This window comes from Microbulbifer maximicatervae (SeqCode) (genome assembly GCF_052468295.1).
Genome location: NZ_CP174340.1, coordinates 1,324,677 through 1,440,019, shown reverse-complemented (window position 1 = coordinate 1,440,019; position 115,343 = coordinate 1,324,677). Strand labels below are relative to the sequence as shown.

91 protein-coding genes and 4 pseudogenes (2 of these 95 cut by a window edge) are annotated in these 115,343 nt (G+C 45.7%); 38 read left to right on the top strand and 57 right to left on the bottom strand.

From position 1 onward, the window contains the following. The 3 genes from ACJJIQ_RS06660 to ACJJIQ_RS06650 all read right to left on the bottom strand — a co-directional run. A protein-coding gene (locus tag ACJJIQ_RS06660) for an RHS repeat-associated core domain-containing protein (RefSeq protein ID WP_445364088.1) crosses the window boundary here: on the bottom strand, window positions 1-2,764 show its 5' end (the start). 5,666 nt of this gene lie to the left of the window's left edge; the window shows 2,764 of its 8,430 coding nt (coding positions 1-2,764); it begins with the start codon at window positions 2,762-2,764; its stop codon lies off the left edge, out of view. Next, a complete protein-coding gene (locus ACJJIQ_RS06655; protein ID WP_445364087.1) occupies window positions 2,697-4,550 on the bottom strand; it encodes an Ig-like domain-containing protein in 1,854 nt (617 codons plus the stop codon). Before ACJJIQ_RS06655 ends, ACJJIQ_RS06660 begins: the two co-directional genes overlap by 68 nt. Window positions 4,551-4,969: 419 nt before the next feature. Beyond that, on the bottom strand, window positions 4,970-5,920 hold the full coding sequence (locus tag ACJJIQ_RS06650) for an IS5 family transposase (protein ID WP_445362188.1): 951 nt from the start codon (window positions 5,918-5,920) through the stop codon (window positions 4,970-4,972). A gap of 1,347 nt (window positions 5,921-7,267) precedes the next feature. On the opposite strand from ACJJIQ_RS06650, the gene ACJJIQ_RS06645 reads away from it, so the two are divergent. Then, complete coding sequence (locus tag ACJJIQ_RS06645; protein ID WP_445354035.1) at window positions 7,268-8,068, top strand: IclR family transcriptional regulator; 801 nt, start codon at window positions 7,268-7,270, stop codon at window positions 8,066-8,068. Between the two features lie 35 nt (window positions 8,069-8,103). Here ACJJIQ_RS06645 and ACJJIQ_RS06640 read toward each other — a convergent pair whose 3' ends face one another. The 3 genes from ACJJIQ_RS06640 to ACJJIQ_RS06630 all read right to left on the bottom strand — a co-directional run bounded on the left by ACJJIQ_RS06640 (window position 8,104) and on the right by ACJJIQ_RS06630 (window position 11,953). Next, the gene (locus tag ACJJIQ_RS06640; protein ID WP_444913233.1) at window positions 8,104-9,534 is read right to left on the bottom strand and encodes a coniferyl aldehyde dehydrogenase; all 1,431 of its coding nucleotides are present in this window, start codon (window positions 9,532-9,534) and stop codon (window positions 8,104-8,106) included. A gap of 64 nt (window positions 9,535-9,598) precedes the next feature. After that, complete coding sequence (locus ACJJIQ_RS06635) at window positions 9,599-10,726, bottom strand: acyl-CoA dehydrogenase family protein (RefSeq protein ID WP_445364086.1); 1,128 nt, start codon at window positions 10,724-10,726, stop codon at window positions 9,599-9,601. A gap of 27 nt (window positions 10,727-10,753) precedes the next feature. Further along, window positions 10,754-11,953, bottom strand: coding sequence for an acyl-CoA dehydrogenase family protein (locus tag ACJJIQ_RS06630; protein WP_445364085.1), 1,200 nt, complete (start codon window positions 11,951-11,953; stop codon window positions 10,754-10,756). 468 nt (window positions 11,954-12,421) lie between these two features. Between ACJJIQ_RS06630 and ACJJIQ_RS06625 the strand changes: the two genes are divergently transcribed. The 8 genes from ACJJIQ_RS06625 to ACJJIQ_RS06590 all read left to right on the top strand — a co-directional run bounded on the left by ACJJIQ_RS06625 (window position 12,422) and on the right by ACJJIQ_RS06590 (window position 25,057). Continuing rightward, window positions 12,422-14,299 (top strand): acyl-CoA synthetase, encoded by a 1,878-nt coding sequence (locus tag ACJJIQ_RS06625; protein WP_445364084.1) that lies wholly within the window; start codon window positions 12,422-12,424, stop codon window positions 14,297-14,299. 55 nt (window positions 14,300-14,354) lie between these two features. Continuing rightward, window positions 14,355-15,557 carry a 3-oxoadipyl-CoA thiolase gene (locus ACJJIQ_RS06620; protein ID WP_445364083.1) on the top strand — a complete coding sequence of 401 codons (1,203 nt, stop codon included), beginning with the start codon at window positions 14,355-14,357 and terminating at the stop codon, window positions 15,555-15,557. Between the two features lie 62 nt (window positions 15,558-15,619). Continuing rightward, complete coding sequence (locus ACJJIQ_RS06615) at window positions 15,620-17,722, top strand: 3-hydroxyacyl-CoA dehydrogenase NAD-binding domain-containing protein (RefSeq protein WP_445361692.1); 2,103 nt, start codon at window positions 15,620-15,622, stop codon at window positions 17,720-17,722. Between the two features lie 82 nt (window positions 17,723-17,804). Then, the gene (locus tag ACJJIQ_RS06610; RefSeq protein ID WP_445361691.1) at window positions 17,805-18,734 is read left to right on the top strand and encodes a DMT family transporter; all 930 of its coding nucleotides are present in this window, start codon (window positions 17,805-17,807) and stop codon (window positions 18,732-18,734) included. 24 nt (window positions 18,735-18,758) lie between these two features. Next, complete coding sequence (locus ACJJIQ_RS06605; RefSeq protein ID WP_445364082.1) at window positions 18,759-19,208, top strand: PaaI family thioesterase; 450 nt, start codon at window positions 18,759-18,761, stop codon at window positions 19,206-19,208. Window positions 19,209-20,422: 1,214 nt separating this feature from the next. After that, entirely contained in the window at window positions 20,423-21,364 is a 942-nt protein-coding gene (locus tag ACJJIQ_RS06600; RefSeq protein ID WP_445362153.1) for an IS1595 family transposase, read from the top strand. A 479-nt stretch (window positions 21,365-21,843) separates the two neighbouring features. Further along, the gene (locus tag ACJJIQ_RS06595; RefSeq protein WP_445364081.1) at window positions 21,844-23,739 is read left to right on the top strand and encodes an acyltransferase family protein; all 1,896 of its coding nucleotides are present in this window, start codon (window positions 21,844-21,846) and stop codon (window positions 23,737-23,739) included. A 1,156-nt stretch (window positions 23,740-24,895) separates the two neighbouring features. Beyond that, complete coding sequence (locus ACJJIQ_RS06590) at window positions 24,896-25,057, top strand: hypothetical protein (protein WP_445354025.1); 162 nt, start codon at window positions 24,896-24,898, stop codon at window positions 25,055-25,057. Between the two features lie 408 nt (window positions 25,058-25,465). On the opposite strand, the gene ACJJIQ_RS06585 is transcribed toward ACJJIQ_RS06590, so the two are convergent. Continuing rightward, window positions 25,466-25,936: a hypothetical protein gene (locus ACJJIQ_RS06585; RefSeq protein WP_445364080.1), complete on the bottom strand. Its 471-nt coding sequence runs from the start codon at window positions 25,934-25,936 to the stop codon at window positions 25,466-25,468. 388 nt (window positions 25,937-26,324) lie between these two features. Further along, window positions 26,325-27,350, bottom strand: coding sequence for an IS630 family transposase (locus ACJJIQ_RS06580; protein WP_445362554.1), 1,026 nt, complete (start codon window positions 27,348-27,350; stop codon window positions 26,325-26,327). Window positions 27,351-27,626: 276 nt separating this feature from the next. Here ACJJIQ_RS06580 and ACJJIQ_RS06575 point away from each other — a divergent pair, with 276 nt between their 5' ends. Then, window positions 27,627-28,430 carry a hypothetical protein gene (locus tag ACJJIQ_RS06575; RefSeq protein WP_445364079.1) on the top strand — a complete coding sequence of 268 codons (804 nt, stop codon included), beginning with the start codon at window positions 27,627-27,629 and terminating at the stop codon, window positions 28,428-28,430. A 23-nt stretch (window positions 28,431-28,453) separates the two neighbouring features. Continuing rightward, a complete protein-coding gene (locus tag ACJJIQ_RS06570; RefSeq protein ID WP_444912877.1) occupies window positions 28,454-29,350 on the top strand; it encodes a fatty acid desaturase family protein in 897 nt (298 codons plus the stop codon). A 196-nt stretch (window positions 29,351-29,546) separates the two neighbouring features. Here ACJJIQ_RS06570 and ACJJIQ_RS06565 read toward each other — a convergent pair whose 3' ends face one another. Beyond that, window positions 29,547-30,263 (bottom strand): aspartate/glutamate racemase family protein, encoded by a 717-nt coding sequence (locus ACJJIQ_RS06565; RefSeq protein WP_444933005.1) that lies wholly within the window; start codon window positions 30,261-30,263, stop codon window positions 29,547-29,549. Window positions 30,264-31,067: 804 nt separating this feature from the next. Between ACJJIQ_RS06565 and ACJJIQ_RS06560 the strand changes: the two genes are divergently transcribed. Both ACJJIQ_RS06560 and ACJJIQ_RS06555 read left to right on the top strand, forming a co-directional pair. Next, a complete protein-coding gene (locus ACJJIQ_RS06560) occupies window positions 31,068-31,637 on the top strand; it encodes a nitrogen fixation protein NifB (RefSeq protein WP_444897541.1) in 570 nt (189 codons plus the stop codon). Continuing rightward, window positions 31,598-31,891: a hypothetical protein gene (locus ACJJIQ_RS06555; protein ID WP_444897542.1), complete on the top strand. Its 294-nt coding sequence runs from the start codon at window positions 31,598-31,600 to the stop codon at window positions 31,889-31,891. The genes ACJJIQ_RS06560 and ACJJIQ_RS06555 overlap by 40 nt, the downstream gene beginning before the upstream one ends. A gap of 434 nt (window positions 31,892-32,325) precedes the next feature. On the opposite strand, the gene ACJJIQ_RS06550 is transcribed toward ACJJIQ_RS06555, so the two are convergent. After that, the gene (locus tag ACJJIQ_RS06550; protein ID WP_444897543.1) at window positions 32,326-33,627 is read right to left on the bottom strand and encodes an MFS transporter; all 1,302 of its coding nucleotides are present in this window, start codon (window positions 33,625-33,627) and stop codon (window positions 32,326-32,328) included. A 774-nt stretch (window positions 33,628-34,401) separates the two neighbouring features. Then, window positions 34,402-37,974 (bottom strand): sialate O-acetylesterase, encoded by a 3,573-nt coding sequence (locus ACJJIQ_RS06545; RefSeq protein ID WP_445364078.1) that lies wholly within the window; start codon window positions 37,972-37,974, stop codon window positions 34,402-34,404. A 1,636-nt stretch (window positions 37,975-39,610) separates the two neighbouring features. On the opposite strand from ACJJIQ_RS06545, the gene ACJJIQ_RS06540 reads away from it, so the two are divergent. The 3 genes from ACJJIQ_RS06540 to ACJJIQ_RS06530 all read left to right on the top strand — a co-directional run bounded on the left by ACJJIQ_RS06540 (window position 39,611) and on the right by ACJJIQ_RS06530 (window position 42,147). After that, entirely contained in the window at window positions 39,611-40,684 is a 1,074-nt protein-coding gene (locus tag ACJJIQ_RS06540; protein ID WP_445358206.1) for a 3-deoxy-7-phosphoheptulonate synthase, read from the top strand. 248 nt (window positions 40,685-40,932) lie between these two features. After that, window positions 40,933-41,388 (top strand): hypothetical protein, encoded by a 456-nt coding sequence (locus tag ACJJIQ_RS06535; protein ID WP_444957471.1) that lies wholly within the window; start codon window positions 40,933-40,935, stop codon window positions 41,386-41,388. 150 nt (window positions 41,389-41,538) lie between these two features. Next, entirely contained in the window at window positions 41,539-42,147 is a 609-nt protein-coding gene (locus ACJJIQ_RS06530) for an OsmC-related (seleno)protein (RefSeq protein ID WP_445364077.1), read from the top strand. 54 nt (window positions 42,148-42,201) lie between these two features. Here ACJJIQ_RS06530 and ACJJIQ_RS06525 read toward each other — a convergent pair whose 3' ends face one another. Then, window positions 42,202-42,510 (bottom strand): potassium channel family protein, encoded by a 309-nt coding sequence (locus ACJJIQ_RS06525; RefSeq protein WP_445364076.1) that lies wholly within the window; start codon window positions 42,508-42,510, stop codon window positions 42,202-42,204. 382 nt (window positions 42,511-42,892) lie between these two features. Then, the gene (locus ACJJIQ_RS06520) at window positions 42,893-43,813 is read right to left on the bottom strand and encodes a LysR family transcriptional regulator (protein WP_445364075.1); all 921 of its coding nucleotides are present in this window, start codon (window positions 43,811-43,813) and stop codon (window positions 42,893-42,895) included. A gap of 139 nt (window positions 43,814-43,952) precedes the next feature. On the opposite strand from ACJJIQ_RS06520, the gene ACJJIQ_RS06515 reads away from it, so the two are divergent. Then, complete coding sequence (locus ACJJIQ_RS06515; RefSeq protein ID WP_445364074.1) at window positions 43,953-44,717, top strand: SDR family NAD(P)-dependent oxidoreductase; 765 nt, start codon at window positions 43,953-43,955, stop codon at window positions 44,715-44,717. A gap of 111 nt (window positions 44,718-44,828) precedes the next feature. Here ACJJIQ_RS06515 and ACJJIQ_RS06510 read toward each other — a convergent pair whose 3' ends face one another. The 5 genes and pseudogenes from ACJJIQ_RS06510 to ACJJIQ_RS06490 all read right to left on the bottom strand — a co-directional run bounded on the left by ACJJIQ_RS06510 (window position 44,829) and on the right by ACJJIQ_RS06490 (window position 48,992). Continuing rightward, complete coding sequence (locus tag ACJJIQ_RS06510; protein WP_445364073.1) at window positions 44,829-45,185, bottom strand: 5-carboxymethyl-2-hydroxymuconate Delta-isomerase; 357 nt, start codon at window positions 45,183-45,185, stop codon at window positions 44,829-44,831. A gap of 58 nt (window positions 45,186-45,243) precedes the next feature. After that, window positions 45,244-45,399: pseudogene (locus ACJJIQ_RS06505) on the bottom strand (IS30 family transposase); the annotation flags it as partial. Window positions 45,400-45,866: 467 nt separating this feature from the next. Continuing rightward, a complete protein-coding gene (locus ACJJIQ_RS06500; protein ID WP_445364072.1) occupies window positions 45,867-47,522 on the bottom strand; it encodes a histidine kinase in 1,656 nt (551 codons plus the stop codon). A gap of 213 nt (window positions 47,523-47,735) precedes the next feature. After that, a pseudogene (locus ACJJIQ_RS06495) lies at window positions 47,736-47,891 on the bottom strand (IS30 family transposase); the annotation flags it as partial. Between the two features lie 159 nt (window positions 47,892-48,050). Then, window positions 48,051-48,992 (bottom strand): peptidyl-alpha-hydroxyglycine alpha-amidating lyase family protein, encoded by a 942-nt coding sequence (locus ACJJIQ_RS06490; protein ID WP_445364071.1) that lies wholly within the window; start codon window positions 48,990-48,992, stop codon window positions 48,051-48,053. Between the two features lie 117 nt (window positions 48,993-49,109). Here ACJJIQ_RS06490 and ACJJIQ_RS06485 point away from each other — a divergent pair, with 117 nt between their 5' ends. Beyond that, on the top strand, window positions 49,110-50,006 hold the full coding sequence (locus ACJJIQ_RS06485) for a LysR family transcriptional regulator (RefSeq protein ID WP_445364070.1): 897 nt from the start codon (window positions 49,110-49,112) through the stop codon (window positions 50,004-50,006). Window positions 50,007-50,034: 28 nt separating this feature from the next. Here the strand turns inward: ACJJIQ_RS06485 and ACJJIQ_RS06480 are convergent, their stop codons facing one another. From ACJJIQ_RS06480 to ACJJIQ_RS06470, 3 genes are all read right to left on the bottom strand, one after another. Next, window positions 50,035-50,481: a GNAT family N-acetyltransferase gene (locus tag ACJJIQ_RS06480; RefSeq protein WP_444897554.1), complete on the bottom strand. Its 447-nt coding sequence runs from the start codon at window positions 50,479-50,481 to the stop codon at window positions 50,035-50,037. A gap of 304 nt (window positions 50,482-50,785) precedes the next feature. Next, window positions 50,786-53,911, bottom strand: coding sequence for an efflux RND transporter permease subunit (locus ACJJIQ_RS06475; RefSeq protein ID WP_445364069.1), 3,126 nt, complete (start codon window positions 53,909-53,911; stop codon window positions 50,786-50,788). After that, complete coding sequence (locus ACJJIQ_RS06470; protein WP_445364068.1) at window positions 53,908-55,275, bottom strand: efflux RND transporter periplasmic adaptor subunit; 1,368 nt, start codon at window positions 55,273-55,275, stop codon at window positions 53,908-53,910. Before ACJJIQ_RS06470 ends, ACJJIQ_RS06475 begins: the two co-directional genes overlap by 4 nt. A 273-nt stretch (window positions 55,276-55,548) precedes the next feature. Between ACJJIQ_RS06470 and ACJJIQ_RS06465 the strand changes: the two genes are divergently transcribed. Both ACJJIQ_RS06465 and pcp read left to right on the top strand, forming a co-directional pair. Beyond that, complete coding sequence (locus ACJJIQ_RS06465) at window positions 55,549-55,968, top strand: ester cyclase (protein WP_445364067.1); 420 nt, start codon at window positions 55,549-55,551, stop codon at window positions 55,966-55,968. 95 nt (window positions 55,969-56,063) lie between these two features. Then, window positions 56,064-56,732, top strand: a complete 669-nt coding sequence (gene pcp, locus ACJJIQ_RS06460) for a pyroglutamyl-peptidase I (RefSeq protein ID WP_444913559.1) — start codon at window positions 56,064-56,066, stop codon at window positions 56,730-56,732. Window positions 56,733-56,905: 173 nt separating this feature from the next. Here the strand turns inward: pcp and ACJJIQ_RS06455 are convergent, their stop codons facing one another. The 4 genes from ACJJIQ_RS06455 to ACJJIQ_RS06440 all read right to left on the bottom strand — a co-directional run bounded on the left by ACJJIQ_RS06455 (window position 56,906) and on the right by ACJJIQ_RS06440 (window position 59,511). Continuing rightward, window positions 56,906-57,652 carry a putative adhesin gene (locus ACJJIQ_RS06455; RefSeq protein WP_444905511.1) on the bottom strand — a complete coding sequence of 249 codons (747 nt, stop codon included), beginning with the start codon at window positions 57,650-57,652 and terminating at the stop codon, window positions 56,906-56,908. A gap of 174 nt (window positions 57,653-57,826) precedes the next feature. Further along, window positions 57,827-58,264 (bottom strand): cupin domain-containing protein, encoded by a 438-nt coding sequence (locus tag ACJJIQ_RS06450; protein ID WP_413665521.1) that lies wholly within the window; start codon window positions 58,262-58,264, stop codon window positions 57,827-57,829. A gap of 95 nt (window positions 58,265-58,359) precedes the next feature. Next, on the bottom strand, window positions 58,360-58,866 hold the full coding sequence (locus tag ACJJIQ_RS06445; protein WP_445364066.1) for a DoxX family protein: 507 nt from the start codon (window positions 58,864-58,866) through the stop codon (window positions 58,360-58,362). A 315-nt stretch (window positions 58,867-59,181) separates the two neighbouring features. Next, a complete protein-coding gene (locus ACJJIQ_RS06440; protein WP_413665519.1) occupies window positions 59,182-59,511 on the bottom strand; it encodes a DMT family transporter in 330 nt (109 codons plus the stop codon). 1,009 nt (window positions 59,512-60,520) lie between these two features. Here ACJJIQ_RS06440 and ACJJIQ_RS06435 point away from each other — a divergent pair. From ACJJIQ_RS06435 to ACJJIQ_RS06415, 5 genes are read left to right on the top strand one after another with little or no spacing between them, the layout of a single operon-like run. Beyond that, window positions 60,521-60,889, top strand: a complete 369-nt coding sequence (locus ACJJIQ_RS06435) for a hypothetical protein (RefSeq protein ID WP_445364065.1) — start codon at window positions 60,521-60,523, stop codon at window positions 60,887-60,889. Window positions 60,890-60,899: 10 nt separating this feature from the next. Then, window positions 60,900-61,499 (top strand): IS630 family transposase, encoded by a 600-nt coding sequence (locus ACJJIQ_RS06430; RefSeq protein WP_445364064.1) that lies wholly within the window; start codon window positions 60,900-60,902, stop codon window positions 61,497-61,499. After that, entirely contained in the window at window positions 61,457-62,398 is a 942-nt protein-coding gene (locus tag ACJJIQ_RS06425) for an IS1595 family transposase (RefSeq protein ID WP_445362153.1), read from the top strand. Before ACJJIQ_RS06430 ends, ACJJIQ_RS06425 begins: the two co-directional genes overlap by 43 nt. Beyond that, entirely contained in the window at window positions 62,399-62,965 is a 567-nt protein-coding gene (locus tag ACJJIQ_RS06420) for an IS630 family transposase (RefSeq protein ID WP_445364063.1), read from the top strand. It abuts the gene before it with no gap. Beyond that, window positions 62,923-63,756, top strand: coding sequence for a KamA family radical SAM protein (locus ACJJIQ_RS06415; RefSeq protein WP_445364797.1), 834 nt, complete (start codon window positions 62,923-62,925; stop codon window positions 63,754-63,756). The genes ACJJIQ_RS06420 and ACJJIQ_RS06415 overlap by 43 nt, the downstream gene beginning before the upstream one ends. Before the next feature lie 152 nt (window positions 63,757-63,908). On the opposite strand, the gene ACJJIQ_RS06410 is transcribed toward ACJJIQ_RS06415, so the two are convergent. Both ACJJIQ_RS06410 and ACJJIQ_RS06405 read right to left on the bottom strand, forming a co-directional pair. After that, window positions 63,909-64,859: a D-alanine--D-alanine ligase family protein gene (locus tag ACJJIQ_RS06410; RefSeq protein WP_445364062.1), complete on the bottom strand. Its 951-nt coding sequence runs from the start codon at window positions 64,857-64,859 to the stop codon at window positions 63,909-63,911. A 200-nt stretch (window positions 64,860-65,059) separates the two neighbouring features. Then, window positions 65,060-65,524: a cupin domain-containing protein gene (locus tag ACJJIQ_RS06405; protein ID WP_444897561.1), complete on the bottom strand. Its 465-nt coding sequence runs from the start codon at window positions 65,522-65,524 to the stop codon at window positions 65,060-65,062. Between the two features lie 125 nt (window positions 65,525-65,649). Here ACJJIQ_RS06405 and hrpB point away from each other — a divergent pair, with 125 nt between their 5' ends. Continuing rightward, complete coding sequence (gene hrpB / locus ACJJIQ_RS06400) at window positions 65,650-68,214, top strand: ATP-dependent helicase HrpB (RefSeq protein WP_445364061.1); 2,565 nt, start codon at window positions 65,650-65,652, stop codon at window positions 68,212-68,214. Between the two features lie 201 nt (window positions 68,215-68,415). Further along, window positions 68,416-69,411 carry an endo alpha-1,4 polygalactosaminidase gene (locus ACJJIQ_RS06395; protein WP_445364060.1) on the top strand — a complete coding sequence of 332 codons (996 nt, stop codon included), beginning with the start codon at window positions 68,416-68,418 and terminating at the stop codon, window positions 69,409-69,411. A gap of 33 nt (window positions 69,412-69,444) precedes the next feature. Here ACJJIQ_RS06395 and ACJJIQ_RS06390 read toward each other — a convergent pair whose 3' ends face one another. The 8 genes from ACJJIQ_RS06390 to ACJJIQ_RS06355 all read right to left on the bottom strand — a co-directional run bounded on the left by ACJJIQ_RS06390 (window position 69,445) and on the right by ACJJIQ_RS06355 (window position 76,440). Beyond that, window positions 69,445-69,879: a nuclear transport factor 2 family protein gene (locus ACJJIQ_RS06390; protein ID WP_413665513.1), complete on the bottom strand. Its 435-nt coding sequence runs from the start codon at window positions 69,877-69,879 to the stop codon at window positions 69,445-69,447. Further along, the gene (locus ACJJIQ_RS06385) at window positions 69,863-70,738 is read right to left on the bottom strand and encodes a patatin-like phospholipase family protein (protein ID WP_445364059.1); all 876 of its coding nucleotides are present in this window, start codon (window positions 70,736-70,738) and stop codon (window positions 69,863-69,865) included. Before ACJJIQ_RS06385 ends, ACJJIQ_RS06390 begins: the two co-directional genes overlap by 17 nt. A 239-nt stretch (window positions 70,739-70,977) precedes the next feature. Next, window positions 70,978-71,847 (bottom strand): patatin-like phospholipase family protein, encoded by an 870-nt coding sequence (locus tag ACJJIQ_RS06380; protein ID WP_444941966.1) that lies wholly within the window; start codon window positions 71,845-71,847, stop codon window positions 70,978-70,980. Between the two features lie 310 nt (window positions 71,848-72,157). Next, a complete protein-coding gene (locus ACJJIQ_RS06375) occupies window positions 72,158-73,030 on the bottom strand; it encodes a patatin-like phospholipase family protein (RefSeq protein ID WP_445364058.1) in 873 nt (290 codons plus the stop codon). Window positions 73,031-73,286: 256 nt separating this feature from the next. Continuing rightward, the gene (nfuA, locus tag ACJJIQ_RS06370) at window positions 73,287-73,877 is read right to left on the bottom strand and encodes a Fe-S biogenesis protein NfuA (protein ID WP_282933143.1); all 591 of its coding nucleotides are present in this window, start codon (window positions 73,875-73,877) and stop codon (window positions 73,287-73,289) included. Between the two features lie 108 nt (window positions 73,878-73,985). After that, entirely contained in the window at window positions 73,986-74,666 is a 681-nt protein-coding gene (locus tag ACJJIQ_RS06365; protein ID WP_445364057.1) for a type 1 glutamine amidotransferase domain-containing protein, read from the bottom strand. Between the two features lie 33 nt (window positions 74,667-74,699). Next, the gene (curA, locus tag ACJJIQ_RS06360) at window positions 74,700-75,731 is read right to left on the bottom strand and encodes an NADPH-dependent curcumin/dihydrocurcumin reductase (RefSeq protein WP_445364056.1); all 1,032 of its coding nucleotides are present in this window, start codon (window positions 75,729-75,731) and stop codon (window positions 74,700-74,702) included. Window positions 75,732-75,849: 118 nt separating this feature from the next. After that, complete coding sequence (locus tag ACJJIQ_RS06355; RefSeq protein ID WP_445364055.1) at window positions 75,850-76,440, bottom strand: TetR/AcrR family transcriptional regulator; 591 nt, start codon at window positions 76,438-76,440, stop codon at window positions 75,850-75,852. A 220-nt stretch (window positions 76,441-76,660) separates the two neighbouring features. On the opposite strand from ACJJIQ_RS06355, the gene metH reads away from it, so the two are divergent. Next, complete coding sequence (gene metH / locus ACJJIQ_RS06350; RefSeq protein WP_445364054.1) at window positions 76,661-80,356, top strand: methionine synthase; 3,696 nt, start codon at window positions 76,661-76,663, stop codon at window positions 80,354-80,356. A 4-nt stretch (window positions 80,357-80,360) separates the two neighbouring features. Beyond that, window positions 80,361-80,579 (top strand): DUF2970 domain-containing protein, encoded by a 219-nt coding sequence (locus ACJJIQ_RS06345; RefSeq protein ID WP_413665506.1) that lies wholly within the window; start codon window positions 80,361-80,363, stop codon window positions 80,577-80,579. A 351-nt stretch (window positions 80,580-80,930) separates the two neighbouring features. Here the strand turns inward: ACJJIQ_RS06345 and ACJJIQ_RS06340 are convergent, their stop codons facing one another. Beyond that, the gene (locus ACJJIQ_RS06340; RefSeq protein ID WP_444912854.1) at window positions 80,931-81,743 is read right to left on the bottom strand and encodes a carbon-nitrogen hydrolase family protein; all 813 of its coding nucleotides are present in this window, start codon (window positions 81,741-81,743) and stop codon (window positions 80,931-80,933) included. A 430-nt stretch (window positions 81,744-82,173) separates the two neighbouring features. Between ACJJIQ_RS06340 and ACJJIQ_RS06335 the strand changes: the two genes are divergently transcribed. Both ACJJIQ_RS06335 and ACJJIQ_RS06330 read left to right on the top strand, forming a co-directional pair. Beyond that, window positions 82,174-83,835 (top strand): nitrite/sulfite reductase, encoded by a 1,662-nt coding sequence (locus ACJJIQ_RS06335; RefSeq protein ID WP_445364053.1) that lies wholly within the window; start codon window positions 82,174-82,176, stop codon window positions 83,833-83,835. Further along, window positions 83,819-84,367 (top strand): DUF934 domain-containing protein, encoded by a 549-nt coding sequence (locus ACJJIQ_RS06330; RefSeq protein ID WP_444897573.1) that lies wholly within the window; start codon window positions 83,819-83,821, stop codon window positions 84,365-84,367. The genes ACJJIQ_RS06335 and ACJJIQ_RS06330 overlap by 17 nt, the downstream gene beginning before the upstream one ends. 49 nt (window positions 84,368-84,416) lie before the next feature. On the opposite strand, the gene ACJJIQ_RS06325 is transcribed toward ACJJIQ_RS06330, so the two are convergent. Continuing rightward, the gene (locus ACJJIQ_RS06325; protein WP_444905528.1) at window positions 84,417-85,019 is read right to left on the bottom strand and encodes a TetR/AcrR family transcriptional regulator; all 603 of its coding nucleotides are present in this window, start codon (window positions 85,017-85,019) and stop codon (window positions 84,417-84,419) included. Between the two features lie 108 nt (window positions 85,020-85,127). Here ACJJIQ_RS06325 and ACJJIQ_RS06320 point away from each other — a divergent pair, with 108 nt between their 5' ends. Beyond that, a complete protein-coding gene (locus ACJJIQ_RS06320; protein WP_444897575.1) occupies window positions 85,128-85,862 on the top strand; it encodes an SDR family oxidoreductase in 735 nt (244 codons plus the stop codon). 54 nt (window positions 85,863-85,916) lie between these two features. On the opposite strand, the gene ACJJIQ_RS06315 is transcribed toward ACJJIQ_RS06320, so the two are convergent. Continuing rightward, entirely contained in the window at window positions 85,917-86,210 is a 294-nt protein-coding gene (locus ACJJIQ_RS06315; protein WP_444905529.1) for a YciI family protein, read from the bottom strand. Between the two features lie 381 nt (window positions 86,211-86,591). After that, on the bottom strand, window positions 86,592-86,897 hold the full coding sequence (locus ACJJIQ_RS06310; RefSeq protein WP_445364052.1) for a YciI family protein: 306 nt from the start codon (window positions 86,895-86,897) through the stop codon (window positions 86,592-86,594). Between the two features lie 81 nt (window positions 86,898-86,978). Between ACJJIQ_RS06310 and ACJJIQ_RS06305 the strand changes: the two genes are divergently transcribed. Further along, a complete protein-coding gene (locus ACJJIQ_RS06305; protein WP_445364051.1) occupies window positions 86,979-87,308 on the top strand; it encodes a winged helix-turn-helix transcriptional regulator in 330 nt (109 codons plus the stop codon). A gap of 413 nt (window positions 87,309-87,721) precedes the next feature. Here the strand turns inward: ACJJIQ_RS06305 and ACJJIQ_RS06300 are convergent, their stop codons facing one another. Continuing rightward, a complete protein-coding gene (locus ACJJIQ_RS06300; RefSeq protein WP_444912850.1) occupies window positions 87,722-88,132 on the bottom strand; it encodes a GFA family protein in 411 nt (136 codons plus the stop codon). A 110-nt stretch (window positions 88,133-88,242) separates the two neighbouring features. Here ACJJIQ_RS06300 and ACJJIQ_RS06295 point away from each other — a divergent pair, with 110 nt between their 5' ends. After that, window positions 88,243-88,602, top strand: a complete 360-nt coding sequence (locus ACJJIQ_RS06295; RefSeq protein WP_444913539.1) for a winged helix-turn-helix transcriptional regulator — start codon at window positions 88,243-88,245, stop codon at window positions 88,600-88,602. Window positions 88,603-88,896: 294 nt separating this feature from the next. On the opposite strand, the gene ACJJIQ_RS06290 is transcribed toward ACJJIQ_RS06295, so the two are convergent. The 4 genes from ACJJIQ_RS06290 to ACJJIQ_RS06275 all read right to left on the bottom strand — a co-directional run bounded on the left by ACJJIQ_RS06290 (window position 88,897) and on the right by ACJJIQ_RS06275 (window position 94,264). Beyond that, on the bottom strand, window positions 88,897-89,640 hold the full coding sequence (locus tag ACJJIQ_RS06290; RefSeq protein WP_445364050.1) for a sporulation protein: 744 nt from the start codon (window positions 89,638-89,640) through the stop codon (window positions 88,897-88,899). A 2,110-nt stretch (window positions 89,641-91,750) separates the two neighbouring features. Next, window positions 91,751-92,539, bottom strand: coding sequence for an Imm49 family immunity protein (locus tag ACJJIQ_RS06285; protein ID WP_445364049.1), 789 nt, complete (start codon window positions 92,537-92,539; stop codon window positions 91,751-91,753). A 1-nt stretch (window position 92,540) separates the two neighbouring features. Then, on the bottom strand, window positions 92,541-92,948 hold the full coding sequence (locus ACJJIQ_RS06280; RefSeq protein ID WP_445364048.1) for a hypothetical protein: 408 nt from the start codon (window positions 92,946-92,948) through the stop codon (window positions 92,541-92,543). A 365-nt stretch (window positions 92,949-93,313) separates the two neighbouring features. Continuing rightward, window positions 93,314-94,264, bottom strand: a complete 951-nt coding sequence (locus tag ACJJIQ_RS06275; protein WP_445364047.1) for an IS5 family transposase — start codon at window positions 94,262-94,264, stop codon at window positions 93,314-93,316. Window positions 94,265-94,829: 565 nt separating this feature from the next. Here ACJJIQ_RS06275 and ACJJIQ_RS06270 point away from each other — a divergent pair. Then, the gene (locus ACJJIQ_RS06270) at window positions 94,830-95,843 is read left to right on the top strand and encodes an ELM1/GtrOC1 family putative glycosyltransferase (RefSeq protein ID WP_445364046.1); all 1,014 of its coding nucleotides are present in this window, start codon (window positions 94,830-94,832) and stop codon (window positions 95,841-95,843) included. A 111-nt stretch (window positions 95,844-95,954) separates the two neighbouring features. Here the strand turns inward: ACJJIQ_RS06270 and ACJJIQ_RS06265 are convergent, their stop codons facing one another. Both ACJJIQ_RS06265 and ACJJIQ_RS06260 read right to left on the bottom strand, forming a co-directional pair. Continuing rightward, window positions 95,955-96,533 (bottom strand): hypothetical protein, encoded by a 579-nt coding sequence (locus ACJJIQ_RS06265; RefSeq protein WP_445364796.1) that lies wholly within the window; start codon window positions 96,531-96,533, stop codon window positions 95,955-95,957. Between the two features lie 222 nt (window positions 96,534-96,755). Beyond that, window positions 96,756-97,789, bottom strand: a pseudogene (locus ACJJIQ_RS06260) (aconitase family protein); the annotation flags it as partial. Window positions 97,790-97,932: 143 nt separating this feature from the next. Between ACJJIQ_RS06260 and ACJJIQ_RS06255 the strand changes: the two are divergent. The 3 genes from ACJJIQ_RS06255 to ACJJIQ_RS06245 all read left to right on the top strand — a co-directional run bounded on the left by ACJJIQ_RS06255 (window position 97,933) and on the right by ACJJIQ_RS06245 (window position 100,939). Further along, the gene (locus ACJJIQ_RS06255; RefSeq protein ID WP_445364045.1) at window positions 97,933-98,103 is read left to right on the top strand and encodes a hypothetical protein; all 171 of its coding nucleotides are present in this window, start codon (window positions 97,933-97,935) and stop codon (window positions 98,101-98,103) included. 451 nt (window positions 98,104-98,554) lie between these two features. Continuing rightward, window positions 98,555-99,241, top strand: coding sequence for an alpha/beta fold hydrolase (locus ACJJIQ_RS06250; protein WP_445364044.1), 687 nt, complete (start codon window positions 98,555-98,557; stop codon window positions 99,239-99,241). Between the two features lie 129 nt (window positions 99,242-99,370). Beyond that, window positions 99,371-100,939 (top strand): multicopper oxidase family protein, encoded by a 1,569-nt coding sequence (locus tag ACJJIQ_RS06245; protein WP_445364043.1) that lies wholly within the window; start codon window positions 99,371-99,373, stop codon window positions 100,937-100,939. Between the two features lie 53 nt (window positions 100,940-100,992). Here ACJJIQ_RS06245 and gad read toward each other — a convergent pair whose 3' ends face one another. The 11 genes and pseudogenes from gad to ACJJIQ_RS06190 all read right to left on the bottom strand — a co-directional run. Then, the gene (gene gad / locus ACJJIQ_RS06240) at window positions 100,993-102,366 is read right to left on the bottom strand and encodes a glutamate decarboxylase (protein ID WP_445364042.1); all 1,374 of its coding nucleotides are present in this window, start codon (window positions 102,364-102,366) and stop codon (window positions 100,993-100,995) included. 14 nt (window positions 102,367-102,380) lie between these two features. Then, window positions 102,381-103,901, bottom strand: coding sequence for an amino acid permease (locus tag ACJJIQ_RS06235; protein ID WP_445364041.1), 1,521 nt, complete (start codon window positions 103,899-103,901; stop codon window positions 102,381-102,383). 220 nt (window positions 103,902-104,121) lie between these two features. Next, window positions 104,122-104,925 (bottom strand): class I SAM-dependent methyltransferase, encoded by an 804-nt coding sequence (locus ACJJIQ_RS06230; protein WP_444905541.1) that lies wholly within the window; start codon window positions 104,923-104,925, stop codon window positions 104,122-104,124. Window positions 104,926-104,961: 36 nt separating this feature from the next. Further along, window positions 104,962-105,330, bottom strand: a complete 369-nt coding sequence (locus ACJJIQ_RS06225; protein ID WP_413665487.1) for a SpoIIAA family protein — start codon at window positions 105,328-105,330, stop codon at window positions 104,962-104,964. 81 nt (window positions 105,331-105,411) lie between these two features. Next, window positions 105,412-105,978, bottom strand: a complete 567-nt coding sequence (locus ACJJIQ_RS06220; protein ID WP_444912840.1) for a hypothetical protein — start codon at window positions 105,976-105,978, stop codon at window positions 105,412-105,414. A 309-nt stretch (window positions 105,979-106,287) separates the two neighbouring features. Further along, window positions 106,288-106,680 carry a netrin-like domain-containing protein gene (locus ACJJIQ_RS06215; protein WP_445364040.1) on the bottom strand — a complete coding sequence of 131 codons (393 nt, stop codon included), beginning with the start codon at window positions 106,678-106,680 and terminating at the stop codon, window positions 106,288-106,290. A gap of 271 nt (window positions 106,681-106,951) precedes the next feature. Next, entirely contained in the window at window positions 106,952-108,037 is a 1,086-nt protein-coding gene (locus ACJJIQ_RS06210; RefSeq protein WP_445364039.1) for a PQQ-dependent sugar dehydrogenase, read from the bottom strand. Between the two features lie 150 nt (window positions 108,038-108,187). Further along, entirely contained in the window at window positions 108,188-109,201 is a 1,014-nt protein-coding gene (locus tag ACJJIQ_RS06205; protein ID WP_445364795.1) for a GlxA family transcriptional regulator, read from the bottom strand. Window positions 109,202-110,517: 1,316 nt separating this feature from the next. Continuing rightward, entirely contained in the window at window positions 110,518-112,386 is a 1,869-nt protein-coding gene (locus tag ACJJIQ_RS06200) for a hypothetical protein (protein ID WP_445364038.1), read from the bottom strand. A gap of 930 nt (window positions 112,387-113,316) precedes the next feature. After that, window positions 113,317-113,715: pseudogene (tnpA, locus tag ACJJIQ_RS06195) on the bottom strand (IS200/IS605 family transposase). A 203-nt stretch (window positions 113,716-113,918) separates the two neighbouring features. Beyond that, window positions 113,919-115,343, bottom strand: partial view of a hypothetical protein gene (locus ACJJIQ_RS06190; RefSeq protein ID WP_445364037.1) — the 3' end only. 20,784 nt of this gene lie beyond the right edge of the window; the window shows 1,425 of its 22,209 coding nt (coding positions 20,785-22,209); its start codon lies beyond the right edge, outside the window; its stop codon occupies window positions 113,919-113,921.

Here is a 115,343-nt window from a genome sequence, read left to right as displayed (position 1 = left end):
ATTTAAAATACTGATCGTGAATTCTTCCATCATCATCCCAGTCTGGCTCCTGCCAAATTATATCCATATTCCCATCACCGTTTATATCGGATGGGCGAGGTGATAGTGCCGTACGATCTCGTTGGCTACTTAGTGTGATTGCTCTTGAGTAATCTGGGTCAAAGTCCCTATTTAATAGGTGCCAATCAAAAACAGTATCCGGCAGGCAAAACCCACTCGAACACTTCCTAATTCGTTCCACTCTACTTAAATAATCATGTCCTGTATCTAAATAGTCTAATTCATAACTAAATAAAGATTCCCCATTAGATCCCAATATACTAATTTCAGTTAAACGTTTTTCACTAGAAAAGTATGCTCCAGCGTAATACCCATTAACCACATCCATTCTATCTTCATATTCAAATGCTACTCGTGCTTCAGGCAACCCTCCTCCTGCAAAAGCATACTGTATTTCACGAATACGATGGCCTTTATCTGTAGCATATATGTAATCAATCCCATTCCCAGCGCTATCCTCAAAACGACTCACCATCCAACTCAACGTTCCAAGTCCACTATATTCTTGATGAGATTTATTTCCATGCCCATAATATCTTATAGACCCATCTTTACCCTCAACAGTGAAGTAAAGAGGGCTTCCAGTAATACCCCCATGGGCCGTTATCAATACATAGGTATCAATCTCAGTTCTATATTGGGATTTAGGCTCTCCATAAGCATGATCTGAAACAAGTATTAATCTTGCTCCATCTAAACAAAATCGATCATCTTGTCCCCAGGATATCCCACTATTTTTCTGATCTTGAGACAATGTTTGTCGGCAACGAGTAATTGATGACAGGCCATCAATATTCCAGCCTTGTCCTACTAAACCGTTGCCTCGTTGGCTGGAATAAGAGAGTGCCAATTCAGGGGTCACACCGGCTGTTCCAACGGGAAGCTCTATGGGGATAGAGTAAGTAGATGCGCCAGTCTCACTGACTTTAAAATCGCCAGCAAGAAAGCCTATTGATTGTGAGTCTCTCAACTCGACAGTACTGATTGCGGGAGCCTCAGCAGGCAACGGTGGCTCATCAGGAATACCATTGTAACAACCGGCTGCGCAGGGGCTTAGGTTTCGGTCAAACGCGTCACCAATTGTTACGAAATCTCCATCTGGATCATCACTAGGATCATATTCCGTGGTGCCAAGGAAAAGGATTTCCCACCAATCCGGTAATCCATCGCCATCACAATCCCGTGTATACTCATCTCCATCATCACATTCAGTTACTGCCCAGCTATAGTCTTGATCATATAAATAATCAAAGCTCAGCCCCAAAAATTGGCTGGTTTGGGCGGTATATTCCGTTGACTGAGTAAATAAAGTCGCTACCTGTCCCCTTGAGTACCCACTTGCTAACATATCAAGGAGCATTTGTTGACTGTAAGAGATCCCCCCCCACAAGAAGTTCGGTTGAGATTGACCGGGAAATATCCGTTCATATAACGATTCTAAGAAACGTTCATTGCTTTGCGTTTGAGGGAAATTACTCTTACCAGTATTGGAATTAAGAAACGCTTCCGCGATATCAACTTTGCTGACAGATTTACCTACTAGCTGATAAGTCCAAAAAGTTAATACCTTCTTGTCTAACGGCAAAGGGGGTTGTAACAGCCCACGATACAATCTAGCAACAGCCAGGAATTCTGCTTTCTTTGAAAAGTCTGGATACCAATCTCCGATTTCCTCCCATAGCAAGCTATCATCAACACTTTCCCAAATAATTTTTCCCGTACCTGAGTTATTACGCGGAAGCGCATAGATCTGACTGTCATCAACTGTAGTAAAATATATCAAATCTCCACCCGCGAGAACGGGGGTTTCAGCAATTCCTGAACCTGCTGGATAGGTCCATTTAATCGAGCCATTCGGGGCATTAACTGCGTATAGAAATCCATCCATTGACCCAAAGTACAGATTTCTTTCTTCATCAATTACTACTGATGAAATGACTTCACCTCCAGTACCTAATCTCCATTTCTGATTAGCATCAGGAGTTATCGCGTATAAGCTATGATCAAGCGATCCGACGTAAATAGTTCCATCAATACCATCAACCCGTGGTGTTGCCTTAATAATTCCACCGGTCTCAAATGGCCATGCGGGCAGAACACTGCCGTCTATCGAACTTAAGGCAAATAGATTATTTTCCGCACCAACATAAAGGGTTCCATCTTTCCCAAGTGCTGGGGCTGATTGTGTTTCCCCAATGATTTCCGTGGCTCTATTCCCATAGATAGTGATACCGGCACGGCTACTGTTTGGATTTACTATTGACGCCCTCACACCCAATTCAAAAAGAGCTTTGTAAATGTCACTGTTTGGAGATAGTTCCACTTTAACTCTAGAAGAAGAAATACTGTCGAAATCAGAGAAAGATAACGTCTGCTCAATACTTGGATTATGGATACCAGAAAGCACAAGCGATGCTTCAGGGTCAATCCCTAGTCCTAAGATTTCTATACAAGAATCATCACAAGAGAGGGCAGCTCCAGTCAACCTTGGGGACAACACGGTCAAAGAAACTATCTGACTGGAATCACTACATCCAACCGCATTACATGCTTTTACTCTGTAGCTATATACACCCGGCTGTTTATCTATCACCGTATAATTATTATTTATGCTGTTATTACTCACTGTTACCCAGTCAGTTGGATCTTCTGGACCTCCATTTTTTTTCCTGAAGCAGATAATACTTTGGCTGTATATCGTCACCACTAGAATCCCATACATTCCAACTTAACTCGTAATTGCCTGTAAAAACTTGCGCTCCTTTGTAAGGAGTAGCAATTAATCCAGCAGGTGAGCGCGGCTCTTCTTTAACAACAGATACACTAATTTCAGGACTTGCTTGGTCACTGCAATCCGCTCTATTACATGCAAAAACCCGAAACCTATAATCACCGGTAGCCATGTTTGAAAAATAATGTCCGGGGAGTTTATTGTTAGAAAGGGAGACTTCTTGAAAATCGCTATCAATACCTTGCTGTAATTGTTGTAAACGAAAGTACTCTGCACCTTCCGGCAGATTCCACTCTAGTTCAAAGTTTCCTGTAGTATTATCTGGAATAGGCGCAACTTCTTCGTCAACTGTTAACATTGAAGGAGCTTGCGGAGGGGTTAAAGCTAGGATCGTTAATGGGCTTCCGTTCGATTTCGCGCTTAAGCCCTCATTATCAGTCACTCTTACTTGCAACTGAAAATTTCCAGAGTAGTCAGGCGTCCAACCCACCAACTCATAAGGAGCTGTTTTATCTAACCCTAAAATAGCATCATCGAGCAAGAACTCCACTGAATCTACTGTTCCATCATCATCTAGAGCATGTGCAATTAAGGTCACATTATCAAACTGTACGATGGTTGAAGGAGGAGAATCTAACCAAGCTGATGGGGCTGTATTATCTAAAACTGCTACAGATATTTTGGATGTAGTTTTTTTTGCTCCTAAACTATCTTCCGCTTCCGCCCAAAGTTTTACCGAATTACTTTTAGGGCTTGAATTCCAGTTTACCCTAAAGCAATCAGAACACTTATTATTATCTTTGGTAGCTTTACCCACCAAATATTCCCCAGAGCCACTCCCATTATCCCTATAAAAATTTACTTCTTTAATTCCATTATAATCAGAAGCTTGTGCATAAAGGGTAGGCAGCTGGTCTGGTCGATGGGTTTCACCGTGTGGAGAATCTAATAGAGAAATAGTAGGATTTTCATTTGTACGAACCTTGACGAAAACCTCACTACTCCAGCTATCGGCACATTCTATTTCATTGCAAGCTTTTAGCTTATAATAATAAGTCTTCCCTTTAGCTCTGGCCGTATTCGTTGTATATGAAAGTGCAGTCGGCGTATCAAGAGCTACAGAGTTGTAAGCTCCAGAACTACCAACTTTTTCCTCTAAAATATATTTACTTACATCTCCAGAAGGCTTACTCCATCCTAACGTATATATTCCACTGGCTGCTTCTTTTTCGGTTGGAACATCAGATATTACTGCTTTCGCTGGCTTAACCAGAGTATTAACTGTAATTGACACTGTTTGACGCCAGCCACCACATCCCCCATAGGAATTGCACCCAGTTATAATTTCCAACTTATATTGGTAGCTGCCATTGCCCCTCGTTAGAGATTTATTAAAAAACTCAAGAGAACCTATCCGGCCCACATTGGAATTACATTCATTGCTAGATATCAAATTCCAGGAAACACCCTGATTCAGACTTTCATAAAAAAAGCAATTCCCTGGACCGAGTGGTGGTGGCATTGGCATGCCTATACCTACCCATCCAACATCACTATTTGACGTTCCCTTGACCGTAAAATTCCCACTAGTGCTTATACCTGAGGGAGAAACAGACAAGTTGACCTTATCTCCCCAGTCGTACCAATTCATTCCGCTAGGGTCCCACGCATAGCTATAACGGGAAGACCCAATAAAAAACAGCAAAAATAAACATAGAAAAAAATGTAAATAACCTTTAGCTAAAACGGAATGCTTCATTCTTATTTTCTCAGCTCAACCAAATAGTTTTTCGCACACAGAAATAGAGCAACCTAAAATACACCCGCCCAACAAATAAACAGCCAAATTTATTTAAGTAAAAATCATCCAGCCTCACGATAAAACCCCAACCACGAGACAAGAACTTAACACCATAAAGCACTAACCTTATCGATCACAAGAGCACCTATCAAAAAACAGAGCCATAACCTATTTACAAACGCAGAACCAACAAAACCTAACACAGCAAAATATATATTTACAATTAAGGCCCCTCTGATCAACGAAGCATTTTTCTAGAATTAAGCTGAACTGCTTGAAAAATTCACTTTATTACGCTCAAGCGCGTAATTTTCGCGTAATAGCCCGCTAATTTTTCATCTGAAACCCTAAATAGGCGGGTTTCAGGCGAACCACCCCTAGGTGGCCAAATATTTTCTCCCTATTAGTAAGTTGGTAAAGCCTGCTAGCAAGCACAGCCGCTCAGTATTTTTTAACAGTCCCCGATAGCGGACCTTGTCATAACCAAATACCCGTTTAATGTAGCGAAAGGGGTGCTCAACCTTCGCTCTTATCTGCGCCTTGATCTTTTCCGCCTTACGGAGTGCATCACGCCCAGGAAGAGTTTTCAGCTTGCTCGGCTTCATTGCTATGTACCAATCCACCTCCCGCTCCTTCAACTCTTCTCGCTTCTCCGCACCAATGTACCCAGAGTCACCCCAGACTCTTCCTTCCTCCCCATGGAGGACTCGCTCTGTGGCTGTGACATCATGCGAATTCGCTGCTGTTGTATCTACGCTATGTATTACTCCGAGCACATCATCAACCCCGATATGCATCTTCATTCCAAAGTGCCACTGATTGCCTTTCTTTGTTTGATGCATTTCTGGATCACGTTCTTTCTTTTTATTCTTAGTTGAAGTTGGCGCAGAGATAATAGTGGCATCTACAATCGTGCCTTCACGCAGTACCATGCCATTCTCAGCAAGATGCTTGTTGATTTCATCAAAAAGCGCTGCACCAATCTGATTGAGCTCCAATAAGTGGCGAAAGTTAAGAATCGTTGTTTCATCGGGAATTGGGCCGCTCAAAGTCAATCCAGCAAAACTACGCATGGATTCAATTTCATACAGTGCATCCTCCATAGCGGGATCACTGAGATTATAAAATAGCTGCATGCAATGAATACGGAGCATGACACTTAATGGATATGGCTGTCGGCCACGTTTGCCTTGTGGATAGCAAGGAGTGATCTGAGCCTCTAGTCGCTGCCATGGGATGAGGGCTTCCATTTGAGAAAGAAACTTCTCTCGGCGAGTTATACGGCGCTTTAGCTTATATTCTGCTTCGGCAAAGGTGACTTGGTGCATAATCTATCGTAGTCTTGACGGATAACTGAATACTACCAAACTGGCTCGGAATTATTCAGAGGTTCCTTAATTTTCTACAGCCTTAAAAACATATACGGCACGACCGTCCAAACCATCAATTTTTAAAGACCAAAAATACCAGCCAATCAATTAATTTTTGTATAACAATCAAAGATATAACCTAAACAGCATAAACATACACCACCAAAGGTGGTAGAACATTTACAAGCCAAATCAAATAAAACACCCCTAAATTTTTATTAAAAATCAGCGGCCGTCTATGCAGCTAATATATAGCATGTAGACGCCAACAAACACGATTGAAACTGACCTACCTGACTCACCTGACCTGCTTGAAATCTGACTTATCACGCTAATGATTTACAGGGCAACCATAGCCTCACTGAAAATTATATTGGCGCAGCAACTACGGTCATGCTTTATCACACCCCAGGAAATATTTTATTGTGCTCTCCACTTCTGAAAGGCAAGGCCTGATACCCAATCACAAAGACAGGAAACTAAAGCAGACTAGAAAACAAAATCATTATTTATAATTTAACGAAACAAGTTACATACCGATCAAATTTAACAACCGGCCTGCAGTATTTATTAAATAGGGAGCAGCATATGCACTAGATTTAAAATTCCGAGAGTAATCTTTGAATTTCATTTGACAGATAAAGTATTTTTGTCACCTCTCAAATCATACTTTGGTGCTAACTCATTAGCTCTGACCCGATAAATTATTACCTCGCCACAATCAGCATTATTTGGCCGGATATTTTTACTTGACCTTAAAAAATAAGCAACCAATTGATTTAAGCAAAAAATTAAGTCGACACAAATGGGCTTAGTAAGTACTGTTTATACTTAACACTCACGAAACACTCACACTACAAGGATAAAAGAACGTTCTTGACCTAAACACTTGAAGAAATAAATATCGATTGCGTGTCTCGCATTCTGCAATCAAAGCTCAATCCTAAACATTAATACCACAATAAAAACACCTTGAACATTGCCAAAGGTTTACCTATAAGGATCGTATGGAATCAGTTCGTACCTTTATTTTGATACCAATATTTTAGTCAACGTGACCTTTCCACTTAGCAAAACCAACTTGTTCAATGGAGCCAATAGATCATATATGTAGCCGTCATTACCTAACCCTCTCTAGACATAGGTACCATTGCAACTCCAGGCTTAGCTTGATTTTACTATTAAAGTCAGATCAAGCTTGTCGCATCTATGTATTCAACTGAATAGAAGTTAAAATATTGACTCCCTACTTCAGATTTTGGAGTACAAATTGTATACTTACCTTCAACATGAAGGACTAAACCAATGGTCTCCCTAAGTGACTTCCCCAGAAAAAAAGATACTGAACCAGATCGAAAATTTATTGAGGCTCTAGCTCGTGGTCTGGATGTGCTCCGAGCTTTTCAACCTGGTGATGGCTTCCTGGGTAATTTGGAGATCGCCCAGCGCACTGGCCTGCCCCGCTCCAGTGTTTCCAGACTGACTTATACCCTGACGAAATTAGGTTATCTGACCTACTCTGATCGAATGGAAAAATATCAGCTGGGTAGTGGCGTCCTGGCTCTTGGTTATGCTTTTGTCTCAAATCTCACAGTCAGGCAGGTAGCCAAGCCTTTAATGCAGGATCTAGCTAATTCTACCGGTACCGCTGTTGGTCTCTCTGATCGGGACCGGCTGGATATGATTTTTGTCGAGTTCTGTGCTCCTGCAAATGTCACAACTTTTCGCCATGAAATCGGTAATCGCGTACCCATAGCTTCCAGCGGCTCCGGGCGAGCTTTTTTGGCAGCACTCCCTCAAGAAGAACGGGAATATTTTTATGGCTACCTGGAGAAAAAAGCTGGTGATCAATGGCCAACGATCAAAGCCGGTATTGAAGAAGCGGTCACCAGCTACCAGCAGCGCGGCTTCTGCTGCTCTTTTGGCGAGTGGAATCGCGATGTCAACGGTATCGCGGTACCTCTCTCTTTAAGCCAAGGTCATATTTACACTTTTAATGCTGGCGGACCTGCTTTTAGACTTAACCCGGAATACTTAGAAAATGAAGTAGCTCCTCTGTTGAAAAACCTGGTAGGCAATATCGAAGCTATGTTAATCCGATATTAGTCGACTCAAACTCCAGATCTTCTCAATCAGTACAGCTACAGTTTGAAACGCAGTAGAAAGTTGAAAATTTTATCAAATCTTTGGCCATAAGGTGGTCGTAAAGGCACCGCCGCTGACTTTTTGGCTTGTGTAAAGATCGGTCGTAATTTTGAGAATTCCAAAAAACCCTCATAAGCGTGATATTGCCCCATGCCACTCGCCCCAATACCACCAAAGGGCAAGTCTGCCTGGGAGACATGCATCGCGCAGTCATTGATACAAACACCTCCAGACATTGTGCTTTTGATAATCTTTTCCTGAACATCTCCGCTAGAACTGAAAATATATAATGCTAAAGGCCTATCTTTACTATTTATGTAATCTATCGTATCAGACAGATTCCTATACGTAAGAATAGGTAAAATAGGGCCAAATATCTCCTCGCGTAGCAGACTCATGTCTTCTGTCGGGTTTAACACTAAGGTGGGAGCAATTTTTTGCAAACCTTTATTGTTTTCAACATCTAATAACGGCAGAACTGTAGCCCCTTTCTCCAGAGCATCCGTTAGACAAGTATTCAGCCTATTAAACGCCTTTTCATCAACAATCGAAGTATAATCTTCTGAATTTAAAGATGGATACCACTTGGGTACAAGTCTCTTAGCCGATTCCAAGAATCCTGAAAGTTTTTCTTCAGGAATCAATAAATAATCTGGAGCTACACAAGTTTGGCCCGCATTGAAGAATTTTGAGCTCAAAATACGTTCCGCAGCAATATTTTCATCAAAGTCGCCACATATTATGGCTGGAGACTTACCTCCCAGTTCTAGTGTCACAGGAGTTAGGTGATCCGCAGCTCTCCGCATTACCACTTTTCCTACTTTGCCAGATCCAGTAAAGATCATGTGATCATATGCCTGGGCTGTAAACTCCGTAGCGCTCACTCCAGGAAGAATAGCTACCAGATCCTCTGAAAAGAATCTATTAAATAACTGATGTAATAATGCAGAAAGGGCACGCGAGTTAGCAGCCATCTTGATCATACAGCGATTCCCTGCGGATATCGCACTCACCAAGGGCCCAACAGATAGAAGTAGTGGGTAATTCCAGGGGGTAACAATAGCAACCACCCCTTTTGGTTGAGGTAATACGCGATTTTTTACTCCTCGAAGTAGCAAAGGCACATGGCGCTTCTGAATTTTCATCCACTTTTTTAAGCGCTTACGAGTGTAACGAATCTCCTCGATACACCCATAGATCTCTGCAATTTTAGTTTCCTGGATGGCACGATTACCAAAATCCTCGCTTATTGCCTTTGCTATGGATTTCTGGTTTTCCAGGATCAATTGCTCTAATTTTTTTAAACTTTCCAGACGCTCCTGAAGACTCGGGTAGGGGCTCCTATTAAATGCATCCTTTTGAAGTTTAAAAACACTCTCTACTTTACCTATGCTCACAGATCTGGTGTGCTCGACAACTTTTTCCATGTGTGTGCCCTCGCAAAGTGGCAAGTAGAGAGTGAATTTGGCCGTATAGTCAGTGCTTTATGATTTACAGCTTGGCAAATCGTAAAGTGTGGTAATCAGTACTGCCAAATAGGTACTGAGTTGTTGTTAGACGCTTAAAGTAGTGACTTACATCCAACTCCTCAGTAACCCCTATACCGCCATGTAACTGTATCGCCTCTTGACCGATAAACCGCGCAGCTTTACCAATACGGCTTTTTGCAGCGGATATCGCCTTAGGCGCAACTCCGTTATTGCTATCAAGCTGTAGCGCAGCCATCAACAATATTGAGCGCGCTTGCTCATACTCAGTAAACATATCCACCATGCGGTGCTGTAGTGCCTGGAACTTGCCAATAGGAACACCAAACTGCTCCCGCGTCTTAGTGTACTCAACTGTCTTCTTATAGATCCTTTCCATAGCTCCAACAGCTTCTGCACACAATGCCAACGTCGCTCTATCAACAGCCTTTTCTATAGTTCCTAAAGCCGCCCCCTCTTCCCCTATCAGATTAGCTATGGGTACTTTCACGTTATTGAATTTAATTTCGGCGGCACGGTGTGCATCCACAGTGGCATATCCATGCCGCTGAAGCCCTTCTGTATTAGGATCGACAAGTAGTAAGGTGATCCCCTCACGATCTCGCTGTGCTCCGTTCGTCCGCACAGCAACTAAGAATTTATCTGCTACGTCACCATTTAGAACGACAGCTTTATGTCCATTCAGGAGGTAATTGTCTCCATCCTTTACCGCAGTCATGGCTATATCAGTAAGGTTATAGCGACTCTGTGACTCAGTAAAAGCAAATGCCAATTGCAATTGGCCTTCCATTAACATTCCCAGGAGTTCTCGCTTTTGCACCTCACTAGCGCAGTCAGCGATAAGACCACCACTGAGAACAACACTGGCCAGGAAAGGCTCAACCACTAAACCTCGGCCGAACTCCTCCATAACCACCATCAAGTCTACGGCGGAGCCTCCTAGGCCTCCATCATCCTTTCCAAATGGCACCATTAACCAGCCGAGTTCCGCAAATAGCTTCCAATTTTCCTTACTGAAGCCAATATCGTTACTCACTATTTTACAACGACGGTCAAAGTCATAATCCTGCTGGATAAACTTGCTCACACTGCTTTGCAGCATCCGCTGCTCTTCGCTGTAGGAAAAATCCATCGCTCAAGTCCTCTTTAGATGCTGCATTTACAGGCCAAGTACCCATTTACTGATAATATTTTTCTGAATCTCATTACTTCCGCCATAAATTGAGGATTTACGGTTGTTTAAGTAACGAGGCACACTGCTGGCAATAACACCGGGACCCACCCATTCTCCGTCAAACCCGCTCCTAAACTGCTCTCTCACAAACGGCATTCCGTAGTAACCCGCAGTCTCCATATACAGTTCATCGATAAGTTGAGCGACTTCGGTTCCTTTGATTTTAAGGATGGAGGATTCCGCTCCTGGGGCACCACCTGTACTTACCGCCGCAAGCGTACGTAGTTCAGTAAACTCCAGGGCCAAGAGATCAATTTCAACTTCGGCAAGTTTTTGGGCAAAAGCCGGGTTCTCAAGCAGACTATTTTCTCCATCGCAGGTCTCTTTGGCTAAATCCTTTAGCGTTTGTAAGCGTTTCTTGGATTTTGCCACCCGCGCAATACCGGTGCGTTCGTGGGTTAGCAAAACCTTGGCGTAAGTCCACCCTTGCCCCTCCTCGCCAATACGGTTTTCTACCGGTACCCTCACATTATTGAAATGGACTTCATTTACTTCATGGTGACCACCCAAGGTCATAATTGGCGAAACCGTAATACCAGGGTGTTTCATATCAATTAGCAAGAAGCTGATAGCAGCCTGGTTCTTTACTTGAGGCCCACCAGTACGAACCAAACAAAATATCCAGTCTGCAAAGTGACCCAAGGTATTCCAGGTCTTGGTGCCGTTGACAATATACTCATCGCCATCACGGACAGCTGTTGTTTTTAAGGAAGCTAAATCTGAGCCAGCATTTGGTTCCGAATATCCCTGACACCACCAGACATTACTTGCCAGGATGTCAGGCAGAAATCGTTGCTTTTGTTCTTCACTACCGTAGGTAAAGATCACTGGAGCAACCATTTTTAAGCCGAAAGGAATCAACTCTGGTACACCATAGTTAGCACATTCGTCTGCCCAAATGTGTTTCTGAGTAGGTGTCCAACCGGTACCTCCATATTCAACCGGCCAATTCGTAGCTGCCCACCCTTGCTCATAGAGTATTTTTTGCCAGCGAACAAAATCCTCTTTCTCCAGGGGGATTTCCTTCAGGGTTTTCTCTCTAATATCTTCAGGAAGTTTCTCTTGGAGAAACTGCTGGACCTCCTGCTGAAAAGCTAACTCTTCGGGAGAAAAATCTATATTCATTCGCCTGCTCCTTTATTAGTCGGCGCATTGAACAGCAGCTCCTACAAACTGCTTCTATCACAATCTTGCGCAGCAAAAATACGCAATCTTTTGAAAGGTCCCCGGTACAGGCGGAACTAGTGTTTAACAGATTCACCTCGACAAGTTACTTAATTGCCTTTGAATCGATCCCAACGATTTAAATTATTGGCGCAAAATGCCTTTAGCGAAATAAAAAACGGAGCATTTCTAGCGCCAATCAACTCCAGATAGGCACACAAATCAACCACTCGGAAAATAAAACAGGAAAAACCTCAACAACATGGCGCTTCTTTGTTTTTTATAAGTTATTTTGCGCCATTTTCCATTAAAAAATGCACTAGACACTTCTTAATAGGTAAAACACTAACACCTTATTCCGCAGAGTGGAATGCTGTATTCACTTTTGCTATGGTCGTCACCATAATAACCAAAGTGAGAGAAGCCCCCATGTCGATCACGCCCATTCAATCCTCCGATACAATGTTGCAGTCACTTGCTGAAATTCAGGAATATGAAAAAGTCCCCCTTTCGCAGCGATACCCCTGGGAAAGCACTTTTGATTTAATCCGGCAATCTGCCCGCCTCTACCAACATGACTCGGCCATCGAATTCCTGCCAACGGCCGCACCTGACGAAGACACGGTTAAAGTAAGTTTCTCCGAGTTATCCCAGCGAGTGCACCAGACTGCCAATCTTCTTCACTCCATCGGTGTTGAGCCGACCAATACAGTGACTTTACTACTACCCAATTTGCCAGAAACCCATTTTGCACTTTGGGGAGGCCAGGCAGCAGGTATTACCAGCCCTATTAATCCGTTGCTGGAACCCGAACATATAATCGAAATTATGAATACCACCAGGGCTAAAGTCCTGGTCACTCTTGGCCAAGATCTTAGCGAGGAAATATGGGATAAAGTAACGCAAATTCTCGAGCAAGTTCCCACATTAAAAACTCTGTTACTAATCAGTAAAAAGCCAATTAGCAATACTCCAGTCCCAGCGGGTATTCACGCAGATAATTTTGTCTCAGCTATATCCCAACAGCCGGACGATCATCTAAAGAGTGAACGTTATATCCAGGGGAGTGAAACCGCTAGTTATTTCCACACCGGGGGCACTACTGGAAGACCTAAAATAGCCCGCTTAACTCACAGCAATATTGCCTTCGTCGCTCAATTAAGTGCTGATACGTCATCCAGTAAAGGGCGCTTCGCTACCCTGAGCGGACTTCCGCTGTTTCATATTTTCGGTACGGTTGTTGCGGGTATTGGCACCCTATTGGCCGGACGCACAATTGTTATCATGACACCCTCTGGTTTTCGCTCACCCAATGTCCTACCAAATTGGTGGCATCATGTTGCGCGTTTTCAGGTGAAGGGCTTTGCCGCCGTCCCCACCATCCTCGGTGTATTGATGCAAATTCCAGTGGATGACAATGACATCAGCTGTCTGACAGACATTGGCTGTGGAGCCTCCACCCTGCCAACGGGGTTGAAGAATGCCTTTGAGGAGAAGTTCAACGTCCTTGTCAGTAATGGCTATGGCATGACGGAGTCCAGCTGCCTTTTAGCTCGCCCTCCTACCGATATGCAAGCCCCTGAAGGCAGCGTCGGCCGGCGATTGCCTTACATGGAAATGAAAATTGCCGAAGTAGACGGTACCCGACTGGTTAGAACCTGCAATACAGGAGAGGTGGGCATAGTACTCGCGCGCGGGCCACATATTTTTTCTGGCTACTTATCAGAAGAGGATAATGCTAAAGCCTGGGTCGATAAGTCCTGGTTTAATACCGGCGATATGGGATATCTCGATGGAGATGGTAACCTGTTCTTAACTGGGCGGGCCAAGGATTTAATTATTCGCGGCGGCCACAATATAGATCCTGCTCTGATCGAAGAACCATTATCCCGTCACCCTGCCGTTGCTATTGCCGTTGCAGTTGGTCAACCAGATGCTTATGCCGGAGAAGTTCCAGTAGCTTACGTTACCCTGTTTCCATCCACTAACCCGCCCACAGAAGAACAACTCATTGACTATTGCCGCAGCCAAATTTCTGAACGTGCAGCCATTCCTAAGCGCGTGGAAATTATTGATGAGATTCCACTCACTGCTGTAGCCAAAGTATTCAAGCCGGCTCTGCGCAATCGCGCTACCGAATATGTCGTAGGCCAGGCATTAGAGGAAAAAAGTATTACCGCTAAGTTTTCCGCCCACTTCGATGCATCCCTTGGCCAGGTAGCAAAAGTTCAACTTGAACAAGCCTCCAGCAAAGCCGATGTAGAGGAAGCCCTGGAAAATTTACCCGTGGCTTTGGAGTTTGAATAAAAGAAATTAACGCATGACTCAATGCACCTAGAACTCCAATATCGGAAATTTCACTATGTCACATGCCTATATTTATGACGGCGGCCGCAGTGTTTTTGGCCGCCACGGGGGCAGTCTTTCCTGTATCCGGCCCGACAACCTGCTTGCCCATGTCATCAGGACCCTGACTGAAAGAAACAATTTTAACCCTCAACATTTTGAGGACGTTATTGCGGGCAATACTAATCAGGCGGGAGAAGACAGTCGCAACGTTGCCCGATTTTCAGGCCTGCTAGCAGGATTGCCCATATCCACAGGCGGCATAACGGTAAATCGCCTTTGTGGTTCCGGCTTGTCCGCTATAGCAGATGCCGCTCGCTGCATTCGCGCTTCAGAAGGAGAGCTATTTATCGCAGGAGGTGTCGAATCAATGAGTCGCGCCCCCCTGGTTCTCTCCAAAGCCAACAGTGCTTTTGATCGAAATCAGGTATTGGCAGATACGACCCTAGGCCCCCGCTTCACCAACCCAGACATTGTTGCTGAGTATGGAAGCCACAGCATGCCTCAGACCGCAGACAATATTGCATCAGACCTGAATATTTGCCGGGAAGAGTGCGATACATTTGCATTGGTATCACAAACTAAATACGAGTCGGCACGTACCGATGGCTTCTTTGTCGATGAAATTATTCCCATCGAAGTACCCCAAGGCCGCAAGAAGCCAGCGCGTCTTATCGATACGGATGAACATCCCCGTCCCAATGCAACATTGGAGCGACTTCAAGCCCTACCCGCGCTTTTCGAAGATGGAGTGGTTACTGCCGGCAACGCTTCCGGCATCAACGATGGCGCGGCGGCACTCATTATTGGTAGCGCCGAAGCCGGCCAAGCAGCAGATCTAAAGCCTAGGGCACGTATTCTCGCCAGCGCCATTGCAGGAGTAGAGCCGCGGGTAATGGGGTTGGGCCCGGTACCGGCTACCCGTAAAGCCCTTGCCCGGGCAGGCTTGGAGCTTGGGGATATGGATATAATGGAGTTCAACGAAGCTTTTGCGGTACAGGCTATGGGCTGCCTCAAAATGCTCGAAATTGATTATGCAGACCCACGGGTGAACCCCAATGGTGGTGCCATCGCTGTTGGCCACCCCTTGGGGGCCAGTGGTGCCCGTATTTTGCTAACAGCGTTGCGTCAACTGGAACGTACCGGCGGGCGCTATGCACTGGCCACCATGTGTATAGGGATTGGCCAGGGGATCGCTGTAATCATAGAACGCATATAAACCTGATTAGATGTAAATAAAACCGAGACCGAACAGTTGTCACTTAAGATCTGGAGATAGCAATGTCTAGTGTAAGTTATGAACTCATTGGCGATATCGGTGTAATTCGATTGAACAACCCTCCTGTGAACGCCCTCTCTCACGGCTTGCGTGAAGGCATTTGGGGAGCGATTAAGAACGCTCAAGGCGATGCATCTAAAGCCCTGGTGCTAGTGTGTGAAGGCCGAACTTTTATCGCTGGTGCGGACATTACGGAATTTGGCAAGCCACCACAGGCGCCCGCCCTATCAGAAGTGATTGAGGAAATAGAAAACTCCTGTAAACCAGTGATCGCCGCCATTCACGGCACGGCACTCGGCGGTGGATTCGAAGTGGCTCTAGCCTGCCATTACCGCTGTGCAATAGCATCGGCCAAAGTGGGACTGCCAGAAGTCAAACTGGGATTACTGCCAGGAGCCGGTGGCACCCAGCGCACCCCACGCTTGGCTGGTGTTGCCGCTGCACTGGAATTAATCACAAAAGGCAGCCCTATACCGGCCTCTAAAGCCAAAAGTATGAAGTTAATAGACCGGGTTATCGAGGAGGACTTGTTAGAGGGAGCCCTCGCCTTTACCCGTGAATTGATAGCAAATGAAGCTCCTCTCCGCCGAGTCAGAGACATCGCAATAGATCCTGACAGCATTCCTGAGGGGGTATTTGATGATTTCCGCAAGCGCCTTGAAAAGAGATCACGAGGTCAGCTTGCACCGCAACATATTGTTACCTGTATAGAGGCCGCAGTTCACCAGCCTTTTGATAAAGGGCTTGCTAAAGAGCTCGACTTGTTTATCGAATGCCTGCTTTCCAGCCAATCGGCCGCCCTCAGGCATTTATTTTTTGCCGAGCGCACTGCAACCAAAGTCACAGGCTTACCAAAAGACCTACCCACCAGGGAGATAAAGAGCGTGGGCATTATCGGTGGAGGCACTATGGGCGGAGGCATCGCCATGAACTTTGCCAATGTCGGTATTCCAGTCAAGCTGGTAGAAGTCGATCAAACAGCGATAAATCGAGGGCTAGCAGTGATCGACAAGAATTACACCATCAGCATGCAGAAAGGGAAACTCACAGAAGGTCAAAAAACTCATTGTCTCTCGTTGATTTCCGGCACAACTGACTACGCAGACCTAGCTGATGTAGACCTGGTCATTGAGGCCGTATTTGAAAATATGGAGCTCAAACAGGAGATTTTTGCCAAATTGGATCACTCCTGCAAACCCGGTACCATCCTTGCAACCAACACTTCCTACCAGGATATTGATCAAATTGCAGCTGCAACCAACAGGCCTCAAGACGTTATCGGGATGCATTTTTTCAGCCCTGCCAATGTAATGAAACTACTCGAAGTAGTTCGCGGCTCGCAAAGTGCTGACGATGTAATTACCACTGCCATGCAGCTCGCTAAAACGATCAAGAAAGTACCTGTACTAGCGGGAAACTGTTACGGCTTTATTGGCAATCGCATGTTGCGCCCCTATGGCAGAGAGTCGCAGCTGTGTTTAATCGAGGGCTCAACCCCGGAGCAGATTGATTCGGTTATGCAGTCTTGGGGGATGGCTATGGGCCCTATGGCCGTTGGAGATCTAGCGGGACTGGATATCGGCTACAAGGCGCGCCAGGGCCTGAGCGAATCAGAAAGAGGAGAGCCAAAAACTTACTGTATTGCAGATGCCCTTGTTGAAATGGGCCGCCTGGGCCAGAAAAGTGGAGCCGGCTACTATCGCTACGATCCCGAAACTCGCGCTCGCAGCAGCGATCCGGAAGTACTGAAAGTCATTGAAGCCCAAGCTAAAAGTCAAGGGGTTGTAAGGCGGGAAATTTCCGACGAGGAGATTCTAAACCGCCTAACTTTCGCGCTGATTAATGAAGGAGCCAAAATCCTGGAGGAAGGTATAGCCCAACGTCCGAGTGATATAGACGTTGTATATGTTTACGGTTATGGCTTTCCGCCCCATCGTGGAGGACCTATGCACTATGCCGACAGTATCGGCTTGAAGGAAATCTACGAAAAAATATGTACTTTCCGCCAGCAGCATGGAGATACCTACTGGACTCCAGCCCCTTTACTGGAACGGCTAGCCCAAGAGGGAAAAACATTTGCGCAATGGGCTGATGGCAAAATCTAAGTTTGTAAACTATAGGGGAAGCCAGTATGACTACTGGCTTCCCACTTTACCTGCTGCAGCCAAATAAAGAAGTTGTGTCACCATGAGTAGGCCTGATGCCTTAGTCGAAGTACAATCTCCACCAAGTCAGCCACTCCGTACGGATATCCAAAACTGGAAGGGCATTGGTTTTGCATTGGCTACCGCGCTGGTAGCAAGTACAGCGGCCGCAGCCAGCAAATGGGTGTCTACCGCGGTCCCCGTGCCATTAATTACGCTCAGCCAATACAGTATCTGCCTGATACTGCTAACCCCATGGCTAGTGCGACAAACACCTCGACACCTTACCACCCAACACTGGAGAACCCACCTAATACGCGGTTTTGCTGGGTGGTTATGCTTTTTCACATATTTTTCTGCCCTAAGCAAAATTTCACTAATGGAAGCAGGGTTATTGCGTAATGCAGCTCCCATTTTTGTTCCCCTTATTGCCTGGCTTTGGGCTCGAGCACAGATCCCCATAACCCACTGGCTACCAATCTTACTGGGCTTACTCGGGATCACCTTGATTCTTCAACCCAACGTGGACGGTATTAGTAGCGGCCATGCCCTCGGCCTGATTTCTGGGCTTACCCTGGCTGCCTCTATGGTCGGAACACGAATTTTGTCCCATACCGACCGGCCCAGCCTTATATTGTTTTACTACGTATTAATCTCGTTTGCGTGCAGCCTGCCCCTGGGTATCTATTATTGGGAACCAGTACCTTTATGGACACTCCCCTATCTTATTTTCAACGGTGTGTCTGTACTCTTGGCTATCTGGCTGTACACCAAAGCATATAGCTATGCAAAACCCAGCGTGGTGTCACCAATCAGTTACTTTGGTGTGGTTATTGCCGGACTTCTAGGTTGGCTCATTTGGCAGCACTTACCTAACACTATTGCACTGGTGGGGACGCTGATTGTTATCAGTGCAGGATTGCTCACAGTCTACCTATCAACTCAGAAAACAAATTGTAGCGGCCCATCATAAACTTACTTTCTAAGGTGAAATTGGATGAATTGGCAGAACAAGAAACAACCCCCGTTCAATGACCATCTAGGTGTAACCATAGATAATTGGCAGGAAGGCAATGTGGCAATCAGCGTAGAAGTACAACCGGAACACCTGAATACCCACGGTGTGCCCCACGGTGGTTTTATTACAACATTAATCGATATCGCTGGCTCTTACTGCGGCCTCTACTGCCCCCACCCCAACCGCCGTCGTAGAGCTTTTACACTTTCTTTAACAGCAAATTTCACCGGTCAGGCAAAAACTAATCAACTCACTGCGATAGGTAAGCTAACGAGTACTGGACGAAAGATCTTCTATTCATATACAGAGGTATACGATAGTGAAGGAACTTTAATTGCTACTGGCCAAATGACTATGCGCTATCGTGGTGGCAGTGAAACATTGAATGGTGAACTGATTGAAAAGGAATCTTACGAAGCTGCTGAATAGATATTCTAAGTATCTATCCACTTTACCATAAAGTATCTCCAGACTCTCACCGCGATGCGGCACTAGGTCGCAATGATCAGCGGCTCAATTAGCTTCACCGAAACTACTAGAAATGACATAAACGAAATAGGTCTTAAAATTAGAAGAGGGTCTTCCTTAGAGAAAGTAAACATCCATTGAAATTTCTCTTATTCTAACTTAACATTCAATACATATATGCTTACTGTGAAACTGGCTTAAATTCTCATTTAATGTTGCAGCCTATAAATCCACATCAGATAAATATTGATTTCTATATGCATTTAAATACGAGCCAAAATTTTCATACTATCTTAGATCCCTCACCAAGCTAAGAAAAGATATCATATACTATTGATCCATGCGGAGAACTATAAAACCAACAACTCTCCAGCTGCAAAAAATGAAATGCCAAAGAAATACATCAAAAACATAATATACCCATTTAAATTAGCTTGTTTTTCGCATGAACCACCAAATGAACAAGTCACCCTTCTACTGTATTTAACCTTGATAAACTAGTGTCACCGTTATTTCAGTATGGTTATATTTGAATTTTTAGGGTGCATTTATAGTCAGTCGGGGCCGGAGCGAAAGCCATACCATTCAAGGGCTAACAATGATTATTCACGAATAGTACGTGCCCCCCTTTGGGAGGAGGCAGGTGAGCTAATTATGACTCCAATTATTATAATAGAAGCTATTCTGTTACTAACGCCCCATAAAGCACGCTCTGCAAGGGCATTTTTGTTAACCGGTACAGATCTCGACCGTCGCGAGTAATTAGCTTGACTCAAGTCGGCCTATTTAATGTTACGCGCAGATCATTGATAAACATATTGAATACATCAGATATAAATCTCAGCTGATCGATTTAAATCTTATTTCCTTTATTCACGCCCATAAGTTCCAGCAGAACATTTTTTGGACTGACTCGCAAGCAAACTGACAAATGATGAATGTTACAAAAACAACCCTGCTATGCATATCATCTGACATTACAGTATTCAACTTAATCTTCAGTTTTTCGTGAAATTTTATTAGGATGAATATCATCTGAATCAACAACAACTTTTCCTTCCTCCAACTTTTTACTAATTTTTGGCAATAAAGATTTTCCTAATTACCACTCTTGCTAAGTTATGCGTAACTGTATATAAATACAGCTATCTCGTTGATCTGCAAGGGAATACGCCATGGCTCGCAACAAGGTACAGTTTCAGAAGGGTATTAGTTTGACCCAATTCCTCAAAATGTACGGCAGCGAGGAACAGTGCTTCGATGCACTGTCGCAGTGGCGTTGGCCCAATGGCTTTAGTTGTCCTCACTGCGGGCATGACAAGCATTGCGACCTCGCTTATCGCAAGCTTAAGCAATGTAACCATTGTCGGCGTCAGACATCGATTACCTCTCGTACAATTTTTGACTCCACGAAGCTCCCCCTCACCACCTGGTTTCTCGGTATTTTCCTGATTACTCAGGATAAGAAGGGCATTTCCTCTATGGAGCTATCTCGACATCTAGGTATCTCTTACAACGCAGCATGGCGTATGAAGCAGAAACTCATGCAAGTGATGATGGAGCGAGACCAACGATACAAACTGTCCGGTTTTATTGAACTAGATGATGCCTATCTCGGTGGTGAGCGTACTGGATGCAAGCCCGGGCGCGGAGCCAAGGGTAAAACTCCCTTTGTGGCGGCCGTTGAAACAACCAAGGAGGGACGCCCAACCCGTATTAAGCTCTCAATTATCAAGGGCTTCAAAAGCAGTGAAATTTCAACCTGGAGTAAAAAGTACCTTTGCAGTGGCAGCACAGTCATCTCAGATGGTCTTCCATGCTTCAATGCCATTAAGGAGGCCGGTTGTGTACATGACAAAATTGTTTGTGGTGGTGGCCGAGCTTCTGTTGAAGAGCCTGAGTTCTATTGGGTAAATACAGTACTTGGTAATTTAAAGAGTGCGCTACGTAGCACTTACCATGCTATTAGGCCGAAATATGCACAGCGCTATTTGGCAGAATTTCAATATCGCTTTAATCGGAGGTTTGATTTGTCGGCACTCATTCCAAGATTGATTTACGTCTCTCTTCGGACACCACCGATGCCAGAAAGGTTGCTAAAAATTGGCTTAGCATAAGTGGTAATTAGGAAGATTTTTATGTTGGACGACTTCCAAGATACGTGATATTAGAAAGGAAAGTATTAAGCAACTCTGTGATTGAACGCTCTTAACCCTCTACGTTAATTCTAGAACTCATACTGGCATGGAAACAATTAACGATTTTAATACAAAACTACTTCAAGCGTATGCCAAGGATCGGCTTGAAACCAGGTTTTGAGCTAAAATATGGGAGATGGTTACCGGTCGTTACTAAATGAGCCGACTTTGAAAGATTGGTGATACTATTATATTATTTGAAGTTGGCTGTGGATTGTCTGACTTAGGGCTTGCCTTATAGCGTAAACGTTGCATTTGGGCCTGAGGGTTAACTACTACCTATTTGGCGAGAAAAAACTAACTACTTACCAATATGACTTTATTTCTCTCTACCCTTGAAAACATTAACCGGGAATTGCTTTATATTCTAACTCCTTATAGATGAGAATATTCTTCTAATGCATGAATACAGAAAAGAAATTGACGGATTAAGATTCTTGGCTGTTGCTCCCGTAATTATCTTTCACTATCATCCGGCCACACTGCCTCTGGGTTACTTGGGGGTAGATCTTTTTTTTGTGATCTCTGGATATTTGATCACCGGGCTGATAATGAAAGATGCCGATAAAGGGAGTTTCAATTTAGCTCACTTTTACATCCGACGAATTAGGAGAATTTTACCGGCCGCATTGGTCGTATTCCTTTTTGTGTTAATTTCTGGTCTGATTTTTTTCATCTCTTCAGATTTAATCAGATTATCTACAAGCCTGCTAACAAGCTTATTTTTTGTTTCCAATATATACTTTTGGCGCTCAGGTGGTTATTTTGGTGCTAGTGATGAACTGAAGCCTTTATTACATTCTTGGTCCTTGAGTATCGAAGAGCAATTTTATCTTGTTTTCCCTTGCACGCTATTAATGCTAACCAAATTATCCAAAAATAAGAAGTTTTATATAATCTTAGCTTGCTTAGTTATATTGACATCCATCAGCCTAAATATATTCATTCTTTCTATCGGGGGTGAAAATCCTGCTTTTTTTCTTACACCCACACGAATCTGGCAGCTTGCAATTGGCGTCCTGGTTGCTCTATTAGCTTATAGAAACCCACAGCAAAATAAAAACATAAATATTCTGCTATCTTACCTGGGGTTTGGGATGATCATAGTCGCGTATTCATATCCCGAAAACTCGATTATTCCAGCTATTTTGATAACGACAGGGACAGGACTAATGTTGTATCAACCCATTGGTTCGCAAAGTTTGCTATATTGTATCTTAACTTTATCAGCAATTCGTTTTATAGGCCTTATTTCATATTCCATGTATTTGTGGCACTGGCCAGTTATCTCTATCATTAAATATGTTTATGTTGATCCACCTAGTAATTATGTATTGATATTAGGATTCTTATTTACATGCCTTGCTTCAGCTTTGACCTGGAAATTTATTGAAATTCCTTTTCGCAACAAATATCCTGATAAACTTTCCATACTATTGATTGCCCTGTTATATATCTTGATCGTCGCATCGACCGCACTAATTTTTAGCTTTAATGGATTTCCTAAGCGTCACCCTCCATTAGCAAATAATTTTTCGGAATCGATAAGCTCTAACTTTCGTTGTGGGGTTAGAGAATACTTACCTTTTGGTGCCTCTAGAGCTTGTTTAGTCGCAGGTGATAATAAGCAACCCTATTCAACAGTACTTTTGGGTAATTCTCATGCACAAATGTATGGTCCAGCTTTTGTTAATGCATTAAACAGTATTGATGAGAAAGGTCTAATTGTCCCTTTAAATAGCTGCTTGCCAACACTTAGAGTCAATCTCAGTCAAGATTGTTTGAGAAAAGCAAAAAAGAACTATGAAGCTATTGTTTCTAATAAGGAAATACAGAAGGTAATTATCGCACAAACTTGGCATTCTAATAGATATATTAGCTCTGAAGGTGGCCTTGTCAGTAGAAAAGCCAGGGAAGCTTTGGCTGAGGCTACGATTAGCTTTGTCAATCGATTGGAGAAGGCTGGTAAGATAGTGTATGTATTAGGGCCGATTCAAATACCTGGCTATAATTTTCCATCTACTCAAAGCCGAAAGTTGGCCATGGGGATCTATAATCCAAAGCATTTCTTTGTAGGAATTGAAAAATTTAATGAAGATTATCTTGACGTTGTTAACTACCTACATAGTAGATTGGGTGACCAACTGATGTTACCTCACCAGATTCTATGCCCAGAAAATACCTGCCTATTTTCTAATGGCGAGGTTTCATACTTTAGCGATAGTCACCATTTGAGTCCTGCAGGTGCATTACTTATGACTCCGTTATTTGATACGATAGTCAAGGGAACTTAAGTTAACTGTTAGGTTAGATTAAGTCGAGTATATAGTTTATTCAGGATATAAATAATGAGCATAAAATATAAACAAGGAACTAAAGCTGACTGTCATCCTGTAGCGGAACTCGATTACATAACATCCGACGGTGTTGTTGAGTATCTTTTACTCGATTTTATTCCCGACCAATCGCCCTTCGTTTCGGATAATAAGTGCCGTTAGTCCGGGAGGGTTCTTCTGATAGCGCCGGCACCTCTCCCGGCCAAGATATGATCTGAGGGAATTGTAATGATATTGCGGAGGAACAGCTTGGATGAAATCCCAGGGGCCTCGCGTAGCTTAAACGAGAAACAATATATAAAATAAGGCAATCCTTAGGAATAACTCGTGAGCCTTGAAGGCTAAGCCAGATCAGATATAGTTTAAACCCTATTTCCGGACACCCATCAAAGAAGTATATTTAAATGTCAAATTCATTGACATAATGTAGGGACTTCCACAAAGTACTGGATACAAAAACAGCCACCTCACCTAATTCCATGACCCTATCTCGATGCTCACAGATATCTCTTGATGCAATACCCTACTATCCCTGCGTCTCTCGCTGTTTACATAGGGCATTTCTTTGCCGAAAAGATGTTCAGCTTGGGAAAAACTATGAGTATCGACGTCACTGGATTGAGGTCGGAATGTAAAAACTGCCATTTTCGCCCTTGATATTGCAGCCTATGTAGTAATGAGTAATCATTACCATATCGTACTCTATATTGACTCAAATACAGCCAAAGCTTGGTCCGATACTAAAGTCATTCATCTCTGGCAGCGAGTTTTTTAGTACATCAATACTGGCTCAACGCTGTGATCAAGGTCACCCCCTTGATCACAGTGAAATGGAAAAGCTCAACGAGCTTATCGCTCTAACGAACCTATTGCTCGCCAGGCCAATGCAGAAGAGAAGTGTACAGGTCGCTTTTCCGAGGGGTGCTTTAAGTCCCAAGCTTCGACGGATGAGAGAGCCCTTGCCGCCTACATGACCTACGTCGATCTCAATCCTATCCGAGCCAAAATGGCAAAACCCCGAAAGATTCCAGTCACACTTCCATTCTACAGTGTATTCATGTTGCAACCACAGGTGAGCAGCCCAAAGACCTACTGCCATTTGAAGGAGGCGAACATGCGTAAGGGGTTACCCTTTCAATTGGAGCACTACCTGGAACTAGCGGGCTGGAGCGGTCGATATTTAGATCCCAGAAAGTGCGGCTCCATTAATGAGAACGCCCCCCATACTCGAACACCTAGGTATACCACCAAAACACTGGTTGTATCTCAGTCGTAATTTTGAATACCGTTTTAATGACCTGCTGGATCAGCAGAGACTATACCACAAGCTTGCATCAAGATCGGGAAACACAGGGTACAAAGTATCAGCAACTTCCAACACTACCTTTCTGCAACACCCTGCTAATTCTAACTCTCTCCAACCGCCTTCATTCCTTTCAGATTTTGCCTAAAACCTTAATTTTCAAATCCGAGGCATAATACTTGGTCTTTCATTACGCGTTAGTACCAATTTATGAAAACCAGTCGCCAAAGGGGGTACCTGCGCCTCAGCTGGCCCCCTACCTTTATCTATGGGTGTCCACAAGATCAACTTCAAGTCCGCTTAGAAAAGGAATTTGTTATGAAAAGTAGATATCTAATGCTGCTGTTTCCTTTTGTGCACATTATTATAATTAAGGCAAAATCAAGAATCTCCGTGCTCTTTAAGCTCTCCCAGTCGTCCTTTAAGATTTGTTTTTACTTTGAAGTATTCCTCGCAATCGATGCGATACTCTGAAGTGATCAACTTCATCGCAGAAATAGCGGATTTATGTGCGTAAGAAACCATTTGTATCGGATATACGCCTTTTGGGGAATTCAACAACTTTGGATACGTCATATCCATCAGCTGAGTCATTTCGCATACTCTACGAGGTGTTAGCATATCTGATTGAATGCTGTATTTAACAGCAACAGATGCAAAAGAAATCCAACCAACTAGTAAATTAGTGTATAACTGTGCCTCTCTATTTGGATCTATTCCTTTTTCAAGCAGGTCGTACATAAAAGCGAGATTGTTTTCATGTGAGGTTATCAAATCTCGAAACTCCTTATCTTCTGCAAAAACTGGCCTAGCTAAAACTAGTATTGCCATTAAAAACAAAGAACATTTCATAAGTTAATTACCTTTATATGTCACAACACAGGGACCACCAGAATTCTCTATTCTCATCCCAGTTTGTTTTGCAATAGTCATTAAATTAGCTCCACTCTTAATCGTATCATATGACTTCACAGAACTTACTACTGCAGTATTCACTACTGCACCAAGGAGCGAACTTTGTGCTGCACCCTTCGGAATATCTCCAAGTTGAGAAGAAAGCCCCTCATTAATTCTATCTATCGCGAGATTAATTCACCACAATATAGTTACTCAAAATTATTTATAGCATTAATAACTTCTTTAAGTAGTCCACTGATTGCCAAGCCCACGAGAGTATAACTCCCTAAGCCGGTGCTCTAGCGCGTAAATTGCCTTACGACCAAGTTTGAGATGATACTACCTAGGCAGCAGCAAAGAATACAGTCGACTCTTGAAAAAATGATTTCACAAGTTTTCTATTTTTCTTGATGCTCTGCAAATCTGCATTTGCACGACTCAGTAGTGTCTCACCTTTTTTCAGCGGCCTCTTTGAAGTCCCTATATTTCTCATATGATTCCAGACCAACTCATCTGGATTTAGGTTTGGTGCATATGGCGGTAAGAACACCATTTCAAGCTTTCCATCCTGTGAATCGACATACTCCAATACCTTTTTCGATTTGTGTACTGGGTGCCCATCAACAATGAGAATCACTGGTCTTTTCTGACTTCTCTGGAAATTTTTGAAGCATTCTACGCACTTTTCTGCCGTGAACTTTCCACTATAAATATGATACCAGAAGCCACCTCTATTCGATAAAGCTGAGATCGCATTGATTGACTGTCTTTGACCACTCGTTTTTACCACTGGAGTTTTTCCTTTTTCTCCCCATGTCCTTTGGAGTGGATCGTCTGATCTGATACTAGCCTCGTCCAGCCAAAATATTTCTGCACCAGTTTTTTTCGCATAAGATTTAATCTTTGGATAGACTTCCTTTACCCATTTATTCACCGCCTTCTCATCTCTCTCGTAAGCTCTTCGTAGAGGCTTTTGTGGCGTCAGGCCCAGTCGATGTAGAAGTGTGCCGACACTAGAAACGCTAAGTTCAATTTTGAATCTCTCAAAAATCAAATCCGATACGATCTGACGTGTCCACAATCCGAAATCAAAGCCATATTGCCTTGGATCGCCACCAATAATCCATCGTTTGACTTCCTCTTCTTCAATAGCTGACAGTTTTCTACCGCGTCCAGGTCTAATTTTTGGAGATAGCGCTTCAATACCTTTCTCCCGAGCAGTCCTTAACCATGGGAAAATAGTTCTGCTCCCCAGCCCTAAGCTACGACTAACCTCCGCCGCAGATTCTCCATCAAATACTCGCTGAACAGCAATTTTACGTATGAGGTGCTGCTCCTCAGTACTAAGTTTTCTGGCATCGTATTTCATGCAGTTTATATTACCAGGGTGTACTGATTATTTCTGCCCCGCTAGTAAAACTCATCCTCGCGCGGCGAGCCTGCCGAGCACTTAAAAGCACTTGGATATAATCCTCCTCTATAGATTTTTCTCACGGTGATAAGGATATCGGATAGCAGAAGATGGCATTACCGTGGATTTAAGCGTCTATTTGTTTAACCCAAAGATTACAATGTCTTGCAAGTTGTGCTCTGCCCTGTAATATCACTTAGAACAAATACCAGGATTATTGTCAGTAAAATCATTATGTATCAGTTTACGTATGAGCCTACCCCTAAAAATGTCCTACTGGACCTGATGGGCGTTAACAAGCGACACGAGCTTGGAACCAGTCAGCTCAGCTTTATATCTGATGCATTTGACATTTCTATCAATAGTCTACGAGTAACATTAAATAGATTGGTAAGTACCGAATTGGTCAGCCATGATGGTCGGGGGGTGTACCGTTTAACAGAAAAAGCGATCGCCAAACGCGCTTTTATCAACCGCTGGCAACATGATACTTTTCATTATGAAACTTGGGACGGTAGTTGGCTTACTTGTCACTTACCTAAAGGAATATCACGTACGGTTCGTAGAAAGTCATTATCGGTTCTCCAATGGTATGGTTTTTCCGTAGGCCTCGACCACCTGTGGGTACGACCTAACAATCTAAAACTCGCCCATTCTGAAATAATCGCTTCATTAGATACTCTTGAACTTGAGGTAGGGGCTAACTGTTTTGTATTGCATGAGGTTCCGGATTTATTAGTCTCTCAATGGGCTCACCAGCTATGGGATATCGAAAGGCTTGATAGCGAATATGACGATCTCGTACGGTCCCTTGAGAACAGCCTTAAGACTCTGTCAAATAAACCTATTTATACAACATTATCAGAAACATGCCGGTTGGGTGGTGAGGCCATTCATCGCCTAGCGATTGATCCTCTACTCCCAAAGATAATAAGACCGCAAGAGAAGTACCAAGAATTGAAGAATATCGTGCGTAAGTACGATCGTGTTGGCCGTAACATTTGGCTGGAACAGTTGAAGAAGTTAGGTGTTGACTAATAATCACAACAAGGTACTCCTCAATGAATATCCCAATTAGCAAAGAAGAACTCAAGCCTTTTCTGCAGCGTAGTGATGCCAGAGCTTGGTGGATAGTAGCAAGCGCTTGGATTGGCATCGTTAGTATTTTTGTTATTGCAGCACTATTACCGTATTGGTACGTATATATTGCAGCAGTATTCTTGCTTGCTGGGCGTCAACAGGCCTTAGCTGCAATCATGCATGAAGCCAGTCATAAAACGCTTTTCGCAACCCGGGCCTATAATAAATTCGTTGCCAAGTGGTTATCTTCACCATTTTTATTGATGGATGGTGATACCTATATTAAGAGCCATCTAAAACATCATCGAAATGCTGGCACAGATAAAGATCCGGATCTGAAGAACTACAAAGACTATCCTGTAAGTAAAAGGAGTCTAGCGAGAAAATTCATTAGAGATTTTTTGGGAATCACTGGTTTAAAGGCAAACCTATATCTTTTTTTAAGCGGTCGAGATTTGTTGAGCAGAAATAAGAGAGTTAATTATCAGTTGACACGGGGCCTGTTTGTTAACGGTATCATGTTTGCGGCGTTGTGGGCCTCTGGCTTTCCGCAGTTGTATATCCTATGGGTAATAGCCTACTTTACAGTCTATATGGCCATCATTCGAATGCGTCAAATCGCTGAGCATGCCGGGGTTAAAGATCTCTATCATCTGGAACCAAAATATAATACACGATCGGTTCCAAGGGGAATTTTAGGATTACTCTTTGTCAGCCCCACCGATGGATTAAGCTACCATTGTGAGCATCACGCTTTTATGGGTGTGCCCACCTATAACTTAAGGGCACTCCATAAGTTTCTTAAGGCCCGCGGGTACTATGATGATGTAGAGCTGGCTGATAACTACCTTGGCGTGTTAAGGCAGGTGTTAAGATAGCAACTGAAACTGAATACTTCGCGGCAAAACAGCTTAAGATATGTATGATACTTCCACCGTATTTTCCATACAGGCAGCAGCAAAAGCCATACTAACCTATCCGTGAAATGGTTTTTTGCTTTGCTGCAATCCAAATCCATACATTAGAGCTTCGCTTTACATATGATAAATGCCGATCGAGCACCCACTATTGCGCTTACCAGGAATATTCTGCACATCCAACAGCCAACCTAATTGCTGCCTCCGCCAATAAATGATTGGAGTTCAAGGTAGGCAGAGGGGAGTTGGAGTCACTAATTATTAGTGGTATTTCTGTACACCCAAGTATAACGGCATCACAACCATTAGCCTTTAAACTTTGAATAACCTCTTGAAAGTAAGTTACTGAATCTGGCGTCGAGACACCACAGACCAATTCTTCCATAATTAAGCGGTCTATATTGTGTACCTGCTCATTTGTAGGTCGCAGCCAAGCAAGGTTCTGCCCTTCAATTTTCTTTGGGTAAACATCACTTTCCACCAGCCATTTGGTGCCTAAAATACCAAGCTTTTGATAACCGCGAGATTTCGCACTCTCTGCTACAGCTTCAGCAATATGGAGCCAAGGTAGCGGTGATAACTCTTTTACATACTCAAACGCCTGATGAATGGTATTATCTGGACAAATTAAGAAATCAGCACCCTGCGCTTTGAGCTTTTTAGCTGAAGAAAGCATTAGGTCACCAACACCCAACAAATCGCTGTTATTCAATCGATCCACATAGTCTGCCAAAGAGTGAGTATGCATGGAGATTTCCGGGTGTGCATACTCCCCCAAAATTTTGGGGCTTTCAGTACATATTGTTCTATAGCAAAGGGCGGCCCCTTCTGCGGAGCATCCAACTATACCTATATGTTTAGGCAAGGTTTTCATATTACTAAACTTCTATCTATTAGAATTAATCCGCCACTTAGAATTGCGGCGGTCCCTTATGATACGCACTACTATCGATACTCACTTTAGAGTAACTAAACTTAAAACCCAAAGGCTATATCTCTACCGATATCAATATTCCCTTCACATAACTTTTCAGCAAAAGTAATTTTGAAGACACAGCTAATCAATGTAACGCCTATCTCAAACGCTAAAGTACGCACCTTTTGATGGGGCAAATTAATTACTTGAGTATAGCGCTATTGATATCACGCTATTAGAGCGAGATACAGTATGGTTTGAAAAAATCTGACAAGATAAACGGAAGGGATAATACTGGTTTTTTGGCTTTGTGGGCTAGGTGAGCGTAGATAAGACTTTCAGCAGGGAGGCCTTATCTACGCACTTGCTATCGAGTATGATTTTTAATCAGCGCAAGTTATCTCTCTCTTCCTTCATGCGCTTACCTATCGCTAAATGCGTCGCTGGATCAAAATGGTAATAACCTGAGAGATCATCTGTTTCATGAGCCTCAACATTGTAGGTGGTATCGAGACAATTCTGGACACCCACCAAAGTAGAAGCTTAAAGCGTCAAGTCAATTGACACAACACAGGCAGAATGATCAAAATACTGGAGTCAAAGATAAAAATCCATGACTCTTCCGCGCAGCACGCAAATCTCTCTCGATGCGACACCCTATTATCACTGTGTCTCCCGCTGTGTGCGTAGAGCGTTCCTTTGCGGTAGGGATGCTAATCCGAAAAAGACTATGAGCACCGACGCCGGTGGATTGAGGCCAGGATGCATAAGCTGGCCTCAATCTTTGCTCTCGATATCGCTGCCTATGCGGTAATGAGTAATCACACCCATATTGTGCTCTATATCGATACCTACACAGCAAACTCATGGTCCACTATCGAGATAATTGAACGCTGGCAACAACTTTTCAAAGGTTCTGCGCTAAGCAAACGTTATCTTCGCGGTGAAGCCCTGGATGCCGTCGAGCTGGAAAAACTTCAGGAGGTGACATCCCTTTGGCGCGAACGCCTGGTCGATATCAGCTGGTTTATGCGCTGCCTGAACGAGTCCATCGCCCGCCAGGCCAATGCCGAGGACAGCTGCACCGGTCGTTTCTGGGAAGGGCTTTTCAAGTCTCAGGCCTTGCTGGATGAAAGAGCCCTTGCCGCCTGCCTGGCTTACGTGGACCTCAACCCTATCCGTGCTAGTATCGCTAATCCGATTACACTTCGATCCAGCAACGCATCCACACAGCCATCTCAGGCCAGCAGCCCAAAAGCCTACTGCCGCTGGTGGGCGGAGAGCGCCGGGATATGCCTAAAGGCTTGCCTTTTCAGCTGGATCACTATTTAGAGCTGGTAGACTGGAGTGGCCGGCAGCTGCACCCTAAAAAGCGCGGCGCTATTCCCGAAAACATCCCACCTATTTTAAATCGGCTGGGTATTTCGCCAAAACACTGGCTCTACCTAAACCGCAATTTTGAAAGCCGCTTTAAACGCTTGGTGGGCTCGGCGGAAGCGGTACGCCAGGTCTGTGCGCAGCAAAATAAACGCTGGGTACACGGGCTGCCCGATTGCCAGCGCTTTCTTTGCCCCGCCCCCTGCTAGATTACAGAAATCCGCTTATCAGCTGCCCCTAGATTCCATCGCTCCCGACTCTACACCCCACCTGATTCCCTATGGACTCCCAAAATGATCTTTTAACGCCAAATTGCCATCTATTTTGAGACAGATATACCGGCTACCAAGTGGTGGCGAAAAAATTCTTGTCTAGCTTCCGACTCTCCATTCTTTGGATGTTCTTTGGATGTCCTGGATTAATTTCTCTGGATTAATTTCTAATTCCTGGATTAATTTGAGGAATTATTCAGAGACTCACTAGATTCAATGAACTGCTATACGCACGAGATATACAACTTGGATATAGGAAGATTCTCATCATCAATTAATGCACATTCCAGATTTCAGAGCCCACATATCAATAAAATATTGATAGCTATTTACATACCATCAACTCAGATTTTTATTGAGCGCAGAAAGTACTACTCGGGTTGTGGCTGAAACCTCTTGTTTAGCACAATAGCCATATCTTTTGACAAGTTCGAGATAGACGGCAATAGATAAAGGAAAGAGGAAATAATAAACACAAATCCAGCAATAGACCACGCAATAGAAATACTAAAATAGTGAGCTGTATACCCTGCCACTAAAGCCCCTGCCGTCGCACCCCCTTGTGCAATTAAAGATTTCACCGATAGCATTGTTGATCTTCTAGATTCTGGAATTTTCTCGTGAAACATTGCCGATCCTGGAGCCATCGAAATCCCAACAACAACATGCAATAGTAAATATACAACTATAAAACCATACAAATCACTTTGAATTGCAAATATAAAAAATAGTAGTCCTGTACAGAACTCAAGCACCAATAGCATATTCGAATAATTATTTTTAAAAACTCTTGACAAGGGAATGGAGCATCCCTGCCCTACCGCCATACAAACATAATTTAACGCAAATAGAATACCAAACAACCAAAGACTTTCCTTGCTGTCGACTAAAGTAGAAAGCATTGGCTGCCAAAGTTGCTCTAAACTAATGAACGCGACCCCGCTTATGAAGTCAATTAATAAAAGTGGTTTAAAGACTGGATTCTCAACAATCACATCAAAAGCACTCTTAATGGTACTGTGAACCTCGCGGAAAAAATTCGAACCAACTGGCTCCCCCATAGAATCTGATTCACCAACAAAATAGAAAGTACAAAGCATATGTATTAATATTAAAGGAACAAGAAAGACGAAACCCACCTCATAAAACCCTATAAAATCGTAGCTATCACTTACAAATGAAAACCATACTGGGATAAGTCCTGAAAATACTGCCCCAACAGCTAAGCCAATCATCTGGAAAATATTTACTGAAGCTTGGGCTTCCATCAAGTTTGTTTCACCATCTCTAGAAACCACTTTAAACTGCTCAACAAAAAGTGCATCAATAGTTCCAGAGAAAAGAGCTATAGACAATCCATTAAGAATCATAAATACAATCAATTCCGCAAAGCTAGACGACCACCAAAAACCTATCACTACAAACAGTAGAACCAGCTCGCCAGCTATAAAGGTCTTTTTTCTCCCGTATCTATCAGCAAGCGCTCCAAACGGGACCTCTAAAGCAACAGTGGATATTGTTGCTACTGCCAACAATATACCCATTTCATGAAGCTCGATTCCTTTACTCATAAACAACAAGAATATAATCGGAGCAATCATCCCACTTATAGCTGATATTCCAGCCTGAACAAGACCAAACTTAATTATTAAAGCATGTACCGACCTGCTCATCTTTATCACCATTCCTGGTTGAAACGCCGCCATCGCATAGCAATAAATTATGGCTATGCCTAGCTAAAATTCATACTCTAACCTACTGTGATGGGTCAGCACGATTACATACAAGTACAATTACAACCTCACGAATCCATGTTAGGTATTAAGGGTTGCGATTAGATCAATTCACAAATGATATTCATAACTTTCTATTAGGATAGAAACTATTAACTCTTCACACCTAGGAAGTGAGGATTCCTAAAATACAACTCACGAGATGTTAAAGATCAATTTGCCCCTTGTGATTCAATACTCCAACGCTCACAGTATCAACTTGAATATCTGAAGAGGGTGAGTAATTCGAAAATTTTTAACAAAATTCCCATATGTCATTCGCCTCCAGTTGTAGAAGTAAATAATTAGCCGCATATATAAAGATTAAACTCTAGTCGGGCTGTGCGTTTTCACAAAATAAAGTAAAGCTTGTTTTGCTTCGCTACGAGTAGTAAGTGCCATTAATCAGGGAAAATTCTACTGGTAGCACTACCACCTTTCCCGGTCCAGAAAAAGGCAGCGATGAGTTGAAGGAATTGTAATAATGTGAGGAATGAACGACTTAAATTAGGTCTTAGGTACCTCGCTTGGCCTAGGCAAAGCGATATACCAAAGCAAGGCAACCTGAGAGTATATTGGAGTTAACTTGTAAGCCTTTAAGGCAAAGCCAGAGCGGATAAAACCTTAAGAATGATGGTTTTATCCACTACTTAACCCCTGTAAATGAGTCCTAAATCAATGTAAGTTATCCATCTCTTCTTTCATTCTCTTACCTATCGCTAAATGCGCCGCTGGATCAAAATGGTAATAACCTGAGAGATCATCTGTTTCATGAGCCTCAACATTGTAGATGTTGTCTGCAACAGACTGTTGGGCAGACTGGATAGCTCCACTGGCATCACCATAGTGGCTTTTAGCAATAACAATGGGCACGTCATAATCATTTAGCGCTTCCCGTAGGCCATTCACCAGACAGGTCAAATTCGCCTCATAGTTGTTTTCATTTACAGTTTGCCCTCCATCATTCCAACCCTGAAACCAGATAAAACTATCGATTTCAATCGACTTATTTTCATACTGCGGAAAGTAACCAGCCAAGACTTCAGGGTCGCGCAGGGCCTCAATCTTCTCCAACATCGCAGAGTAAAGAGACTCCTGACTTTCCTCATCTTGGGTCCACTCATTAGCGGCGGAGTCATGGCAGCCAGGGACCTTCCAGTCTACTCTCAGGTCAGTACCACCCTGAACCACTTTTAAAAGCAACAGATCGTTCTCAGTCTCTTCACCGAGGTAGTGCCCTAAAGTGAGCTCTGGTCCATAGCGGTTAGTAGACACGCCGTAATTGGGGAACAATTCACCATGGCGCTCAGAGAAGGAGAGAGAACCGGTATCATTCAATGAACCCTGATACTGCAGTACAGTAATATCGTCTCGTGCACCTTCAAGAGCTGCGTCCAGGTGACCATCAGTATAAATCTCAGCTACCTCCATAGCAGTACTCATTTGCATCCAGGCATCGTAATTGTACCCATAGGAGCCATCGCTAGAGGAGAAGTAATATCTACTGATGGTGGCAAAGAGTCGGTCAGTCAGATCAAAGTTACGGCTATCACAGGTTTCACCTGTATGGGAATCGAGACTGCCTGCACGGCAGAGGAATTGCCCGAGCTTCTGCACCACAGGATCTTCGTTATCATCGCTAAGTCTCTGGTTATAATCGGCTAGCGAATCACTATTATTGATAAACTGCTCTGTTATCTGGTCATCACTAATCGCCGTAGAACCACAGTCGACATCGCCGTAGGTGTAATCTGCATTGGCATGACAAATCAGCTCTTGCAAGCGATCTAACCGGGTGTTGTTGCCTTCCATATTGGACTGGCCTGCCATAACCACAACTTTTACAACATCCTCATATGAAGTATCACCCACTGGATCGGTATTTACGTCACCACCAGATGGATAGATAGCAAAATCATAATCATAAAACTCAAAATCCCTGAAGGTGTCAGGAGTTGTGACTACGAGAGCATAGAGTTCATGATTGGCAGGTACCGGTACTACGGTACTTGAATCTTCCCCGGAGCTATCAATATCAAATGGATAATAGCTACGAGAGCCAGTAGATGGGTTGTAAACCACTGCACGACCACGGAAGTCCGCATGAGCTGGGTTATTTTCAGCATCAACCCTAACCGCAATGGTGTAGTTACTGTCTTCAGTAATACCTTCTACCTTAAAGGCATTAAAAGCCCAAGAGCCTGGTACAAAACCGGTATCCATATCAGTCCAGCTGTTACCCGTCCCTTCCTGATCAAATGTTTGAGTGTACTTATTATCGTGGGTGCTGGCATCAGGGTGCTCACTCAACATCCGACTCAAAGAGGCTGCCTCCGATACCTGGTAGGCCTCACTCTCAACCATATCCCAGGTCGTGATTTGTGCGGCAAAATCTGCAAATAGGGCCTTCATATCGTGCCCTTGTGCTGTTAGATAGGCATCCGCTGCTTCCAGGTCGTTGAGCCCATCCCTGGAGTCACGGAATACACCTCCCATCAGATCCTTACTCACAGCATAATTAGTCAGCCAAGACCAGAAAATATATGCACCGTACTGATGCCCGCCTTTAAAGTCATAACCATATTGGTGATCGACGGGAGAGTCTTGAATGGCCCAAAGGGTAATATGTGGGTGGAGGGTGTAGTAACCCAGCAAGCTATCTTTAACGCCCGGGATATTGTGATCCGCGCCCCAGCTTGCGGAGGATTCCAGGGTGTACTTACCACTGGACTCACCTGTAACCCTGTTTAGCTTACCCTGATAGGAGTGGAAGTTCTCATGCATCCAGTGCTGGGCGTTAGACTGGGTAAGCGGGTTATCCTCCAGGGTGTAATTCTTAACGAACGTATTACTAATTGAGTCATTGAGTTCTAAATCACGGGTGGAACCTTCATCACTGAAGTAAGTGCAAAGCTCGCCTTTTCCATACATGCCGGCTTCAAAGATATTCCTCTCCCATACCCGCTCTTGAGCCACAATATAATGCTCAAAATTAGCCATGGTTTTGTCGGTATCATCCGACCACCATTGGCACTGGTACGTTGAACAAAGATAGTTGTTGTAACCATCATAGGGGCTGGTAGCAATCATGGATTCATTGCACTTACTGCCACCCAGGTCCATGACTTCATCGTATGTCAGCACACGCTCATAGAGTCGCGCATCCCAGATTTTTCCCGCAAAGGGCCCAAATTGCAGCATGTCGCCCAAGTAAGGATAGCTATCACCATCAACAGATATCGAAGTAGAAGCCTCACCGTTTACGTACACGGTTAGCGTGCCATTGTCGACCGTAACTGCGACATGATTACAGCTACGGGTTTTTAAAGTACTTTCTGCGTTAGAAAACTGCTGGCTGTCTTGGCCGCCCAATTGCCCTACAACAACCTCATCACTGATGCCTATATAAAAGCTGCCGGAGTTATTATCACCATTAGTATCGGCAATTGATCTCACCATCACTTCATCGTCTTCAGTACTATCCGGGATGAACTTAAAAGACAAGCTAAAATGCGCGAGGCCATCTTTCTCAGGAAGAGCCACCGTCATGTCTGCATTATTAAAGTCGTTGCGACTGACAAACATTGTGCGCCCTTCTACATCTGGATCCGAAGATGCACTTTCTGTTAGCGCAGTACCCTCAACAATCACAGAATTTCCACCCGCTACATCACGGAATTCCAAGTGAGACGGGACATGCACCAGAAGGCTGTCAGCTGGTCCATCCAGGAAATCGCTGGCACAATCATTTGCCGCAACTTCAATAGTAACTGTCGCAATATTACTAGCACCACTACTATCTGACGCTAGATATGAGAAGCTATCAGTACCCGTAAAGTCTGTTGCAGGGAGGTACTCCCAGCGACGCCCACTTCCTGTTAAAGTGCCATGCGCCGGCTCCGACTGAATAGAATATTCTAGAGAATCCAGATCTTCATCATACGCAGCAAGAAATATAGATTTTGCAAGTCGGCCGTGTGCGGCCATCTGTACCAACTGATCATTGGCAATGGGCAGCGTGTTAGAATCATCACCTTCATCCGGGGTATCTACCACTCCCCCACCCGAATTTCCACCGCCTGAATTTCCACCACCCGAGTTATCACCGCCAGTGTTCTCTTGCGGTGTCGTCTCATCGTTACTACTACCTCCGCCACCACAGCCAAAAAGTAGTGCGCTTAATAATAATACGAGGGGGGCCTTAAATGCCTTTTCGGAGCGATTTGTTTTGCTGATACGTATAAACATTACTTGTCATTTAGAAATACTGAAATTAACAAACGAAGCTTATCCGTATCTCCTCGCGGGTACCGTGAACCAGTTCTTTGATTGAGTCACCCTGACTTAAAATTAAAGCCACCACTAAAATTTATTGACTTACTTAACTTTTCCACGACGGCTCTTTTTGACTACTAAGGCTTACAAATCTATTGGCTATTTATAGAACATAGAAAATTATCAGTCTTCTCTTGAGGCTTGATAACTAGCTATGTAACGAAAGCAAGGCGTTATAAGTGCACTTAACTTAGCCTTCCCTTGAGTTAGCTTCCCATGCTCATTCATCAGGCAATTAAGGCATATCTTGAGTATTTCAACATCTACCAAGACACTGGACCCTAAGCTTGCTGCCAATGTTGGAAATATATTTGATATCAGAAAGAGTACGACAAGACAGGTTAGACGGTTAACCAAGTCGCACTTAAAAAAACGCTTCTTTATCTCTCAGGTTTTGCAGACCATATCACAGCATTATAAACAAGGCTCTTGCAGTAAATCTTTTGCAAAGCGTTGGGCATAACTTCTCTAGTTATTCACAACACAGCCTAGTCAATTAAAAGTAAGAAGGTATAAATTTTGCTTAACCAATACAGGAAAAAGACACAACCCCAGCTTCGAAAGATTGAAAATATAATTATGCTCTTTTCACCCGCAATCAAAAAATAATTATTGATCACATGGATAGAGGTGAGTGTCCACAAAAATTAATACTCCTATTTTTGCACAATACGAAACCCTAACCCCTTACAAAGAAAAGGCAAGCCAATTTTCTACATTTTGTAGGAATCGATCCGCACCGAAAAAAGAAAATTTATTCGCAACAATCATCAACTTGACTACATTTTAGCTCCTACAAAAAGCCCAATTTGATATAAGTACACCTTTATGTCTAGCAGAGAAGATTCTCATCAAATTAGAACCTGTAATGCTCAGAAATGACAATTACTGTTCACATGGATGTTTGCGATAACTACAGAATTAGTTGAAAATACTTGCGAGCCCTTTTTGAAATGCAAGACATAGCTGATCAGTTTATTATTTCGTTTTATGGGGAAGCTTTGAGACTCATATAGGAGGCAATAGCCGGCTCTATTCTCGAGCACTAGCTTCGCAAACTACACAGATATAATCCTGGGATTCACAGACAGCTTGCTCGCCAATTTCAGCGCCGGTGTAGCTTATTCAATGATTTAGATCGCTAATTTAGCTAAATCAAATACCGCCCGGTGACGTTAACTATCGACCATCCTTAATTAAAATTATCCGCGGCTTGTCTCGAGTGACACCCACTCCTGGCACTCGCGAATTGTTTTCAGCTATTACTCTGTAAGGAACTCTCTGAATACTGCGCTTCTGGCTGCATACTCCATAGAAGCGCTAATGCCATCTGCCACCATTTGGCTGCTAAAGATGGCGGCAATGGGCACTCTCTACTAACGCATTGCACCAACCAGTCTAAGGGGCCCTAGTAAATGGCCATCCCAAAAGAAGGCCAATTATTTGGTTGCAAATGAAACCCTCGCCCTATTCTTGATGGCAAAGTAGGATAGGTACTCCGCCTGCAGGTGCAGCGCGGCACTAAGGAATAGAGAAACCAGAAGACGCCATGACCACACAGCAGTTCGACGACTTAAATGTTGTCTCCCAGGAAGTACTGATCAGCCCGGAGACTCTGAAAGCAGAACTCCCCATTAGCGATGCCGCCGAGGCGACTGTCGCTGGAGGACGCGCCGCCGTGCGCGACATCCTAGATCGCAAAGACCACCGCCTGATGGTGGTAATCGGGCCATGCTCCGTTCACGATGTGAACGCCGCAATGGATTATGCTAAGCGCTTGAAGGCGATTGCGGACAAGGTTTCCGATACCCTGCTAATTGTAATGCGCGTCTATTTTGAGAAGCCCCGCACCACTGTTGGCTGGAAGGGCTTGATCAACGACCCTCACTTGAACGACTCCTTCAAGATTGAGGAGGGGCTGCATATTGGCCGCAAGCTGCTATTGGATGTTGCCGAGCTAGGACTGCCTACTGCAACAGAAGCACTAGACCCAATCTCCCCTCAGTACCTGCAGGACCTAATTTCATGGTCTGCCATTGGCGCGCGAACCACAGAGTCACAGACTCACCGGGAAATGGCAAGCGGCCTATCCTCTGCCGTGGGCTTCAAGAATGGTACCGATGGTGGCCTGGAGGTGGCTATCAATGCCCTTCAATCGGTCGCCAACCCCCATCGTTTCCTCGGCATCAATAAGCACGGTCAAGTTGCGATTATCCACACCGCAGGCAACCCATACGGTCACGTTGTACTTCGCGGGGGCAATGACAAGCCAAATTACGATTCAGTGAGTGTTGCAATGTGCGAGCAGGAGCTGCGTAAGTCCAATATCGTGCCAAACATTATGGTCGACTGCAGTCATGCCAACTCCAATAAAAACCACGAATTACAGCCCCTGGTGGTCGACAATGTGACTCACCAAATCCTCGATGGCAATCAGTCGATTATTGGCATTATGGTGGAAAGTAACCTGAAAGCCGGCAACCAGAAAATTCTGCCAAACCTGAGCGATATGGAGTATGGCGTTTCGGTAACCGATAAATGTATCGATTGGGAAACTACTGAGTCCCTGCTGTTAGGCATGGCCGAACAGCTGCGCGAAGCCCTTAAAGCACGCTCCTCTTAGATCTCCCCCTGGAGAGGCCCATAACGGGCCTCTTTCCTACCGAAAAGATAACCGCCACAGCTTGATCTCCCTACAAATTACGCTATCCACTTGATAAAGACCCTACAAAAAGAGTACTTTTGCCCTGCCGTAACAGATAGCTGTCGTATGCTTCCTTCAATCAGCTAAATAAAAATAAGCGGCCTACTAACTGAGGTTGAAATCTGGCACCTAATTTTACATTTATGGGAAATAGGAAAGCAGCACATATGGAACTGCAGTCCAACAAAGTACCAATCTATATCTTTGGTGGGTTTACTCTGACCTGGCTACTTGTCAGCCTAAGTTTTGCTCTCGATGGGGGCTCCACCATCTCCTGGCTGGCCACCGCTCTCTGCACTCTTCTCGCAGTAATCACATTCTCATTTCGGGCAACACATTACATTGATGGAGAATCAAAAAGCTATGTTTCCAAGAGACAAGCCCTCTGGCATAGCTGGACCGAGAGGCAATCGCTAGCGGCGTTCAAGGGGGTTAAGGTTGTCTCCTACTCACCCCATACCACAGACCGTAAAAGTAGCCACTCCAGCTGGCAGGTAATATTGGTCCCCCGCCAAAATAACGGTAGCAATAGTATCCAGGCGCAGGCCTTCCACTCCAAGAATGATGCACTGGCCTACGCGCATGAACTCGCGCTCTTTACCGCGCTCCCCCTACTGGACTAAAGAGCCAGTACTCTTAAGGCACAAGTGGGGATATAGCCCTTCTCACCCTAACCTCCTTTGTTAAAGCTGTTGCCACCCAACTCCGCAGGGGTGCACAAATCAACTCTACTCGACCCTCCAGTCGAGACACAAAAACAGAGGAGCCTCGAAATGGACCCAATTCAATGGGAAATGTCGAGTTCTACCATCGTTCGCAAGTTGGACGAGGATGCACACCAAGTAACCTTCCCTCCCCCTCATCTCGATAAGGTGAAACAAGGCGAGCTGCTGAAGTTTCACGCTCATATTAATGTCGAACAAATGCCTGAGGGGCATCACCTAAAAAAAGCCACCATATTTTCCAACGTTCCTAATGGTGGAACATGGGAGCTTATCTGTGATGAAGGCACAGCCGTCGGCGGTAGAGGCAGCGCTCCATCTCCAATTATGTACTTCTCTGCAGGGCTAGCCCTTTGCATGATGTCTCACATCGAAATGCTGGCTAAACTTGGCGGGATCAAATTAAAAAGTGTAAGGCTAGAGCAAAAAACTGAGTTCTCAACCACTTTGAATTTTGGGGGTATCAAACCGGAAGAAGTCTTTGGCAAGGGGGATAGAGTGGAAATACACTTGATTGTTGAAAGTGATGAGCCAGAAGAAAAACTTGTAAAATTCATGCATTGTTGCCGGCAGGCCTGTATGTCACTTCAAACCGTTTCCAGTGCTACACCCGTTGATACCCACCTCTTTATCAATAGTAAAGCGATTAAGTTCAATTAAATACCCTGGGATGGCCTCACAGACCAAGAGGCCATAGCCTAATAGCGCTTGTTATTAATCGTTTTCTACATCCTCAATCCGGGCTTTAGATAAGGCAGAAGCGACAAGACCTGTCGGAATTGCAACCACCCCCAAACCAATCAAAAGCACAAAGAAAGTAAATATTCTCCCACCGAGAGTAACTGGATACATGTCACCATAACCCACAGTGGTTAAGGTTGTAACTGCCCACCACAAACTGTGAAAGATAGATTTAAATTGTTCCGGCTGAGCAGCGCTCTCAAAATAATAGATACCTACAGATGACAAATAAAGCAAGATCAGAGCTGTTACTCTAAACAATACCAGTTCCTCTTTAATCATACGAAATGCACGACCGAATCGCGCAACAGCCTTGCTATAGCCGGCCAATGGAACTTTTACGCAAACCAATGGTGTGAATAGTACTGTCCAGCAGCTCGTATGGACCGACTGGAGTTCCTACCTACCCTATTTTGCCTACTAATAATCAGGTTTCTAAAAAGGCCAGATTGGTTGAATAGAGTATCAATCTGGCCAGCAGCGGGTCGCACATAGCATGTACGGAAAAGGATACCTGTTTGACATTGTTGCTGCGCTTGTCTTATGGCTACTGCTTAGATATGTCGACAAGCGCTACTACCAAGAGAAAGGTGAATTGAAAAGAAAGAAGCTTCAGGAAATTCAAAAAAAAGAGATGATACGTAAAACCCTACCATATTTGCTTTTAAGGGTGAATTAAATCCCTCTGCAAGCTCTCAACCAATGCCTGCCAAACTACCTCTACCGCTTTACTTCTTATAGACCTTCCCAAGCACACTAGATGGATCGGTTGCAACTCAGGGCTTCTCCATTGCTGAAAGATAGACATCAACTTGCCCTCCGCTAATTCCTTGCGCACCAGAAGAGGATCAATCATAACTATACCTTGCCCCATTGTAGCTAATTCAACCAATGTACGGCCATCATCGACCACCATCGCCGGATCAATGGCAACAGTCTTTATTTCGTTACCATCGTTAGAAAAGTGCCAGTGATCAATGGTTGTTGTTTGGTTACTAAACACTAAGCATTGATGCTGGCTTAAATCATCTGGAGAATTAGGCTCCCCCCAACTCGCCAAATAATCCGGGCTGGCAAACCACCCCCAACGCTTTTCACCTATTCGGCGCGCTACCAATGAAGAGTCCGGCAAGTGCCCCGTGCGAATAGCAATATCAACGCCTTCATCCAGTAAGTTCACAATCCTATCGCTCAAGTTCACTTGAAAAGTAATTTTTGGGTAGCGTTGCTTTAGTAATGGTATGGATGGCAATAAGTACCGCTGCCCCATTAAGGTAGAACAACTTATCTTAACTCTACCAACAGCTTCATCCTGGTGGGAGAGGATCAGGTGTTCGGTATTGCTCATTAGCTGAGCCATAGTCTCCGTTGCTTCCAACAAAGCAGCACCGGCATCCGTAAGGCGCAATTGCCGCGTACTTCTATGCAATAGACGCTGATCAACAAACCCCTCCAGCTGTGCCAGCTTCTTGCTGACTGATGAGCGAGGTAAGCCCAGCTGATTAGCAGCCCCCTGAAAACTGCCTTGCTCAATGACCAACCGGAAGATGTACAAATGTCCCAAGTATTGATGTAGATGCTGCATTCTGCCTCACTGCTTCCAAATTAGAATCAAAGTGTTACCCTAATGGTGCCTTATTGATACCAGTATAACAACATATCCTCCTAAGCCTAATCTTGGCAACTGCCATTCATTGCACCATTACAATCGCAAGAGAGGATCTATGGGACACCAGCAGAGAACAAAAACCATCGCAATCACTGGTGGCACTGCCGGTATTGGACTCGCAACAGCTAAGCACTTTTTAACCGAGGGCTGGCAAGTCATCATCACGGGCCGAAACGCTGAAAAACTGGAACAAACAGCCGAGGATATCGCGGGCCTCTTTGGGAGTAGCGGCCAGCTGACCTGCCACCTATGTGATAGCGGACAACTCGATCAAATTGAGCAACTGGGAAACAAATTACAAAACGATGAGGTTAAACTGGATGCCCTTATCTTGAATGCCGGTATTTTCAAGCCTGGGATATTTGAGGAAACCGATGAAGCCCTCTTCGATCACACTTTTGATATCAATGTGAAGGGACCTTTTTTCACGCTGCAAAAATTACTACCGGTGATGAATAACCCCTCCAGCGTGGTTTTGCTTTCAAGTATTGCCGTAGAGAAAACCTTTTCGGGAACTTCCGCTTATAGCGCGAGTAAGTCTGCCATTGAAGGTTATGCCCAGGTCCTGAATGCGGAGTTAGCGGTGAGGGGAATTCGTATAAATAGCGTACGCCCCGGAATCACCCTGACCGAAATCCAGGAAAAAGCCGGCATGAGCCAATCAGACATTCAAAGTCTCGCAGAAAGTATGATGGTAACGCCACTGGGCCGGGCACTTGAGGTAGATGACATAGTGCCAGCAATCCACTACCTGGCCACAGATCACTCAGCCGGTATGCGAAATGCACACCTGAAGGTTGATGGGGGCTACTGCCTCTAACCGGCTTGAAAGTGCACAAGTGGGGGCCAAGCCCTCCACTTGTGCGAATGAGTACCTTTTGCCGAAGCTTTCTCGTAGTTCACCCCGGCATTCTTAAACACGGGAAATAAGCTACACTGCAAGTCCCAATGCAGCGCGATTACAATATGTAGCTCGCACGATCTCGCGGACCTCTACAGAAACCATCTCCACATCGGGCACGGCTGCACATAGGGCCTTGGCTAGTAAATGAGCCAAGCTTTGTCGCTGCTCAATACTTCTACCTGAAAGCAGACTGCACTCCAGGTGTACAAACGGTGCTGGTTCAGGTCCAACCAAATAGTGCTCGACAGGTAACAAACGAACTTTAATATCCCCCGACTCAAACAGTGCAGACTGATCTGCAGCGGCATGGATAGAAGTCAGTAAGCTATCAACATCTACCAACTCAAGTAGGTTAGAAGGACACTGGATAACACAGTGAGGCATAAATACTCCCAGGTGAATTTTGAAAAAAACTTGGTTTCAACTATTAAGTGCAATCGTTTTATACTACAAGCAGATCATCTTGCAGATCCATAAATAACTCATTCGGTAACCTTCCACCCCGACTCGCTTTTGGTCTACTATTCAAGCGACCCATTACAAATTGAACCTGCTCGTCTGTTACTTTATTAAAGTCAGTATCCTTTGCAAAATTCTGCCAAGTGTCCGGGTTTTTTTAAGCTGTAAATCTGGTATCGTTCGTTCTCGCTCATTTGGTAGTAGCTCATCTGTGCCTTTCTCTTGGTCGGGAGAGGTGCCGACTCTACCAGCTGAGCCCTCCCTTGCCAATTGCACTTATTATCCGAAACCAAGTGAGATTAAAATTTAGAACCAAACTCACATTTCACTAGCTGAGCTTGATTACAAGCTCAGACTTAAAGAGAGTTATAAATTTTAAAGATATCCTTTTCTTTCACTATCCAGCTAAGCTTTAGCTAAAATTCTAGATATATTGCTGCTCTAGGAAAATCTTTTGATTTACCTGAGCAGCCTAAAATCTATACTTAGAATAAAGATTTCTAAAATTTACATTGTACGCATTCCGTTCGGTCTAGATTAATGATAACAATACCATTTAAACTCAAACAACTAACTTTATACGTAAATATAAATTATACAGCCTAATTAATAAATATAGACCGCTCCTGCATTTTCAGCTTCATTGCTCTCAGGGTTTGCGAACAAACCGCTATCCGCTCCATCTTCAGTGTTCGCCCCTACTGCTAAACTAGCTCCATCTCCACTTAGCGCAACAGAGCCACCAAAATGGTCTCCCGAGTCTGTGTTACTCGCCTTAATATAAGCTTCACTAGACCAGTCTACGCCATTAAATATATAGGTATAAACTGCTCCTGCTCTAATTGAAGATTCGTCTGTACTATCTCCGAACAATCCTTGGCTATAGCTTTTCTCTCCCCATGCTCCCACGGCGATAAAACTGCCATCATCACTCAGGTTTACCGCCTCTCCAAAGTAAGCCGATACATGAGGATTGGAAGCTTTCAAGTAGGCAGTTTGCTCCCAAGTGTTTTCTTTTCGAGAAAAAATGTAGACAGCGCCACTGTTAGATCCACTTTTTAATGGGGCGCCAACTGCTAGAGTTTGCCCATTACCACTTAAATTGAGCGCAAATCCAAACCAACCACCAGCGACAGGATTACTAGCCGATATCTTGCTCTCCTCCACCCAGGATTCACCATCCAACTGGTATAGATAAACGGAACCTGCCTCTGCATTGTCAGCATAAGCCCCAACTGCGAATGAAGCCCCGGCATCATCAAGGCTTATCGAAGAACCAAAACCTAACCCCTCAGAACTATCAGTAGCTTTAATGTAGGCATACTGTGACCAACTTCCTTCCTCATTACGGAACACATATACCGCTCCAGAATCTTCAATAGAATCGCCATCAAGACCACCATCTTCACTGGGTGCGGTTACTGCTAAAGTAGAACCATTCCCACTAAGGCTAAGGGCATAGCCAAATAGGTCATTATTTCCTTGATTGTCTGCTTGAAGTCGGGCGCTATGGGCCCAACCTTCATTACTTCGGGAAAAAATATGAACAGCGCCCGCAGAAAAATTATCATTTTCCCCGTTCTCCTTGAATGCCCCTACTGCAAGCGTATAACCATCATCGCTAAGACTCAATGCAGTTCCAAACTCTGCAGCTTCTTGAGGATCTGGAGACTTAAGATAGGCTTGCTGTGTCCATTCGCCATCTTCCCGACTAAAAATATAAACTGCACCTGAATCAGGTGTCAGGTTATCCTCTTGGTCACCACCGCTATCTTCGCGAGGAGCACCTACTGCAAGCAGGTTGCCATCATCGCTAATTGCTAGGTTCCAACCAAACTGATCGTCAGCATCCGTATTACTGGGTTTAAAATAACCGATACTGCCTATCACATCCTGATCAATCGCTACTGCATCAGAATCGATACATCTCTGATCATCGCAGGTTTGCAATAAGTATTGGGCATTAAGCTTTTTGAATAAAGGCACCACTAATTCAATGCGCTCTTCTTTTGGTGCAATGGGATTTCCAATAGGTTCAAAGCCAGAGTGCCCATCAGCATTTTCAAATAACTGATAATAAGTTGCCCCAGAAACATCGCTCCAGCGAAAGGTTAGCGTTTTAGGTTTCTCATAATGGACCGCCATCGTAGCAGCTGTAAGCTCGCCACCTGTGTCTGGATTATCTCCCCCACTCGAAGATCCATTACAACCTGAAAGATATACACTGAACATCAAGATTGCTAGGTTAATATTAAATTTCACTATATGCTTTCCTTATAGGTCATCGTATCATTTTTCAAAATTCTCTTATTCTTAGTTCTGGATCAGATACAATTGTTATTATCAATACGAAAATATAGAATATTCTCGCATCGCCTTAGCACTAAAATATCTCCAACAAGAACCACTGCGAGAAGTAAAATTCGAATAAACTTCGAATATATTCCTTGGTTTCAACTATTAAGTGCAATCGTTTTATACCACAAGCAGATCATCTTGCAGCCCTATAAATAACTCATTCGGTAACCTTCCACCCCGACTCGCTTTTGGTCTACTATTCAAGCGATCCATTACAAATTGAACCTGCTCGTCTGTTACTTTATTAAAGTCGGTATCCTTTGGGAAATTCTGCCAGGTGTCCTGCTTTTTTAAGCTGTAAATCTGGTATCGTTCGTTCTCGATCAGTTGGTAGTAGCTCATCAGTGCCTTTCTCTTGGTCGGGAGAGGTGCCGGCTCCACCAGCTGAGCCCTCCCTTACCAATTGCACTTATTACCCGAAACCAAGAAAAGCTACATGACCGGAGCGGGTAATGTATCCGCTGGCAGTAAGCGATTAATGCTCCAATTCAAGATATGGGACACCCAAAGTCCGTCGTCATCCACATAGATCCCATGTACGAAGCCAAATTGCTTCTGTCCCCGCCCAGGCTGGCCCTGATAGCGCATCTTGAGATCACCAGACAGGTCGTACTGTCGCACTTCCTCGGCCCGCGCATCTGTCATCCACAAAGCATCACCTTTGAGAAAGAGGACATAGGGGTAACCTATTCCACGCCATTGAGTTAAATATTTACCCTGTGAATCAAAGATCTGTAGCCTGCGGTTTTCACGATCGGCAATATATAACTGCCCCTCAGAATCAATCACAATGGAGTGAGGGAAATTAAACTCTCCAGGGGCCTCCCCCTGACCACCCCAGGTTGTTACCAAAAGGCCATTCTTATCCAGCTTTACGATGCGGCTGTTGCCTTTATCCACCACATAAATAAATCCATTTCTATCCACTGCCACATCTTGGGGCTGATCGAACAGCACCAAGTTGTAGTCGCGATCAAACCAGCCTTCACTGGCTGCACCTCGCTTCCCCAATACCATGGCTACTTCGCCATCAGGTGTAAATTTTAATACCAGGTGCGTGGCAGTATCGGTAGTCCAAATATTGCCCTTATGGTCTATACGAAGACCATGCGGATTTTCAAACAGTCCTGCGCCAATTTCGCGAACAAAACGCCGCTGTCCATCGAACTCCAACAGCGAATGAGACCCTCGGTGAAACACAACAAAGTGGCCATTCTCCCTGCGGACCACCCCCGCAACCTCCCCAAAGTGCCAACCCACTGGCAACTTAAATTCACCCCCCTTGACGTGAAATGGCTGGCTGTTTGGCGGTGCCTCGGCCAGCGTAAAAGCGCTGGGAACCAAAATCAGGCATAGCAATACAATCACTCTCATCAGAAACCCTTCTTAACTTGTCGATCTGCCAAGATATTGTGACTTTTTCCTATAAATGCGTTAATAGCATAATTTTGATACTCACTTTTTCCTGCCAGGAAATTATTGGAGGTTCCTTTGGACCGATTCCACTTAATTCAGGTGTTCACTACGGTGGCGCGATTGGGGTCATTTACCCGTGCCGCCCGGGAATTGGGGTCTACGGTGTCTGCTGTGAGCAAGGCCATCCAACAGCTTGAGCAGCGACTGGGGACTCGGCTAATTCACCGTACTACCCGATCCCAAAGCCTTACGGATGCGGGGCGGGACTACCTGGAAACCTCAGAGCGTGTCCTTAATGATCTAAGGGAAGTGGAAGAGCGCCTAACCAGCTCCAAAGGGCAGCCCTCTGGATTGTTGCGGATTACCGCCCCAACGGCTCTGGGGCAGTTCTGGCTGGCACCTAGGCTACCGAAGTTTACAACTGAGCACCCAGATATCCGTTTGGACCTGATTCTGGATGATCAGCTTCGGGATCTTACCGGTGAAGGGTTTGACCTGGCATTGCGCTCCCAACCTGCGCAGCCCCAATCAACGCTCTACTCTCATCAAATCGGCCGGCACGATCGGCTCCTGGTAGCATCTCCTGAGTACCTGGCAAGGATTAAGTCTTTTTCCTCCCCGGACCAACTCAATAAATTCCAACTACTGTGTTACAAATACAGCCGCGATCCACTTTCCTGGACCTTTCAAAAGGGGCAGGAATCGATCACGATTGCCCCCAAGCCCTACTTTTCAAGTAATAACTACTATTCCCTCTACCAAGCAGCCCAGTCTGGCGCCGGTATAGCTTGCCTTTACGATTATTTGGTAGAGCGGGATATTACGGCGGGTAACTTGGTTCAGGTTCTGCCGGATTGGCAGCAATCAAGCAGACCACTTTTTGCGGTGTATCAGCAGAGAAGAGCCGCCTCCGCCAAGCTGGATGCCTTTTGGAGGTTTCTGGAGGAATGTTTTGAGAACAACGCCTGCTGACACTCCTGTAGCATAGGTGTTTGTGTATTTAGTTGGCGCTGGGGGGGCGAACCATCTCATTGGCAAGTACAGGGACCCCACTGTAGGTAGTTTGCAGCTCCCTGGTCACCACAAAACCATATTTGCGATACAGGTTTTTCACCGGGTCGTTGGTTTTGGCAACCTGCAGGTGTACAGCGCCACTGATTTCCCCTAACAGGTACTCCAGCAACTCCCGCCCTACCCCCTGACCTCTAAACGAAGGATGCACAAACAGTGCACGAATCTCATTCTTATATCGCGCACCATAGCCAAGAACATCACCTTTTTCGTACACATAAATATCCGACTCCATCAGCTGGGCCAAACGTTTTTGATCTTTATCCAGCGGCAGCAGATTGAAACTCCGGTTTTCAAACCGTAGCTCATCGAGTTTTGAACGGGCATATATATCCAGCACACTTGGATAGTCATTTTTATTGTATTTTCTAATCATTTTGAGAGTGAATCTGTACAAAAGAAGGCAAGTTCAAATTTATCTTCCTGATTATCAGTTGAAGTACGGGGGACAACAAGGACTATTCGCTACTTATTCCGTGACGTACATGAAACATTCGACTACTTATTAAAACAACTCCGAAACCCTATGTTGGATACTCGTACAAGTGCGCTAATTAAGAATTGATGAATAATTCTTCCTGGAGCTCAAAGTATTACCACTGCCTTCTCTTTTGTCTTCCTTCTTCTACCACTCATTTCGGCTACTTTTTCACTTCAACAACCAAGATTATCTGGGTGCTTTAGGTCGTAGAAGCGGCGATATCTTCAGGTAATCGATCTAGCGGCTCCTGAATTCGCTCAGTTAAGCCAAAGTCCTTGAGAATGCCATAAAGGGCTGGCAGGACTAACAGAATCAAAACGGTTGAACTACTTATCCCAAATACAATACTGGTTACCAGTGGAATCAGTATCTGGGCTTGAAGACTGGTTTCGAACATCAGTGGCAGCAAGCCGGCTACTGTTGTCAGTGAGGTAAGAAAAATAGCCCTGAACCGGTCGCGACTGGCTTGACTTGCCGCCGTGTGAACGTCCATTCCCTTTCGGACGCGAAGCTTCACAAACTCTACTAACAGGATTGAATCATTCACCACAATTCCAGTGAGAGAGACAAATCCCATCATGCTGGGCATCGTCATATTCTGCCCCATAATAATATGTCCCCAGACTACACCTATTAAAGCCAGGGGAATCGCCATCATCACAATTACAGGTTCGGTATAACTACGAAATTGAAGCGACAGTAGTAAATAGATTCCTATTGTCCCGATCAACAAGGCCTTACCCATCGATAGACCTGTAATGAGACTATTTTCAATCTCTCCCTTCATGGTTACCCTTAGGCCCGGAAATTCCTGCTCCAATGGTGCAAAAAAGTTCTGTTGGGTATCCAGCAGGATTTCACTGGCATTGGCCCTCTCTGTAAAAACATCTGCAAAGACCGTAACAACACGCTCACCATTTATTCTCTGGATACGCGCATAGTCCCGGTGCATTTCAATATCGGCAATTGCCATCAAGGGTACACGCTGCCTTGTCTCAGGGTGGATAATGACAAGCTCGTCAAATCGTGACAGCGCACTGCGAGATGGCTCATCCATTCGAACACGAATTTCGTAAGTCTCTCCCTGATACTGCACTTCATCAATCTCTGTGCCCTGATAGGCAGCTCTCAATTGAGTGGCCACAACACTGGCATCAATACCAGAAGCATAAACCCCCTCCCGCATTCGGACCGTCAGCTGTGGCTTACCAGGACGCAGGTCATCCAGTACATTCACCACTCCTTCGTAACTGCGCAGCCAGTTTTGTAGACGTATAGATATTCCTTTTAGCTGATCAATATCCAGCCCGGCCAAGCGAAGGTAAATAGCTCGTCCAGCTGGACCAGGCGATGGCTCCTTATACAAAATCGCGATCGCACCAGGTATATCGCCAGCAGCCTTACTCCAGGCCTGACGTAACTCACTGATACTTGTATGGCGAACCTCTGCAGCCAGTAGGTCGACATTTATTGTGGCTACATGAGCTCCACTCTCAAAAGCATCGCCATTCACACCGTAAGTAACACTAATGTGCTCGATAAGTGGCGCTACCTCTTTCCCTGAGAGGTTTCCAGCAGCTAAATACAGGGCCTTCTTCTGATACGCCACCAGCTTTTCCATTTCTACGAGGGAGGTTCCTTGGGGCATTAGAATTCGGGCCTGTAGTAAATCTCCCTCCAATGTAGGAAACCCTTGGAATTTAACTAACCCCGCAGGAAGTAAACTCACCGTAACAAAAAATAGTCCCACTACGCCGCCGACAAAAGCATATCTGTATTCAACCGCTTTATCAGCGACACGCCCGACATACTCTCTCCACAACTCAAATCGCTGAGCAAAAGCGACTTTCCAGGCTGATGGGTTTTCCTTGTGCGAAAGGGCATGACGCAAATGGGCGGGGAGAATAAGAAAGGCTTCAATCAGGCTAACCACTAGTACAGAGATCAAAACAACTGGCAAAACTTTGAGGACCTGCCCCATGTCCCCTTTGATAAAAGCTAATCCAGAAAAAACGATCACGGTAGTAACAAATGAGGAGATAACCCCCCTTGCAACACGCTTGGTTCCGATAACCACCGCCTGAAGAGGTGTACGGCCATCCCGGTATTCGGTGGCGATACTTTCCGAAAGCACAATGGCATCATCCATCAAGATGCCAATTGCAATCAGCAGCCCCACCAAGCTGATCATATTGATGGATATACCCAAAGCAGTAATCACAGCAAAGGCGCCGAGAAATGAAACGGGCAAGCCCATCACCACCCAAAACACATATCGCCCGCTAAAAAACAAATAAAGGGTCAGCGCAACAAGAATAAGCCCTTGCCAGGCGTTGGTAATAATCATCCTTAAACGATCAGCAACAATTGAGGCGCTATCCTGAGTAAGAATCAACCGCATTTCTTCCGGTAAACGGGCATTTTCCGCCTGGACAAATTCGCGAACCGCTTCCAACACCCTCAAACTGTCATCCACGCTGTTTTTCTGAACAACAAGCAATGCGGCTCGCTGCCCATCAAAAGTGATTTTGTCCTCCTCCTTTTCAAAACTGTCGTAGATAGTGGCAATATCGCCCAAGCGCACCTCTGCGCCAGCCATCCCTTTTACAACAATAAGTTCTTCAAGCTCAGCTGCGGTGCGCCGCTTTTCGGTAAAACGAACCTGATACTCCCGATCAGGTGCAGTTACCTTACCGGCGGGCATATCAATTGCCTGCTTATCGATAATTGCGGCAAGATCGGCAACACTCAGCCCATACTGTCGCAAATTGTAATCTGAAATTTCCACTTGCAATTGATGGTCTGAAAAACCGGAAATTTTGACAATGGGCACCAGCGGATGACGAAGTAACTCTCGGCGATAGTGCTCGGCCAATTGGTTGAGCTGGATCAAAGGCAAATCTGCGCTTAGGGCAACACTCACCACCGGCTGGGTACGTCCCAGCTCTTCTATGACTGGTCTTTCGCTCTCAGCCGGAAGGGAATCTATCGCACCTACCGCAGATTCAATGTCGGCAAGAAACTGCCCCATATCACCTGCTTCCAGCATTTTCAGCTTCATCACACCAAGATTGTCTGCAGCTTCACAACGGCGCTCATCAATAAATGGGATGCCATCCGTTGCCTCTTCGAGGGGGAGGCAGATACTGTCTTCGACCTCAGCGGTAGCTGCACCAGGATAAAATACTGAGACTTGTACTTCGAACTTGTCGATTTCCGGCATAGTCTCTCGCTTCATCGTCGGCAATACGAAAAAGCCAGCCAGCATCAAACCCACCATAAGCAAATTGGCAGCAGTTGGGTGGATCGCAAAAAAGCGAATCACTCGCCAACTTCCTCTACTGCCACGGCCAGGTCTGAAACTCCCTTTTTGATATCGATGACAGATACTGCCGTCCCGCTGATTGCTGGGATAACATCAGTAGTTATCACCAGATCTCCAGGCACCAAGCCAGAGCGCACAACAGCTAGATCACCCTGGTAGTAGTCCACCGTTATGGTACGAATCTTCAATTGATTATTTTCAGCCAAGTAGACCCGCCCTTCATGCATGGCTCTGCGAGGGATAACCAAAGCTGGCGAAGGAGGTGCAATAAGCTTAATCCGGGCATACATACCACGAAATAGGGGCGGCCGACCCTCGGCTACTATATTTCGATAAGGGTTATCCACTGCGACCACTACGGATAGAGTTCTGCTTGTGGTATCCATGGTACCTCCAACTCTCACTACCCTGCCTCGCCATTCCACCGGTTTAATACCACCTACCAATCCAACCCTGGCCTCCAATCCCAATAAGGCATCTGAGAAGTCGTCAGGCGAGAGAGTTTGATCACTGGGAGATTCAATACTCCGAAAAAGAGGCACTATTTGAGCCATCGTCAGTTCGGCTGAAACTTCCACCTGATCCATACCATAAGCGACAAAAAGCGGTGTCCCATGGGCAACAGACTGGCCAGCCTCCACATAGACATCACCGATCCGCACGTTATAGGGCAGGCTTATCCGGGTTCGCGATAACTGGTAGCGACTTTCACCAAGCAGCGCTTCAGCACGACTTATCTGGGCCTTTATCACCTGCCTACGAGTGGGAAATAGGGAGAGATTACCCTTTTGAAGTTCAACTTCTTGTCGCAACTTCAATACCCGTTGCTCCTCCGCATCAGCCGCTGAGCGAGAAACAATCCCCTTAACCGCCAACTGCTCTTTTCGCTGTAATTCCTGTTCCCCTAATTCCAGTGTCCTCTGAGCTATTTCCAACGAACGCTGGCTATTAGCCTTTTCAACCTCCAGTTCTTGCAATTTTGCGCGATAAACAGCCAAGTCACTCTCCGCTTGAGCAACGGCCAATTGATAGCTGGTTTCGTCAATATTTAGGATTGGTGCCCCGGCAGATATTATTGCGCCAGGTTCCAAATCAGCCGACACTGAAACCACTCGACCACCAACTTCAGAGTTTGCCTCAAGGATAAGGCTCGGCATCACCTCTCCAAAAGCAACAGTTTCAGCTCGAATAGGCATTCGCTTCACTTCGATGGCTTCCACCAGCAGCTCCGGAACTTGCCCTTCGTATCTTTGTGGTTTCTGTCGACTGGCCACCAGCGACATAGCCATTAAAATTCCACCAAGTATCAAAACGGGTAGCATTCGACGACGCTTTAGTAAGGCTTTGATTGCGCTACTTGTCATAGTTTTACCCATAAAGAACTGGCCGAACCAGACCTTAAAAAGCCTAGTGCCACTAAAACCCAGCAGTTGAATACTCTATTAAAGTTCGCAGAACGCACAACACCCTGTAAAGCTAAAAGTAGTTACTCAATATATTTATCATGTAATCTGCGCCAACTCATATCAATCGACTATCAATATTGAATCTAATCCCACTTCGATTCGCTCCCCCCTTAAATTCACTGAACTATGCTTGGGCTACCAAATTCCGACCTAACTGACAGTGGGACAAAAATGGCGAACAATCACAAAGAGACATCAAAAGCGATACTGGAATTGTGGGGGGACAACTTCCCCGACAAAGCGACAGATTATTTATCACCGAATTATAAAAATCACCAAATGCCCTATGCTGGCGGTTCCACGTCGGTTTTATCGATAAAAGACTGCCTGGATCTAGTCGCTGAATTTCACCAGGGATTCTCCAACACAAAATTAGAAATTCTGGTACAAGTTGCCGAGGGTGATTATGTCTGCACCCGCTGGAGGATTACCGCCACCCATACGGGTAAATTCCTACAGTATGACGCGACAGGAAAAACCAGCAGTTGGACTGGCGTACATACCGATAGATATAAAGATGGAAAAATGGTGGAAAGCTGGGTGGACTGGGATAAATACACTTTCCTGGAGCAATTAGGTTTAGTTGAATAGCCGACCACGAACCAGTCAAAGGTAGCCTACTCAACGCTACCTTTGACAACTAACCATATATCAACCTTTCTGTGCCAATTTACGATAACATCTCTATGGCAAAAGTTTTATTGACTGGCTTTGAGCCCTTCGGTAACACACCGATAAATCCAGCAGAATCAGTTATGCGTATGCTGGACGGAACACGAATAGCCAATGGTGATATTCATGGTCTTTTGATACCCAACAACTTCTTTGAAAGCATTGAAGTTGTCACGGATGCTATTGAAGAAATAGAACCGCAATTAGTGGTGATGTTAGGAGAGTACAGTGGCCGTGCAATCATTACGGCTGAGAGAATTGCACAAAATTATAATGATTCCACCAGATATAATTTGAAAGATAACCGGGGAGTTGAAATGCAGGGTGAGCCGACTGTACAAAATGGTCCTGTCGCTTATCACAGCACACTCCCTATCCGCGCAATGGTTATGGCAATGCGCAATATTGGTATTCCTGCCGACATTTCTGATACTGCGGGTACTTTTTGTTGCAACCATATGATGTATGGCGCGCTTCACTATATCGCGACTAATCAACTAAATATCCCCGCCGGCTGGATACACCTTCCTCAGCTACCCCAGATTGCCGCACTACCCGAAAATATCGGCAATCCCAGCATGTCAAAAGAAACTGCCGCCCTTGGGATACAGGCTGCCATTGAAGCCGCACTAGCTAACCCGCGGGACACTGACGATCCGATCCCTTCTCACTTACAAATCTAATCAAATTGAACTGTTTAGTAAGGTCATATTCTCCCTACTAGTAATTTTCATGCAATCAACATACAAAGAAGGAAATATCAACGAGATAATTCAAAGCACCAAGTAGATCAATAAATGCTCTTACCGCAAAAAAAGGCCATATCGACACTATAAAATAACCCCTTCGAGTACTACTAATTTATAGCAACATCATCACTATATTTATCTCCTCCGGACAGACCCGACATCACAGCTACTGTGCCAGTCCAAAGAGTATTTCTACAGAAGAGACAATCAATGTCATTAAAGTGATGTCCCTTTTTCGCCAAGGTATCCAAAACCCACTTCAGGTTTACAGCTGCCATAAACTGTCTATTTCTTATGGTCAGAATACTGGGCGGCTGAAAGGACTGAATGCTATTTGCCTTGGCAACCATTCCGATATTATTAGCATTCTGAATTCTGCGTCTTCGACTATCACTATCATTGTGAGACATAATCGCATTAATCGAAGTGTAAGTTTCATTGTTAGTATTGTGTCTATTAGTAGCGCTACTGGTATACTTCGTCAGGATGTAGTTAAAACAAGTATCATTTAAACCTAAATCTTCAACAGAATTGGCCCCCCGATCATAAAACCTCCCAAGTCCAGGATCATTCACACTGAATTTATCACGCGAGTAAAAATGCAGGTTAACATTGTGCTCTATTTTGAAACTGGATGTGGTTCTGCGATACCCGTGAGCAGTTACAATTAACCGGTTTGTTGTCATTCCACGAGGAGTCCACAACCAAGCACGACCATCAAGATCTACACACTGATAGTTCCCTGCCACCGCCACTTCAGAATCATCAAAGGTATGCCAAAGTGCTGTTGCCTTATTACCAAAATAGTCCTTTAAAGCACTTTTGACATTACTGAAAAACTCCTTTGCAGGCATAAACCCTCCCCAGCTCTCAAAGCCTAAGTTAACAAATAGAATTATCTCGAGAAAAATCGTATTCCACTCAACAACCGAAGTAAATGTTTAAAATATGCGATTTTTTAATCAAAAATAGCTTTCAATAGCTACAGGAAATATGATCCGGAGCCTATCAGGCAAACCATTAGATACTCACTCTTCAGGAGCAGGAAGCAAAGAGTCGACAGTTAATATAAGTAATTTCGCGGGATCTGTTTTGGAGGGATTAATCGTACAATGCCCCTGCTGGTCAATAGCTATACCATTAACAGGCGTATCTCCCCCAAAATGAACATCTCCAGGCCTATATGTCACCTCAACACCGTCCCGAGTTGTCGTACGCCAACAGCCAGATAATGTAATAACCCATTGAGGGTTCGGAGTAGAGTGAAAATCGCTTTTCCACCCAGGAGGCAAAATTGCAAACTCACTTCGAATAACTTTAGGCAAATCACGATAGTGATATTCGGGCACAGGATTGGAGTATTGAATCAATTCAAAATCTGAAAAATGTCCTACAGTGGTTCTTGACCTTCCTCTTTTATCATACCAAAGATGATAAAAATCTTGGCGAACGATTTCTTCTTGCACTACGAGTATCTCACCTCATCAGCAAAAGCTAAAAATTGCCTCATCGATAAATCACTAATTATCCATAGGTTACCCCTAGTTTCAGACAATCCAGATCACCTACTTAGAAACTGTAACACCGAAGAATTTGTCTTCCTCAAATATTGATCTACAGACCACTTTCTGCCACCAGTTAACACGAAAGATAAGCAAATAAAAGCCCAAAAAAGAGGGTATTCCCACCCACCATAAACGGTTTGTATATTTCCACTAATATCTATACCACTGACATGACTTGCCCATGAAAAACCTGCGAGATAATGCCGCCCTTCAAATAATGCAATTATCAAATAAAGAGCAGTCCCAACAGCGGCAAACCGCGTAAACAAGCCGAAAGTAAATCCAACAAATGCAGAGAACGCACAAATACCAGAGAAAATCACCATAGAGGATGAGTATCCAATCCCCTCAAAATAATGAACAACAAAATTGTAAGCGTCTGCGCCCAGCAGACCAAACTTCTCAGCAAAATGATGGGTAAAATTGAGCCCGATATAAATTCGAATCAAGGCCAACTGTAAATCAGCTGCAGTCTCATAGCTTTCGTGCGTGCTCTGCTTCATATAACACTTCCTTAACACACAACTCAACCACAGCCATACCTTCCTTTTTAAGAGATATCATAAAAGGGTTTACAGTCATCTATAATAATAGGCCAAGCCCACCCCGTTGAACCGCAAAAATTGCCTAATTCGCAACACCATATATATTATTGCGGTAAACCAGGTTTACCTAAATGACAAAAGAGGCACTTCAAAGAATGCCCCAAACCTATTCTTCGGAGGAGGCCAGCAATTCATTGATGCATTTACACCGTAAATCCAATCTCACCGGCCTTTCTCTGAGTAAAGCCGCCCTATAAAAGCTGTAGGAAAAAGCTACTGCTCAAACACAGTGGATTTTATAGTAATTAGAGCCGTACCCATAAATATCAAAGCAACTCCACTCACAGCGTATACGTCAAATTTTTGCTGCCAAATAACCACAGAAGCTGCACAAACAAGAGCAATACCGACGCCTGACCAGATGGCATAAGTCATTCCCACATTCATATTTTTTAGTACAAACGCAAGAAATAGACTCGCCAGAGAATAAAAAAAGATAGAGGCCATTCCCAGCCACCACTTTTCCCAACCGTTGGAAGCCTTAAGTAGTAGGGTAGCTGTAACTTCGGTAATGATTGCAAAAAATAAAAACAAATAGGTCAAGTTCTACTCCATTAGAATTTATTGTAGTCAAATCACTTGATCAGCTAGATACTATCAAATTTATGACGAATAGCGCTATTGGAAAATAGCGGGGATTCTGCTATTTACTATGCGGCTGTACGAAATACAATGCTGGACTTTACAGTCAGCAGTCAGCCCTCTGGCTACCCAAGATAACTCATGTCTTCCCATTGACAAATCAGCAATAAAAGAAGAGCTAGATTTCAGCCCCGACAACTACCTAGCCTATCGATACCAATAGATCTAATTGTAGTATTACAGCTGTTTTTTATACTCCTCCAGAAACAATCGTGACTAATTTTACACTCATATTGGCCCCATACCAGCGATTACTGACTTGTTGAAAAATACTCAATGTGTGCAAATATTTATTAAACAAAGGAGTGCGGACCAAATAACATCTACCTCACGTAGCAGGCAAGTTGCATAGAGCAACAACTAAACGATATTTGGGATATAGGATTGAAATATCGTGAAACCGATACTTGGTATAATTTGTGTGGTTACACCCTATATCGCCAATGACGTACCCCTTTTTAGACCTGTGTTACTACAGGTATACAATCGCGATGATTACAAATTTCTCGATTTAGCGTTTAGAGCGCAAAACACTTCTCTCCCAAGCTATCGACAGAACAGTATTCTTCGTACCTACCAGCTGAAAATCGCATCTTCTTTTTTTATTAGAAAGGCGTCAGATAAAACACAGCCCCCCTACTTCACAAGGGTATTGAAGAAACTAAGTAGTATGGTCTCAAAATGCACTGGAATTGGTTGCTCAGAAGTTGGCTGCCCAAAATATCGCAGAAAGTCCTACAGAGATTTGAAGCATTACGAACATCAAATCCTTCCACAGATTTCATTACACATAATGATTGCTTCAAGTTACTGGATCCAGGCAATCCATGTTCAAGCCCCTTACAGGCAATCTCAGATATCGAGGCAGACCATCAGCAACAAATGAATGCACAACAAAGCGGCAATACTTATGCGCAATATTATAGTCCGTTCCGTAACGGAAAACTCTGACAGGGTCTGGTCTGATTGGCGTTGGCAGATGCGTAATCGCATCAGTACATTGGATGGCCTGAAGCGATGGATCAATGTTTCTACTTCTGAATCCGACGCTATCGAACAGCTCAAGGGAATTTATCGGTGGAGTGTTACCCCCTACTACGCTTCTTTAATGGACCCTGACGACCCCAATTGCCCAATCAGATTGCAGGCAGTTCCCTCACTAGAGGAAACCATCGTACCCGACAGTGCAGACGTTGACCCTGTAGGTGATCAGTACTTTCGTAAAACCAACCGCGTTGTACATACTAGCGAGGCAGAAATAATCAGTACACCCTGGTAATATAAACTGCATGAAATACGATGCCAGAAAACTTAGTACTGAGGAGCAGCACCTCATACGTAAAATTGCTGTTCAGCGAGTATTTGATGGAGAATCTGCGGCGGAGGTTAGTCGTAGCTTAGGGCTGGGGAGCAGAACTATTTTCCCATGGTTAAGGACTGCTCGGGAGAAAGGTATTGAAGCGCTATCTCCAAAAATTAGACCTGGACGCGGTAGAAAACTGTCAGCTATTGAAGAAGAGGAAGTCAAACGATGGATTATTGGTGGCGATCCAAGGCAATATGGCTTTGATTTCGGATTGTGGACACGTCAGATCGTATCGGATTTGATTTTTGAGAGATTCAAAATTGAACTTAGCGTTTCTAGTGTCGGCACACTTCTACATCGACTGGGCCTGACGCCACAAAAGCCTCTACGAAGAGCTTACGAGAGAGATGAGAAGGCGGTGAATAAATGGGTAAAGGAAGTCTATCCAAAGATTAAATCTTACCTAATTACCACTCTTGCTAAGTTATGCGTAACTGTATATAAATACAGCTATCTCGTTGATCTGCAAGGGAATACGCCATGGCTCGCAACAAGGTACAGTTTCAGAAGGGTATTAGTTTGACCCAATTCCTCAAAATGTACGGCAGCGAGGAACAGTGCTTCGATGCACTGTCGCAGTGGCGTTGGCCCAATGGCTTTAGTTGTCCTCACTGCGGGCATGACAAGCATTGCGACCTCGCTTATCGCAAGCTTAAGCAATGTAACCATTGTCGGCGTCAGACATCGATTACCTCTCGTACAATTTTTGACTCCACGAAGCTCCCCCTCACCACCTGGTTTCTCGGTATTTTCCTGATTACTCAGGATAAGAAGGGCATTTCCTCTATGGAGCTATCTCGACATCTAGGTATCTCTTACAACGCAGCATGGCGTATGAAGCAGAAACTCATGCAAGTGATGATGGAGCGAGACCAACGATACAAACTGTCCGGTTTTATTGAACTAGATGATGCCTATCTCGGTGGTGAGCGTACTGGATGCAAGCCCGGGCGCGGAGCCAAGGGTAAAACTCCCTTTGTGGCGGCCGTTGAAACAACCAAGGAGGGACGCCCAACCCGTATTAAGCTCTCAATTATCAAGGGCTTCAAAAGCAGTGAAATTTCAACCTGGAGTAAAAAGTACCTTTGCAGTGGCAGCACAGTCATCTCAGATGGTCTTCCATGCTTCAATGCCATTAAGGAGGCCGGTTGTGTACATGACAAAATTGTTTGTGGTGGTGGCCGAGCTTCTGTTGAAGAGCCTGAGTTCTATTGGGTAAATACAGTACTTGGTAATTTAAAGAGTGCGCTACGTAGCACTTACCATGCTATTAGGCCGAAATATGCACAGCGCTATTTGGCAGAATTTCAATATCGCTTTAATCGGAGGTTTGATTTGTCGGCACTCATTCCAAGATTGATTTACGTCTCTCTTCGGACACCACCGATGCCAGAAAGGTTGCTAAAAATTGGCTTAGCATAAGTGGTAATTAGGAAATCTTATGCGAAAAAAACTGGTGCAGAAATATTTTGGCTGGACGAGGCTAGTATCAGATCAGACGATCCACTCCAAAGGACATGGGGAGAAAAAGGAAAAACTCCAGTGGTAAAAACGAGTGGTCAAAGACAGTCAATCAATGCGATCTCAGCTTTATCGAATAGAGGTGGCTTCTGGTATCATATTTATAGTGGAAAGTTCACGGCAGAAAAGTGCGTAGAATGCTTCAAAAATTTCCAGAGAAGTCAGAAAAGACCAGTGATTCTCATTGTTGATGGGCACCCAGTACACAAATCGAAAAAGGTATTGGAGTATGTCGATTCACAGGATGGAAAGCTTGAAATGGTGTTCTTACCGCCATATGCACCAAACCTAAATCCAGATGAGTTGGTCTGGAATCATATGAGAAATATAGGGACTTCAAAGAGGCCGCTGAAAAAAGGTGAGACACTACTGAGTCGTGCAAATGCAGATTTGCAGAGCATCAAGAAAAATAGAAAACTTGTGAAATCATTTTTTCAAGAGTCGACTGTATTCTTTGCTGCTGCCTAGGTAGTAAGTACCCGGATCGCGTCATCTTTCTGGTAACGTCTGTTTGCCCTGTTTATTGTCGTCATTGCACAAGGAAATTTCATACCACAACGGTGGGCCCGGAAAGTTATTTTGAACAAGGCGAAGCAACCAGCTGGGATGAGGATATTGCTTACATAGAATCACATCCACAGATTCGCGATGTATTACTCACCGGCGGCGACCCACTGATGTATTCCAACGACCGCTTGGCCAAACTATTGGAGAAGCTGAGGGCAATAGATCATGTGGAAATTATTCGTATTGGCTCACGCTTTCCCGTACTGGCCCCCCAACGTATCACCGACGAATTGTGCGAAATGCTCGCATCATTTCATCCGGTGTGGCTGAACACGCACTTTAATCACCCCAAAGAAGTCACAGAAGAAGCCGCCGCTGCATGCGACCGCTTGCTGAGAGCGGGCGTTCCGGTAGGAAATCAAACAGTGCTTTTAAAAGGCGTAAATAATTCACCGGATGTTATGCGACAATTGATGCTCGCTCTGGTAAAAATACGAGTCAGACCCTACTACCTCTATCACTGCGATAATGTGGTCGGTGTCTCTCACTTTATGACAAGCCTGAAGGAAGGACAGGCGATTTATGAGTCATTGCAGGGGCACATCACAGGTTTTGCGGTCCCTCAATATGTACTTACTACTGAGCTGGGCAAAAACCCGGTCATGCCCTACGAATATGTAAAACAAGGCGATATCGAAGGCGAATGGCACATTCGAAATTTCAGAGGGCAAACGGGTATTTATCTGGAGTAACAAAGTGCTAACTACCAGAGAAGTTCATCATAAGTGACAAATTTATTGCGCTGATGCCTTATGGATGTTTCTGAGATATCCAAAACACCAAGTGCTTGGCAACGGTAGTATTCACCACAATATATCGTAAAGTTTTGCAGGGTCCAGGGTAACTATAAATGACTGCTAATAGCTGATTCCACAATACGGTTGATCATGGCCCCATACTGAATACCCGCCAATTCACACATCACGGGCAGTTCAGAAACTTCAGGCCGCAAACCGGGTAAGACATTGACCTCCATAACCATAGGGACGCCCTGTGCATCATAGCGAATATCAACTCGACCGCCATCACGACACTCAAGCACTTCCCAAGTCTTCTGCGCAATTGCTCGAACCTTAAGCGCCTGACCATCGTCAACCAGCCGGCCGGGGAAAGCTCCATCATACTTGTAATAAACAGGTTCATCGCCCAATAACTTTTCCATCACGCCAATGCACTCGGCAGTTGCACCCGTCCCCAAAAAACCCACAGTAAACTCTCGGCCAGGTAGGAATGTTTCAACCAGTACTGGCTGATTAAATCGACTCAAAAGGTATTCACAGCGGTTTTTCAAAGCTGCCTTGTCGATAACTTTGGACTCAGGCGATACCCCCTTACTGGTTCCCTCCCTGAGCGGCTTTGTCATCAAAGGGTATTCAAGCTCCACTCGATTGACATCTGTAACGCTTCGAACAACTGCAAACTGTGCCGTTGGTATACCCATATCCCGCAATATGCGTTTGGTCATCTCCTTATTAAGAGTCACTGTGCTGGCAAATGGATCAGAAAATGTGTACGGTATCTTCCAGGCGTCCAACAAAGCGGGAACCTGTGCTTCGCGCCCCGTTCCATACATCCCCTCAGCAACATTGAACACTAGATCCCAGGTGTTACCTTCAACCAGTTGCTGCGCCAATCTGTAAATATTGCCGACCCGTTCGATATGGTGGCCTGCGCAGGTAAGCGCATCGTGAATCGCATCTATCGTCTCCAGGTAATCAAGTTCAGCGACGTCCTCTTCACTAAACCCCATCCCGAGATAATCATCACGAAGGTCGTAGACTATACCGATACGCATCAATCATGCTCCGCTGCCACTACACAATCTATCGAATGCCGGACTGGAATATTAGCTACGCAACTGGTTTTCACTTTAACGCCCCCCAGCCCCTACCCGGAAAAGTGAACGTAAAAAAGAAGTTAATAACCTTCATTAGTACTGAGTTTTGGATAGGGTTGAAGTCGAAAGTACTTGCAAGTAACCATTAATAAAGACAACTAACCAAATGCCGTATTGCCCGTAGAGCTAATTAGCACAAAAGCTATCACGCAAGGTTCTTCACCTCGATTGACCCAATTATGAACTGTCCCCCGCTGGACAAGTGCATCTCCCGCAGACAGCTTCACAACAACCTCATCTCCCATTTCCATCTCGATATTCCCAGACATCACTACCGCATAATCAATGCTGTCAGTTTGGTGAGATCGTGGCGTAACTCCCGGCCCAAATTCTACGACCTTAAAAACCGAGCCTCCCGGAATCGTAGTTCCATCAAATTTTCTCCCGCCGTTGTCTCTACCATCTTCACAAAGCTCTACGGGCAAGTCCTGGGTAGTCCATAACTGCTGCTGAACCATATGAGGCCGCCAACTACTGGTATGCAAACCCTGATCATCTATAAGCACTACTGGCTTTCCCTCTGGGTCGTGCCCTGTAACAACTCGCCGGACATTCACACTCATCGCACTCTCCTTTCTCCTGGGAAGCAACCATCTAGTTACGGGAGAATATAGTTCAGCCAGCAGCTAGCCAGCTTACCGGACAGTGCTGGTATCACCGATGTTGCGAAATCACTATAATCGCGCCCATGTCTGAGTTACCTATTCACAGTATCCTCCCCGAACTGCTCCAGGCCTTGAGAGGGCATAGTAATGTCGTGCTCCAGGCACCCCCCGGAGCGGGTAAAACGACCGCCGTACCACTGGCATTAATAGATGAGCCTTGGTTGAGCGGAAAGAATATTATTATGCTGGAGCCGCGACGTTTGGCCGCTAGAACGGCAGCGGCGCGCATGGCTAACCAGCTGGGTGAGAAAGTTGGTGATACCGTTGGATTTCAGGTCCGGGGCGAGCGGAAGTCAAGCAAGAAGACTCGCATCCTGGTTGTAACCGAGGGAATTCTCACGCGCCTCTTACAGGCTGACCCTGAATTGGCATCCAGTGCCCTGGTCATATTCGATGAATTTCATGAGCGCAGCCTGCAAGCCGACCTCTCCCTCGCCTTATGTCTTCAGTCCCAGGAGTATCTTCGCGAGGATCTCAAGATTCTGGTGATGTCTGCCACCCTGGATACCAGCGGCATCTCCTCACTACTAAATAACGCACCCATCATATCCAGTGAAGGACGCAGCTATCCCGTCGATATTGAATACTTAAACCAACGAGAAGAGCCCGAGGACAAACGACAAATCCCAGCTTTGATGGCAAGTAAAGTTGTCGCATCCTTAGGCAAACAAGAAGGTAGTGTTCTCGCCTTCCTTCCTGGTGTCGCCGAAATCAAACAGGTTGAGAGCTTATTGGGGGAGCGACTATCTGAGGAAACCGAAAAGGGCCGCATTATTATTGCACCGCTTTTTGGGGATCTGAGCCGTGAGCAGCAGGATCAGGCGATAGCACCAACGGCACCAGGCACGAGAAAAATCGTACTGGCTACAAATGTGGCCGAGACCAGCCTGACGATTGAGGGCATCCGAATAGTTATCGACTCAGGATTAATGCGTGAATCGCGCTTTAATCCCAACTGTGGCATGAATCGTTTGGTGACAAGCTCGATTTCCCAGGCCTCAGCTAACCAGCGCACAGGGCGTGCCGGGCGCCTCAGCGCCGGCTACTGTCTGCGACTCTGGAGTGAGGGCCGGCAACGGTCATTGAGCACCAATAATACAGCGGAAATCACCCGCAGTGACCTGGCTCCCCTGGCACTTGAATTAGCCAAATGGGGGGTTACCGATGTCAGCGAGCTCAACTGGCTCGACACACCACCCCCAGGACCTATGGCCCAGGCCCAACAGCTCTTGCAGCAACTGGGGGCACTGGATGACAAACTGCGTATTACCCCTCACGGGAATACCATGCTGGCTTTTGGCGCCCACCCTCGCCTCGCACATATGTTAGTTGCCAGTGTCAGCTGGGGATTGCAGGAACAGGCCTGCCTGCTAGCAGCGCTACTATCTGAACGGGATATTTTTCGTGGCGAAGCCCGATGGGATAGGGACATTAGCAAACGGATTCAGGCTCTGCAGTCCCAAGGCAACGATCGGCGGGTAGATCGCGGTACTGCTCACAGAGTACGCCAGCAGTCTAAAACCTGGCTCTCTCAATTAAAGAAATTTGAGTCAAGTTCAAGTCCTGCACCACAGAGTATCGATCACTCCGATGAAACTGGTGCCCTGCTTGGACTCGCCTACCCAGACCGTATTGCGAAATCGCGCAGTGATACCGGCCGCCGGTTTCTACTCTCCAGTGGCCGAGGCGCACATTTCTCCCATGATGACGTCTTAGCTTTAAGCGAATACTTGGTCATTGCCGAACTGGATGGCCAGGGCCGAGATGCAAGTATCCAGCTGGCAGCAGAGATTTCTCTGCCCGCTTTGAAGTCGCATTTCGCCGCCCAGATCAAAGAAGAGATTTCAGTTCGCTGGGACGAGACTACCGGCCGCGCTGTCGCCCTACAGCAAACACAATTGGGGGCGCTGGTTTTACACCAGCGGCCTGCAGCAGATATTCCCCCGGAGACCCTCAGTCGCGCATTATTAGAAGCCGTACGAAAGAAAGGTCTCTCCTCCCTCCCCTGGAACACAGAAGCTAACCAGTTACGTTTTCGAGTGGAATTTTTACGCCAAAGTGAAGAGTGCGGAGATTTTCTTGGCGACATTCGAGTACCAAACTGGAGTGATGAGGCTCTATTGGAGACCATGGAGGATTGGCTGCTACCTCATTTGCAGGGGTTCAGCAAACTTGAGCAGCTAGGGCAGCTTGACTTGCAAAGCATCTTGCGCGGACAGCTTGAGTGGGACCTGCAACAACAACTCGATGACTTGGCCCCCAGTCACTACCTGGTTCCCAGTGGCTCCCGGATAAGAATCGACTACGGAGAAACCCCACCTGTTTTGGCTGTGCGCCTGCAGGAGCTATTTGGATTGGCACAAACTCCAACAATTCTAAAAAACCGCTATCCATTGATGATTCATTTACTCTCTCCGGCACGGCGCCCCGTTCAAATTACCCGTGACCTGGTGAATTTCTGGGCCAATACTTACCAAGAGGTAAAGAAGGAGTTGCGTATCAAATACCAGAAACACTATTGGCCCGATGATCCCCTGACGGCTGAGGCTACTACTAAAACGAAGAAGAGAATGGATATGGGACGGTAGTTCTTTTTTTAGATTTACTGCCCCTGGGCAGCAAAATTATCTTCTGGGCGGCGGTTAAGTTAACATTCAGCAACAACCGGATAGCATAAGCTGCCGCAAGGGATAGGAACTCGCGCCAATAGAGATAGTCTGAATTATTTTGGCCCGCAGCGACGCCCCAAAACCAGAACAAACTCTAACTCGTAGCAATGGAGATGTATTTTGCGCCGAATACTCTTAGCCGCTCTCAGCCCATTACTGATATTTGGCTGTAGCCTCGATGATCTTCCCGATGATTTGAATCAGTCAACTATCAAGTACGATAAGGAAATGCGTTACCTGGTAGAGGATATCAGCGCCTACGCCAAGGGCATCAACCGTCACTTTCTCATCGTACCCCAGAATGGGGTTGAGTTGATTACTACGACAACCACTACCACTGGTCCAGTCGATGAAGCCTACCTGGATGCCACAGACGGCATTGCACAGGAGGCCCTCTTCTTTGGCGCAAATGGTGTTGTCAACGAGCCTACCAGCGAGTCAGAAACCAAGCGCCTGCAAACTTACCTGGACTTGGCGAAAGATGAAGGGGATACAATCCTAATCACGGACTTCACCAATATTGAGCGGGATATTCAAGAGTCATATGAGAATAACGAAGAAGCTGGGTATATTTCTTTTGCCGCAGATAGCGAACTCCTGAACGATGTACCGCTATATCCCGATGAGCCCTTCAATGTTAACTCTCTGGACATTGATGACCTTGAGGAAGCCAAAAACTTTATCAATATCACCAATACCAGCAACTACTCTACGCCTCAAGATTTCATCGATAAACTAAGTGAAACCGATTACGACATATTGATAATCGACTTTTTCTTTGACGGTGAACCTTACACAGAAGAACAAATTGAGCAGCTCAGGGTAAAAGAAAATGGTGGGCGCCGCCTAGTGCTGGCCTATGTCAACGTCGGCGAGGCACAAGACGATCGTTATTACTGGAAATCCTATTGGTACAACACCCCTCCCGAATGGCTACTGGGGGAAATATCCGACGAGCCAGGTAATTACTACGTGAAGTACTGGCAGGAGGGCTGGCAAAAAATTATCTTCGGCAACGATGATTCTTATATTTATATGATCGTTGATGCAGGATTCGATGGGGCCTATATGGATGGAATCGATGCATTTGAATACTTCGATTCCAGCGATGAATAATCATTAGGCCCCAACGCTTTAACTCAGCGGGCATCAGGCCTGCTGAGTTTCCTTATATTGAGTCACATACTGGGAAAGCCGCCCGGACATTTCCTCTGCCAATTTTTGCAGGGCGTTGAGCGGGCGTATCATCACCTCAAACTCAATAATCTTACCTTCATCATTAAAGCGAATAATATCCAATCCCTTCAGGCTTTTATCACCGATGGAAGCTGCGAATTCAAGAGCCAGATCGTGTCCCGATTCGGTAGTAAATTCACGGTCGTATTCAAAGCTCTCAAAAACCTGCATCACGGTATTGAGAATCAGGCACACAGCAGCGGAGCTGTGGTAGGGCTTAAAAAATGCCGGTGAACGGAAAACAGCATCTTCTGCAACGATCGCTGGCAAGCGACTCAGATCCCGCGCAGCGACCATCTCGTGCCATAAGGCAATAGATTCCGCTATTTTATTATTGGAATTGTTCATTGGAGACTTCCTCTTCACTCACTTGTTTTTGTAAAAATTTTCTCCCATCAGCACACCCCAACTCGTAAGTTTTTTGGGCCAGCTCAGGATTTGTGTAATCCCAAACACTGATGAATGGCGGTTTCGAGGGCTGGACATAAGTCCAATCCTGATCGCCTTTGCGCTGTGTAAATATGTCTGGGAACTGGTCGTAACGACGGGTCAACAACACCAGCACCCTTCCCTCTCCATCATCCAATCCTGCCACCGGGATATTATCTACCACCCCACCATCGAGTGCTGTTCGCCCCCGCAACTTAAGTCTTGGAGTGAATGGCGGCGTACAGGAGGAGCACAAAATCAGGTCCACCAACTCCTCAATACTGGAACAATCCCGGGCTCGATAAAATTGCTGCTTAAAACCTAAGCGCTGGGCGATCTTGGGGTGAAGGCTGCGTAAAAAATGCTTATCGGCATAGTAGGCCATGGCCCCCACTCCAAAAGCCAAACCTCCAGATAGACCTTTTGGTGGGTGAACAACCGCAATTCGCAACTCTGCGCCCTGCTGAAGGGGCTCCAGTCCATCGCGAAACAGCTCTAACATCGCATTGCGGTAGATTCCATATTGGGGGAACACAGGTTCTTTACCGAAAAGGTTTCCCCAATAAGCATTTTTTTCATTAGTCTCGAATGCGGTCCAAAAATATTCACGAGCCTCCTCCGTCTTACCCATCAGCACCAGGCTCGACATTAGGCCCCCTGCCGAGACCGCAGTAACCACCTTCGGAGAAAGACTAATTTCGTTGGCTATCGACTCCCAAAAACCAATCTGCCAGGTACACCGCCCACCACCACCGGCAAAAACAACTTGGTCAAACATGATCTCGCTTCCCTGCAGCAGCCTTCCGGCTGGAACTTCCTGAGTCCATTCTGTGTTTTACATCCTCTCAAGTGCAGTTTCAGGCCGCTCTTTGCATTACCGCCGACACTTATGACCAATTAGTTTCAGCCTTCATGATGACATATTGATGACGATAACAATATGCAACTAATTGCATAAGCTAATCGAATCACAAGTATTGTGCAACTGATCGTCTTGACCCTGAACTCACTGAATACTCAAATTTCCACCAGGCGATCCTTACCGGACACCAGCGCATCGAGAAAGGCATAACCGTCTGCAACCCCAATTTTTAAGGTATGCCTCAGCGCACTGGGGTCAGCAAAATTCCACATCCCGATAGGCAGCGGGCTGGAGGGCTGCACATAAGTCCACACCTGCCCCCCCCTTTGCACACTGAAACTGTTCGGTAGGTGTGGAAAGCTCCCTGTATCCAAAATCAGAACCCGCCCTTTGCTAGCATCCAAGCCGGCGACCGGGGCATTACCTACCAGAGCTCCATCCAGTACCTCTGCACCATCAAGCGATAACCTTGGGGATATGGGGGGGGCACAGCAGGAACTCAAAATAAGCTGCTCAAGATCTTTCCCATCTTTGCATTTACTCACGGGGTGAAACATTTGGCGAAACCCCAAATGTAACGCTGTATTTGGGTGCAAGTCGTGAAAGATATGTTTGTTAGAGTAGAAAATTGCCAGCCCCAGCGTCAGTGCGAGCGGCACAGGCAACCATTCCGGGGGATAGGTCACTGCAATTCTGAGGTCGGCAGATTGACGCAGAGGCTCAAGGCTATCGTGGAAAAATTCATGCACCCCTTTGCGATAGATCTCAAAGTGCGGAAAAATTGGTTCTTTGCGGAATGAATTATTCCAGTAGAAATTTCTTTCATTTTTTTTGCAAGCAGAGTGAAAGTAATTAACACCCTCACGGCAGCGATCCGTAAGCATGAGTGCCGCTACCATGCTGCCTCCGGATGCAGCACAAACAACTTTTGGCCGGATCGGTAATTCGCGACTTAGGGATAACAAAAAACCAAGCTGCCAAGTGCAACGGCTTCCTCCGCCACCAAAAACCATTTGATCAAACATGACGACACCCTCTAAAAAAGGCTATCGAAATAAATACGGGGATTTTTGATTTTAGGCAGGAGTTTTTGTCTCTATCGCCACCAAGCGTTAAAGCGAGATAACAGTTAATGGCTCTCTCCCAACTATTACGCATCACAATCAGCAAACCTGCCAACCACCTTGATACAAATAGATATAAAAAAGGCTTCACTTTTCAAACCAACTAGGCATTGAGACTAAAGGTGTCTTTATCTCAACACTCAGTGCAAACCTATGAGTAACTTTAAGATCGTAACCTTCCAATCAGTAATTCAAGATATCCCCAGTCACATCAGGGAGGACTCTCAAGTAACCGCCCTTCGCCACTCAGTGCCGCTAAAAATGCACGGCCATCTGCAATCCCCATACGGAAAGTATCTTTCACCTCTTCCGGACTGGCAAAATCCCAAACATTAAGTGGAACATGTCCAGAGGGCTGAACATATGTCCATTCCTGGTTAAATTTTTGTACCGTAAAACGGTCCGGCAGCTGTGGGAAACGTCGGGTTAGCAAAATAAGCACCCGTCCTTCAGCGGTATCCAGCCCACCAATAGGCACACTATCTACAACCCCTCCATCCAATACCTCTGCACCGCCCTGCTTCAGACGCGGAGTCAGAGGTGGTGTGCAGGATGAAGTAATAATCAGCTTCTCTAACTGGGACGGATCTGAACAGTGACGAACTTTATAAAAAGATTGGCGGAAGCCCAATTTAAGTGCAGTAGTGGGGTGAAGGTTCGGGAAAATATAAGTATCAGAGTAATCAATTGCTGCTCCAATCATTAACGCGATCGGACCAGGCAGCCATTTCGGCGAAGTACTGACTCCAATACGTAGGTCTGCGGCTTCCCTAAGTTGATCAAAGCCCCCAGAAAATAAATCGCTTAATGCTCGGCGATAAATTGTATAGTGTGGGAATACAGGATCTTTGCGAAACATATTACCCCAATGGATATTTTTCCCATTGGATTTAAATGCCGAAACGAAGTAATCCACTCCGTCGAGTGACCTGTCCATCAGAACCAGGCTGGCGACCAGGGCGCCAGCGGATACTGCACTGACCACCCTGGGTGCCAGATCAATTTCCTTTGCAACCGACTCCCAAAAGCCGATCTGCCAGGTACAGCGCACGCCGCCACCGGCAAACACCACTTGGTCAAACATAGATTGTTCTTCCCTGGAGTTGGCGCACAAGCAATCCCTAGCATGACCAATCACTGGATCGCTGCACCGGCACTTTACATTGCCCCAGCGCCTCAAAAGCACCGAGGAATATTTCAAATATATACAGTGTGGGAGTAGTTCGTAGGGAGGCTTACGCGGGATCTAACCTGAGAGGTTCACAGCAATAAAAAAGGCGAACACAAGGTTCGCCTTTTTCTTTTGAGCCACTTGGCCGACCCAGAATGGTCTCAGGAACTCAGTAGTAGGCCTGGGACTTGTCGGTGTGGTCAGTAATATCTTTCACGCCAGCTAATTCGGGGATTTTCTCTTTGAGAGTCTTTTCCACGCCTTCCTTCAAAGTCATATCAACCATGCCACAGCCCTGGCAGCCGCCACCAAACTTCAACACAGCAAACATATCCTCGGTCACTTCTACCAGGCTTACCTGGCCACCGTGAGCTGCCAGGCCCGGATTAACCTCGTTGTACAAAACATAGTTGATACGGTCCTGGATAGGGCTGTCGTCGGTAATTTTCGGCATACGGGAGTTGGGCGCGCGAATCGTCAGCTGCCCGCCCATCTTGTCCGAAGAGTAATCGACCCGAGCATCATCCAGATAGGGAACGCTGCGCCCTTCAAAGTAAGCTTTGAGACCGTTCATTTCCAACATCACATCACCTTCTTCCTCCTCTCCCGGGCGGCAGTAGGCGATACAAGTCTCGGCGTTAGGTGTGCCGGGACTGGAAACAAACATGCGAATGGCAATTCCCTCACAGTCCTGTTTGGCCAACAGCTCTTTCAGGTATTCCTGAGCGGGTTCAGTAATAGTGACATTCAAATCAGACATATAGGCTCTCAAATAACCAAGCTTCTTTGTCGGGTATTCTACTCTCAGAAAGACTCAAGGGAAACCGGTCAGTTGGAACCCTTTCGACCGACCGGCCTCACCACTCTCCTAGGTGGGGATAAATCCCATAAGAGTCTGGGCGGTTTCCTCTGAAGAGGCCGGATTTTGACCAGTTACCAGTTTGCCGTCTACCACTACGTAGGGTGCCCAATCACCACTTTTGGAGTAGTTTCCACCATTACTCTTGAGCATATCCTCAACCAGGAAAGGCACGACATCCACCAGTTCAACCGCAGCCTCTTCCGAGTTGGCAAATCCAGTCACACCTTTTCCCGACACCAGGTAAGCGCCATCCTGGCGGCGGGTATGACGGAAAATGCCTGGAGCATGGCACACAGCACCGATCGGCTTGTCTGCGGCAAAAAAGTTCTCAATCAGTGCAATTGAGACCGGGTCTTCCGCAAGATCCCACAAGGGACCATGACCACCGGGATAAAAGACTGCATCAAAATCAGACTCATTCATATCAGCCAATTTGTGGGTATTGGCCAGAACCTGCTGAGCATCGGCGTCGGCCTGAAAGCGATGAGTCGCCTCTGTCTGAAAATCTGGCTCATCACTCTTGGGATCGAGAGGCGGCTGCCCGCCTTTTGGAGAGGTCAGGGTCACTTCAGCACCGGCGTCCTTGAAGGTGTAGTAAGGTGCGGCAAACTCCTCCAGCCAAAACCCCGTTTTCTGACCGGTATTCCCCAGTTCATCGTGGGAAGTCAGAACCATCAGTATTTTCATATTTCTATCCTTATAAACTTTGTCAGCTTTGCTTCAATCATCATTTCCTATGCGCACTACTAACTTGCCGAAGTTCTTTCCTTCCAGAAGCCCGATAAAGGCATTGGGTGTTTCTTCCAACCCTTCGACCATATCCTCAAGATATTTAATACTGCCTTCCGCAACCCACTGGCTTAATGTACGTACCGCTTCATGAAAACGTTCGTAGTAATCGAAAATAATAAAGCCTTGGATTTTCAAGCGTTTGGTCAGTACATCCCGCATTAACAAACTGGTGCGATCCGGGCCTTGCGGCAATGAGGTTGCGTTGTACTGAGAGATAAGCCCACATACAGGAATCCGCGCAAAATCATTTAATAGCGGTTGCACCGCATCAAAGACCTTGCCACCAACGCTTTCAAAATAGATATCGATACCGTCAGGGCAAGCTGCAGCCAATTGATCGGCAAAATCTTCGGCGCGGTGATCCAGGCACAGGTCGAAGCCCAACTCCTCTACCGCATAGCGACACTTTTCCTCACCTCCAGCAACACCGATTACCCGGCACCCTTGCAACTTGCCGATTTGTCCAACCGTTGCCCCTACAGGACCGGTAGCAGCTGCAACTACCAGAGTCTCCCCTTCTTTTGGCTCCCCAATTTCCAGCAAGCCAAAGTAGGCAGTGATTCCCGGCATACCCAGCACTCCCAGGGAGAAGGAGGGGTAATCCGGATTTTTACCCAAGTTAATCAACCCGGTACCATCAGAAATGGCGTAGTCCTGCCAGCCGCTATAACCGAGTATCCAATCCCCCTCCTCGAAGCCATTCAATCGGGACTCAACCACACGGCTCACCGTCCCTCCAACCATGGCCTCTCCCAGTGAAACAGGCTCTGCGTAGGACTTCGCATCACTCATTCGCCCCCTCATATAGGGATCGAGCGATAGGAATACTGTGCGCAACAGCACCTCGCCGACCTCCGGCTTGACCACAGGGGCATGCTCCAGGCGGAAGTTATCTATCGTCGGGGCACCTTCAGGGCGGGATGCCAATACCAGGCGGCGGTTTATATCGCTCGATTGCATTCTCTATTCTCCATAACTTCATAAAACGGAAGTCAAAGTCGCCAAATTAGACCGGTCGTCTAGAAAGGCGCCATAAAAATACCCGCAACGGTTTTCCCCTCGCGGGCTCAGTAAAAACTTAGTGTTTTCCCAGTATCTCCTGGGTCGCCAGCATCGCCTCTGCCATTGGCGTATCGTTGCGGTTTAGCTTGGCCAACAGGCTGGCTCCCAGCCACAGCTGGTACAGGGAAGCTGCGGTGGCGCGGGCATTGAGGGTGTCTGGTAGAGAACCGTCTTCCCCTGCCAGCTCGATACAATTCTGGAGCTTCTGAATAATATGCTCAGTCCCATCTCTGAGGATAACCCGCATCGATTCAGACAGGTCTGCCACCTCAGCGCTAAGCTTAACCACCAGGCAGCGGTGTGCATCGTAACGCTCCCCACTACTCTTCTGCCAAGCATCAAAATAGGCCAATAAATTATCGGCGGCAGATTGATCCCGGGAGGAAAAGCCAACGTCCATCTGTTCCAGGTAGCTGCAAAAATAATCTTCCAGCAGAGCCTCGCCAAATTGCTCCTTGGACTTAAAGTAGTGATAAAAGGATCCCTTTGGCACACCGGCGGTTTTGAGAATTTCACTCAAACCTACACCGGAGAAACCTTTTACGGCCATCACGGTGTAACCGGTATCCAACAAATGTTGGCGAGTATCTTCATAGCTGCTTTTCATGCCTATCACTCTACGCAAAACTAGACCGGTCGTCTAGGGATTTATAGTGATTAGGCGCTGTGAAGTATCTATAAATTGCTCAACTTTATTCAAAACTGCTCTGTTATTGTGGTGGAACAACCAAAAAGGCGTAAGTCGCAGCCGGTGAGTGGGCGTGACTGTGCTAAGATTGGCGCCATTCCCACCATCGGCAAAAGATCGACAATATAAGGATTGGTAAATGTCCCAGCAGTCCCGCGACCAACGTCTCGAGCAAATTAATGCCGCGCTTGCGCAGCGTATCCTGATCCTCGATGGCGCTATGGGGACGATGATCCAGAGGGAGAAGCTGGAAGAGGCCGATTACCGGGGTGAGCGCTTCGCCGACTTCCCTCGCGACTTGAAAGGCAATAACGACCTGCTCAGCCTGACCCGCCCGGAGCTGATCGAAAAGATTCACCGGGAGTACCTTGAGGCGGGCGCGGACATTATCGAAACCAATACTTTTAACGCGACCCAGCTGTCCCAATCTGATTACGATATGGAACACCTGGTGGTAGAGATCAACCGGGCCTCCGCAGAGATCGCGCGCCGTGCAGCAGATGCACTCTCTACCCCAGAGCGCCCGCGCTGGGTAGCCGGGGTCATCGGCCCCACTTCCCGCACCGCCAGTATTTCACCAGACGTCAATGATCCAGGGGCACGCAATGTCACTTTCGATGAACTGGTAGAAAACTATGTAGAAGCGGGCCGCGCTTTGGTCGAAGGCGGCAGCGACCTGATCTTAATCGAAACCATTTTTGACACCCTCAATGCCAAGGCCGCTATCTATGCCATGCAGCAGCTCTTTGAGGAGCTGGGTTTCGAACTGCCAATTATGATTTCCGGCACCATTACCGATGCCTCCGGCCGCACCCTTTCCGGCCAAACGACCGAAGCTTTTTACTATTCCGTTGCCCACGCAAAGCCAATTTCTGTGGGGCTTAACTGTGCCCTGGGCGCCACCGAATTGCGCCCTTATGTGGAAGCCTTATCGGGCGCCTGCACCTCTAATGTCTCCGCCCACCCCAACGCGGGATTGCCCAATGAGTTTGGCGAATACGACGAAACCCCTGAGCAGACCGCCGCAATCGTAGCGGAATTTGCCCGCAGCGGATTTATTAATATCCTCGGCGGCTGTTGTGGCACCACCCCCGATCATATTCGTGCAATTGCCGATGCAGTGGCCGATATACCCCCACGACAGCAGCCGGAAATAAAACCTGCTCTGCGCCTGTCCGGACTGGAGCCATTTGTCGCCGATGAAAACGCCCTATTCGTCAATGTGGGCGAGCGTTGCAACGTCACTGGCTCCGCCCGATTTAAGCGCTTGATACTTGAAGAGGACTACGACACCGCCCTGCAAGTGGCTGCCGCACAGGTGGAAGATGGCGCGCAGGTAATCGACTTCAATATGGATGAGGCGATGCTGGATGCACTCGCCGCTATGCGCCGCTTCCTCAACCTTGCCGCTACCGAACCGGATATCGCCAAGGTGCCATTTATGGTGGACTCCTCCAAGTGGGAAGTGATCGAGGCCGGCCTGCAATGCATCCAAGGCAAGCCCATTGTGAACTCTATCAGCCTCAAGGAAGGCAAAGAGGAGTTTATCGAAAAGGCTCAACTGTGCCTGCGCTACGGTGCGGCTGTGGTGGTGATGGCTTTTGATGAAGATGGCCAGGCGGATACTTTCGAGCGCAAAATTGAGATCTGTAAGCGCAGCTACGATGTGCTGGTCGATGAAGTCGGCTTCGATCCCACCGATATTATTTTCGACCCGAATATTTTTGCTGTCGCCACCGGTATTGAGGAACACAATAATTACGCGGTGGACTTTATCGAGGCGTGCCACTGGATTCGCGCAAACCTGCCCGGTGCCCAGATCAGTGGCGGCGTCTCCAATGTTTCCTTCTCTTTCCGGGGCAACAATCCAGTACGTGAAGCCATTCATTCAGTATTCCTGTTTCACGCTATTAAAGCCGGCCTGAATATGGGTATCGTGAACGCCGGGCAGTTGGCGGTTTACGACGAACTCCCAGAGGAGGTGCGGGAAAAAGTTGAGGATGTGATCCTCAACCGCAGCCCGGATGCCACTGAAGCCCTATTGGACATTGCCCCCAAATACCAAGGGGATGGCGGTGGGGCCGCGCGCAAAGAGGACCTGAGCTGGCGCAAATTGCCCGTGAAGGAACGCTTGGCACACTCCCTTGTGAAAGGCATTAACAACTATATCGAGGAAGATACCGAAGAGGCCCGAGCAAGTTCCTCACGCCCACTGGATGTGATCGAAGGTCCACTGATGGACGGTATGAATATCGTCGGCGACCTGTTTGGCGAAGGGAAAATGTTCTTGCCCCAGGTAGTGAAATCCGCCCGGGTTATGAAACAGGCGGTAGCCTACCTGCAACCCTATATTGAAGCGGAAAAAACCGAAGACAGCCGCTCCAACGGCCGTATCCTGATGGCCACTGTTAAAGGGGATGTACACGATATCGGCAAAAATATTGTGGGCGTGGTGCTGGCCTGCAACAACTATGAAGTAATCGACCTCGGCGTGATGGTGCCAGCGGAAACCATTTTGCAAACTGCAAAGGAAAAGGAGTGTGACATTATCGGCCTGTCCGGCCTGATCACCCCGTCCCTGGATGAAATGGTTCACGTAGCCGCCGAGATGGAGCGCCAGGGGTTCGATATCCCATTGTTGATCGGCGGAGCCACCACCTCCAAAGCCCATACCGCCGTAAAAATTGATCCTCAATTCCACCGCAACCAGGTGGTGTATGTAGCCGATGCATCCCGCGCCGTAGGCGTGGCCAGCAGCCTGATTTCCAATGAGCTGCGCCCAGCCTTTGTGGAAAAAATCCAGGCCGAGTATGACAAGGTGCGCACCCGCACCGCCAACCGCAAGAGCAATGACACCCGCTTAACCTACGAGGAAGCGCGGGATACTGCCCCAGAATTTGATTGGAAAAACTACCAGCCAGCACGACCCAACAAGCTGGGCCTTACCGTGATCGACGATTTCCCTCTGGAGAAACTGCTCGACACTATGGACTGGACGCCTTTCTTTATTTCCTGGGATTTGGCGGGTAAATTCCCGGCAATCCTTGAAGACGAAATTGTGGGAGAAGCCGCTACCGATCTCTACGACAACGCCCAGCGTATGTTGAACGAGATTATCGATAAAAAGCTATTGCGCGCACGGGCCGTATTCGGCCTATGGCCAGCCAATAGCGTCGGCGACGATATCATCGTCTACAAGGATGAAAGCCGCAGTGAGGAGCTGGCTCGCCTTCACCATATGCGCCAGCAGGTACAGAAACGCGGTGGTGATGGCCTTTGCCGCTCCCTGGCAGATTTCGTCGCGCCGCTTGAGTCCGGCCAAATAGACTATGTGGGCGGCTTCGCGGTTACCACTGGCATCGGCGCAGACGAGTTAGCAGACACCTACGAAGCCAAGCACGACGATTACAACGCCATTATGGTAAAGGCCCTGGCAGACCGTATGGCAGAGTCCTTTGCTGAGACACTGCACCGTTTGGTGCGAAAAGAATATTGGGGCTATGCCGAAGACGAAACCCTCAGCAATGAGGAGCTGATCAAGGAAGCCTACCAGGGCATCCGCCCAGCCCCGGGCTATCCCGCCTGTCCCGATCATTCGGAAAAAGCTACCCTGTTCAAATTGCTACAAGCGGAGCAAAATGCAGGCGTCAGCCTTACCGAGCACTTTGCCATGATGCCCGCAGCTGCGGTGAGCGGTTGGTACTTCGCCCACCCCCAGGCAAAGTACTTCAATGTGGGCAAGATCGGCAGGGATCAGCTGCAAAGCCTGGCTAAACGAAAAGGGGTCAGCGAACCGGAATTGGAGCGCTGGCTACGTCCCAACCTCGAGGAGTGAGCCTGTGGAAGATAATAATAAGAAAGCGAAAAAGCCCAATTTCGGCCAGGTGGTAGTCAGTACCCTGGCCGCCGCAATTGGCGTGCAGAGTGATAAAAACCGCGAAAGGGATTTTCAAAGCGGCAGTATTATGACGTACGTTATTGCCGGCGTTGTTTTTACCGCCGTATTTGTAATCGGATTGGCTCTAATTGTGAAAATAGTACTCGGCAATATGGGCTAAGAGCGTAGAGTGCTTTCCATCAGCTAGCAGCTACACAAATAAGCCGAGCGAAATGTCTATCGCTAATGCCCGGGACTACACAACTCCGGGCCAGCGGCGGGCTAGCGCGTAGCCACCCAAAAAACACAGGTGGCTACGAAAATTGCGACCAGTGCTACAGCAGCAATTGCATCCACTACATTATCGTCTTCAGAAACTACAGCTACTTCATCATTCATCGAATCTCTCCGATTGTTCTTTATTGTTATTTAAAGTAGTTGGGCCGCTGGATGCGGCAACCCAAGTAGAGCAAATCAAGTCATCAGTTGCAAGGCGGGGCCGGCAAACAACCTTACCGACCCAACTGCCACTCTACGCCTGCCCGGAATAGAGAGCGATATGAAACCCTCCGGTGAGAGCCTGGCCAGTCTTAGCAACCTGTGTACGGCTGTTAACATCGACATTCAGATTGCCCCATTTATTTGGGGAAACTGACATAATTCCATTAACACCTTTGCCCTTGTTAACACTCGTCATATTGCAAAACACCACGGCTCCACCACCACTCTTGTTCGTCGCCAGAGAACCCGGACTCGGGCTTGAGCCATCGGAAATCAGAATATGTACATCGACAGTTTTACCACCCAGCGAGTTTTTTAGAATCCTATTGTTATGATCCAAACAAATATCAATGCCAAAAGTTAAGCCCTTGTACGAAAAAGTACTGTCACTTGCCTTGGTCGAAAAAGCATCATCTGTCTGATACTTATCATTGCCAACTTTATATTTCTTCAGCAGGAAATTGCCACCCGCCAGGATGGGAGCAATGCTCAAGTAAGATGCTGAAGAAAAACATCCACCACCTTTTGTGTAAGCAATAGTCCCTGCAACAATCAGAATGTTCGGGTACTGACGGGAAGCTCTGCGCAGGCCGGAATAAATATCACTCTTGGAGCCCTTGCTTAAAGAGTCGATGTGATTAGTTTTTGCTTTAGAGGCATACCCTGAAAAGTAATACTCCGGAGCAACCAACATCTTGATATATTTATCGTCGGAGTACTCTTGCATCATGGCTTTAGCGCGAGCCAACGCCCCCTCAAACACATCGAAATTACTGTTACTCACACCAGTAAACTTTGATGAATCATCAAACTCAATCATCGCCGCAAGGATATCTTTAGCCATCCCGCTTACCTCTTATATTTTTTTAGGAATTCAGTCACTGACTTAGCCACTGACCAGTCTCACATGTGACTGACCATTCGCAATTTATATCACCACAAGTAAACTGACAGGCGGTATCAATTCACAGCAAACCGAATTAGCGTCGATTTGCCAGGTCCCGAAGTGGAGTCGCTACACTCAACAGGTAAGTTGCGGCTAAAAAACAGACAGGACGGCATAGATAGCCATTACTCCAACGCTCCTCGAATCTGCAACAACAGACAAGCACTATGCTGATAAATGTCTCTTATAACTGTTGGTTACAGATATAGCGGAAAATATTGTTATTTATTGCATAAGAGCGCTGGTATGTTATGCGCCAGCGGAGAATCGTCCGGGGCCTGCCCCTTTCTCCACCATCAGCGCACAAAGGCAATGGAATCAAGCTGTTATGTATCGATACGACGACCGGGACCGCGCCATCATCAACGATCGCGTAGCCCAGTTCCGCGGCCAAACGGAACGTTACCTTGCCGGCGAGTTGAGCGAGGAGCAATTCCTGCCGCTGCGCCTGCAAAATGGCCTCTATATTCAGCGACTGGCCCCCATGTTGCGTATTGCCGTTCCCTACGGCCTGCTCAACAGTGCCCAGTTACGCCGTCTTGCTCGCGTAAGCCGCGACTACGACAAAGGCTACGCCCACTTCACTACGCGCCAGAACCTCCAGTACAACTGGCCGCAGCTGGAAGACGTACCCGCTATTCTCGATGAACTGGCGGAAGTGGAAATGCACGCGGTACAAACCAGCGGCAACTGTATCCGAAATACCACCTCGGACCCCTACGCCGGCATTGCGCTCGACGAGATTACCGACCCGCGCCCCTACTGCGAGCTGATTCGCCAGTGGTCTACATTCCACCCAGAATTCGCTTTCTTGCCGCGCAAGTTCAAGATCGCCGTCAGTGGTTCAGAGCAGGACCGCGCCGCCATCCGCGTACACGATATCGGTGTACAGATCGTCAAGCGCGGTGAAGAGATTGGCTTCCAGGTATTGGTAGGTGGCGGTCAGGGCCGCACACCGGTTATTGCCGAGACCATCCGCGACTTCCTGCCGGAAGAAGACCTGCTCTCTTACCTTGAAGCGATTGTCCGCGTTTACAACCAGCTGGGTCGCCGCGACAACAAGTACAAAGCGCGCATTAAAATTCTGGTCAAGGCCCTCGGCCCAGAAGAGTTCGGCCGCCGCGTGGAAGAAGAGTGGCAACACATTAAAGACGGCGCTGAAAAGTTAACCCAGGAAGCATTGGATTGGGCTAAATCCTTCTTCACTGCCCCGGAATATCGCGAGTTTGACGGATCAGCTGCTGAAGCTGCACTGCAACTCCAAGCCGACAGCGACAAAGCCTTTGCCCGCTGGCTTGAACGCAACACCTACCCGCACCGGGTACCCGGTTATCGCGCGATTAAGTTGTCCACCAAACCCACTGGTGTACCCCCAGGTGATGTAACCGATGCCCAATTAGAGGCTATTGCCGATCTCGCCGATACTTTTAGCTTTGGTGAAGCTCGGGTAACTCACGACCAGAATGTGGTACTCGCAGACGTCGAACAGGACAAACTGTTTGAACTCTGGCAACAGGCCCGCAAGCACGGCTTCGCCACACCGAATATCGGCACCCTGACCGATATGATTTGCTGCCCCGGCGGTGACTACTGCTCACTTGCCAACGCCAAGTCCATCCCAGTAGCCGAAGCCATCCAGCGTCGCTTTGACGATATGGACTACCTGTACGACCTGGGTGACCTCAACCTCAATATCTCTGGCTGTATGAATGCCTGTGGCCACCACCACGTGGGACATATCGGCATCCTCGGCGTCGATAAAAAAGGCGAAGAGTTCTACCAAATTCAGCTGGGCGGCAGTGCATCCAACGAGGCCAGCCTGGCCAAAGTATTGGGCCCCAGTTTCTCCCGCGCTGAAGTGCCAGACGTGATCAGCAAAATCCTCGACCTCTATGTCGAGCAACGCCAAACGGAAGAGCCCTTTATCGACACCTACAACCGCATCGGCCTTCAGCCCTTCAAGGAGAGAGTTTATGCCAAAGCCAGCTAAACTGGGCCCACAGCCGGGCAACCCCGCAGAACTGATCATCGATGGCGAAGTAAAGACCAACGAATGGCAGCTGGTACCCCAACTGGAAGCGGGAGAGGAGTTGGACCCAAGCACCCTGCCCTCCGGCAAAATTATCCTGCCACTGCGACAGTGGCTGGCGCATCGCGATGCGCTGTCATCCCGCAGTGACGAAGTCGGTGTTTGGCTGGACAGTGAAGAAGGTGCCGAGCAGATTGCGGAAGAAGCTCCCAAATTGCCGGTAATTGCCGTGCACTTCCCGGCATTTGCCGACGGTCGAGGCTTTACCGCCGGACGCATGCTGCGCGAGCGCTACAGCTTTACCGGAGAGTTACGCGCAGTAGGCGGGTTTATGCGAGACCAGCTGACCTATTTACAACGCTGCGGCTTCAATGCCTACGCATTTGAAGGCGAGCAGCCTCTGGCAAGCCTTAAAGACTCGATGAGCGATTTTGGCGATAGCTACCAAACAGGGGTAGACCAACCGCTGCCCATGTTCCGTCGCCGCTTCTAAAGCTCAATTTAGACCTCTGAATACTCAGAGGTCTAAATTTCCACTTCCATCACACCTCCAACCCCAATCCATTGAGCGCAAACTCCAAAGAGGGTTCCACCTCCTTGAGTTCTCGCCCGGATCGCAATACCGATGCTGTGCCATGCAACAAGGTAATCAGGTACATAGCGCACTCCTCGGCACGCCGATCCAGCCCTATAGCCTGGGACTCTTTATCAAAACGAAACAAGTCAACCAGTTGCTTTACCGCTTCTGCGTCAGCAGCTTTTAAAGCGTCAATGGCATCAGAAGGCAAAGCATCACCGGCAGTTTCCGATAATCCAAACGCCAGATAACAACCCCTCGGGGTTCCCTCCCCGGCCTGTCCTTTAACGGTAGCCAGCAAATAACTATGCAATCGCTGCCGTAACGGCACTCCCTCTTCCGTTAGGAACTGCATACGATCTTTGGCATATCTATCCAAGTATTGCCCCAATGAAAGAACAAACAGTTTCTCTTTATTGCCAAAGGAAGAATACAGACTGGGCTTATTAATCCCCATAGCCTTGGTCAGGTCAGCCATTGAGGCGCCCACATAGCCCTTTTTCCAAAAGACTTTCGTTGCTGATTCCAACGCATGCGCCTTATCAAACTCCGGCTTGCGACCCGCCATTGGCAATCTCCCAAAAATTGTTTTGACAATATTGTACCGATCGGTAAGACTTAGCTCAAACCTTACCGATCGGTACAATATTGATCAACCCTTCACAGGAGAACGGAATTGAGCATTTCAATCGAAGGAAAAACTGCCCTTGTAACTGGAGCAAACCGCGGAATTGGCAAGGCAATTGTCGAGCGCTTTCTCGACGGTGGCGCAAAAAAAGTCTATCTGGCCGTGCGTAACCCAGAAACAACGACAGAGCTGACAGAAAAATATGGCGACAAAGTCATCACATTGGAACTCGATGTGGCAAAAGCCCAAAGTGTAGGGGCGGCGGCAAAGGCGATTCAGGAATTGGATATTCTGGTGAACAATGCCGGGGTACTTGCGCCCGCAGACCCGCTAAGCGACCATGTAGAGGACTCACTTAAGCAGGAACTGGAAGTGAATACCTTTGGGCTTGTCCGTGTAGCCAAAGCATTCACCCCCCATTTGGAAAAGAGCAAAGGCGCCCTGGTACAAATGAATTCAGTAGTATCCTTGCGTACCTTCCCACACGTTAGCACCTATTCCGCATCCAAAGCCGCCAGCTACGCAATTACCCAGGCACTTCGAGAAACGCTGCAGGAGCGAGGCGTACAAGTATTGAGTGTTCACCCCGGCCCCATCAAAACAGATATGGCCAAACAGGCTGGACTGGAGGACGGAGAATCCCCCAGTGCAGTAGCTGAGGAAATTGTTGGCGCGCTAAAAAATGGGGATTTTCACCTCTTCCCGGATGCCATGTCGCAGACTTTTGAAGCCGCTTATCAGAGCTTCTCTGATTCGGTGATCACCGCAGACCTTAGCGAATAACACGGCCGAAGATTGTCTGAGTAAGAAGTAACACAAGCCTCGAAGGAACCCGATCTAGGGTTCTTTCAAGAGGCTGGAAAATTCCTCTGAAGCCATAACGGGTACAAACTCAGTGATCGTAAAAGTCGACGCCCCATGTTTTGTGAAAGGGTCTTCTTCCAGAACCTTTCGCAGCACCTCCTTGGAGGGATGACGTGAAATAATTATCGCGCCAGTTCTAGGCTCTTTCGCCCCGCCAAAAAGCAGGTCTCCCGATTTATAGTGTCCCTCCAGGTAGCTCACATGCTCCGCCATTAACTCTGGGGTCAGTTTTTTAATATCCGGGAAATTCAAGTTCACTAAAAACATAACGTCTCCCCCCTCCTTAGGGGCTATATATCAACTCTTTACACCACTTTAAGCTTGCAGAAATAACCTCCACCAAACTAATAGATAGCTAATCTTTTCATCTTGGCGGTAGAGGATAATCCCCAAGCAGTAGTTTAAATGGAAACCATCGGAGATTGATGATCGGGCATCATTTAATTTAATGGTGCCATCACGTACCTTTCTTTAGGCAAAAGTGCTAAATAGACGATACTTCAGATTAATCAAGTTACATGTGGCCTGAAGAACTTCATCTGCCTTCCAGGCTATGGTATCCCCCTCAAAGCCACATACCAAACTCCCCTCAAAACATTTGGGGATTAATGCGATGGCACTCCCTCTTTGAGCTCACTCTTTAGACTGTTAATGCGAACTCATCTTTAGAAGGTGTAAAAACTGTTCAGAGGCCATAACAGGCTCAAATTCGGTTAGCGAATAAACTGCCACTCCACTTTTTATAAAAGGGTCCTCATCAAGCACTCTCCGCAATGCTTCTTCACTGTTGTGGCGAGAAACAATAACCCCTCCAGTCCTGGGATTTTTCCTTCCTCCAAAGAGTAAACTTCCAGACTTGTACTCTCCTTCCAGATAAAGCCTATGCTCCGCAGTCAGTTCTGGGGTTAGCTTTTTCATATCCTTAAAATGCATATCCACTAAAAACATACCCATTCCCTCTTCTCTAAAAACACTATAAGATTGCTACTGATTTCGTAGCAACTGTAACGCTACTAATTTAGAAGCGCAAGAACCATGATAACTCCTCTACCGAAAAAAACTGTCAGAGGCTCGACTAGCGGCATAGCCATTATGGCTGTATTCGATCTGCTCGGGCGAAAATGGAATATGAGAATACTGTGGGAACTGAGGAACACACCCCGGAGCTTCAGGGAACTCCAAGCCCAGTGTGATGCCATGTCCCCTTCGGTACTAAATACAAGAATCAAACAGTTGAGCGAAGCTAAATTGATTAATAAGTGTACGAATGGATATCAACTGACAGATCTGGGGGTTTCGTTAATGGAAACCCTTGATCCGCTGAGGGAATGGGCTAATAACTGGGAGGAATCCCTCAAGGCCTAATAGACACTCTGTAAAAGCCAAAACCCAAGAGCTTTGCAGCCTAGATGCCGCTGGGTTCTTAGAGGCAGGCCAACTATCGCGACAAAATGGGCTGAACCGATGGGGCAGTCTCATTATCACTCGCATCACGCGCTAGCGAAAACGAATAATATTAATCGCCGCGCAAATCAAATCTACGAATAATTCTGCCAAACAATGCACCTGCTAACCATCAAGGGTAAAGGAGGGGTCAATCTCTTTAGAAGTCACCAAACCACTGCTCTTAAGGGCACCCTTATGAGTTACCTTTTTGTGCCCGTAAGTAGCGAGTCATGGGGATTGCAGGGAGATAAATTGAGAGAAATGTGATTTTCAGAAGTTTCCTTAACCCAAAAACAGCTATGCGCTGCACCCCCTACTTTTGATTGTTAAGGTCACATTTCTGGCATTTTTTCAAATTTTTGTAATTCCGGGTCCATATAGTCCCAAGATGCACCACTACCAGCATATACCACCATTGTCGGGTTGAATTGCTCCAGGTCATGAAGACTTCCAGCGCGGATAAATTCAAACTGCGGCATACCGCTATTTTCCGCATAAATATGCGAACCGCAGCGAGGGCAAAAACCTCTCCTTACTGTATTGCCGCTATCTGTCTGCTTCTCATGAAATGCAAGATCGCCACTAATGGCTAAGCTTCCGCGAGGAATAGCAATGTTAGCGATGTGTCCAGCCCCACTAATTTTCTGACAATCTGTACATTGGCAATGCCCCGCCATTACCGGCTCTTCGGAACAAGAATAACTAATATAACCGCACAGGCATTCTCCAGATATTTTGGACATAGATTTCTCCCGTTACTTACGAAGTTGAAGTAACCTTAGCCTAAATCAATAACTTCAATTTCGCAAGTAGCTAGGCTAGTATTTCATTTTCTGGCAGTAAGAGTGTGAGCATGAGTCCTGATAATCAATTTATGCGTTCCGGATGCCCTATCGTGAACGGACTGGACGTATTCGGCGATAAATGGACATTAGTTATTCTAAGAGACTTACTGTGTGGTAAAGAGACCTATAGCGAGCTAGCTGACTCACCAGAGAAAATACCAACCAATAGACTCGCAGAAAGATTAAAAATGCTAGAAGCAGAGGGAATGTTGGTGAGGGAACAATATCAATCAAAGCCTAAGCGATATAAGTACCTGCTAACACAGAAAGGCAAGGATGTCTTACCGATTCTTCAGGCAATCGCCAAATGGGGAAATACATATTTTGAAGGCTCATGGATTCCCCCGAAGTGGTTTATGGAAACCTAACCCTTTGATTCGGGGCCAGAAGCGCAACAATTCCGCAGGACAAAGCTAAGCTGAAAATTTAGCAATAACAGCAACTTTTATGCATTTTTACTCCGAAATTGCTCTCCATAAATGGCCAGAAGCTTATGATATTGACTTTGCCTGTTATGCCCCCCCCAATCTCATTAAGAAACCCTCCTGAATCACTAACGAACCTGGCGGCAGTTGATACTAAGAATATACTTTTTTACTGGAACACTTTTGCCCCTAAGGGCCCGGCAGCTCAGTGCCGCCAGACTCTATGGATCAGCTCAACTATAGAGACAAAATAGACTGAACCGCTGCGACAACCTCATTATCACTCGCATCATGTGCTAATGAAAACGAATGATATTCATCGCCCCGCAGACCAAATCTGCGATCAATTTCAGCCAAACAGTGCACCTGTTCACCATCAACGATAAAGGAGAGTTCAATCTCTTTTGAATTCAACAAGCCACTACTCTTAAACTCTATCTCCTGGTAGCATCCAGACAGGGAGACAAAATTGCTTCCACGCAAATGCCCCTTTTCAACATCCGCTTTTACCATTTTAAAGCCACTTTCCTCGATCATGGAAAGTACCTTCTCTACAACGGGTAAAGGTCTTATCCGCAAGGGATCCCTGTCTTTCGGATCCAGCGCAAAATCAATATCCAGGGAAGTTTCCAGCCACACATAGCTTTTATTTCTACGGGTGTTTAAAACAGTAACTGGCGTCTCTTCATGCAACGCCAACTGAAAAGGAACTTCCCGGCTCTCTCCAGCGCCAATAGTGAAAGGGTCCTGTACCTGTAATTCATTCAGTACAAAACGCTCATGGCTTACCCCTTCATCGGTCTCCACCTTGATCTCGGTGCAGAGCTTTAAACTTATAGCATCCACCTGCTGGTCGATATCACCACCAATGATATGGATAGCCCCTTCAATGATTCCACCCTGAACTTGCTCAGAGTTTTGTAGAACTGTATCAACTTTAGCTGCACCAATACCTATTGACGCTTTGAGTTTTTGAAACATAGGGAGCCTCTGAATAACTCCGTAATGCCTCTGCGAGTCTTGAAGGCTGCAGATGTTAGGCGCAGCTCGCCGCGAATGGCCGTAGCCCTTTGCAAGAGCTGCAACGCAGCAGATGCGGCCTTCAAGGCCCGCCCTTCGGGGCTTGCAGAGCGATTCACACTCCGCGTTGCGACTTCTTGAAAGGTCTAGACATTCCTGCAAAGCCGCGCCTTGATTGTGAACCGCTCTGAAAGCCAGAGGTATCACGGAGTTATTCAGAGGCTCCTTAGTCCTTTTACTAGAGATGTATAATTTTTAGCATAGGTGAGTGTGTTAATCAACTCTCTAACCTAAAGCCAGTGGATTGAACTGCGAATCCTCTCACCTTAAAACCCTCTTGAACTGCGAATCCTCTCACCCTTAACTCTTGAACCCCAGTCATACCAAGGCCTCCAGAGGTGCTAAAAACAAGAAAGATCTTAAAAAACAAGAAAGATATAAAAATAAAAAATTAAAAATAAAAAAAATCTGTGGATAACTCAGTCATTTTGAAATTTTCGAGTGATAACCCTTCTTGGGGGTTTCACCCCCGCCAGCCCTTCCCCTCGCTTCGCTCGTTTCCGGCATCCCCCAAAAGCAACATCAAAAGACACAAGCAAAAATGCCTCGCCATTGCCTGCCGGTGGCAGGGGCGAGCACAACAGCACAACCCGCTAACGGCATTTCGGCTACACCCCTGAGAGGCTCTCTAAGACCAAAACGAATTTAAAAGCATGTCAGGCAGGATGAGGGGGAAATTTCATTAGCAGGGAGCTGTGTGACGCACTGAATGCGGTTTAACAAGCGGCATCTCGACAAGAAAAAACGCGCTGCGTTTTGGTTTCGCTCCGCTCCCATGCTCTCACTGCGTTCGAAAACGCATTTTAAGGGGGCAAAATGGCGATTTAAGCGACTTTTATCAAAAAAACACCCCATTGCATGACTTTGATATTTAAAATTGAAATTTGAGCCGCTGAGGGATTTTGAATTAGCGAAGTCTATTCAATAGCGCGAAGTGGTTTGGTTTTTATTTGTTACTTTTGATTCTGTAACGTTATCAAAGTACAGGTAAAGAAACGCTCAAACAGAACAAGAAACACCCTACAAATTTAAAATTATACTTTTACCTAAATTGATAATATAAATCAAAGACTTACATTACTTTTTGTACATCCGTTAAACTTTCAATCTATGGTTATTGCAATAAAAGCTTGTATATCAATGCATTGAGTGTGACTTTCACATTTTTTGAAGTCGTTAAAAAAACAACATGGGTTTTACCTAACCTTTCACCTAGATTTTAAAATAAAAACAGGCACTTTGTGCGCGATTTTATCGCCTGTTTGATGGGGTGCAACGGGGTCTGTATGGGCTAATTCTTCGTGCCTCAGAAAGTCCATATTGCATCCCCCCCGTTGAACCCCAAAGTTACTGCGTAACGTCGCTCGCGACTTTGGCATTCTTAACGGGTTGCACGGGTTCATTTGTAGACTGAAAGGGGGTAGGAATAGCCAATCTTTTTTTAATTATATTTTAAGTATTATTAAAGTAGTTTTTAATTTCATTTTAAGTTCGTTAAAAGAGATTGAACAGGCAGGATAGGTGAAGTAGGCCTACCACCGTAAACGGGGTGTCCTATTCACTTTTTAAGCTTATTCGCACTTCGTTCTCAACACTCATCCTGCTCTACGAGGTCAATTGACTGCCGTCAAAAACGAAACGAGTAGCCGTTATATAAGAAAATGGCGAAAAGCGAGTAGCTGTTAAAAGAGATTCCTATAGCGCGATAAATTCAAGTCGCTTGGTGTATTCAAATTGGGGAGGAAAACGGGCGTTAATCAACTAGGCTCTAAGGGTGTTAATTGTTCACTCTAGGTTATATCCCAACTTCAGCGAACAGCCTCTTTTTTAGGGGCTTTTTTTTGCGTTCACCTCATCGATACCGAATTTCCGTGCGTGATTTTCCGCAAAGCCAGATGAGCCGTCCACTCTAGGTTGACACGAGAGTGTAACCTAGAGTGGACGGCGGCATCAAAAACGGTCACTTTTGCTCTTGATGTGAACGCTTTGGATGAACGCTAAAAAATGAATGTTAAATGAGTATTTGCGGAATAAATGGATCGGTAATTTCTTGCTTAAGACCGTGCTTGATAGCAAGCTTGGTAAGGGCTAATGCATGTAAACAAATAAACTCTTCTGAGGTGTCTTTATTTTCCCCTTTCGCGACCTTTTGATAGAGGTCTAACTGCTTTTCAATCCCTTGATTAAAAGTTGCTTGGTCGCCTTTAACGATCCCCCATAATGCAGTGCTTAAACTAAAATAATTAGTAAAAAGATTGACCCCTTTTGGGGGCTTTTTAGTGAAGTCATCAAGATTAGAGATCAGTAGCTGATCGGCCTTGTCTGGCTCCCCCATCACAAAGAACCTTAAGGCATCGGAATAGTTAAGAATACATTTTCTAGCGGCTTTTTTATCTGATTCTGTCGTTAATAGAAAAGGTATAATGTGCTTTGTTAGACTATCATCATTTATAATAATTAATAAGTTAATCAGTTCGATGCTATATCTTTCATTTACACCATCTTCAACACTTTCCTCTCCTTTAAATTCTTTGAAATCGGGGTTAAAGCTCATGTGGTAAGGCACTGTTCTTAATTTTGCAGCCATTTTATAACTCGCAATGGCTTTGTCTTTTTTTTCTAATAACGAATAACAATTCCCTAAAGCTGTGTAACTTTCACCTTGGCTGCAATAATAATATTCGCTTGGTATATCTTCATCTTGATAAAAAGAGCCTTTAAACCTTTCATCTCTTTCTAAAATAGCTTCTCTCATCATTTCAAGATTTTCTTTTACTATCTCAGCCTTATCGTTAGCCATGTTACTTACCTTTTTTGATAAAGTGGTTGTCGATAATTTCTTTTTTTTCATTGAAATCATCGATTGTAAATTCGTCTAATGTTGATGAGATTTTTCCTTGATTGTCACGCTCAAGGACTTTCACATCGCCTGTTTCCGTATTGGTATGGGTTGATATGTGTCGTTTCCTTCCTTCTTTTTCATAAATATCTTTCCATAGTTTGATTTCACTTTCGGTATAAACCCCACCTTGACGATTACTGAGTTGATTTATTTTTTTTCTTTTTCTTTGCATATCTTCAGCCCGTTTACGGTTTTTTCTAGACGAACCTTGTTTATCACCATTAACGTTTTCTGATACTTGCGTCGTATTTTTATTGTTGCCCTTTGCTTCCAATTCAACCAGCTTGTTATGTTCATCATGGCCCATTCCGTCAGGGCCATGATAGCGTTCAATGTAATCGGGGTGATCGGTTATCTTTAATCGCTCTTTGGCATCTTCTAACCCCAGTTTCCCTAATGCTTCTTGACGGCTTCTGCTGTCAGTTAATGCGACTGCGGTGGCAGACTCTATCCTATTAGGTTCCGCTAACTTGGTTTTAAAGGTGCGAGTATTGAGGTCTTCTTGACCCTTGGGAATACTAGGGACCCTCTGATCAACGAAGCATTTTTCTAGAATTAAGCTGAACTGCTTGAAAAATTCACTTTTCTACGCAAAAATGCTTAATTTTCACGTAATAGCTCCCTAATTTTTTACCTAAAATCCCCGGTAGGGGGATTTCAGACGCACCACCCCTAGGTGGCCAAGTATTTTCTCCCTATTAGTAAGTTGATAAAGCCTGCTAACAAGCACAGCCGCTCAGTATTTTTTAACAGTCCCCGATAGCGGACCTTGTCATAACCAAATACCCGTTTAATGTAGCGAAAGGGGTGCTCAACCTTCGCTCTTATCTGTGCCTTGATCTTTTCCGCCTTACGGAGTGCATCACGCCCTGGAAGAGTTTTTAGCTTGCTCGGCTTCATTGCTATGTACCAATCCACCTCCCGCTCCTTCAACTCTTCACGCTTCTCCGCACCAATGTACCCAGAGTCACCCCAGACTCTTCCTTCCTCCCCATGGAGGACTCGCTCTGTGGCTGTGACATCATGCGAATTCGCTGCTGTTGTATCTACGCTATGTATTACTCCGAGCACATCATCAACCCCGATATGCATCTTCATTCCAAAGTGCCACTGATTGCCTTTCTTTGTTTGATGCATTTCTGGATCACGTTCTTTCTTTTTATTCTTAGTTGAAGTTGGCGCAGAGATAATAGTGGCATCTACAATCGTGCCTTCACGCAGTACCATGCCATTCTCAGCAAGATGCTTGTTGATTTCATCAAAAAGCGCTGCACCAAGCTGATTGAGCTCCAATAAGTGGCGAAAGTTAAGAATCGTTGTTTCATCGGGAATTGGGCCGCTCAAAGTCAATCCAGCAAAACTACGCATGGATTCAATTTCATATAGTGCATCCTCCATAGCGGGATCACTGAGATTATAAAATAGCTGCATGCAATGAACACGGAGCATGACACTCAATGGATATGGCTGTCGGCCACGCTTACCTTGTGGATAATAAGGTTCAATTCGAGTCTCTAGCCGCAGCCATGGAATGAGAGTATCCATCTGAGAAAGAAACTTCTCTCGGCGAGTTATACGGCGCTTTAGCTTATATTCTGCTTCGGCAAAGGTGACTTGGTGCATAATCTATCGTAGTCTTGACGGATAACTGAATACTACCAAACTGGCTCGGAATTATTCAGAGGTTCCATAAATAATTGATAACACCCATACCTACCTCTACCAGGCTCAGGGAGAGCTTGCCTGATTAAAAAGAGATATTTTTATTACATATTTCCCCCAACAGTAAAAAATTCAATGCTTGAATAAGGCCACTTACTTTTTCTGAATGTGTCATTTTTCGTTGGAATATCGGCAAGATCCTAACTGTTGTTAAGAAAATTCCAGCAGTACCATAGTATCTGAGCCCTATTTATACCGAAGAAGTAAAAATATGATCAGAAATAATTTCAAAATCACACCTTCTCACACCTACATCATGCTGCAAGGGCTAGACCACTATCTGCAGCATCAGAAGTCGATAACAAACCAAAGGTAGATTGTAAGTTTAAATCTGCAAATTGAGACTCTCCATCTCAGCCACTACGTATAGAAACTCCATCTACAGAAAATTGAGAATAATCAATTTAGGGTACTCCTATTCACTTAGAGCCCCCTAGAAACATTTCTCAAACCATTAAGCAGGGTTATGCACATTTTAATTATTTACGATGGAAAACCGGGCCATCTCAGTCCTTCTCTGGGGCTATACCAGCTACTCTCCCGCCACTCCAAGGGCAAATATTCTTATGAAATCACCACCAGTAAACCAGTTTTAAAGGCCCTAAATAAACCAATAAGACTATTGACTCGACATCTCGCCAGAAACGCACACAAATTTATCATGCTCTTTCACAGAAACCCCTCCTTCAAAAGAAAACCAGATCTAATTATTTCCTTTGGTGGGAATAGCGTTGCTGCGAACGTTGCACTAACCCAAAAAACACAATGCATGAATATTGCCATAGGAAATATTTACAGCTTCAGGAAAACCGACTTCTCTCTAACCCTATCTACCAAAGAGGACATTAAGAAATCTAGGCAATACCTTCCATTTAGCCGCATAGATGTAAATTTATGCGAAGCATTGGGCGACAACTTAAAGAAGAAACACCACAAACCCTTTTATACTTTACTTATCGGAGGCAATGGAAGCGGCTATAAATACACACGGAAGGATTATACAGACTTGATAGAAGAGCTAAAAAAGATAGCGATCTATCAAAATATTTCATGGCTAATTAGCACCTCAAGAAGAACCCCTAAATATGTGGCTGAGCTAATTGAAAGCAACATGCCATTTGATACATGCTTCAACCTGCTAGATTATGAGGCCCCCAATGCCAGCCTCGAAGAAATACTCGGTGCAAGTGAAGCTGTCTTTATAACCGAAGACAGTTCATCAATGATTTCTGAGGCCCTTGCCCTATCTAAACCTATATATACTTTAGTCCCCCAAGAGAATAACATCTACGGAGCCCACAAAACTCTCATTGAGAAACTTTACAGTGAAACTTATATAAAGAGGATGGAGATTTTCGAACTGGCCAAGACCTTTAATGATTCTCTATCAAAAGATTTCAACTTAGATTATGGATACCATTCTAAAGCAAGATACGATGAAATTATCTCTGCGCTTGACATCAGCAGCAATGGTAGGTGAGCGATCTCAACCCCTTAAATTGACCATCATGACGACAGGGACTTTAACACAAAGATCTATTGATATAAAAACCTTTAGTGGAGAGCCAACCCCACAATATCCAGTATACTGTTAAAATGAGCCCATATCTTCCAGAGACCTTCTCAACAACCCCTTAATATAGTTGATGCGGCCTCCAAATTTAATTATTTCAATTTCTTCTTGAGAAAGGTCATTTTCCAACCAAATCTTAATACCTTTAGTCACATTTCTCAGCTCTAGCATCTTGTTACCCCCTGTACAGCTTGAGAGATCATAAAATTGAAGTTGATCATCTTTACTAAAGGCGTCAAAATCGCTTGGATTACAAAATGTTAAAATGAGAATTCCGTGGTCAATAAGATTCTTGCGATAGAGTCCAGCTACACTTTTGGCTATGACGCAGCGCACTCCCAAGTATCGCAGTGTAATTGAGGCATGCTCCCGGCTCGACCCATGACCTAAACTGTTGCCGGCAATAAGAAATATATCCTCCTTGGTGCTCAAAGCCCGCTGATAAAAAGATTCATCTACATTTGAAAAAGCAAAGCGGCTTAACTCTGGGACATTTGACCAATAAGGCAAAGCATCCGCACCTCCGGGAATAATATCATCGGTTGAGACATTATCCTCCAGCTTTAAAAGAGCTGGGCCTTCGATCACACTTAACATTTTTTCCAGAACTGGCAAAGGCTTGATGTTGGGGCCCTTTCTCACCTCAACTTTCACTGGTATTTCCTGCGGTGGCTCCAATAGTGATCGCATATCCATTAGATGTTCAGGCTCTTCAAATACCGGATAATCCATGTCTAAATTTCTGGGGTCAGTTATTTTTCCTTTCAGGGCGCTGGCCGTCGCAGTCTCTGGGCTGCATAAATAGACGCTATCTTCTTTAGTTCCCGAACGCCCAGGGAAATTTCTCGGCACAGTTCTAAGACTATTGTGCCCGCTAGCTGGGGCTTGCCCCATACCGATACAGCCACCACAGCCGGTTTCATGCAAGTAAGCCCCTGCACCAAGCAGTTTTTCAAGGTCACCATTATGAGTCAGCTCATGAAGTAGTTGGCGCGACGCGGGATTAATATCTAAAGAAATCTCGTGCGGTACAAAGAGACCATTTACCATCCGGGCGGGAATAGAAAAATCACGCAACCCAGGGTTAGCCGAAGAGCCGATATAGCTCTGAGAAACTGGCCTACCCTCAACTTCACGAACTTTAACAACCTTATCCGGCCGCGAGGGGCAAGCGATCATTGGTTCAATTTTCGATAGATCTAAAGTTGCAACCTCATCATAGGTTGCATCCTTATCGGCAAGCAACTCGACAAAGTCGTTCTCGCGCGACTGCTGCCGCAAGAAAAGCCTCACTTGATCATCAGCAGGAAAGACACTTGTTACGGCCCCCATTTCCTGCCCCATATTGGCGATTACGTGACGATCCATTGCTGTAAGGTTTGCCAATCCAGGGCCGTGATATTCAACAATCTTGTTCCAGCAACCTCTCAATGTATATCTACGTACAAGCTCCAAAATAACATCTTTAGCGCTTACCCATGGCTGTAGCTCCCCTCTAAACGCACCCCCAAAATAGTTGGCATTACCAGAGAAAGCGGAAATCCCATCATTGCAAGTGCAACCTCAATTCCTCCGGCTCCTATTCCTAACATACCTAACGAGCCAGCAGCACATGAGTGGCTATCCCCACCTAAAAGGGTTTTACCGGGGATACCAAAACAAGCCATATGGACAGGATGACTAATACCATTTCCTGGTCGCGAGTACCATATCCCGTAGTTTCGACAGGAACTTTGCAGGAACACGTGGTCATCACCATTCTTATGGTCTGCCCTCAATACATTGTGATCCACATACTGAGCGCATATTTCTGCTTTCACCTGCCTCGCCCCCAAAGCTTCAAGCTCCAACATCACTAACGTGCCGGTAGCATCCTCGCTGAGGACTTGGGAGCCTCTGAATAACTCCATGATACCTCTGGCATGCAGAGCGGTTCACAATCAAGGCGCGGCTTCGCAGGAATGTCTAGACCTTTCAAGAAGTCGCAACGCGGAGTGTGAATCGCTCTGCAAGCCCCGAAGGGCGGGCCTTGAAGGCCACAGCTGCTGCGTTGCAGCTCTTGCCAAGGGCTACGGCCATTCGCGGCGAGCTGCGCCTAACATCTGCAGCCTTCAAGACCCGCAGAGGCATTACGGAGTTATTCAGAGGCTCCCTTGGTCAATTTTAAGCTCGATAACACTTTGGGGAGCCATATTCCCTTTGACCAAATGACTTTCAATTAACTTTCTAGCTACGTTTAGGCCTGTCATTAAGTTACACTAACGAACTCTAATACTTACCCACCTAGACAACTTATTGGCCTAGCAATTCTGTTTTCGTTATCGACATAACTAGAAATAACGTATTAGTATAAATAAATATCCATTAGAATAATTAAATATATTTAGAAGCTCAAATCAAAGAAACTATTTTTATCTAAAACATGCACACCCAACAGCTTTCACAGCAACTCAAACCGCCTCATACGATAGAAAACTTCACCTTTCGGCACTAACAGATTGCTTGTCCCGTACAAACATCAAGAAGAATTACCCTGGCTGAATGTCATATATAGATAAATACCCAACATAAGCATGTTAATATTCAATTAATAGGAAATCCCAGCAGGATGTTCAAAATTGAAAGTTTTACTTTTACCAGGACTTGATGGGACAGGAACACTTTTTTCAGATTTGATTAAGGTACTGCCAAAACAATGGACAACCGAAACTATCTGCCTTTCCAAGCTCCCAGGGGATAGTTACCTGACTCAAGCTCAATCAATCGCCAAAAGCTTTCTCAATGAGAAGACTCACATTATTGCTGAGTCCTATTCAGGACGAATTGCATATGAGTTATCCCTTTTAGCTCCCGAGAAAATTTTAGGCATTACCTTTATAGCTAGCTTTATAACCTCTCCTTCGCTTCTATCCAAGGCAGCACAACTAGCTCCAATCTCGCTTATAGACTGCCCATCTTTAACCAAAATCACACTAAATTTTTTTGGTTTCAATGGCAAAGGCAGTGACATACTCATTGACAGCACCTATAACGCCCTACTAAACACCAACAGAGGCAAACTAAAGCAAAGGCTTCACAATATCGCCTCGATTTCCCAACCATCCCAAAGATTGGAAATCCCTGCCATCTATATCCGCCCGGATAGAGATCGACTTGTAAGTAAAAAAGCTGTCATCGATATATCTGCGATCTACATCAACCTCAATGTCATTGATATTCCTGGTGGGCACTTTATTGCTCAGGCACACCCCAACAAAGTCGCGAGAATTATTATAAATTTTGCAGAAGGATTATTACCACCCTAACTTACCTCTCAATTAACGATCATATGGCGAACAATTCCACAAATAATCTCACCTTAGAATCTAAACTGATATTCGTTCATAAAGTACCCCTTACTAATCTCGCTTCCCACAAAATCCTCGGAGTTAACAGTGAGCAATAGAGAGTATATTTCCTTTCTAGAACCCATAAAAAATCCGCCCGCTTACTCAATGGATAAAGAAAATAGAAAATTAGAACTTAAACTTGATGTACAGTACGAAAAGAATAACATTTTCAGTTTTTACAAAACCCATGACACACCAACCTGGACCCGTGTATTTTCATCATCAATCACTCAAGAAGCAGGTTTCACACTGACAGGCCCTACCATTGAAATTCGCGCTGATAGCCACCTTACTATCCAGACAAACAACCTGCTGCCAGAGGAAGACCCCCTCAATACACCCGCTACAATAAACTTCCCCCATGAGTTCAATACCTACAACTTACATACTCACGGGCTCCACGTTTCTCCGGAATCTCCGGCCGACAATGTCTGCATGAAGATCAAACCAGGGGAAAGTTATACCTACGAATATGACATCCCCAAGGACCAACCCCCAGGACTCTACTGGTACCACCCCCATAAGCACGGCTCTGTCGCTATACAAGTCGGCAGCGGGATGGCAGGTGCCCTAATCGTAAGGGATGAATTTGACGATGAACTTGAGGCAATGGGAGTTAAGGAACATATTCTTGTCTTCCAGAATATTGCCGTAGATGAGCACGGAAAAGTAGAGGATCAACACCAGGTCGCTAAGTTCCCAGATAGTGAATACTGTATTACCGTTAACGGACAATACTGCCCTATCATTCATGCAACGGTGGGTGAGCTTCTCAACCTGAGACTTCTCAATGCTACCACTCGCACATCGATAGATATCGATTGCCCTTGGTTCGCGCAAATGTACATCTACGGGTTTGATGGAAACCCTACTGATGACTACCGCCTACAAGACGGCGTAAGCCTGGGCCCCGCTAATCGAGCCTCCCTTTTCTTAAAAATCAGTGAAGCCGCCACTCCGGGAGCTCATTTTTACATTTACAATAATGCGATTGAGTTCCAACAAATGCCGCATTATAAGTACCATAACAACAGTCCACTTTTTGTTATCGCTATTGCCCAGGGAGAGGAAATCGGAACGGCAATCTATGCTCCCAGCAAACCACCCGCTCGATGTGCGCCCCCACCCTTCCCCAGCAGTTTTAAAGTGGACTTACTGAAACCTATTACAGATAATGAGATCACCAATACACGTCGACTCACTTTCCAGGCCAACACGCTTGATGACCCCCAAAAATATTATCGCGGGCTGAATGTCAGTATTGACCATTCACCATTCGAAGGGTGTGAAGTGGTTAATCATTACGTAGAGCTTGATGCAGTAGAGGAGTGGACCTTGGTTAATGAAAGTGAATTCCCCCACCCAATCCATATTCATGTTAATCCGTATTATGTTATCGAGGTGGTTGGGGAAGACCCCATGCACCACACACTCAAACTACCGTTTTGGTGCGACACCTTTCAAGTACCGCCCCATGGACATGTCAAATTCCGTACTCGTTTCAAGGATTTTACCGGAAAGTATCCTCTGCATTGCCACTTACTTTATCATGAGGATGGGGGCATGATGCAGCATGTTAGAGTTGTCAAAGATGCCTCTGAGATTCCAAAATAGCCCGCTTATCTACCCAGTCATTGAATGCAAGGATCGTTAAAGTCCCTTAAGAATTAACACTTACTGGGGGCCACTTTTTGCGGGTCATGCAACTTGGGCGGAGTTGCATTACCACAATGCTTACTCAGCCAATCGCAAGCATGGATAATATCCTTTGCAAGGCCACTGATTGCATTCTGATTGAGATGAGGGCGAACAACAATTCTCAGAGAGTTTACAGACTGAGCGTTTGGCGGCATCGAATAGGCAGAAAGAACCCATCCCCGCTCACGTACTTTATTGGATACATCATATTCATTAAAATTTTTATATTTTTTATTCAGGGTCATGGCAACAACTGGGATTCTCTGGGTTTTATTCATCATTTCAAAGTACCCACTGGCCACCAGAAGTTGACGAAGAGTCTGCGCATTTTCCAAGGTGTGCTGCATAATCTGCCTGTACCCCTCATAGCCTAGACGTATAAAATTGTAATACTGGTAGGCAACCGGCGATGCATTTCGGCTGAAGTTCAATGTGGCTGTAGGCATCTCCCCACCCAGGTAATTCACATAGAACATCAAGTCTTCATCAAAAACTGCTTTTTCACGAAAAATTATCCACCCCAATCCCGGCGGCACCAAGCCAAACTTGTGCCCGGAGGCATTGATAGATTTCACTCTTGGCAAACGAAAATCCCATTTATAATTCGGGTAGAGAAATGGATTAACAAATCCTCCCGACGCCCCATCAATATGCATAGGGATATCGTTTCCTGTTCTCTCTTCATACTTATCCAACCAGTTTTGAATTGCCCTAAATGCATCATCCTCACCGGTAAAGGTTTGCCCGGCGATAGCGACAACAGCGATGGTATTCTCATCGACCAATTCATCCAGATGTTCACTGGTAAAGCGGTAATGACCAGGCTTTAACGGTGCTATGCGCGGCTCCACATCAAAGTAGCGCATAAATTTGTCCCAAACGATCTGCACATTGGCTCCGGTAACCAGGTTAGGTTTTGAGCCGTCTTTGCCGGCTTGCTGCCTCTTCTTACGCCAATTCCACTTGTGCGCCAAACCAGCCAACATGCAGGCCTCTGACGAGCCTATGGTCGCTGCGCCGTATGGCTCTACTCCCTCAGGTCCATTCCAGAGGTTGTGTAACCAGCGAACCATTCGCGCTTCCATCGCAAACAGCTGAGGATACATGTCGTGATCAATATAGTTCTTCAGATAATGTTTCTTAGCGACCTCAAATGCTTCTGACTCAGTAAAAGTTGTGACAAACGAAGATAAGTTCATCGCAGGCTTTGCGTCAGCCCAGGTTTCACTGGTTACGATAGCCTCGGCAGCCTCTGCTGAAATACTACACCGGGGAAAGTGCTTTTCTGGAATATCTTCATTGTATTCGTCAAAGAACCTGTCAAATGGAGATTGCTCTTTCACTACCTACCTCCGGCTCACTCATCAATATCAGAAAATGACTGCTGTTGATGGCCACCCTCCCCCCGCCAGGAGGGATTGTGAAAATAGAAAATTAACAAGGGAACGGTGATCGCTATAGCAATTCCACCCAGGTTGAGAGCAACATAAGTTACAGGATTTTTTATCGTGAGCTGTTCTGGCGGGAAAAATGAAACTACCAAGGCAAAAACAACGGAAATTAAGCCTATTCCAGCAACAATACAAACCCCTGGCAGCCCTCCGGGGATACGAAAACTTCTGGGCAAGTCTGGTTGCGTGATCCGTAACCGAATAACCGCAGCAAACATCATTATGTACATAATGATATATAAGCTAATAGCCATCACTGAAATCAAAACAAAAGCTGTAGATACATTATCCATTAAAATATAAATGGACGAGATTGCCGCTACCACTACAAACTGTGCGAGGAGAATATTTTTTTGTACACCCACCCGGTTTTCTCGCTGAAACCAGGGCGGCAACATCCCATCCTGGGCCGTAGCCAGTAGCCCTCGACTGGGGCCAGCCAACCATGCCAAGGCACCACTTAGTGCACCATAGCCAATTAGCCAGGAAAGTGCTTGCACAGGCCATTGAATCCCAAGTAGCTGCCCAAAAGCTCTTTCGTAAGCTGTAAATAAGCCAGTTTCTACAGATATCTCTTTATAGGGCAAAATTGCAGCAATAGAGAGAGCGCCGAGGGTGAACACCAGGATGGAAATAACGGCGGCGATGGCAATTACAGCTGGATATCCTCGACGGGTATCACGTAGTTCCGACACATGCGTGGCCTGTGCTTCCACACCAGCAAAGGCAAGTAATATACCCCCGAGAAAAGCAATCGCCCCCAAGCCGTTAATATGGGGAAACCAGCGCGGGTGATCATAACCATCCCGACGCACTGCTACTTCCGGGTCGGTCAAGGTCTCCCAGCCAATAGGATTACCACTCACCACCCACCAAACAGCCAGGACAATCAAAATCAAGCAGGGAAATATGATACCCACCAGAAACCCAAACTGTGCCACTTTTACCAGAAAGCGGGTTCCAGTAAGAGCAATCAGGGTCGCTAGCAAATAGGCAAGGATGCAAAACCCACCGATATAGTAGGTATTCTGGGCGATGGTATTATCGCCCACCGCATAAGCCACCGCCGCTGCGGCAAAACCCAACTCTGTGGGATACCAAACAATGCACTCGATCCATTGCAACCATATAGCGACAAAACCCACCTTCGGGGTGAAGGCCTCACCAACCCAGGTATAGACACCCCCAGTGCGCTCTGAAAAGGCGCTGCCAAGTTCTGCCGACACGAGCCCTGCAGGAATCAAGAACAACAATGCCGCAAAGCCGATATAGAAAAACATCGTCAGTTCTTCCTGCGCCATCATCGGCAGTGTACGCAAGCTGGTAACGACCGTTGCGGCAGTTAGGAGCCCGAGAGCAGCCACAGAAAACATCTTTCTGTTGGCAATATCCGGGGTGCTCGATGCACTGCTCCCTTTTGATCGCACTGATGGGACCTCCCTGGAGTGCAATATTTTTGCGGCAGTACAAAGAAGCAAAGCCTATCGTGGGAGTCTGCGGGATAGATGGGATAACAGAGGTGCCGCTACCAAGGCATAAGCCGCCCTTTTAGCAACGGACTTATGGGAGCATAGAATTCATAGCAAGTCGGTGCCCACACCATCTTTCACCCAAGGAGAAATCGGCTAGGGCAGCGGTATATGGCAGTTAGCCTGGAACCCCATGTTTGGTGTAGATATCGAAGCGGCCAGATTTCCCCTCCAAGGAAAGGTTGGGCTTCATATCAGCCAAATAGGGGGCAAGCTTAGGGCGCTTAACTACTGTGCGGTAGTAGCAGGCCGCCAAGGCAGGGCTCAATAAGCTATCCGCATCCTCATCAGTCCCAACCAAATGATGGAAGGCAGCCATTTCCTTTTTGACCTTGGCAGCTTTCCCCCGCGCAGGGAACATTGGATCCAGATAAATAACAGGGATGGATTCCTCCGATTGCAGCGCGAGCCACTCTGACGCCGCCGTACAGCAATCCACCAAGCTCATTCGCTCAGAAATTGCAGCCAACTCAGCATCCCCGATAGACGCCTGTCGCAGCCGGCGTATTCCATCTTTCAGCAATTGGAAAACAACCGGGTTGCGCTCCAGCATCTGCACCTCACATCCCAGCGCCGCCAGAACAAAAGCATCTCTACCCAAACCAGCGGTGGCATCGAGGACTTTGGGATGGAAGCCAGAACGCAGACCAACAGCTTTTGCTACCGGTTGAGCTTTACCACCGCCATACTTGCGGCGATGAGCAAGTGTTCCAGCAACAAAATCCACCCATACTGGCCCGGCTGCTTTACGCCCGGTCGCACATAACTGCAGTTGCTCTCCGAGACACAACACTTGGGGAAAGTCGACCACATCAGCAGGAGAAATAGCTCCAAGGAGGGGGTAATCTAACTGAGCGGATAGTTCTTCCGCTGCGGAAACATATTCTGGCGCCGCAGCGACAATAGCCAACGATGGACTCACCTGCCCTCCAGGTAACATTGAAAAAGGGAGGCGATGCTAACCCGGTTTTTGTAACCATTCCAGAGCTTGAGCGGACTCCTCTTCGGGAAAGGGACGCACCTCAGCACTGATGAAGTGACAGGCAAGGTTGGGCATAAAGCGGAGGATAGGATTATCGGTAACCACGGCTATCCGGCGGATATGCCGTTGATGCTCTCGAATAAAGCGAAAATGAGAGATCATTGCGACGAAGCTCTCCCAGCCAGCGAAATCTCCCGCATTGACTAACAACCCCTCTATACGTCCCCTCTTGCTGATGATCGGATCAACTTGCGCGGCTAGCAACTGGAAGTCCTCAACAGTTAACTTCCCAACTGGTCTAACCTCGAGTATTCGATCACCCTGATGCCAGATATGCTCAATCATATTTTGAGAATGCGGCAGGGCCACACTTCTGTGCGGCCCTGCTTTTCGCTTAGCTCGATGTAGCTGAGTCATTATTATTGGTCAGTTATCATTACTTTCCATTCCCTCATCCTGACCGGTATCTGCCTCTGTATCTGTTTCAGTGCCATCGGCAGAGGCATCCATATCGTTAGTCGCTCCCTCTACAGCATCATTGGCTTCCTTCGTAGCATCATCTACGACTTTATCCGCTTGCTGATTTAGGTCGCCGCCCGAGTTATTGCTCGCGTCTGGCATGGCGCTAGAATCATTAGCATCCGGGCTCATGTTGCCATCTGCACCCATATTGTCTGACCCAGACATAGTAGCGTCAGGTGAGCCCCCGTTATCTGAAGACCCCGGAGGGGCGGGATCGGTTGAGTCAGAGTCCTGGGGCATTTGGGAATCGGGATTACCCATACCATCAGGGGAATCCGAGGTATCTGCTGGGGCCATTGAGCCACCGCTACTTCCTCCACTAGAGGGTGTAGAGGATCCCCTCATCTGTTCACTCTTCTGCTCCTGCTCCATCGAGTTATAGGCTTCTTTAGCCTTATGCTCGCCGCTGCGCGACATAAAATAACCGATGATCAGTAATAAAATGATCAGGGGAATCAGTAACTTCTTCATATCTGGACCTCTCGACCCCAGGCAAACTCAAAAGAAGACATTAATCATTAAAATCGAGCCGGTTACACAGTGCTGGTCGGTGTACTTTCTCGATAACAATCCCAAACCCTGACACTCCAGCCTGTTTACAACGGTGCGCAACTTAATGAGATGCAGCGCCTGTAAAAGAAGGTCGCGCCAATACTGATAAGAATAACCCGCCTTTGGGGTTCTTCAAGGGGGAGAGCCACTTCGTAGCAGGTTGGATTGCTGTAAAGAAAGAACCAGTTACAACTGATAGTTCTAACAGGTCTGCAAGAAAGCAACTTATTAGCCCTGTTTAATAAACTTATTAAGTTGGGCAAGTATCGCGGTGGCGTCTGACTCAGCAATAACCGCCTCACAACTCCTCAGGTGTAACCTTCCGTAGCTATCCAAATTCGCAAAAATCAGATAGTTTTCACCTTGCTCCAGCTTTAAATCGCAGGATTCAAACCCTAGGCGGAAGGTGATCTCTCCACCCATTGGCCCCTTCCAAACCTGGCTGGGAACGGCAGAGTAGATATAGCCTGATATGGCTGTAATTCCCTCCTCAGACAGTGCGCTATCTACATCCCTGTGAACATCAATAATTTCTACTTGCGCCACAACCTCAGCTTGGGCAAAACGTAATTCCAAATGAGCAGTAGATGCCGAAGCTATGTCCTCAGCAGCACGCGCCATGCTACTCACTAGGAGATATAAAATAACACTCACGATTTTGGAAAATGTCTCACAAGATATTTTTTGCGTCACAACCCTCTCCTTACTTATGCTCTTATCGCAGTAGACATAGCACAAGTAATTAGGATCGGCTTACTCTTTTTTACAGAGTCTGAAGGATAGCTAAGAGGTGAGGAAATTTGGCAGAAATTCCTCTAGCGTGAAAATCAATACAGTGGATAACTAAGCGGGCCGCTCAATGAGCAGCCCTGATAGCTATAAAATCGGCCATTTAAATACCGGTATAGGTTAAGCGATAGATTTTATGGGCAAAATCGTCAGAAATTAGCACACTACCATCAGGCATTTCTAAAAATGCAACAGGGCGCCCATAGGTGGTTTCATCCCGCATAAAACCAGTGACCAGTGGCTTGTAATCCGTGACCTCACCATCTTTAACTATCGCCATCATTACTCGGTAACCTGATTTTTTGCTTCGATTCCAGGACCCGTGCTCAGCAACCAACAAGTTCTGTTGGTATTCCTTGGGAAACTGCCCACCGCGATAAAAGTGAATTCCGAGAGGCGCCACATGGGCATCTAAATTTAATACCGGCTTGGAATAATCAGCGGCCTTCTTACCCTGACCAAATTCCGGATCTGCAATATCGTCACCGTGGAAATAAGGAAAGCCAAAATGCTCTCCTGCAAAGCTTACCTTATTGATTTCACAGGGTGGGATATCATCACCCATCATGTCCCGACCATTGTCTGAAAACCACAATTCATTGGTTTGCGGATGAAAATCAAAGCCAACGGAGTTTCTCACTCCATTTGCAATCACTTTTGTTTTCTTAGATTGCAAGTCCAGCGAAAATATTTTTGAGTAATTTTCGTTGGCATCACAGATATTACAGGGCGCGCCGACGGGCACTATCAGCTGCCCTTCACTATCAAAACGCAAAAATTTCCAACCATGATGCCTGTCCGCTGGAAACTGATCGTAAACAACCTCAGACTTCGGTTTGTCAAGATTTTTATCAATCTGGGGAAAGCGAATAATCTTATTGACATCAGCCACATATAAATCGCCATTTTTATAGGCAATACCTGTCGGCGCTTTTAAATCATCCATCAATAGCCAACGCTGATCAGCTACACCATCATTATCTGTGTCCTTGAAAGCATAAACTTTTTTCGCGCTGAAAGAACCAGAAAATACTGTACCCGACTCAGAACGTGCCAATTGACGAGCCGTCTCAACATATTCTGCAAAGTAGCTGAGCTTAAAGCCCTCGGGTACCTTGAGGTAATCAAGGTCTATCTCAGCACTTGCAGAAGCTGCAAATAGCAAACTGGCCAAAAGTGAGTATTTCATATTTATATTCTTGCAAAATATAAATATTAACTAAAAGTGAAAATGTTGATCAACTCAGAGGTTCAGACATACATGAGCATTCATGCTTAAACCCTAAAAAGCCGCCTCCCATGTCGAAGATAAGCCAAAAATCAACGAAATCCAGTATTTTCAAGCGAACTGTTTGCGGTATTTACTGGGAAGAATACCTTTCTGCCGAAGAAACGCCCTTCTCATTTGTTCCTGCGACGAAAAGCCACACTGGGTTGCCACTACATCCTGACTAATCCCTGCCTCCAATATTAACTGACAGGCCTTCTCAACTCTAACCTGCTCCAAATACCGAGCCGGAGTTACACCTATTTCGCTTGTGAAGCAGCGAGAAAAATTCCGGGGGCTCATTGCTTGTTTTTTGGCCAAAAAATCAACGCTGAGAGACTGCTCTAAGTTAAGGTTTATCCATTCCAACAACGGGGAGAACCTATTATTTTTTAATTGTGCCTGCAAATAACTACTGTACTGACTCTGATCACCATCACGCTTCAGGTACAAAATCATTTCCCGAGCAACTAAAAGGGCCAGTTTTCGACCGAAGTCCTCCTCAACCATAGCCAAGGCCAAGTCTATCCCTGCACTTCGCCCTACAGAACTGTAGATTTTCTTATCTCTCACAAAAATCGCTTTGTTATCTACTTCAATATCTTTATATTTTTTTAGATCACCGATGTATTTCTCATGGGTTGTAGCCCGATGCCCTGATAAAACTCCAGCCTTAGCAAGTACCAATGTGCCACTTCCGCTAACCCCTATCCTCTCAACTTCCTTTGCCTTAACTTTCAACCACTCAAGAAACTGACTGTCATCCGTTAAGTCAAGGCAACTTTTCGCAGTACCACCACCAACTAAAAGAGTATGGATGGAGCCTGCCTCTTCAAAAGACTTGTCAGGATATACTTTTAGACCTGTTGATATTTCCTTGGGCTCTTTGGACGCAGCCAAAAATTCGATGTTGTAAAGCTGGTTTTCACCGTAACCGAAATCGGCCATTTGCTTATTTGCAAATGAAAAAACCTCTGCTGGGCCAGCAATATCCAAGCATTGAGCGCCGGAGCAAATAACAATGGATACCGTTCTTTTATTTCTTTCCTTAAGACCCAGGTAGGGCGATGGGGTACTACATTTCACTTTGAACACCTAAAACTAACTTATCAAACTTAAAGGATTTTTTATGTTGTCTTGCAAAGTTAACCTGTCGCAAAAAGACAAAATGACTATTTTGGATTCAGTGACTTTAAGTGAGAATGTACCAGCATCCTATATTCTGTAAAGAGATATTATTACTGCTTTTCGGAATAACGGGTCATCTATTATTTGGGGCTCCTTAGCTGGTCAAATTCAACCCTATTTATCTTTACAAGCCACCCAAATATTTTTTATCTCTTTATTTGGCACCATTGAACCAATAATTATTTTGTTAGGCGGTAAGAGCTAGCATTTTTCACCCTTATAAAATTGGCGCTTTTTGCATGCTATTTAGCAGAAAATAGAAGGCCCTCTCTTAAAAGACCATTATTTGAAATAACATCTTTTGTACCAATTAGCTCCACCAAATAGTTTCAATAGTAAAACAAACTCACTACACCTCCCGTAATAGCATTACGTAAAAAGTAATTATTTGGAATGAGGCAACAATTAAATTTTTCAGGCATTGTCTTTTTTCAGTAATATTTGACCTCGCACCCAAGGATTGCAGGTTATATTTCTTTGAAATCAATAGGTCTTTGGTGCGTTTTCCCTCACAGCTAGCCGAGATTTACTAGCCCCAATATCGTCAAACAAGGAACACAATAAAAATCTAATGAAAGAGAATAAAATAAAACACATGCAGGGTAATTAAATGACATTTTGGATTAAAATTTCACACACATAAAGAACAACCTCTGCCCATTTTTCCATGTAAAGCTTTGACCCTATAATTCCCAACAAGCCGTAAGAACTATATATCAGGCTGCTATTATGTATGTATGGTGTAGAGTGAGACCATATCTACACACCTATCCCCCATATAGCTCACAACCTTAAGGAGCCTCTGAATAACTCCGTGATACCTCTGGCTTTCAGAGCGGTTCACAATCAAGGCGCGGCTTTGCAGGAATGTCTAGACCTTTCAAGAAGTCGCAACGCGGAGTGTGAATCGCTCTGCAAGCCCCGAAGGGCGGGCCTTGAAGGCCGCATCTGCTGCGTTGCAGCTCTTGCAAAGGGCTACGGCCATTCGCGGCGAGCTGCGCCTAACATCTGCAGCCTTCAAGACTCGCAGAGGCATTACGGAGTTATTCAGAGGCTCCTTAACTTTAAAAGAAATAAACAGGCAGCCTTTAAGCAATAGAAGGGAATCGACCTCTTGTAGGCACCTTCTTGTAAGAGCCCCCAGCCAAAGAGTAGAAAGGGACTCTATACAGTACTCAATTAGGCGGTACCGGCCATATTACACTTAATGACAGTTACAACTTTTCCAGTTTATGGATAAGGCCTCCAGATGAAATACTGCTAACCCCATTCCCTGCCCAGATCTGGCTTTGACTAAGGTTGGTAAATGACTCCACCAAATTCACACTGCCATCGCGACTAAAAGACCCAGAGGTTAACGCAGTAATATCCCAGTAAATGCTACTATAAAACTGCCTGTCCATTGCCGTGTTCATACCATCCCCACTATAGAGGGAAACATCACCTGCTGTTTTACGCTTGAAGGCTGTAACTAATGAAGGGAGTGAAGATCCGCTAAAGTCATTAGCTTCCATTGCAGTAATTGTGAAATCAGGGCTTGAATAAAAGTATCCGTACCCGGTTGCTGAAGTAATACCATCTCCACGATAAATTCGGGTTTCATCATCCGACTGGAAGGCCACTGTTAGCTGATCATGTCCTGCCCCCAAGAAATCGCCAGATGCCAACGCGGGGACTTCCCAGTAGTCACTGCGGTGTAGAACCCCCATATTTGTCAAGCCTTCAATACCGTCTCCACGGTAGATGATCGTTTCACCTGATGGAGCGGTCATAGCCGTGACAATTTCAGAAGCGCCATCGCCATCAAAGTCACCCGATACTATTGCGTCAATGCCCATATCAACGCTATTAAAAAGTTGCCCTTGATCAAATAAGCTTCTAGTGCCGTTACCACGGTAAACTATTGTCTCATCACTCTCCCTATTTGAAAGTACAGTAATAGCCTGGTCCGACTCACCACCACCGTAATTACCGCTCTCCAAATTAGAGACTTTATAATCCGAACCGATATAGACAACGTCCTTAAGGTATTTCCCTTCACCACCAGTAGCCAAAACAACTTTTGTAAAGTCGTTATAGTTTAATGCTACCAATATTTCATCCAGGCCATCTCCATTAAAGTCACCAGCGATGGTGCCTCCAATGCTTTCCTTAACTATTTGATCTCCATGATAGAACTTTTGCTCTCTTTCAATAAAAGTACCAACATCGTCAGACGCAAGAGTAGCTGTAACTTCTATTTTACTACGATCACGATAGGGGAAAGTAATTATGTTGTTTTTCACTAAATTACCAAACGAAGGCTGCTCCCCACCGGCTACATTACGCCAGCTAGAAAGAAAGGCTATCTTTCCAGAGCGATCTGAATAGTTACTGTGTATATTGTTAAAATTACTAGCATCCCTTACCCGAACAGGGTCACCTGATATAGTGTAAAAGTAGTTCCCATACACCTCATTCTCACTGCTATTATGAGCAAGATATACTGCATGCATTAACGATGATTGCTCAGGGATATTCTCCGCCTTATGAAAAACATTATTATAAATCACGTTATATTTTGAATTTACAACGTCAACCACACCATACCCAGCGCAACCTTCTGGGCAGTTACTAACATCAAATAATGTGCCCATTTCCACAAACTTATTATCGTGGATTTTATTACAGCCATTCCAGCTCGACGCTCTATTCTGCCTACCACCATTAAAGATTATTCCGTAGGTGGCATAGTTGCGCAATGTTAAGCCACTGATCTCAACATTGGTGCACTGACCATCTTGAGCGCTCAGATTAAAAAATGACTGGCTTCCCTGCCCCTCAAATACCGGCTCCTCATCAGCGTAAGGCTTAATAATTAACCGATATACCTTATCAGTCTCAGTCCATTTCACACTTTCAGCGTAATAAGTACCGCCACGAATAGCAATCGTGGTATCACCATCACTAAAATCCACTAGCTCCTGTGCCCGGGATAAAGTCTTTACCGGCTCCTCAATATTGATACCGGTATTGGAGTCATCTCCCTCAGAGGACATATAGATTGTCTTTGAAAAGCCAGCCGCCGGAAGCATCATCAACATCCAGGCAAAACACTTAAAATTAGACCTAAGTCTCATTTAAAACCTCACAGATAAGTTAGGTGACAAAAATGGGTAATTGTCACGAGGCTTCATCTTAGATTTCCTGACTTTTATTACAAAGGACAAGCTTCCTGCAAAAGCTCTACTTTTTGGTATTTGGCACCATCTTAGTTCACATTCATAAGAAATTAACACCGCGCCATACCTGAGATAAAGTATGTAAATATTTACTTCAAAAAGTATCCGACAATTGAACCTTAGATTGCCAAACTGAATACTGGGCAATAAATTAATTCACTCCTCATCGGAATCCATTTTAATTTTATATAACTGCAATTAAATAGATGTAACACTAAGCTCAAACTATTAAATGTGTCACACTACGATCTTTATTTGAATCAAAAACCCCAAGAAAATAGATACAATCAGAGCTTCACAAAACATTAATTATTACATCTTGGGTTTTTCTGAATCCACGAGTACACTTTAGCTTTACTCCATCTATTTTATCGTGACTGAATACTGTAACAGGGAGGGTTGCACAGCTGGAACGCAAAGCACTCTACGAGGTGACTTTTCCAGTATGAGGGGGCTGGAGGATAAAATTAAGGCGTTCATTAAGGTCCACAATTGAGCGCCGGCGAAACCTTTCAATTGGACCAAAAGCGCCGCGAAAATTACTGCTTTAATTGAGCCAGTATAAAAAGTGCTAGCGAATTAACCCCATACATCACTATTTGACTGGAATGGCCGATAACTGCACCTTGAAAAAGCAGCACTATTGCCGAAGGTATCCCACAAATTCTAGAATGGCAAAATATATCATCAAAGTACCGGCTCTATTTCAACCATGTCTTTGAAAGCCGCTTTAAACGCTTGGAGGAACCCGTTGAGAAAGCAGCCAGTTGCATCTGCTCTTGCCGGCGTTCTTCAATCAACCTCTTGATTCTTGATGTACTCTCGAATCATCTGCTCATCAAGACCTACTGTACTCACGCAGTAGCCCCGAGCCTAAAAGTGCCTTCCTGTGAAATTTCTCTGCACATGCTTGTACTTCCGAAATATCTGGATCGCAGATTTCCCTTTCAGAAACCCAACCGTATTGGAAACACTTAACCTTGGAGGAATCATTAACAACATATGAATGTGATCCCTCATTGCGTACCCCTCGACCAACTCAATGTCTTTTTGACGACATAAGTCTCGGAATATTGCTCCAATCTCACGTTTCAATGCTCCAAATAACGTTTTCTTTCGATACTTGGGAACAAATACCACATGGTACCTGCAATAATGTTTCACGTGAGCTTGGCACTGCCAATCTCGCACATGGCCTCCTTAAAGAACTTGCCGGTTCATGGAGGTCATATTTTTACTCTGCACGCCGGAACGGCAGAGCCTTATCAAGTCTCACCGCCTGAGGCGGTGGTTTACCTATTTGTTAATTAAATGGTCCCACGGCATACGCCGTAGAACCATCAACCATTTATTAATTTTACAGCCAAATTCAATATCGATTTTTACTTTAAAACTCATTCTTTATCGCTCTCAAACTCAACCATGAACTCAACCAAATCAATAGCCGGCTTAAAACTATCAAAAATATTTATTGGTGTTTGAACCACTCCAGCATATACGGCTTTACCAAAAATTCCGGCATCAAATTTACTCGAATAAGTTGTCCATGCATGTGTCACATCAACTGCAGGCACAAATGGAATCATTGCATTTTTCTTATTAATTACATTTGGAACTCCAAAAGACACCCCTATTTTCAGTGAGTTCGCGCTACCTATCTGCTTCGCACCTTTCTTCTGTTGAATCATAGCGTGCTCCCATCCAAAAATTGGGTCTACAGGAACTTGCCTTGTCCGCAGAATAGAGCTGAATATACCTTTTGCGCCTTTCCCCCAAGTACTTTTGGATGCATCCCATTCAGTGCTAATAATGGTTGATTCTCCACCCTCCATGGCATATTCGGGGTAATCCACATCCGCAACAGTAGCAACCAATTGAGCTCCACCTTCAATCACCATCGAATTTAATGCTGCTCCAGATTCCCAGCCGGATGAGTAGAATAATTGCCCCGCTGAGTCCAAACCTACAAGTGAAAATTTACTACCAGCAAACGGCCCATATTGCAAATCTCCGGTCAGACCAATGCTCCCTGATCCTGGCTTATTATAATCATTCAGCCAGCCATCAAAATCATGCATTACTTCTTTAGACCATAAGAGTGCAGAGTCTAGTAAACTCGGCTCGACTGTGGGTAGACCAGTGCCGATACCTTGGTCAAGGTGCTTTTCTGCAGAGGATATTCCTACATTTTCGAAAATGATATTCTCTACACTACCCACCAACGCCTCTCCATAATCCACCTCATCCATTGGCGCTGGGCAGAAACCTATCTCCGTACGCTGATTATTAAGGGACTCTGCAACTACTTCGACACGGCTATCGGTCTCGGCCGTGTGCACAGCGGCGGGTTGGGATTGCAAGACGAGTTGCGTTTCGGTTTTAGTTTGCTGGGCCGTTTGAGCTACTTCGACAGCGTGCTGAGGCGCAGGCTCTGTTGCTTGGCCGACAGCCCTATCAGCAAGGGGCTCAACGGCGATCGGCGATTGGCGCACCGGTGCAGACAGGGCGTATCCCAGGTGGGAAACCGCAGCATTTTGTGCCACTGACGCGAAGCTGAATTTCTGATCCCATACGCTTGCATTTAGCGCTTCATTAATAGAAGTAGATAGAAGTGTCTTGGTCAGCTGCCAACCATCAGAGGCCTGGGTTAAGAAGTCCTCGGCATTATTCAGGTTTGCCGCGCCGTAGGTACGTGCTGCATAGCTCATCTCATACTCAAAGTTGCCATCCATTCCCCCTTGAATTGCACCACTAACCCCCGCCACGGCTACCGCGCCCCAGTTAAAGCTATGCTGGTCATCGAAGGCCATATTGATGCC

Bases quoted from the DNA above. Each gene is read 5' to 3' on its own strand.
- ACJJIQ_RS06655 (WP_445364087.1), bottom strand. From the start codon at position 4,550: ATGAAGCATTCCGTTTTAGCTAAAGGTTATTTACATTTTTTTCTATGT.
- ACJJIQ_RS06650 (WP_445362188.1), bottom strand. From the start codon at position 5,920: ATGCACCAAGTCACCTTTGCCGAAGCAGAATATAAGCTAAAGCGCCGT.
- ACJJIQ_RS06645 (WP_445354035.1), top strand. From the start codon at position 7,268: ATGGTCTCCCTAAGTGACTTCCCCAGAAAAAAAGATACTGAACCAGAT.
- ACJJIQ_RS06640 (WP_444913233.1), bottom strand. From the start codon at position 9,534: ATGGAAAAAGTTGTCGAGCACACCAGATCTGTGAGCATAGGTAAAGTA.
- ACJJIQ_RS06635 (WP_445364086.1), bottom strand. From the start codon at position 10,726: ATGGATTTTTCCTACAGCGAAGAGCAGCGGATGCTGCAAAGCAGTGTG.
- ACJJIQ_RS06630 (WP_445364085.1), bottom strand. From the start codon at position 11,953: ATGAATATAGATTTTTCTCCCGAAGAGTTAGCTTTTCAGCAGGAGGTC.
- ACJJIQ_RS06625 (WP_445364084.1), top strand. From the start codon at position 12,422: ATGTCGATCACGCCCATTCAATCCTCCGATACAATGTTGCAGTCACTT.
- ACJJIQ_RS06620 (WP_445364083.1), top strand. From the start codon at position 14,355: ATGTCACATGCCTATATTTATGACGGCGGCCGCAGTGTTTTTGGCCGC.
- ACJJIQ_RS06615 (WP_445361692.1), top strand. From the start codon at position 15,620: ATGTCTAGTGTAAGTTATGAACTCATTGGCGATATCGGTGTAATTCGA.
- ACJJIQ_RS06610 (WP_445361691.1), top strand. From the start codon at position 17,805: ATGAGTAGGCCTGATGCCTTAGTCGAAGTACAATCTCCACCAAGTCAG.
- ACJJIQ_RS06605 (WP_445364082.1), top strand. From the start codon at position 18,759: ATGAATTGGCAGAACAAGAAACAACCCCCGTTCAATGACCATCTAGGT.
- ACJJIQ_RS06600 (WP_445362153.1), top strand. From the start codon at position 20,423: ATGGCTCGCAACAAGGTACAGTTTCAGAAGGGTATTAGTTTGACCCAA.
- ACJJIQ_RS06595 (WP_445364081.1), top strand. From the start codon at position 21,844: ATGCATGAATACAGAAAAGAAATTGACGGATTAAGATTCTTGGCTGTT.
- ACJJIQ_RS06590 (WP_445354025.1), top strand. From the start codon at position 24,896: ATGCGTAAGGGGTTACCCTTTCAATTGGAGCACTACCTGGAACTAGCG.
- ACJJIQ_RS06585 (WP_445364080.1), bottom strand. From the start codon at position 25,936: ATGAAATGTTCTTTGTTTTTAATGGCAATACTAGTTTTAGCTAGGCCA.
- ACJJIQ_RS06580 (WP_445362554.1), bottom strand. From the start codon at position 27,350: ATGAAATACGATGCCAGAAAACTTAGTACTGAGGAGCAGCACCTCATA.
- ACJJIQ_RS06575 (WP_445364079.1), top strand. From the start codon at position 27,627: ATGTATCAGTTTACGTATGAGCCTACCCCTAAAAATGTCCTACTGGAC.
- ACJJIQ_RS06570 (WP_444912877.1), top strand. From the start codon at position 28,454: ATGAATATCCCAATTAGCAAAGAAGAACTCAAGCCTTTTCTGCAGCGT.
- ACJJIQ_RS06565 (WP_444933005.1), bottom strand. From the start codon at position 30,263: ATGAAAACCTTGCCTAAACATATAGGTATAGTTGGATGCTCCGCAGAA.
- ACJJIQ_RS06560 (WP_444897541.1), top strand. From the start codon at position 31,068: ATGCATAAGCTGGCCTCAATCTTTGCTCTCGATATCGCTGCCTATGCG.
- ACJJIQ_RS06555 (WP_444897542.1), top strand. From the start codon at position 31,598: ATGCCTAAAGGCTTGCCTTTTCAGCTGGATCACTATTTAGAGCTGGTA.
- ACJJIQ_RS06550 (WP_444897543.1), bottom strand. From the start codon at position 33,627: ATGAGCAGGTCGGTACATGCTTTAATAATTAAGTTTGGTCTTGTTCAG.
- ACJJIQ_RS06545 (WP_445364078.1), bottom strand. From the start codon at position 37,974: ATGTTTATACGTATCAGCAAAACAAATCGCTCCGAAAAGGCATTTAAG.
- ACJJIQ_RS06540 (WP_445358206.1), top strand. From the start codon at position 39,611: ATGACCACACAGCAGTTCGACGACTTAAATGTTGTCTCCCAGGAAGTA.
- ACJJIQ_RS06535 (WP_444957471.1), top strand. From the start codon at position 40,933: ATGGAACTGCAGTCCAACAAAGTACCAATCTATATCTTTGGTGGGTTT.
- ACJJIQ_RS06530 (WP_445364077.1), top strand. From the start codon at position 41,539: ATGGACCCAATTCAATGGGAAATGTCGAGTTCTACCATCGTTCGCAAG.
- ACJJIQ_RS06525 (WP_445364076.1), bottom strand. From the start codon at position 42,510: ATGATTAAAGAGGAACTGGTATTGTTTAGAGTAACAGCTCTGATCTTG.
- ACJJIQ_RS06520 (WP_445364075.1), bottom strand. From the start codon at position 43,813: ATGCAGCATCTACATCAATACTTGGGACATTTGTACATCTTCCGGTTG.
- ACJJIQ_RS06515 (WP_445364074.1), top strand. From the start codon at position 43,953: ATGGGACACCAGCAGAGAACAAAAACCATCGCAATCACTGGTGGCACT.
- ACJJIQ_RS06510 (WP_445364073.1), bottom strand. From the start codon at position 45,185: ATGCCTCACTGTGTTATCCAGTGTCCTTCTAACCTACTTGAGTTGGTA.
- ACJJIQ_RS06490 (WP_445364071.1), bottom strand. From the start codon at position 48,992: ATGAGAGTGATTGTATTGCTATGCCTGATTTTGGTTCCCAGCGCTTTT.
- ACJJIQ_RS06480 (WP_444897554.1), bottom strand. From the start codon at position 50,481: ATGATTAGAAAATACAATAAAAATGACTATCCAAGTGTGCTGGATATA.
- ACJJIQ_RS06470 (WP_445364068.1), bottom strand. From the start codon at position 55,275: ATGACAAGTAGCGCAATCAAAGCCTTACTAAAGCGTCGTCGAATGCTA.
- ACJJIQ_RS06465 (WP_445364067.1), top strand. From the start codon at position 55,549: ATGGCGAACAATCACAAAGAGACATCAAAAGCGATACTGGAATTGTGG.
- pcp (WP_444913559.1), top strand. From the start codon at position 56,064: ATGGCAAAAGTTTTATTGACTGGCTTTGAGCCCTTCGGTAACACACCG.
- ACJJIQ_RS06455 (WP_444905511.1), bottom strand. From the start codon at position 57,652: ATGCCTGCAAAGGAGTTTTTCAGTAATGTCAAAAGTGCTTTAAAGGAC.
- ACJJIQ_RS06445 (WP_445364066.1), bottom strand. From the start codon at position 58,866: ATGAAGCAGAGCACGCACGAAAGCTATGAGACTGCAGCTGATTTACAG.
- ACJJIQ_RS06435 (WP_445364065.1), top strand. From the start codon at position 60,521: ATGCGCAATATTATAGTCCGTTCCGTAACGGAAAACTCTGACAGGGTC.
- ACJJIQ_RS06430 (WP_445364064.1), top strand. From the start codon at position 60,900: ATGAAATACGATGCCAGAAAACTTAGTACTGAGGAGCAGCACCTCATA.
- ACJJIQ_RS06425 (WP_445362153.1), top strand. From the start codon at position 61,457: ATGGCTCGCAACAAGGTACAGTTTCAGAAGGGTATTAGTTTGACCCAA.
- ACJJIQ_RS06410 (WP_445364062.1), bottom strand. From the start codon at position 64,859: ATGCGTATCGGTATAGTCTACGACCTTCGTGATGATTATCTCGGGATG.
- ACJJIQ_RS06405 (WP_444897561.1), bottom strand. From the start codon at position 65,524: ATGAGTGTGAATGTCCGGCGAGTTGTTACAGGGCACGACCCAGAGGGA.
- hrpB (WP_445364061.1), top strand. From the start codon at position 65,650: ATGTCTGAGTTACCTATTCACAGTATCCTCCCCGAACTGCTCCAGGCC.
- ACJJIQ_RS06390 (WP_413665513.1), bottom strand. From the start codon at position 69,879: ATGAACAATTCCAATAATAAAATAGCGGAATCTATTGCCTTATGGCAC.
- ACJJIQ_RS06385 (WP_445364059.1), bottom strand. From the start codon at position 70,738: ATGTTTGACCAAGTTGTTTTTGCCGGTGGTGGTGGGCGGTGTACCTGG.
- ACJJIQ_RS06380 (WP_444941966.1), bottom strand. From the start codon at position 71,847: ATGTTTGATCAAATGGTTTTTGGTGGCGGAGGAAGCCGTTGCACTTGG.
- ACJJIQ_RS06375 (WP_445364058.1), bottom strand. From the start codon at position 73,030: ATGTTTGACCAAGTGGTGTTTGCCGGTGGCGGCGTGCGCTGTACCTGG.
- nfuA (WP_282933143.1), bottom strand. From the start codon at position 73,877: ATGTCTGATTTGAATGTCACTATTACTGAACCCGCTCAGGAATACCTG.
- ACJJIQ_RS06365 (WP_445364057.1), bottom strand. From the start codon at position 74,666: ATGAAAATACTGATGGTTCTGACTTCCCACGATGAACTGGGGAATACC.
- curA (WP_445364056.1), bottom strand. From the start codon at position 75,731: ATGCAATCGAGCGATATAAACCGCCGCCTGGTATTGGCATCCCGCCCT.
- ACJJIQ_RS06355 (WP_445364055.1), bottom strand. From the start codon at position 76,440: ATGAAAAGCAGCTATGAAGATACTCGCCAACATTTGTTGGATACCGGT.
- metH (WP_445364054.1), top strand. From the start codon at position 76,661: ATGTCCCAGCAGTCCCGCGACCAACGTCTCGAGCAAATTAATGCCGCG.
- ACJJIQ_RS06340 (WP_444912854.1), bottom strand. From the start codon at position 81,743: ATGGCTAAAGATATCCTTGCGGCGATGATTGAGTTTGATGATTCATCA.
- ACJJIQ_RS06335 (WP_445364053.1), top strand. From the start codon at position 82,174: ATGTATCGATACGACGACCGGGACCGCGCCATCATCAACGATCGCGTA.
- ACJJIQ_RS06330 (WP_444897573.1), top strand. From the start codon at position 83,819: ATGCCAAAGCCAGCTAAACTGGGCCCACAGCCGGGCAACCCCGCAGAA.
- ACJJIQ_RS06325 (WP_444905528.1), bottom strand. From the start codon at position 85,019: ATGGCGGGTCGCAAGCCGGAGTTTGATAAGGCGCATGCGTTGGAATCA.
- ACJJIQ_RS06315 (WP_444905529.1), bottom strand. From the start codon at position 86,210: ATGTTTTTAGTGAACTTGAATTTCCCGGATATTAAAAAACTGACCCCA.
- ACJJIQ_RS06310 (WP_445364052.1), bottom strand. From the start codon at position 86,897: ATGGGTATGTTTTTAGTGGATATGCATTTTAAGGATATGAAAAAGCTA.
- ACJJIQ_RS06305 (WP_445364051.1), top strand. From the start codon at position 86,979: ATGATAACTCCTCTACCGAAAAAAACTGTCAGAGGCTCGACTAGCGGC.
- ACJJIQ_RS06300 (WP_444912850.1), bottom strand. From the start codon at position 88,132: ATGTCCAAAATATCTGGAGAATGCCTGTGCGGTTATATTAGTTATTCT.
- ACJJIQ_RS06295 (WP_444913539.1), top strand. From the start codon at position 88,243: ATGAGTCCTGATAATCAATTTATGCGTTCCGGATGCCCTATCGTGAAC.
- ACJJIQ_RS06290 (WP_445364050.1), bottom strand. From the start codon at position 89,640: ATGTTTCAAAAACTCAAAGCGTCAATAGGTATTGGTGCAGCTAAAGTT.
- ACJJIQ_RS06285 (WP_445364049.1), bottom strand. From the start codon at position 92,539: ATGGCTAACGATAAGGCTGAGATAGTAAAAGAAAATCTTGAAATGATG.
- ACJJIQ_RS06280 (WP_445364048.1), bottom strand. From the start codon at position 92,948: ATGGGCCATGATGAACATAACAAGCTGGTTGAATTGGAAGCAAAGGGC.
- ACJJIQ_RS06275 (WP_445364047.1), bottom strand. From the start codon at position 94,264: ATGCACCAAGTCACCTTTGCCGAAGCAGAATATAAGCTAAAGCGCCGT.
- ACJJIQ_RS06270 (WP_445364046.1), top strand. From the start codon at position 94,830: ATGCACATTTTAATTATTTACGATGGAAAACCGGGCCATCTCAGTCCT.
- ACJJIQ_RS06265 (WP_445364796.1), bottom strand. From the start codon at position 96,533: ATGTTAAGTGTGATCGAAGGCCCAGCTCTTTTAAAGCTGGAGGATAAT.
- ACJJIQ_RS06225 (WP_413665487.1), bottom strand. From the start codon at position 105,330: ATGATTGAGCATATCTGGCATCAGGGTGATCGAATACTCGAGGTTAGA.
- ACJJIQ_RS06220 (WP_444912840.1), bottom strand. From the start codon at position 105,978: ATGAAGAAGTTACTGATTCCCCTGATCATTTTATTACTGATCATCGGT.
- ACJJIQ_RS06215 (WP_445364040.1), bottom strand. From the start codon at position 106,680: ATGGCGCGTGCTGCTGAGGACATAGCTTCGGCATCTACTGCTCATTTG.
- ACJJIQ_RS06210 (WP_445364039.1), bottom strand. From the start codon at position 108,037: ATGAAATACTCACTTTTGGCCAGTTTGCTATTTGCAGCTTCTGCAAGT.
- ACJJIQ_RS06200 (WP_445364038.1), bottom strand. From the start codon at position 112,386: ATGTTGATGATGCTTCCGGCGGCTGGCTTTTCAAAGACAATCTATATG.